We start from the raw sequence: 113,018 nt of genomic DNA on the forward strand, positions 1-113,018 counted from the left end.
TGGCGCTGACCGGTTACACGGACCTCAAGTCGTTCCAGCGCATCGAACTCATCCTGCTCTGACGATGGGGATCCCCATGGACGAAGCCCTCCACGAGCTGAAGCGCCTGCGCGGCAGCATCGACAACATGGACTCCGCCCTCATCCACCTGCTGGCTGAGCGTTTCAAGGTGACCCAGCGGGTGGGAGAGCTCAAGGCGAGCGCGGGGCTGCCGCCGGCAGACCCGGGCCGCGAGGCCCAACAGATCGCCCGGCTCCGTGCGCTCGCGGAGAGCGCGGAGCTGGATCCTGAGCTGGCGGAGAAGTTCCTGACGTTCATCGTCAGCGAGGTGGTGCGCCACCACGAGCGGATCGCCGCGGAGCAGGCAGACTGACGCCCTGAGCCGGCGGCCTCGGGGGAGGCTGCCGGGTCAGTCGTGGGCGTTGATCATGAACTCCGCCGCCCGCACCAGGTAGTCGCGCAGGGCGGCGTCGTCCTCCGGGGCGAGATCCAGCGTGTCGCAGGCGTTCATCATGTGGTGCACCCAGCGGTCGCGCTGCAGCGGGGTGACGGCGAACTCCAGGTGCCGCATCCGCAGCCTCGGGTGGCCGCGCTGCTCCTGGTAGGTCTTCGGGCCGCCCCAGTACTGCTCGAGGAACATCCTCAACCGGTCCTCCGCCGGGCCCAGGTCCGCTTCGGGGTAGAGCTCCCGCAGCGGGGCGTCATCGGCGACACCCTTGTAGAACTCGTGCACGAGTTGCTGGAAAGTCCCGTAGCCGCCCACGCGGTCGTAGAAGCTCTTGTCTGTCACGGACCCATTGTGTCAGGAGCCGGTGACGCACCCTCTACAGCAACCTGAACGCGGTGTCAGGATTGGCGGCAGCGGCCCACCCCCAACGACGAGGAGCCCTGCCATGAACGAACTGACCCCGCAGCGGATCCGGACCAACCGCCTCACCCAGAACGTGTGGACGGCAGGTCCGATGGACGGCACGCCGCTGCTGCTGGTGCACGGCAACCTCAGCAGCGGCGGCTTCTGGCGGTACGTCGTCGCTGGGCGACGCCTTGTACAAGCGTATAGGTAGTTATACGCTTGTATCGTGATTGATGACCGGACGACGAGTGCCAAACTGCGCGACGCGTGTATCGAGATCGTCGCGGAATCGGGGGTGAAGGCCGCGACCGCGCGCGCCGTCGCCGACCTGGCCGGTGTGTCGCTGGGTCTCATCCGCCACCACTTCGGCTCCATGGGGCAGCTCCTGCACGCCTGTGACCAACACGTCGCGGATCTCGTGCGCTACGGCAAAGAGGACGCCATCGCCCAGGGCGCCGGGTTCGACGCGCTGGCCGCGCTCCGGGCCACCGGCTCCGAGCACGTCATGGGCTACCTCGCCATGCGCCTCACCGACGATTCCGAGGGCATCAACCACCTCGTCGACGCGATGATCGACGACGCCGAGGGCTACCTCGACGCAGGCGTCCAGGCCGGGCTGCTCACACCCACCGACGATGAGCGCGCCCGGGCCGTCCTGCTGACGATGTTCGGGTTGGGCTCGCTCAGCCTGCACAACCACCTGAGCCGGCACTTCGGCATCGACCTGCGCAGCGCAGACCCCTCCACCCAGCCCGGCTTCGCGCGCTACCTGAGCGTCCACCTGGAGGTCTTCGGCGGCCTCCTGCAACCCGCGGTCCGTGAGCAGTACCTCGCGGCCATCGATCAACTGTCCGAGGAGGACGCATGATCCCCATCCAGACGCGGCAGCTCACCAAGCACTACGGGTCCTTCCCCGCGCTGGTGGACCTCGATCTCGACGTGCGGCAGGGGGAGGTCTTCGGTTTCCTCGGCCCGAACGGCGCCGGGAAGTCCACCACCATCCGCGTGCTGATGGGCGAGCTCAACGCGACGTCGGGCTCGGCCGCGGTGCTGGGTGCCGCCCCTCGCGAGGTGGCCCACCGCAACCGGCTGGGCTATCTCCCGGCGGACCTGGCGCTGTGGCCGGCGATGACAGGGCGGGACACCCTGAAGTTCTTCGCCAATCTCCGCGGGGGAGTCGACTGGCGCTACGTCGACCAACTCGTGGAGCGCCTCAAGGCCACCCTCGACAAGCGCGTCGGGGAACTCTCCAGCGGCAACCGGCAGAAGATCGGCCTGATCGCCACGTTCATGCACAAGCCCGAACTGCTGCTGCTCGACGAACCCAACGCCGGCCTCGACCCCCTCGTGCAGCACGAGTTCTGGGCCATGATGCGCGAGGTCGCCGACGACGGCCGCAGCGTCTTCCTGTCGTCGCACACCCTGTCAGAGGTGGAGCGCGTGGCGGACAGGGTGGGCATCATCCGTCAAGGTCGCCTCGTCGCGGTGGAGGAGGTCGCTGCGCTGCGCGCCATGCAGATGCGCCGTATCGAGCTGGATTTCGACGGCGAGCTCGAGGAGGGTTTCCTCCGCCGGATCGACGGCGTGCGCGACGTGGAACTGAGGCCGGGGCGCGCGGTCGTCGACTTCAACGGCGACATGTCCGCGCTGCTCGGGGCCGTCACCGGCCTCACCACCCTGCGCGACCTCCGCACCAACGATGCCGACCTCGAGGAGATCTTCCTGGCCTACTACAAGGACGCGAAGTGAGCACCGCGGTCCTCCGCAAGGGCCTGGCCGACGGGTGGCGGGGCCTGACGACCGCCGCCGCAGTCGTCGCCGCGATGCTGGTGTTCGGGCTGATCGTCTACCAGGACATCGACCTGAGCATCTACGAGGCGCTCCCGGAAGCCGTCCGCAGCGTGATGGGTGTCCCCGTGGAGGCGGACGCGTCCGTGCTCGCCTACAACGAGATGCTCGGGGCCATCGGCGCGATGGCACTGGCAGGCGTCGGCATCGCGATCGGGGCCCAGGCCGTGGCCGGCGAAGAGGGCAACCCGACGCTGCCCCTGGTGCTGGCCGCGCCCGTGTCGCGCACGGCCTACGCCCTGAGCAGGGCGGTGGCCATGGTGCTGCTCCTCGTGGCCGCGACGGTCGTGATCTGGGCGGCCGGCGCGCTGGCGCCGCTGGCCCTCGGCATCGACATCGGCCAATCCGATCTCGGTGCCCTCATGACCCACCTCGGGGCCAACACCGTGTTCCACGCGGCCGTCGCGTTCGCCGTCGGCGCGCTGACGGGCCGCAAGTCTCTGGCGGCCGCGATCGCAGCCGGGGTCATGGTGCTGGGGTGGCTCGGCGCGGGGCTGCTGCCCCTGTGGCGTGAGGGCTCGGCGGAGTGGGTGCCGTGGACCTGGTTCAACGGCTCGAAGCCGCTGGTCAACGGCGTCGACGGCGGACACCTCGCCCTACTGCTCGGTGGGACCGTGGTTCTGGTCGCGGTGGGGGTCCTCGGGTTCGCACGGCGTGAGATCCGCCTGCATGAGGGTGGCGCCTCGCTGAAGCAGCGGCTCCACGGGCTCCCGGTCGTCGGGAAACTGGTGCGCCCCACCGGTCGGGGCCAGTCCCTCCTGGGTCTGCGCTTCGCCTCACAGCGCACGCTGCTGATCACGGTGACGTTCATCATGGGCGCGCTGATGGGCCTCGTGATGGGCCCGTTGTACTCGTCGATGGAGGCTGACCTCAACCAGTTCGCCGCGAGCTTCCCCGAGGCGATGGTGGCGATGTTCGGCGGTGGCAACATGTCCACCCCCGCCGGGTTCCTCCACATCGAAACGATGGGCATGATGGCTCCCATCGCCGTGATCCTGCTGGCCACGGCAGCCGCCTCGGCCGGCATCGCGGGGGAGGAGCACGCCGGGCGGCTCGCGGGACTGCTCGCCACCCCCGTCTCGCGCTCCCGCGTCTACTGGACCACCGCTGCGGTCATGGCCGGCTACGTGCTGGTGGTCAGCGTCGGGCTGTTCCTCGGCCTGTGGGCGGGCAACGCGCTGGGCGGGCTCGAGGTGGAACTCGCCAACGTCGCGACCGCCTGCTTCCTGATGGCCTGCCTCGGATGGGCCTTCGGCGGCTTCGCGCTGCTGTTGTCCGCGGCCACGGGTCGCCCCGGCCTCGTCGTCTGGGGCACCACGGGCGTGGCCATCGTGACGTACTTCGGCTACACGCTGCTCATGGCGGCGGGCCGGGAGGAGTGGGGATGGTGGTCGCCGTTCCGCGCCTACCTGTACGGCGCCCCCATCGAGGTGGGCATGGCGTGGTGGCAGCCGACGTGGCTCCTGGTCGCCGCCGTCGCTTTGGTCCTGGCAGGGCTTCCCCTGTTCGCGCGCCGCGACCTCCGCTGACTTCTTCGCGCGCAAGGCTCTCGGCCATCGGTATCGTCGAGGAGTGGACATGGTGGAGATCTCCCTCGACTGCCCTGTTTCAGCGCTGGGCAGCCTCCTCCTCGTGGAGACGGAGGCCGGCCGGAGCATCATCCGCAGGACCTCCCAGGGCGGCACCCACACGCTCACCGCGTACCTGCCGGACGGCCGCAAGACAGACTTCGAGGGCGTGCGCGGGGAGCGCACCCTGAGGCAGGCCGTGGCCACCGTGTCGGCCGCCCGCCCGCTCCGGGCCTTCCAGGTGGAGGGCGGCGAGGTCACGGCCAAACTGCGGCCGGCGCAGACCTTCCTGTCCTACCTGCCGTGGGTGGTGGGGATCGCGCTGGCCGGACTGGGCGGCGTCGGCGACGCCTTCGGCCTCCTCCGCTTCGTGTTCCTCGCGCTCGGCATCACCATCATCATCGTCGCCCAGGACGCCTTCAAGAAGGGCCGCCGGTATCGCGACTGGTCCGTGGAGACCGGCGACGGCGACGTCAGGGCCATCGACTTCCCCTGCCGGCGCTGCCCGAGGAGATCGAGGTCGACGACGTCAAGGAGGAGTACGGACGGCTGCTCAGTGACATCGTCTACCGCATCGAGTTCCCCGCCCTCTTCGACCCCCACGAGCCCACGTCGAAGGAGTTCACCCTCGCACTGCTGCAATGGGACAACAACGACGGCGTGGCCGGCGATGACGAGCGGCGCGAGCTCGCCCGCCGCGTGCGGGCAACCTTCGCCGCCGCACGGGCGAACGCCGAGCGGATCGGGATGGCGCACCTGCCGCAGGCGGCCCAGTTCCGAGCGACCACGGCGCTCAAGGCCGCCAGGCTCGCCGTCGATGAAGCGGCACCCGCGCCGGAGCGGGAGACCGCGCTCCGCCGCGCCGTCGAGATCCTGGACGAGTTGGCGCTCTACTACCTGCCGACAGGGTCAGAGGCGCGCCGGGCGATCACGGGCAGCACGCCGCCGCAACTCCCCGGAAGGCGGGCCTCCTGATGTACGCCACCTGGCAACAGGTCCCGCCCGACACCACGTGGGACGGCTTCGCGCCCGGCGCGGTGCTGCTCTACAACGACGACGAGGCCGTCGTCGTCGACGCGCGGCGGGGACAGAAAGAGAAGATCAAGCTGCGCATCCAGCGGCCCAACGGCGAGCGGTTCGAGCGTGACGTGAAGCCCGGCGAGTCCCTGGGCGCCCAGGCGACCTCCCTCCTGGAGGGCCCCGGTGCCCGGGCGATGGTGCTGCCTGCCGTGATCTGGCACGAGGACCAGCTGTTCTCGCCGCGCAACATCGCCGCCCTGCTGGCCAGCGCCCTCGTGACCACCGTGTTCATGGTCCTGACCAGCCTGAACTCGAACCCGATGTCGTTTCTGTACCTGTCGTTCATGATCGCCGGCGCGGCCGCCATGGGCGTGCGGCGGCTCTGGAAGGGCGGCCGGCTCACCTTCCTTGCGCCGGACCGTCTGGGCCTGACGACGGGGACGATTCACGCCTATGCGCTGACGCGCGAGGCGGGCAAGTTGTGGGTTCCGCCGACGCCCGGCTCGGACCGGCGCGGCCTCGCCTACCAACGCGTCGACGCGATCCGCGACGCCTACCTGGGCCTGCGCGGCGACATCGCATACCGCATCGAGTCGCCGGCGCTCTTCGACCCGAAGGTGCCGGCCACGGCCGAGTTTGAGGCGGCGTTGGTGGCGTTCGACGACGTCACGGATCTCACCTCCACCGACGAACTGGACGAACGCGCCACCGAGGTGGAACTGACGTTCAACGTGGCGCAGGCCAACGCCGAACGTCTGGGACTCAGCCATTTCCCGGAACACGCCCGCGCGGATGCGCGCCGCGCGGGCAAGGCTGCCAGGCTCGCCGCCGGAGCCACCACGGAGGGGGAACGCCAGGCATCGCTCGCGCAGGTCAAGCGCATCCTCGACTCGCTGGCGCTGTACTACCTCCCCGCCGTCGACGAGAAGCTGGCCATCGAGAAGTAGCCGCCGATGGCTCAGGCCACGACGTCGCGCCAAGAGTGCCGCGGACGCCACCCCAGCTTCTCGGCGGCGGCCCGGTTGCTGAGCAACGTGCCGAACTCCGCCACCTCGTCCGGCACCGTCAGGTCCGGGTGGATCGCCTTGAGGGCGTCGCGCGTGGGCATGTCGAGGATGATGTCGTCGGCGGCGATCACGAAGGAGTGCGCGCCCGTGAGGTCCGCGGTGAGCGCGTCCTCACAGGACTGGGCGACGTCGCGGGCGTCGACGTAGCCGAACAGGTTCCAGCGGCGCGCCTCAGGATCCTTCGCGAACGACGGCTGCATGGCGTAGTCGTCCACCGTGAAGATGTTCGACAACCGCAGCGCGATCACCGGGATGCCCGCCCACCGGGCGACCTCGGCGCCCATCGTCTCCGTCATCACCTTGCTGAGCGAGTACGTCGAGTTCGGCAGCGGGTAGTGGTCCTCGTCAACGGGGACATAGCGCACCTCGTCGAACGGCAGCCCGAGGGTGGTTTCGCTGGAGGCCCACACGATGCGCTTCAGCCGCAGCTTCCAGGCCGCCATGAACACGTTGGTGTTCATCAGCAGGTTCTGGTTGAGCGTGTGGGTGTCGGTGTGGATGTTGTCTGCCGGGATGTTGGCCAGGTGGATGACCGCGTCGGCGTCGACGAGGAGGTCCATGGCCTCACCCACCTGCGTCAGGTCCGCCTTGAAGAAGCGGCCGTCGTACCAGGAGGGGCGCGGTGCGAGATCCGTGGCCACGATGTCGTGGTCGGTGTTGTCGGTGAAGTGGCGCAGGGTGGCCTGCCCGGCCTTGCCGCTGGCCCCCGTGATGACGATTCTCATGCCTTCAGACTAGGGCGGCCGCCGCCGACAGGCAGCGGCCGCCCTCGTCTCAAGCGGATAGTTGGTCGATCAGTTGTCGATCAGGCCCTCGAACAGGACGGTGGAGAGGTAGCGCTCGCCGAACGACGGGACGATGACCACGATGGTCTTGCCGGCATTCTCCGGGCGGGCTGCAACCTCGGCTGCGGCCGACAGTGCGGCGCCGGAGGACAGGCCGACCAGGAGGCCCTCCTCGCGTGCGGCTCGGCGGGCGAAGTCGACGGCCTGGTCGATGTTGCGGGGCAGGACCTCGTCGATGACGGAACGGTCCAGGATCTCGGGGATGAAGTTGGCGCCGATGCCCTGGATCTTGTGCGGGCCGGGCTGGCCGCCGGAGAGGATCGCTGATTCCTGCGGTTCCACGGCGACGATCTGGACGCTGGGCTTGCGCTCCTTCAGGACCTGGCCGACACCGGAGATGGTGCCGCCGGTGCCGATTCCCGCCACGACGATGTCTACGGCGCCGTCGGTGTCGTTCCAGATCTCCTCGGCGGTGGTGGTGCGGTGGATCTCCACGTTGGCGGGGTTGGCGAACTGGCGGGCGAGGATGCCGCCGCGCTCGGCCGCGATCTCCTCGGCGCGCTCGACGGCGCCGCGCATGCCGGCGGGGCCGGGGGTCAGCACGAGCTCGGCACCGTAGGCGCGCAGCAGTGCGCGGCGCTCCAGCGACATGGTCTCGGGCATGGTCAGGACCACCTTGTAGCCGCGGGCGGCGCCCACCATGGCAAGAGCGATACCGGTGTTGCCCGAGGTGCCCTCGACGATGGTGCCGCCGGGCTGCAGTTCGCCGGAAGCCTCAGCTGCGTCGACGATGGCCACGCCGATGCGGTCCTTGACGGAGTTGGCGGGGTTGTAGAACTCGAGCTTCGCGGCGACGATGGCGTTGTCGCCGGCGACCCGGTTCAGCTTCACGAGGGGGGTGCGACCGACGAGGGCCGTGACGTCAGAGTAAATGCTCATGCCACCGCCAACCGCGCTGACAGGGGGATTATTCCCCGGCGCGGGAATTCGGCTCCACGAATTTTTCCAGGGCACGGCTGACGTGCCTCGATCCCGACGAGCTGGCGACGTGTCCAGGGTCGGTGAGCGAGGCTCTCCCCGTTAGGGCGGAGCCGCCCCGCGACATTAGACTCCTCACCATGACTGCCCACGAGAAGGTGCTGGTCGTCGACTTCGGCGCCCAGTACGCCCAACTGATCGCGCGCCGTGTGCGCGAGGCCAATGTGTACTCGGAGATCGTCAGCCACAGGCTGAGCGTCGAGGAGATGATGGCCCAGAAGCCCGCCGCGATCATCCTCTCCGGTGGACCGTCCTCGGTGTACGCCGACGACGCGCCCTCTGTTGATCCCGGCATCTTCAGCGCAGGGGTCCCGGTCCTGGGCATCTGCTACGGCTTCCAGGCGATGGCGCAGGCCCTCGGCGGCACGGTCGCGAAGACCGGCCAGCGCGAGTACGGCCGCACGTCCCTGTCGATAGCCGAGGGTGGCTGCCTGCTCGGCTCGCTGCCCAACACCCTCAACGTCTGGATGTCGCACGGCGACTCCGTCAGCAAGGCCCCCAAGGGATTCAAGGTCCTCGCCCGTACCGCTGGCGCCCCGGTGGCGGCGTTCGAGGACAGGGAGCGCGGGCTCGCCGGCGTGCAGTGGCACCCCGAGGTCAACCACACCCAGTGGGGCCAGCAGGTCATTGAACACTTCCTGTTCAACATCGCCAAGCTGACTGCCGACTGGACCCCGGAGAACATGGTCATGGAGTCCATCAACGCGGTCCGCAGCCAGGTGGGCGACAAGCATGTCCTCTGCGCGCTGTCCGGCGGCGTCGACTCCGCCGTCGCCGCCGCGCTCGTGCAGCAGGCCATCGGCTCGCAGCTCACGTGCGTGTTCGTCGACCACGGCCTCCTGCGTGAGGGCGAGGTGGAGCAGGTCCGCACGGACTTCGTGGCGGCCACCGGCGTGGACCTCGTCTTCGCCGACGAGCGTGAGCGCTTCCTCACCGCGCTGGCAGGCGTCAGCGATCCGGAGGAGAAGCGCAAGATCATCGGCCGCGAGTTCATCCGCACCTTCGAGGAGAAGGCGCGAGAGATCGCGGGCGACCGTGGCATCGACTTCCTCGTCCAGGGCACGCTGTACCCGGACGTCGTCGAGTCCGGCGGCGGCGAGGGCGCGGCCAACATCAAGAGCCACCACAACGTCGGCGGCCTGCCAGACGACCTGCAGTTCACGCTGATCGAGCCGCTGCGCCAGATGTTCAAGGACGAGGTGCGCGCCGTGGGCGAGCAGCTCGGCCTTCCTGAGGCCATGGTGTGGCGCCATCCGTTCCCCGGCCCCGGCCTGGCCATCCGCATCGTCGGCGAGATCACCGAGGACCGCCTCGCGATCCTCCGCCAGGCTGACGCCATCGCGCGGGAGGAACTGGCCAACGCCAAGCTGGAGCGCGAGATCTGGCAGTTCCCCGTCGTGCTGCTGGCCGATGTCCGCTCGGTGGGCGTGCAGGGCGACGGCCGCACCTACGGCCACCCCATCGTGCTGCGCCCGGTCGTGTCCGACGACGCGATGACGGCAGACTGGGCCCGTCTGCCCTACGAGCTGCTGGAGAAGATCTCCAGCCGCATCACCAACGAATGCCCTGAGGTCAACCGCGTGGCGCTCGACATCACGAGCAAGCCGCCGGGCACCATCGAGTGGGAGTGACGAAAACCCCCAAGCTGCGTTGCAGCTTGGGGGTTTTCCTGTGCGGTCAGATGTCGTAGTTGGGTCCCTTGGGGCCCTGGTTCTTCCGGTCGTCGTACCAGGTGCGTGCCTTGTCGAACCCCTCCTCGGCGATGGTGCCGCCGTCTTCGCGGGGGATCACCGCCCACAGGATGAGGTACACGAGCAGGCCGCTGCCGGCGAAGATCGAGATGAGGATGAAGGCGACGCGCACCATGGTGACGTCGACGTTGATGGCCTTGGCGACGCCGGCGGCGACGCCACCGATCATGCCGTTACGGGAGCGGGTGAGTTTCATGATTGTTCCTTCCGGTGGGTGGTGCGGCCACGTGTTGCGAGGAGCCCGATCGTGCCTGCTGCGGCCAGGGTGACGGCGAGGATGGGCTGAATGAGGGGTGAGGCGATGTGCCCCGCGAGGAGGAGTACGACGGCGAAGCCGACGGCCACGAGGCCGATGGCCAGGGCGGCGATGTCGAGCGATGGGCGGTTCATGCGGACTCCTTGATGAGCACGTCGGACAGTTGGGCATGGACGTCGATGTGGAGACCCCCGGTCGCCGTGCCACCGTCTGCGGGGCTTCCCGGTGCCATGGTGACGTCGGCCAGCCACGAGGTGGTGGTCATCTCCTCGACGGGCCCGGGCAGGATCAGCTCGACGTCGGAGGCGATCACCTCGACCCGCAGTACCGTCCGGTCTTCGAGCTCCACGCCGCTCAGGTCCACGACGCCCTCCCTGCCCACGAGCCGCACCACGTGGGTGTCCTCGGCGGGGGCAAGGGCGGGGCCGACGGCGGTCTGGGTGGCGAGCCACCCCGTCGCGACGATCGAGGCGGCCAGAGCGGCCAGCACCACGCGGGGGATCCGGCGGTCGCGGGCGGCCAGGGCGCAGATCACGGTGACCACGCCGCCGGTGGCGGTGGTCGCGGCGAGCGTGGTGCTCAGGTCGAAGCCGAGTAGCCCGGCCGAGACGAACGACGCTGCCATCATCGCCACGATGACCGCGACGCCCATCCACCAACCGTTCTTGGCCTGCGGCACCAGGATGCGCGGCGCCGGCGGCTCCTCCGGGGCGTAGAGGTCGACGGTGGGCAACTGCCGCGACGGCACCGCCGCGCGATGCGAGCCCACTGCCTCGTTGATGCTGCGGCGCCAGTGCTCGACCAGGGTCTGGTCGTCGAGCGGGGCGACGGTGGGCGCGGCCGGGGGGAAGAGGCGGGGGGCGCCGGGGACGTAGCGGGTCGATCCCGCGGCGGAGGGGCCGGAGGGCGGGTAGTGGGCCGGCGGGAACGCTCCGGAGTTCCGCGCGCGACGGCGAACCAGCACCAGCGCGATGAGCACCAGGACGCCGGCGCCCCAGGGGAGGGGGAGGGCGGCGTCGAGGGTGGCCACCACGATGATGGTGGAGATCACTACGGCGGCCTTCTGCATCAAGGGGGACCAGTCCCGGAAGCCGGGCAGCACCTGGTCGATGGGGCGGGTGCCCTGCGGGCCGCGGGTCAGGACGGTGCCCCAGCCGTAGAGTGCCAGGCCGAGGCCGGCGCAGAAGGCGAGCACGATGAACACGACGCGCACGAGGACCACGTCGACGCCCAGACGCTCGGCGATGGCGCGGCTGAGGCCGGTGGAGACGCCGGCGGCCTCCGGGCGCTGCAGGGCGCCGAGGCTCGGGTCGAACCAGCCGAGGTCGAGTTCTGTGGTCATGGCTCCAGTCTGCTCTCGCCTGGGCCGAAAGAGCATCGGGTGAGCCCCTGAAGCGCCCCTGGAAACGGCTCTCCGGTCTGGCCTGAGGGGGATGCCCGTGACAATCTGGGGTCATGACTCAGCTACCGGTGGTGCCCAACGCGCCCACGCGCGCGCCGCTGCAACGCCGCGTCGAGTCCGGGGTGATCGCCGGTGTCGCCGCTGGTCTCGCCGCCCACCTGGGCGTCAACGTGCGCATGGTGCGGTTGGCCTTCGTGATCGCCGCCCTGCTCTCCGGCCTGGGTCTGCTCGCCTACGGCGCCATGTGGGTGCTGCTGCCGAGCGGCAGGTTGGAGGAGGCCGCGGGCCTCGAGGCCGCCACCCGACGCGGCATGCGCCCCACGCTGCTGCCCGCCTCGCGCCCGGACCACGGTGTGCTGGTGGCCGGGGGCCTGGTGGTCGTCGGCCTGCTGTGGCTTTTCGTCTCGGGCGGTGTGGTCCCGACGGCGCTGTTCTGGCCGATGGTGATCGGTGGTGTGGGCATCATCGTGATCTGGCTGCAGGTCGACGAGCGCGTGGCCACCACCCGCAGCACCGACACGCGGTTGTGGGCCCGCGTCACCCGCGGCGGCGGCACGATGAGCATCGTGCGCCTGGTCGGCGGGCTGGTGCTCGTGGGCGCCGGCATCTCGTGGACGCTGGCCACGCAGATCGGCCTGGCCCAACTCCCAGGGGTGCTCGGCGCCTCCGCGCTGCTCCTGGCCGGCCTGTTCATCGTGGCGGCCCCGTGGCTGTACCAGCACCGCAACCGGGTGCGTCGTGCCGACGCGGAGCGCCACCGCGCCGAGGCGCGCGCCGACATGGCTGCGCACCTGCATGATTCCGTCCTCCAGACGCTTGCCCTCATCCAGCGGCAGGCCGACGATTCCGCCACCGTCGCCCAACTGGCCCGCCGTCAGGAGCGTGAACTGCGCACCTGGCTCTACGGCGAGACGGCCCGGGCCGCGTCGCTGCGTTCCGCCCTGCAGGAGATGGCCACCGACGTGGAGGGCCGGTTCCCCGTCGACGTCGAACTGGTCTGTGTGGGTGACGCCACCGTCGACGACAAGGTGGAGGCCCTCATCCTCGCCACCGGTGAAGCCGTCACGAATGCGGCCAAGCATTCGGGCGCGTCACGCGTCGACGTGTATGCCGAAGTGGACGATGGACAGATCGAGGTGTTCATTCGGGACCGTGGCAAGGGGTTCGATACCGAGCAATTGCCCGACGGACGCATGGGCGTGAGAGAATCGATCCGGGCTCGCATGGAACGTTACGGGGGTAGCGCGACGATCCGCTCGGAGCTCGGGGACGGCACTGAAGTGAAACTGGAGATGAGCGGATGAGTGAGGATCAGGCCCATGATGTGGCCGGGTTGCGGGTTGTCATAGTTGATGACCACGCGATGTTCCGGGCGGGCGTCAACCACGAGATCGGCCAGCACGTCACCATCGTGGGTGAGGGTGAGGACGTCGAGACCGCGGTGAAGGCAATCCTCGAGACTGAACCCGACGTCGTGCTGCTCGACGTGCACCTCCCCGGTGGAGGCGGTGCTGAAGTGATCAAGCAGGTGCTGCCCACGAAGCCGGATGTGAAGTTCCTCGCGCTGTCGGTTTCCGACGCGGCGCAGGACGTGATCGGCGTCATCCGCGCCGGCGCCCGCGGCTACGTGACCAAGTCGATCAGCTCGGAGGAACTGATCGAGGGGATGGCGCGCGTGGCCGCCGGTGACGCGGTGTTCTCCCCGCGGCTGGCGGGCTTCGTGCTGGACGCCTTCAGCGGCGCCATCGACATCGCGCAGGTGGACGAGGAACTGGACAAGCTGAGCGCCCGCGAGCGCGAGGTGATGAAGCTCATCGCCCGCGGCTACTCCTACAAGGAGGTCGCGAAGGAGCTGTTCATCTCGATCAAGACGGTGGAGACCCACGTGTCGTCGGTGCTGCGGAAGCTGCAGCTGTCGAACCGGCACCAGCTCACGAAGTGGGCCACCGACCGCCACCTGGTCTAGCCTCTCCCGCTGTTCAGCTGATCTTCGCCAACACCCGGCTTCGGGTGCCGGTGTAGACGAGTTCGTACTCGCCCACGCGAACGCTTTCGCCGTCGGCCAGCTTGGCCTTGACCGCCTTCTCGCCGTCAACGGAGGCCTTCACGATCACCTGTTCGCGCTTGCCGGCCGCCGACGCCGCACCGGAGGGTCCCATCCCCGGCTCCGGGGGAGTCAACGTCACAGACCTTCCGGTGAGCAGCAGTTCCTGCACCAGTTGCCCGTCGCGCAGCACGGTGAGGGCTCCCTCGAGCTTGGGGCGGCTGAGGTAGAAGAGCGCCGCCAGGGCTAGGAGGACGAGCACCGCGCCGCCGATGATGAGCGGGAGCGGATCGAGTTCAGCCTGCTCAGTCTCGGCCGGAGGGGGTGCCAGTGGGGTGGGGGAGGGACTCGGCTGTGGTGTCTCTCCGGCGACTGCGTCTTCTGACGCGGCGGGCACCGGCTCGTCGACCAGCTGGAGCGGGGCGGCCGTCAGGGCCAGTTCCACGGGGGTCCGCAGCTCCGTGCGCACCACCTCGCTCCAGGAGCTGTCCGCCACGGCAGTGACGAGGAGGTCGGATTGGCTGCCGTCCCACTCGCCGACGGTCAAGGTCAAGGGAAGGTCGACGGTTTGGCCGGGGGCCAGAACCACTTCGTCCGGCAGCCCTTCGACGGTGACCGGAGCTGAGCCGGTAACTTCCGCCGCGAGGCCCGTGAGGTGGGTGGGCAGGAGGCCGTAGGTGGACGAGACCTGCAGAGTTGTGGCGTGCTCGCCGGAGCCGAGGGCCTTGGTGTCAGTGAATTTCGCCGTGAGGGCGCCGGCCTCCAGGTCGGGATCCAGCTTCTGCTTGGCCTGGAATGTGAGCAGCTGCATGCGCAGGTCGCTCAGCACGTCGGCGAACTGGGCGACGGGGATCTCCTGCGTATCCGGGAACACCCCGGTCATCAGGCCGGCGTCGGTTTCTTCTCCCACTGACAGGGCGTAGGTGGCGATGTCCCTGCCGCTCAGGGCCGCGGCCCGCGCCTTGAGGTCTACCCACCCCTCGGAGGTGGGCTCAGCGAACGGCGAGTCCGGCTTGGTGTCGAGGTCGCCGTCGGTGATGAGGACCAGAGCGCCGGCAGCCTTGGCGTCGGGGCGTTCAAGCTCCTCAAGGCCAAGTTCGAGGCCGGCGCCGATGTCGGTCTGATCACCGGATGGCTGCGCGGGGAGTTCGTTCAGCACTGCCTGGGGGTCGTCTCCGCGGGGTCCGCGGTAGGCGACTCGTGCGCCGTCGTCGAAGGTGATGAGCGCCACGTGGTCGGTGGGCTGCAACTGCGTGAGCGTCACGCCCAGCGCTTCAGCGACCCTGGCGTAGCGTTCTTCCGCCCGCATCGACAGCGACGTGTCGACGACGATCACGTAGTCGGATTCCTGTGGACGGACCTGGAGGGCCTCGAGGATGTCGTCGATGGTTGCGGCCGGCGGCGCGGCGAACGCCGCCCCGATTTGTGCCGAACAAAGCAACAAACTTACGAGCACGGCTGACAGACGTCGCATGGTGCCCTCCCCCCAGATGGTCACGTGCTACCCACCCTAGCGTCACGCGCCGGTGGGCAGGTAGTGGGATCAGCATGCACTCCTCTATCATGCCCAAGGTTCAGTTTGGATGTTTGGACTCGCACTTTCCCGCAAATCATGTATTGTCCTGCTTGCGACCCGTTGGGGGACGGGTCGCCCGAAGTCCGTCAGTTGTGCCGGGTCGGGAAATCTTCCCCCGTCGAAAGGAAGACATCATGCTTCAGCTTCTCCCGGTGCTCCAGTACCGCATCGCCCGCCTGACCAAGTCTGAAAAGGGCGCCACGGCAGTCGAGTACGGCATCATGGTCGCCGCCATCGCAGCAGTCATCGTGGCGGTTGTGTTTTTGCTCGGAAAAGAAATCCTGGCAGCCTTCAACACTGTCCTAGCCCAGTTCTGACCTTGGCTCTCAGAGGGTCGGTGGTGGCTCGGCCTCCCCGGCCCCCTGAGAATCGACACAGTGGATTCAGGGGGGCGATGAAGCGGGCAAGTGAGGAAAGCGGAGCGGCTGCGGTGGAGTTCGCACTCGTCTCAATGCTGTTAGTGGCTCTGCTCATGGGCATCCTGGAGTTCGGATATGCCTTTTTCGTCCGTGGCACTATTGCTGGCGCGGCGCGTGAGGGCGCGCGGGTCTATGCGATTGGCGGGAACGCATCCGAGGCGCGCGACGCCGCGGTGCAGGCGGGCGCGGCCGTGGGGGTGACGTCCTCTATGTTCAGCATCGAACAGTCATGCGGCGGTCCCGCAACGGCAGCAAGTGTGAAAATCCGTTATGTCTACCCCGGGCTCACGGGCTTCTTCTTGGACAACATCACGCTTGAGGGACAGGGATCCATGCGATGCAACGGGTAAGGCTGACCGAGGAACGTGGCGCGACTGCGATCGTCGTCGGGATCATGTTGGTAGTCCTTGTCGGATTCGGAGCGCTAGCAGTTGACGTCGGTGCTCTCTGGCTGGATAAAAAAGAACTTCAGAATGGCGCAGACGCCGGAGCCTTAGCTATAGCACAGGCTTGTGCGGCTGGCGAAGTCAATTGCGACGACAACCTCGGGACGGCACGCCAGTACAAGGCAGACAACCGCACTGTGTCCATTGATCCGAGCGTCGACGTTGAAGTGAGGCTCGATAAGGCGGCTGGTCGCGTTGAGGTGCAGCTTTTCGACACGCGGGAGGCGATCCTCTCTGGAGTCTTAGGTGTGAAACAAACCACGGTGGACGCCACGGCTGTCGCCCGCTGGTCAGGCTCACCTTCGAGCCTCACCACTATTCCGTTCGCGGTCAGTTTCTGCCAGTTCCGTTGGCAGAACTCGACCTCGAGCAGCTTCGAAGGGCTTCCGGAAGCGGGCGATCCAGTCCAGATCCAGTTCAAGAGCCAATGGAAGGATTTCCCCCTGGAGCCTTCAGACGAACTGACCTGTATGGACAATGCGGCGCACAACGAGGCGGGTGGAGGCTTTGGCTATCTGAAAACCTCAAGTTCCGCGTGCGAAGTCACGACGTCAGCCGGCTCATGGGTCAACAGCTCGCCGGGCAACAACTTTGATGGCGGATGTACCCGGGCGGAAATCGAGAAGATTTTGGGTGCCGCGCCCGGCAAGACTGTGCTGATACCCATCTTTGACGACACGAATCGACAGAATGGCGATAAGGCACAATTCCATTTGAGCGGGTACGCCGCCATGGAGATCGAGGCCTACTGCGTCTCGCCCAGCACCGGTGGCCCATTTGCCATGCCGACCCAAGCTTGCGGCGGTCAGGGATGGATCAAGGGAACCTTCGTCGGCTTTGCAACGCTGGGTGACGTCGCTGCTACAGGGCCCTCCACGAGCTACGGAGTGACGAGCGTCCGGCTCGCCCTCAAGTGAGATAGGCAGAATGAACCGTCGTGTTATCTTCGGGGCGCTAGCCCTTGTCCTTGCTCTTGTGGGCGGTGGCTTGCTCCTCGTTTATGTCCAGGGCGCTGATCAACGTGCACTGGATTCGCTCGACCCGCAGCCCGTGTTGGTAGTTGTGCAGGACGTACCTGCCGGTTTGAGCGTCAGCGAACTTTCCGAATATGTGGAAGTCCGAGACATCCCGGCTAATGCGGTCGTCGCAGGATCCTTTCGAGCCGTGGACGACTTGCCCAAGGACCAGATAGCCTTGACCTCACTTAAAGTTGGAGAACAGGTGCTTGCCTCCCGCTTCGTGGCCCGAGACGACAACGAGGTGGCGGCCTCGGTACCGATTCCTGAAGGTCTCCAGTTGATCTCCGTTCAGCTCTCACCCGAGCGAGTGGCCGGGGCACAACTGAACGCTGGTGACAAGGTGGGCATCTTCGCGTCGATGGAGGTTGAGGTTGAAGGCGTCGTTTCGCCGACGCCTGCGGCTTCGCCGACAACCGATGGCGAGAAGGACGAGCGCTCCCTTACTGGACTCATCGCGAACGATGTATTGGTGGCGCGTGTTCAAGGGGCCCCCGCTTCAGCTCAACCCTCTGGCGACGCCACAGCCGGCAGCGAGACGCTGCCAGGCTCCGAGGTCATCGTGACGCTAGCAGTTGACGCGCCTCTGGCCGGAAAGATCATCTTCACGAAGGAGTACGGGGCGCTCTGGCTCACCCGCCAAACCCCGGCCACGGACTTCTCCAAGATCGGCGTTGTCGGAGCGTGGACGGTGTTCGAATGATCCAGCTGCTTCTGAGTACTTCTGACGACTCACTCGAGGAACGTTTGCATCAGGCCATTGGGGACGGCTTCACCAGAGTTCCCCCACCGCAGATCTCTGAGGGTGACAATGCGGTCGTGGCATTGTTCGGTAGGGCGGCCATCCCAGACGTGGTGGTACTCGATGCCACGGGGATGGAAGAGGTGGTTGTCCGAGTCGCGTCCGATCTCGCACAACAAACTGATGTGTTGCTTGTTCACTCAGACCCGGCTCTGATCGGGCTGGCCGCAGTCAGGGCTGGGGTCCGGGATGTCCTTCCATTGACTGCTGAGCCTCACGAGCTTCGCGCGGCGCTGGACAGGGCGGCGGACCGCGTGTTCGCCGCGCGTGGAACCCAGGCCATGCCCGGGATGCTGCCGCCCCCAACCAGCGACCAGAGTCCCAGAGGGATCGTCGTGACAGTCACTTCACCCAAGGGCGGGGTCGGCAAGACGACTGTAGCCACGAACCTCGCGGTAGGCCTAGCTCAACGGTTTCCACAGCAGGTGGTTCTGATCGACGCAGATGTACATTTCGGGGACGTCGCCAGCGCCCTCAACCTGCAGGCACAGCATTCCCTCCCAGACATCGCCAGGGGACCGGCCGCCAGAGACAGCATCGCCGTGAAGAGCTATGTGACCCAGCACGTCACGGGCCTATTCGTGGTACCCGGTTCAGACTCGCCAGCCGACGCAGACACTGTTACTGGCGATGATCTGGCGCAGCTCGTATCCCTCCTTCGGGGTCAGTTCGCCTACGTGGTGATCGACACCGCGCCCGGCCTGACAGACCACACACTCGCCGCGCTGGATCACACAGACCATCTGGTGTTGGTGACCAGCCTCGACGTGCCCGGCGTCCGTGGCCTGCGCAAGGAAATCGACACTCTCAACGATCTCAAAATGGTGGTCGGCCGACGCACCATCGTCGTCAACTTCAACGAGCGGTCCCGGGGCATGACGATTCCCGATGTCGAGGCCACTATCCGTGCAGGCGTTGATCTCGCCCTGCCCCAGTCCAACGCAGTCCCGTTGTCGACCAACCAGGGAATTCCTCTGCTGCAAAGCAGCAACCGCGACCCGGTGAGCCGGGGCCTGGGCGCGCTGGTTGAAATGGTGGCGCCGATTTTTCGACCCAGCACCAAGGGGATGCTGTTCCGGAGGAAGCAATGAACCTCAGGCAGCGCTTGGAGGAGGCGCAGAAGGCGGCCGGTGGACCTCCGACTCCAAGTGCTTGGGTTCCCCCCGACGCAGGCGCTCAGAGCCCGTGGGGTCGTTCGGAGCCCCAGCCAGTCGGAGCGCGCTCGGCTGAGTCCCCTCCGGCGCAGCGTGATGACGAAGTACTGACTGAGCAGGCCCCGACACAGAGGGCGACTCCGCGCCTGTCAGAACGTGCACCCTCGTCCACGAGTGCAGCACCGGTCCGAACCGATGCCCTGAGCGCGCTGAAAGCCTCCGCAGTCGACACGCTGTTTTCCCGACTCGGCACCCGGGTGAACGATCCCGATATGGACGAGTCCAGCTTGCGCAGCATGGTGACCGACGAACTCAACTCGGTGGTTGAAGCGGCGAAGGTGCCTTTGACCACCGTCGAGCGCCAGCGCTTGATGCGAGAGGTCGAGGCCGACGTGCTGGGGCTGGGGCCACTCGAACCCTTGCTGTCAGATTCAACAGTCACCGAGATCATGGTCAACGGGCCTGATTCGGTCTATGTCGAGCGAAAGGGCAGGCTTACCAGGACGGATGTCTTCTTCGACGGCGAGCCACATCTGAGGCGCATCATTGAGCGCATCGTGACAAGAGTGGGGCGCCGCATCGACGAGTCCTCTCCTCTGGTGGATGCGCGCCTCGAAGACGGTTCGCGTGTCAATGCGATCATCCCGCCGCTCGCAGTCAGCGGCTCCACCTTGACCATCCGAAAGTTCTCGAGGGATGCTCTGTCGGTGCTTGACCTCGAGCGCTTCGGCACTATGACACCCGAGATGGCCGAACTGCTGAGGGCTTGCGTGGAGGCGAGGCTCAACATCCTGGTTTCCGGTGGTACGGGCACGGGCAAGACGACGCTTCTGAACGTGTTGAGTTCGTTCATTCCGGGGGATGAGCGGATCATCTCCATCGAGGACTCGGTGGAACTGCAATTGCAGCAGGACCATGTGATCCAGTTGGAGTCCAGACCGGCGAACATCGAAGGTCGAGGAGAAATCACCATCCGCGAGCTGGTGCGCAACTCACTCCGAATGCGCCCCGATCGCATCGTTGTCGGTGAGGTTCGCGGTGCGGAAGCTCTTGACATGCTGCAGGCCATGAACACGGGCCACGACGGCTCTTTGTCGACGGTGCACGCCAACTCACCGCGTGACTGCCTCGCCAGACTCGAGACCCTCGTCATGATGTCCGGGTTTGAACTGCCCCTGCGCGCCATCAGAGAGCAGGTCAGTTCGGCGGTGAACCTCATTGTGCAGCTGACCCGGTTGCGTGACGGTACCCGACGAATTACAGCGGTCACCGAAGTGAGCGGCATGGAGGGGCAGATCATCACGCTCCAAGATGTGTACCTCTTCGATTACTCGGCCGGCGTTGATCAGAATGGTCGTTTCCGTGGCCGAACGATCCCCACCGGTGTACGTCCCATGTTTACAGACCGATTCCAGGACCTGGGGATCGAGTTGTCCGCCGCCGCTTTCGGGGCCCCCGGGTCCGTATGGGGCGGCGTGCGATGACCCCACAGACCCTGATGTATCTCGGTGGCGGCCTGCTGGCTGTCGCTCTGGTGACGGGTCTCGTGCTCTACTTCACTGCTGGGCGCACCGTACCGATGTCTCGTCGGCGTCCTGCTGATGCGGCGCCTACGGGATTGTTGCCACAGGCGGCGAGCGCGGCCTCCAGCGTCGCCGGTTATGCGCTGGGTGGCAGAGCAGGCGCGGTGCAGGAGTCGCTCTCTTCTGCGGGTATTCGCATGAGGCCGCAGGATTTCCTCGTGCTGGTCGCCTCGGGCTCGGTCGTCGGGTTCGCTCTGGGGCTGCTCGTCGGCGGCCCCCTCCTTGCGCTATTGGCAGCATTGCTTGTGCCGGTTGCTGCGGTCCTCGTCGTCCGTGCCAAAGCAGCCAAGCGCCGCCGCCTGTTCGGTGAGCAGTTGGAGGAGACCCTCAGCAGCCTCTCCGGCAGTCTTCGTGCTGGTTTCAGTCTGCCTCAGGCCTGCGCCACTGTTGCCACAGAACTTGAGGAACCGACTTCCACGGAGTTCTCCAGAGTCGTTAACGAAACCCGCCTGGGTCGACCCTTCGTTGAGTCCCTTGCCGAGGTGGCCAGGCGCAACGAGAGTGAAGATTTCGATTGGGTAGTGCAGGCCATCGCCATCAACCGCGAGGTGGGTGGCAACTTGGCCGACGTGCTGAACGGCGTGGGCGCCACCATCCGCGAGCGGGTCCAGCTGAAGCGCCAAGTGGGCGCATTGGCTGCTGAAGGCAAGCTCTCTGCAATCATCCTGGGTGCGCTGCCACCCGGTATGTTCCTGGTGCTGTCCCTCGCGAACCCTAGCTACATCGGCCGATTCGGCGAGTCGATTATCGGCATTGGTGCGCTGATCCTCGCCGGCATCATGATGGCTGTGGGTATGTTCTGGCTGAGCCGCGTCGTGAAGATCAAGTTCTGAGGTGAGCCCGGTGCCTTCTCTTGTCTACGTCGGCTTGGCGCTCCTGGTGCTCGGCATCGCCTATCTGCTCGATCTGCTCTTGGTGGGGGAAGGCCGTGTCCAGCGAGACGTGCGCGCTAACCTTCAGCGGGGCCTTTCGTCCACGTCTGCACCAGGAGGCAGACTGGTCGCAGCCCCCTCGCTCGGTCTCAAGCTCGCGGGCACGCGGGTTGCGGGTAATCTCGACAAGCTACTCATGCATGCTGGTCGGCCGGCCGCTTGGCCCCTCGAGCGAGTCATCAGCGTCAAGATGATGTCCACCTTGGCCACTGTCGCCCTTGCGCTGCTCCTCGTCAAGAACAATCCCTCCCTCGGATCCATCGGGTTCGGAGCCTTCCTCGTCGCTTTTGTCTTCTTTCTTCCGGAGCTCCTTTTGTGGAACACCGGCATCAAGCGTCGGGAAACGGCCCAACTGGAATTGCCGGATGTCCTTGATCAGATGAGCATCGCTGTCGAGGCAGGGCTGGGCTTCGACGCTGCGCTCGTCAGGGTGGCCCGGAACGGGCGGGGTGTGTTGGCGCCTGAACTCATCCGCACGCTGCAGGACATTCAACTCGGCCAACAACGACGTGTGGCCTATCAAGGCTTGTCAGATCGGCTTGCAGTCCCTGAACTCCGTCGTTTCATCCGGTCCGTGATCCAAGCTGAGGAACACGGCATCGCCCTCAGCGAGGTCCTTCACACCCAAGCCAAGGAGCAGCGCGTAGCGCGCCGCCAGCGTGCTGAGCATAAAGCCATGGAAATCCCCGTCAAGGTGGTTTTCCCCCTCATTCTGTTCCTCATGCCGGCGCTGATCATCGTCATCATGACGCCGGCGGCTATAGGCATCATCGAAGCCTTTTCCAGATGACCTGGATCTGGACCGCGCTGGTGGCGGCAGCAGTGGCCGGGCTGGCGTCGAGGTTCCTCCCCAGAGTGGCGCTAGAGGTGACCACGAAGCTCATCGGGACGGTACCTCGGGCAGCGATTCTGGGGGCTGGGGTAGGCCTCATCACCTCGGAGCTTCTGGAGGCCGCAGCCCTGGCCGTCATCGCCGGGTTGGCTGGCGTCCTGTTCGTCGTCGACCTCAAGGAACACCGGCTTCCCGACACTGTAATCCTCACCGGACTCATCGCCTGGGCGATAGGCATCGTCGCCATGGCCGCCACGACGGGGGGCTGGGGCGCGCTGCTCCGCGCACTCCTGGCCGCGCTCGCGATGTTCGCTGGCTTCTTCGTCGCGGCACTGCTGGCCAACGGGATGCTCGGGTTCGGGGATGTGAAGCTGTCGGCGCTACTGGGCGCCGTGCTCGGCTGGTACAGCTGGATGGCGGTGGGGCGCGGCCTGTTCTTCGGGATCGTCCTGCACGGGCTATTCGCCGTGGTCGTGCTCATCGTCACGCGCGACAGGAAGGCCGACGTGCCGATGGGCCCGGCGCTGATCGCCGGGGCCGCGGTGGCCATCGCGATCAGCGCGTGAGGCTCACCAGAAGACGGCGATGCCGGCGTTGAGCAGCGTGAGGGCGAAGATCCCCCAGAACTGGCCGGGCGCCACCTGATCCTTCTTGCGGTTGATCAGCACCAGCACGAAGATCGCGATCAGCACGAGCAGCTTGATGCCGATCTTGACGTTGTTGACGTGGCCGTCGCCCATCTCCAGAATGCCCACCAGCGCCAGGCCCGAAATCAGCATCGTGAGAGCACCGTGGAACATGGCCGGATTGACGATTCGGTGGGGCCCCTTCAGCTGAACAAAAGCGCCTCCGAAGAGCGCCGCGAAGCCGATGAGGTGGAGCAGAAAGAAGATTCCATGCAAGATTTCCATGGCTCCAGACCCTACCCTTAAGGGGGGAACCCAGCCCAATTCCACGCACCTCAGGGACAGTTCAGGGTTCGAAAGCATTTACAGTGACCCCACCTACTGCCATGCTTGAGGCATGTTATGGACAATCATCGTTTGGATTATCGTCGGCCTCATCGGAGGCGCTATCGCCAAGGCCATCATGCCTGGGCGTCAGGGTGGGGGCTGGCTGGCCACCATCATCCTGGGCATCATCGGTGCATTCGTTGGTGGTCTCATCGGTTCGCTCATCTTCGAAGGTGAGCTCAATCTGACCGGCCCCAACTTCTCCATCGGCGGTGTCATCACCTCCATCATTGGTGCCCTCATCGTGCTCGCCATCTACGGTTGGGCTCAGCGCCGCAAGGCCTGATCCCTCCCTCTGACCCCGAAGGGGCGCCCGGCTGCTGCCGGGCGCCCCTTCTTCTGTCTGCCGCCACCGGCACCGGTCGCAGGGCGATCAGAAGAACGGGCGCCATGGTGACAGGAACAACTCCGTCACCTTGGCCACCACGGAGCGGCTCGCCCAGCGCTGTTCGTTCAGCTCGATGCTGTTCGACTGGTCCGTGCGGAACACGTCCTCCATGTGCTGGGCGACGCTCTCGTCGGTGACCTCGAGGTTCACCTCGTAGTTGCCCCACAGGCTCAGCCTGTCCAGGTTGGCCGTGCCGATCGTCGACCACACGCCGTCCATGGTGGCGGTCTTCGCGTGCACCATCGCGCCCTGGTACAGGTACAGCTTCACGCCGGAGCGCAGCAGGTTGGTGTAGTAGCCGCGCGACAGCCAGTCGGCCACCACGTGGTTAGAGCGGCCCGGCACGATGATCCGCACGTCGACGCCGCGGTTGACGGCGTCACGCAGGCCGGCGATGAGGTCGTCGTCGGGGATGAGGTAGGCATGGGTGAGCCAGATGTGCGAGGTGGCCCTGTCGATGGCCTCCAGGTACATGTTGCGGATGGGGTACACCTGAAGGCGCGGCATGTTGCGGTGCACGCGCACGGTGGGGAGCCAGTCGCGCTCCGGGTTGTCCTCGATCCGCTCGTGTTCCTTGCGGACGTGGAGATTCCAGAAGTCGATGAACGCGTTGTCCAACTCGGCGACCCCGGGGCCGACGACACGCGCGTGGGTGTCGCGCCACCCGGTGGCGTACAGCGAGCCGATGTTGTAGCCACCGATGAAGCCGACCCGGCCGTCGACGGTGAGGAGCTTGCGGTGGTCGCGACCCCAGTGGCGCGGCGACCACGGGATGGGAATCGCGGGGTGCGGCATCGTCGCGATGTTCTTCGGGATCGACGTGAAGAACGCCCGCGGCACCACCAGGTTGGCGAACTCGTCCCAGATGGCGTGCACCTTCACGCCCCGGTCGGCGGCGCGGCCCAGCGCGTCGCGGAACCGGTGGCCCGTGGCGTCGCCCTTCCAGATGTAGGTCTCGAAGTAGATGGTGTGCTCGGCCGCGTCGATGGCCTCGATCATCGCGTCGTACAGGTACTCGCCGTAGGTGTAGACGGTGATCTCGTCATCGGCCACGGGCAGCGGTTCCGGACGGGTCACCGGGAACTTGCGCAGCTTGCGCTTCTTCTTCCGGAAGGACTCGACGACGGTCAAGGCGATCATGGAGAGGATCTGACCGATCAGCACCGCGGCCGTGAGGCGGTTGAAGAACCGTCGTGCGCGGCTCCAGGTGGTCTGCATGGGCATAGCGTACCGACGGAGTCGTCGGCGCGAGCCGGTAGGCTGGGCAGCCGACATGAGTGACTCCCTTTTCCCGGATCTTTTTGCCGTCTTCCAGCCCGACGAGCCCGCTCCGCCGCGCGCGGAGGCACTGGTGACCCCGCGGAAGGCCAAGGCGAAGCAGGTCAGCGAGGAACAACTGTTGGAGGGTCTCAACCCTCCGCAGCGCCAGGCCGTCGTGCATGCGGGCAGCCCCGTGCTGGTGGTGGCCGGCGCCGGCTCCGGCAAGACGCGTGTACTGACCCGGCGCATCGCGCACCTCGTCAGCCAGCGTGACGTCCATCCCGGCTCCGTCCTGGCCATCACGTTCACCAACAAGGCCGCCGCGGAGATGCGTCAGCGCGTCATCGAACTGGTGGGCAACCGCGCCAAGCTCATGTGGGTCTCCACCTTCCACTCCGCGTGTGTGCGCATCCTGCGCGCAGACATCGACCGCTTCGGCATCGCCAAATCCTTCTCCATCTACGACGACGCAGATTCCAAGCGGTTGATGTCGCTGGTGGTGCGCGACATGGAGCTGGACCCCAAGCGTTACCCGGTGCGCGCCGTGATGAACGCGGTGAGCAACTACAAGAACGAACTGGTCGACCACGAGCGCGCCGCCGCCGAGGCGGAGAACTCGCGCCAGGAGACGATCGCGCGGGCCTACGCCGACTACCAGGGCCGGCTCGTCGCCGCCAACGCGCTGGACTTCGACGACCTCATCATGACCGCCGTCCACCTGTTCCAGGCGTTCCCGGACATCCGAGAGAAGTACCGCCGCCGCTTCCGGCACGTCCTGGTGGACGAGTACCAGGACACCAACCATGCCCAGTACGCGCTCATCCGCGAGCTGTGTGCGGGCGAGGTCACCGGCGTGGTGGAGGGATCCCCGACGGTGGAGCCGGCGGAGCTGGTGGTCGTCGGCGACTCGGACCAGTCGATCTACGCCTTCCGCGGCGCCACCATCCGCAACATCCTCGACTTCGAATCGGACTTCCCGGGCGCCGGCACCATCGTGCTCGACCAGAACTACCGCTCCACCCAGAACGTCCTCACCGCCGCCAACGCGGTGATCTCGCGCAACCAGGGCCGCCGCGACAAGCACCTGTGGTCCGACCTGGGGGAGGGCGACCTCATCGTCGGCTGGGTGGCAGACACGGAGCGCGACGAGGCGCAGTTCATCGCGGACGAGATCGACAGGCTCTCCGACGCGGGCGAGAGCCAGTACGGCGACACCGCCGTCTTCTACCGCACCAACGCCCAGTCGCGCGCGTTCGAGGAAGTGTTCATCCGCGTCGGGATGCCCTACAAGGTCGTGGGTGGCGTCCGGTTCTACGAGCGCCGCGAGATCCGCGACGCCATCGCGTACCTGCGCGCCATCGTGAACCCCGCAGACGACGTCTCCGTGCGGCGTATCCTCAACGTGCCCAAGCGCGGCATCGGCGACAGGGCGGAGGCCGCCATCTCGACGCTGGCCAGCGCTCAGCGCATCACCTTCTTCGACGCGCTCCAGCGCGCGGAGGAGGCGCCCGGGCTCGCCAGCCGCTCCGTCAAGCTGATCCAGGGCTTCGTGGACGTGATGAACATCCACCGCGCCATGGTGGCCGCGGGCAAGCCCGCAGACGAGGTGCTCACCTCCATCCTGAAGGAATCGCACTACCTCCCTGAGTTGCAGGCGTCGACAGACCCGCAGGACGAGACCCGCATCGAGAACCTCGTCGAGCTCGTATCGGTGGCGGCGGAGTTCGTCGCCGCGGCGAACACCATCGACCTCGACGACGAGGAGGCCGTCGAATCCGGCCTCGTGGCCGGCATGCCGGAGCCCGACGACTCGCTCGCCGCGTTCCTGGAGCGCATCGCGCTGGTGGCGGATTCGGACCAGGTGCCGGACCACGACGAGGGCAAGGGCGTCGTCACGCTGATGACCCTGCACACGGCCAAGGGCCTGGAGTTCGACACCGTGTTCCTCACCGGCATGGAAGAGGGCATGTTCCCGCACATGCGGGCCCTGACAGACCCGAACGAGCTGGAGGAGGAGCGACGGCTGGCCTACGTCGGCATCACGCGCGCCCGGAAACGGCTCTACGTGACCCGCGCCGCCGTGCGCGTCACCTTCGGGCAGCCGGCCTACAACCCGGCGTCGCGGTTCCTGGAAGAGATTCCGGCCCACGTCCTGGACTGGCGCCGCACCGGCGCCGCCACCACGCAGTGGGCGAGCACCGCCGCCACGCGCAACCGCCAGACCTCCGCGTCGATCCAGAGCTTCGGCTCCGGCACCGGCCCGCTGAAGACCGTGCTGAGCGTGGGCGTGGGGGACAGGGTGCTGCACGCCAGCTTCGGCATGGGCACCGTGGTGGCCGTGGCAGGAGCCGGCGACAACCTGAGGGCCGATGTGGACTTCGGCTCGGCGGGCACGAAGCGGTTGAGCGTGAAGCACGCGCCGATGGAGAAGCTGTAGCGCACTTCGCGAAAGACAGTGCTGGGTTTGTGACCGTCTACGGTCCCAAACCGAGCAGCGAAGGCTGTCCTGGTGTGAGCTACGGGTTCAAGGAGTGCTGACGACTACTTGGAAACGCCCAGCGAGCGCAGGAACACCATCGGATTCGACGCGCTGTACACATCGCCCGGCGTCACGCCCGGCTTGTAGTACTCGAAGTGCAGGTGGGACCCGAACGAGCGGCCGGTGTTGCCGACGTAGCCGATGAGCTGGCCCGCCTTGACCGTCTGGCCAGTGCGCACAGCCTTGCGGCTCATGTGCGCGTAGAGCGTGGATCCACCGTTGTTGTGCTGGATCACCACGTTGGTGCCCGCCCAGCCGCCTGCGGTGGGGCTGAGCACGACGCCGGAGGCGGCAGCGTAGATGGGGGTGCCGGTGGGGGCCGGGAAGTCCTGACCGGTGTGGTAGCGCGACCACTTGCCGCGCTGACCGAAGCCTGCGCCGACGCGGTAGCCGGACTTGACCGGCATCGAGCCGCCCTTGCTGGTGAGGTTGTCGACGTCCTCGGCGGTCATCGACTCGACGTCGCCGACGGTGATGCCCTGGGCCTTCGCGGCGCTGGCGGCCTTGCGGGCCCGCTCGAGCAGCTCGGCGGCCTTTTCGGCCTCCTCCTTCAGCTTCTGCGACTGGGCGGCGACGAGCTCCATGTCGGCGTCCATCAACTTGTCGCGCTCGCCCATGGAGAGATCTGCCTGCGCCTGCGTGGCGGACTGGTTCGCGGCGCCCAGCTGTTCCTGGCGCTCCTGCGCCGCCTTGTCCGCGACGACGTCCGTGAGGCCGCTGCGGACAGCGTTGCGGCTCACGTCCTCGCTGCGGTCTTCGAAGCTCTCGGCTGCCGCCGACATCGCGGCCGCCGGGATGGCGGCCGCTACGTCCACCCCGCTGTCGAGGTCATTGCCACGGGCCGTGAAGGCGAAGGCGAAAAGTGCGGAGGCCCCGACGGCGCCGGCGACGCCCATGGCGACCATTCGGCGGGAGATGCCCAGCGCGCGGGAGGCGCGGCGTGCGGGTGATGCTGCGGGGGTGACGACCTCTGCTTCGAGGATTTCGTCGGTTACAGGGTCAGCGGCGCGACGGGCGTTGCGCAACGGGCTGTGGTTCACCTGGTTCCTGACGTCAAGAGGGGTTCTGTAGGTCATTCCGAACGGAACCTTAACAGTTCTCAGGAACCTCTCAAAATCAAACCGAAATATTGTCCACAGACCTTTTCTGCCGTGCCGTGTGACGGGCCGGGGGACTGCGGGGCCAGGCGCGCTCGTTCGTGCGAAGGGCTACCGTATCGGCCCTTGTCCCGATACGCTGGCGACGCTCGATCGTCCCAATTGAACAGGAATCACTGTGGATCTCCTCGAATACCAAGCGCGCGACCTCTTTGAGCGGTTCGACGTACCCGTGCTGGCCGGACGCACGGCCACCACCCCCGAAGAAGCCCGTGAGGCCTACCGGTCCCTCGGCTCAGGAACCGTCGTCGTCAAGGCCCAGGTACGCACCGGCGGCCGTGGCAAGGCGGGCGGCGTCAAGCTGGCCCACGACGAAGAGGCCGCCGTCGAGACGGCCCAACAGATCCTCAACCTGGAGATCAAGGGCCACCCGGTCAAGGTTGTGATGCTCAGCCCCGGAGCCGACATCGCCGAGGAGTACTACTTCTCGATCCTCCTGGACCGCGCCTCCCGCGGCTATCTCGCGATGTGCAGCGTGGAGGGCGGCGTCGACATCGAAACGCTGGCGGAGGAGCGGCCCGAGGCCCTCGCCAAGGTCGAACTGGACCCCGTCGACGGCATCACCGCTGAGGCGGCGGAGCGCATCCTCACCGAGGCGGGCTTCCCCCAGGAGATCCACGCGGCCGTCAGCCCCGTGCTCCAGAAGCTGTGGACCGTGTTCGTGGAATCAGACGCCACGCTCGTCGAGGTCAACCCGCTCGTCAAGACGGCCGACGGCACCATCCTCGCCCTCGACGGCAAGGTCACCCTCGACGCCAACGCAGATTTCCGCCACCCGGAGTGGGAGCAGTACGAGGAGCACACCGCGGACGTCGACCTCGAACGGCAGGCCCGCGAGCTCGACCTCAACTACGTGAAGCTCGACGGCTCCGTCGGCGTGATCGGCAACGGCGCGGGCCTCGTGATGAGCACCCTCGACGTGGTGGCCGCCGCAGGCGAAGAGTTGCCCGGCAAACCAAAGCCCGCCAACTTCCTCGACATCGGCGGCGGCGCGTCGGCCCAGGTGATGGCCAACGGGCTGCGCATCATCATGAGCGACCCCCAGGTGAAGTCCGTGTTCGTCAACGTCTTCGGCGGCATCACGGCCTGCAGCGACGTGGCCAACGGCATCGTCCACGCGTTGGAGATGCTGGGCGACGAGGCGCGGCTGCCCATCGTCGTCCGGCTCGACGGCAACTCCGTCGACGTCGGCAAGGCCATCCTCGAAGAGGCCAACCACCCGCTCATCACCGTCAAGAACACGATGGACGAGGCGGCCCGCACCGCGGCCAAGCTCGCCTCGGAAGGAAACTGACATGGCGATCTACATCAACGCCTCATCGCGCGTCCTCGTCCAAGGGATGACCGGCCGGGAGGGCCGCAAACACACCCAGCGCATGGTCATGTCCGGCACCCGCGTCGTCGGCGGCGTGACGCCCGGCAAGGCCGGCGAATCCGTGCTCTTCGAGGAGGACCCCGTACCGGTGTTCGGCTCGATGGTGGAGGGAGTGGCCGCCACCAACGCCGACGTGTCGGTGGTGTTCGTGCCGCCGAAGTTCGCCAAGGCCGCCGTCATGGAGGCCGTGGAGGCCGAGATCGGTCTGTGCGTGGTCATCACCGAGGGCATCCCCGTGCGCGACAGCGTCGAGTTCCAGGCCGCGGCGGCCGAGGCCGGGACCCGCATCATCGGCCCGAACTGCCCGGGTCTCATCTCTCCAGGCCGGTCCAATGTCGGCATCATCCCGGCGCACATCTCGGGCCCCGGCCGCATCGGCCTGGTGTCGAAGTCCGGCACGCTGACCTACCAGATGATGTACGAACTGCGTGACCACGGCTTCTCCACGGCCGTCGGCATCGGCGGTGACCCCGTCGTCGGGCTCAAGCACATCGATGTGCTGCAGGCCTTCGAGGAGGACGACGAGACCGACGTGATCATGATGATCGGCGAGATCGGAGGCGACGCGGAGGAACGCGCCGCCGACTACATCAAGGCCAACATCACCAAGCCCGTCGTCGGCTACGTGGCAGGCTTCACGGCACCGCCCGGCCGCACCATGGGCCACGCGGGCGCCATCATCACCGGCTCGAGCGGCACCGCCCGCGCCAAGAAGGAGGCGCTGGAGGCCGCGGGTGTGCAGGTGGGGGAGACCCCGTCGCAGACCGCGCAGCTCGCCCGCGACGCCATCGCCAAGCTGCGCGCCGGGCAGCTGGTCTGATCAGTTGAGCTGGCTGGCCCGGACGGAGATCCGGGCGGCCAGCTCGGTCAGCTGCTCCTGGGTGAACTGCACCTCGGGGGTGGCGGAGATGATGGTGTAGGCCACCTTGTTCGTGGCCACGCTGACGATGAGCTGGTAGGTGACCTTCTCGGTGTCCGAGATCGCCTGCGTGGCGGTGAACACCAGCGACGACAGCGCGTTGCCTTCGGCGTCCTTCGCCGGCACGGGAGCGTGCTCCGCGATCTCGGCCGTCAGGACCCGCTGGCCGCAGGTGCGCAGGTTCGTGCCGAGCTTGGTGACGAAGACCGCGGCCTCCTCCGAGGAGGGGAAGGTGAACAGCAACTCGTCGATGCCGAAGCGCTCCGGGATCTTCTCGTCACGCGTCAGGGCGTAGGCCGTGCGCTGCCGCTCGGTGGGGCCGGCCTCGGTGGCCAGTTCCATGTTCTCGCAGCCCATGTTGGTGCCGTCGACGGGGTGCGGGCCGGTCATCGTCCAGCGTCCGGCCCCCGGGTGGATACGCGGAAGGTCGATGGGGACGAGCCAACCCTCGGGCGGCGCAGGAGGCACGATCGCGGGGGCAGCCGTCACGTCGGTGGGGCCGGGTGCGTCCTGGGCTTCAGCCAGGTCCGCCTGCGACCGAAGCAGCGAATCCGCGACCGCGTTCTCATCGACGGGCTGCGCGTCGCGCGCCACGTCGACCATCTGCAGGGCGGCGCCGTCGCGCGTCAGGAGGACGGTGTGGTACTTCGCCACCGCCTCCTCCTGGACGATCGTCACCTGGAAGGTCTCCTCAGCCAGACCCTCAATGGTGGTGGCGCGGACCAGCCGCGCGGGCACCTCGCCGCACGTGGTCAGGGAGGCGATGCGCTCGCTCATGACGCTGCTGGCGGCGTCGACGTTGGCGTACACGTCGATGCGGTGCAGCGTGGCCAGTTTGTCGTCGCCGCTGGTGCCCAGCGTGCGCTGGAAGGAACGGGTGGGATTGACCGTCGGCTGGGCGGTGCTCAAGCAGATCGCCCGCATGGTGTGGTCCGACTGGGTTTCCGTGGTGGAGATCACGGACCAGTCTCCGGCCGGGGCGATGGGGACCAGGTCGTCCGCCTCCACCAGGTCGGCCACGTCAGCGGGCTGGTCCGTCACCGAGGGGCTTCCGGAGGTGGGCGACTCCGGCCCGCTGGGAACGCCGCTCGGCTCGTCCTGCATGCCGCGCACCACGAAGAACGCGATGAGGCCCACCACCAGCGCGCCCACCAGCCCGGCCAGGGCCCAGGTGCCCAGCGTCATCTTGTGCGCGGAGACCCAGGAGGGAGCCGCCGCGGGGGCCGCGGGGCGTTCGACCTCCACGGGGGTGTCGCTCGACATGGCGGAGCGACGGGGGGCCGGGCCCGGCCCGTCGGCGTACTCCCCGGCGGAGCGCGGGAAGACGGGGGCGGGGATCATCGGCTCGGGTTCTGGGGCGACGGGTACCGGGGGAGGGGTCTCGCTGAAGGGGACGCTGCCGCGGCGGGTGAAGGGGCTGTCGCCTTGGCCCCTGGCCGGCGCGGCCGGCGCGGCCGGTTCGATGGGCTCGGCGGGCCCGGCCGGTTCAGTCGGCTCGGTGGGTGCAACCGGCTCAACCGGGTCGTCGCCCAACCCGGCGGCGGGCGTCGATTCTTCTGGGGCTGCCGCGCCGCGTCGCGGCCGGGCCGCGTCGGCGGCTGCGGTATCGTCCGGAACCAATGGCGCCTGAAGTTCCTCGTCGGGCTGCAAGGCCCGGCGGGCACGGAAGGTCTCGTCAGACACAGGGGCTCACCTCCTCCGGAGCGCTGATTGGCCGAGTTACGTTGGGCCAGACTACCGGGGTGGCTGAAGGCCGCGCGAGAACCTCAACGGAAGGGTGATGGTGGACGGGTTCCAACACCGCACTGTGGCGGTCGACGTCGATCCGACGCCGACCCCGGAGCCGCGGCACTGGCCGTGGTCCTGGTATCTGCCCGCCATCGTCGGCCCGCTGGCGGTGCTGGTGGCCGGGTGGCTCCTCCTCTCCGGCTTCGGCGTGGTGGCGTGGCTCACCTCTCCCGACGCCCAGCTCACCCCGGCCCTCCGGATCGCGGCCGAGGTGCTCGTCCTCGCCCACGGCGCGCCCGTGCAGATCGCGGGGCAGGCGGTCTCGATCGCCCCGCTCGGGTTGACGCTCCTGCTCCTCTTCCTCGCGCTGCCGTTGGCCTCCCACTCGGCCAAGCAGGCCGCGGCCCAGGGCGCCCAGAAAGACGACACCGGTGGCCTCTGGGTCGACGGCGAACGCCTCGTCGCCAAGGTGGCCGGTACCTTCGCGCTCACGTACGGAGCAGCCGTGGTGGTCCTGGCCGCCACGCTGGGGGTCGCCTCCTGGCGTGCGGTGGTCGGCGGGCTGGTCGTGGGCGGCGTGGCTGGTTTCTGGGGAGCAGCCCGCGGCATCGGCTACTCGCCGACGGAGACCTGGCCCGTCTGGCTCCGTTCGGTCCCCAGAGCCATGGGGGGCGCCATCCTCGCGGTGCTCGTCGGAGCCGTCGTCGTGACGGGCCTGGCCGTCTATTCGGGATGGGACCGGATGGGCGGCATCGTCGATGCCCTCGACGGCGGCACGAGCGGGTTGGTCCTGCTGGTGGTGCTGCACCTCCTCTATCTGCCCAACATCGTGCTGGCGGGCGCCTCCTGGCTCCTCGGCGCGGGCCTCACGCTGGGCGACGGCTCCGTGGTGACGATGACGGTCACCGACGTCGGGCTGCTGCCGGCCATCCCCATCTTCGGCGCCGTGCCCGCAAGCGGGACCGCGCCCACGTCGCACCTGTGGTGGCTGGCCGTCGGCGTCATTGCGGGCGCCGTCGCGGCCCTGGTTGTCGCCTTCGCCCGGCCGCGCGCCCGCTTCGACGAGACCGCGCTGGTGGGCGGGCTCTCCGGAGTGGCGGCCGGGGTGCTCATCGCCACCGTGTGCAGCATGGGCTCTGGAGCCCTGGGTGACGACCGCCTCAGCCACGTCGGTGCCCGGATGCCGGAGCTGCTGGTCTTCGCGCCCACCATCCTGGGACTGTCCGGAGTGGTGGCCGGCCTCGTCGTCGGCCTCGTCCGGCGCCGGCCGCACGCAGGAAAGCCGGCTGACGAGACGTCCGACAAGACACCCGGCGAGCCCACGGCGTAGGGTGTGCGGGTGACCACCCGTGTTGTCGTTCTGCTGTCCGGTTCGGGCACCCTGTGCCAGGCGCTGCTGGACGCCATCGACGCAGGCGAGGTCGACGCCCGGGTCGTGGCCGTCGTTTCGGACCAGCCCTCGGCCCTCGGGCTGGAACGGGCACGTGCCGCAGGGATCCCCGCCGTCGCCCATCCGCTTGCCAGAGGTGGCGATCGCGGTGCCTGGGACGCTGAGCTCACGCGGGTCGTCTCTGAGTTCGAACCGGACCTGGTCGCCTCCGCCGGCTTCATGAAGCTGCTGGGCTCCGAATTCCTCTCGCGCTTCGGTGGCCGCACCATCAACACCCACCCGGCGCTGCTGCCGAGCTTCCCCGGGATGCACGGTCCGCGCGATGCGCTCGCCGCCGGTGTCAAAGTGGCCGGGGCAACCGTATTCCTCGTCGATGACGGCGTCGACACCGGTAGGATCCTGCTTCAGGGGGCCGTCGACGTTCTGGATGACGACAACGTCGAATCCCTGCATGAACGCATCAAGACGGTGGAACGCCGCTTACTGATCCGAGCCGTCTCCGAGTGGAAGAAGGAACACCCGTGACCGAGCTGACCCCGCTGCGCCGAGCCCTCGTCTCGGTATACGACAAGTCAGGACTGATCGAACTCGGACGTGACCTTTCGGCCGCAGGCATCGAGATCGTGTCCACCGGATCCACGGCCGCCAAACTGGCCGCCGCCGGCATCGAGGTCACCGGCGTGGAAGAGGTCACCGGCTTCCCCGAGTGCCTCGACGGCCGGGTGAAGACGCTCCACCCGCACGTGCACGCCGGCATCCTGGCGGACCGCCGCCTCTCCACCCACCGCGAACAGCTCGACGACCTGGGCATCGCCCCCTTCGACCTCGTGATCACGAACCTCTACCCGTTCGCCGCCACGGTCGCCTCCGGCGCCTCGCAGGATGAGTGCATCGAGCAGATCGACATCGGCGGGCCCACCATGGTGCGCGCGGCCGCCAAGAACCACGCCTCCGTCGCCATCATCACCTCCGCCGAGCAGTACCACATGCTGCGCGCCGCCATCGCGGCCGGCGGTTTCACGCTGGCGCAGCGCAAGGAACTCGCCGCCGCCGCGTTCGTGCACACCGCCAGCTACGACGTCGCGGTCGCCTCCTGGATGTCCGGCGACGTCGTCGGGCAGCCCGGCGGGTTCCCCGCCTGGTACGGCGCCACGTGGCACAAGGTCGCGGACCTGCGCTACGGCGAGAACTCGCACCAGAAGGCCGCCGTCTACCGCAACAGCAACGGCACCGCCGGCCTGGCCGACGCCACCCAGCTCCACGGCAAGGAGATGAGCTACAACAACTACGTCGACGCCGACGCGGCCCGTCGTGCGGCCTACGACTTCGAAGAGCCCGCCGTCGCCATCATCAAGCACGCCAACCCCTGCGGCATCGCCACCGGCAGCGACATCGCCGACGCCCACCGCAAGGCCCACGCCTGCGACCCGGTCTCTGCGTTCGGCGGCGTCATCGCAGCGAACCGCCCCGTGTCGGTGGAGATGGCACAGCAGGTGGCGGAGATCTTCACCGAGGTCATCGTCGCGCCCGGGTACGAGGAGGGCGCCGTCGAGGTGCTCTCCGGGAAGAAGAACCTGCGCATCCTGATCGCCGAAGGCTCCACCAACGAGGGTATGGCCATCCGCGAGATCGACGGCGGGCTGCTCGTGCAGCAGGCCGACGCGATCGACGCTGACGGCGACGACCCCGCCAACTGGACGCTCGCCGCAGGCGAGCGGGCCGACGACGCCACCCTCGCGGACCTGCTGTTCGCCTGGCGCGCCGTGCGCGCCGTCAAGTCCAACGCCATCCTGCTCGCCAGCGACGGTGCCTCCGTGGGCGTCGGCATGGGGCAGGTCAACCGCGTGGATTCCTGCCACCTCGCGGTGGACCGTGCCGGTGACCGGGCCCGTGGTTCAGTTGCGGCCTCGGACGCCTTCTTCCCGTTCGCCGACGGCCCCCAGGTGCTGCTCGACGCGGGCATCCGCGCCATCATCCAGCCCGGCGGCTCGGTGCGTGACCAGGAGGTCATCGACGCGGTGACCGCGGCCGGCGTCACGATGTACTTCACCGGCACCCGCCACTTCTTCCACTGACGGAGGCTCACCCCATGACCGCAGTCAAGCTCGACGGCAAGGCCACGGCCGCCGCGATCAAAGCCGAACTCACCGTCCGCGTGGCGGCGCTGCGCGAGCAGGGCGTGGTGCCCGGCCTGGCCACTGTGCTCGTGGGCGCAGACCCCGCCAGCCAGAGCTACGTGCGGATGAAGCACCTCGACTGCGACGAGGTGGGCATCGCCTCCATCCGGGTGGAACTGCCTGAGGACGCGACGGCTGAGCAGCTCCGCGAGGCCATCGAGGGGCTCAACAACGACCCGGCCTGCACCGGCTACATCGTGCAGCTGCCCATCCCGAAGCACCTCGACGAGAACTGGGCGTTGTCGCTGATCGACCCCGACAAGGACGCCGACGGCCTCCACCCCATCAACCTCGGCCGCCTGGTGCTGAACGAACCGGCCACCCTGCCCTGCACCCCGCGCGGCATCGTCGAACTGTTGCGCCGCCACGGCGTCGAAATCAAGGGTGCGGAGGTCTGCGTGGTGGGCCGCGGCATCACCGTCGGTCGGCCGCTGGGCCTGATCCTGACCCGACGCAGCGAGAACGCCACCGTGACCCTCTGCCACACCGGCACCCGGGACCTGGCGGCCCATACGCGGCTCGCCGACATCGTGGTGGCTGCGGCGGGGGTGCCGGGCATGATCACGGCCGACATGATCCGCGAGGGTGCCGCCCTGGTGGACGTGGGCGTCAGCCGCGTCGACGGCAAGACGGTGGGCGACTTCGCCCCCGACGTGTGGGACAAGGCCGGCTTCGTCACGCCGAACCCGGGCGGCGTCGGGCCGATGACCCGCGCCATGTTGCTCAGCAACGTCGTGGACCGCGCGGAGCAACTGAATGATCTTCGGCGATAGGCTCGAGGGCCGGCTGAAGCGACGGGCCAGGGACCGTCCCGCAGACTCCTACCCTGACAGCCCGTGGGCCCTGTCGTTCACCGTGGCCGTGCTCGGCGTGGGCGTCGTCTTCGCAGCGCTGGGCCGGTGGCGCCTCGCGTCCCTGGTCATCGGGGCGGCGCTGCTGCTCGGCGCCGGGCTGCGTCTCATCCTCCCGCGCATGGTGGCGGGCCTGTTGGTGGTGCGCCGACGCTGGATCGACGTGAGCGTGCTGGCCATGCTCGGCGCCGCCGTCGTGGCCCTCGCGTTCATCGTGCCGCCGTCTGCCCCCTAACTCTTGGGGCGGGCGCCCCACAGTTCGCCGGGCCTGCCCTGCACGGGCGTCCAGCCACCTCCGCCGCTGAGGATGCGCTGCACCTCCGGCCGCTGATGGAACACCAGTTCGGTCAGTTCACGGTGCATCCCCAACCAGGCCCGCGGCGGCGGCCCATCCGGGAGGGCCTCGAGCCTGCCACGGAGCAGAGCGAGTTCCGTGACGTTCTGGATGAAGTCCTTCAGCAGCGGCTTCTCCCGCCCAGCTGCTGCCACCATGCGACGGCGGGCGCCGAGGTCGGCGAGCCATCCGGCCTCCAAGGGCGTGATCCAGCCGAAGTGCACGAGCGCGGGGAGTTGGCGCACGACGGTGGCGCGCTCCCGCTGCCTGGCCACCATGCCGACGATCAGCAGGCCGACGAAGACCAGCAGCTCGATGCCCGCGGCGATCAGGAGGCCGCGCATGCCGAGGAGGTCCATGGAGGAGTTGTGCATGAAGTGCAGCGCGACGGCCAGGCACCAGGCGAGGAACGGCCACCCCACCCGCATGAGACCCCTGGCGTTGACGCCGGCCCAGATGCCGATCGAGACGATGGCGGTCAGCATGGGATGCAGGTAGGCCACCAGGAGGAGCCTGAGGAGGATGACCTCGACGGAGTCGTACATGGTCTCGGGCCTGAGCGCATAGGTGATGTGTTCGATCCACGAGAACCCGAGTCCCACCATTGCGCCGTACACGATGGCGTCGGTGAGGCTGTTGAACTCCGCGCGCCCCCGTCGGGTGCTGAGCAGGACGATCACGAGGAAGAGGCCCTTGGTCGACTCCTCGATGAGCGGCGCGGACACCATGACGGCCGCGTTCTCGGACTGGAGCCAATAGGCCACGACCGTGTTCACGATGCCGCTGACCAGCGCGGAGACGCCGGCGCCCCACACGAAGGCGCCGATGATGAACAGCGGCGGCTCGGGCTCCCACTTGTCGAGCCAGCGCACGAAGGCCACCCCGAGGGCCAGCACGGCGGTGAACGCGAGCACCGCGACGACCGACTGGGTAGCCGGTCGGTCGAGGAAAACGAGCAGGCCCAGCAGGGTGCCGGCGCCGCCGACGACGAGGAAGAGCAGCGGTAGCACGACCGCCTGCTTCTTGTGCCGCGCCGCCTGTTGATAGGTGGGGTAGCTCATGGACCCACCGTATTGCCTGTGTGTGCCGTGGCGCCCGTGGCCGTGGCCTGCGGGGCGCCGGTGCGTGCCCTGCGGCCTGCGGGGTCTGCGCTTGCGGCCGTGGCTGCGCCTGACCAGAGTGAAGTTGTGCAGCGGACTTCCTGCACAACTTCACTCAGCTGGGGCATTGGGGCGACGAGGGGGTGGGCGTTGTTGAGTTGTGCAGCGGACTCGCTGCACAACTTCACTCAGCTTGGGCGTTGGGACAGCCTCGGCAGGGCGTCATCGTGCGGGACCAACCCCGAGAGACAAGCAGTTGCGCGACGGCACGCGCCACCTTGCACGGGTGGTTGACGATGTCGTTCCATCCGAACCGCAGCGTGACGTAGCCACGCATGGAGTTCTTGTTGTCGCGCTCGAAGTCGCGGAAGACGCCGTCTCCGGAGTGGCCGAGCCGTCCGTCGAGTTCGATGACGACGGCGACCTCGACGTAGGCCACGTCGCTGTAGCGGCTGGGCTGCAGGCTCACCTGGCGCACGCCGTCGGGCAGACCGTGGCGCTGCTCGACATCTCGGAAGTAGCGGCGCTCCAGTGCGCTGTGCACACCGCCGGCGATGTCTCCCAGCGCCTCGACGATCAGCGCCCTGTGCCGGACATTGGGAGTGGCCAGCGCGGCGTCGAGCAGCCGGCGTGGGGTGGTCCGTCGCGAGGTCACCGCTCGGGCGAGTTGGCTGAACAGCGCCTCGGGCTCGGCGTCGGCGCACATGCGCAGGGCCGTCTGCTCGATCCTCGCTACCGGTGGCTCTCCGCTGGCCTCGAACCCCGGCGTCCGGTGAAAGCGCCACGAGCCCCGGTTGATCCGTTGGTGCGGGGTGAGCACGTCGATGGTCGACGGCGGGGCGCACAGCCCGAGCTTGTGGCCTGCCGCCTCGAACCCCAGCGCAGCGTCCGGCCCGCCGAGCAGGACGCCGCCCCACGCGAGGCCGTCCCAGGGCGGGTCTGGGGAGAGGGAATAGAGCCCCCGGGCGAGGGACCACCAGACATGGTCGTCCAGGAAGCGCTGCGTGACGGCGCGGGTGATGCCGGCTGCGGCGGCCTGTTTCGTCGTGATGACACCGCCCTGAGTGCGAGCGGTGGCGATGAGGTGGGCAGGCATGACGATCTTGTTCATGCCCACCACTTATGTTCAGCGGACAGTCCCGCTTCCCATGCCGTCGCACATCTGTGCACAACCCAGGCGGACCGTGCGTCAAGCGTCGTTGAGTTGTGCAGCGGAGTTCGTGCACAACTTCACTCTGCCGGGCCGGGGGCCCCGACGGCGGGTCCAGCGTTGTTGAGTTGTGCGGGGGAGTTGGTGCACAACTTCACTCTGCCGGGCCGGGGGCCCCGACGGCGGGTCCAGCGTTGTTGAGTTGTGCAGCGGAGTTGGTGCACAACTTCACTTTGCCGGGGCGGCCGGCCCGGGCGTCGACGGCGGGCTCAGCGTCGTTGACCGTTCACCACTCCTTCCGGAGGCCGCGACCGCAGCTTGCGCCGCGCAGTTACGATGTACGCGTGCAAGAGACCATGACCTCGTCGTCGGAGATCCTCGACCCCGCAAACCCGGGCGGCGACCCGCGACCGGTGCCGAGCAAGCGCCAGCGCTACATCCTCTTCGGCGAGATGCTCGCCTTCGCCATCGTCAGTCTCATCGCGTCGTGGGTGCTGAGCTACGACGCCATCGTGCTGGCCGCCAACCCCGACGCGGACCTGGCCTGTTCCATCAACGAGGTGTTCGACTGCGCCAAGGTCGGCGCCACCTGGCAGGCCAACATCTTCGGCTTCCCCAATGCATTCCTGGGCATGATCGCCGAACCCGTCGTCATGACGATCGCCGTCGCGTCGCTCTTCGGGGTGCGGTTCCCGCGCTGGTTCATGTTCACCGCCAACGCGGTCTACTTCCTAGGTGTCGTCTTCGCCTACTGGCTCCTCTACCAGTCGTCCTTCGAGATCGGCGCGCTGTGCCCCTGGTGCCTCACGGTCACCGTCGCCACGACGTTCGTGTTCTGGTCCATGACCGCCTGGAACATCCAGGAACGCAACCACTACTTCTCCGACAAGACCGCGGAGAAGCTCGAGCGCTTCCACCGCAACGGCTGGCTGACCATCTCGTTCATGGCGTGGCTCGCGCTCATCGTGGTCATCGAAATCCTGAAGTTCGCCCCCAAATTCATCTGAGCCCCGCTCAACCGAGCCCGTGCGCACCGGCCTCCGACGGGGCGGTAGAGTCTCCCTGGTAGGACCTACCGTTCCAAGAGAGGAATGAGAAGTGAGCACTGCAGCTCCCGTCAAGATCGCCGTCACCGGCGCCGCTGGTCAGATTTGTTACAGCCTCCTGTTTCGCATCGCGAGCGGCTCGCTGCTGGGGGACACCCCCATCGAGCTGCGCCTGCTTGAAATCACCCCGGCGCTGAAGGCCCTCGAGGGCGTCGTCATGGAGCTCGACGACTGCGCCTTCGGCAACGTGGTCAACATCGAGATCGGCGACGACCCCGCCAAGGTGTTCGACGGTGTCAACCTGGCCATGCTGGTCGGCGCGATGCCGCGCAAGGCGGGCATGGAGCGAGGCGACCTGCTGTCGGCCAACGGCGCCATCTTCACCGCGCAGGGCAAGGCCCTCAACGACGTGGCCGCCGACGACGTCAAGGTGCTCGTCACGGGCAACCCCGCCAACACCAACGCGCTGATCGCCATGAAGAACGCTCCCGACATCCCGGCCGAGCAGTTCAACGCGCTGACCCGTCTCGACCACAACCGCGCCCTGTCGCAGTTGGCCGCCAAGCTGGGCGTGCCGGTCACCGACATCACGAACATGACCATCTGGGGCAACCACTCGGCCACCCAGTACCCGGACATCTTCAACGCCAAGGTCAACGGCCAGAGCGCCGCTGAACTGGTCAACGACCAGGCCTGGCTGGAGAGCACCTTCATCCCCACCGTCGCCAAGCGCGGCGCGGCCATCATCGAGGCGCGCGGCCTGTCGTCGGCAGCGTCGGCAGCCAACGCCACGGTCGAGCACATGCGCGACTGGGTGCTGGGCACCCCGGACGGCGACTGGGTCTCCATGGCCGTGCCGTCCGACGGTTCCTACGGCGTGCCGGAGGGCATCATCTCGTCCTTCCCGTGCACCGTGAAGGACGGCAGGTACGAGATCGTCCAGGGCCTCGAGATCAACGAGTTCTCCCGCGCCAAGATCGACGCCTCGGTCGCCGAACTCACAGACGAGCGCGAGGCCGTCACGGCCCTCGGCCTCATCTGAGCTGAACAACAACACACCGGCCCGCCCCCGAATCGGGGGCGGGCCGGTGTGCGTTCAGCCTGTCGGTCAGTGGTCGAGGGCACCTGCCGCGCCGGCGCCGGTCATGGAGCGGACCTCCATCTCGGCGGCCTGATCGGCGAACTGGTTGTGGTCCGGCTTCAGGACGGAGCCCAGCCAACCGAGGAAGAAGCCCGCCGGCACGGAGAAGATGGCCGGCGAATCCCACGGGAACCAGGAGAAGTCGACGTCGGGGAACATCGAGCCGGGGCTGCCCGACACCGCGGGGGAGAAGGCGATCAGCACGATGGCGGTCACCAGACCACCGCTGATCGACCACACTGCGCCCGCCGTCGAGAACTTCTTCCAGTACAGCGAGTAGAGGATGGAGGGCAGGTTCGCCGAAGCGGCGATGGCGAACGCCAGCGACACCAGGAAGGCGACATTCTGCTCCTTCGCGACGATACCGCCCAACACGGCGACACCGCCGATGAGGACCGACGTCCAGCGGGCCACCTTGACCTCCTTGGCCGGGTCCGCCTTACCGTCCTTGAGTACGTTGTTGTAGATGTCGTGCGCGAACGACGCGGAGGCCGTGATCGCCAGGCCCGCCACGACGGCGAGGATGGTCGCGAACGCCACACCCGCGATGACCGCCATCAGGACGGCGCCGCCCAGGTGGTAGGCGAGCGCCGGGGCAGCAGCGTTGGCGCCGCCGGGCATGCCGCGGATGGCCTCGGGGCCGACCAGCCACGCGGCACCGTAGCCGAGCACCATCGTGAACAGGTAGAACGCACCGATGAGGCCGATGGCCCAGGTCACGGAGCGACGCGCCTCCTTGGCGGTGGGCACCGTGTAGAAGCGCATCAGCACGTGGGGGAGGCCGGAGGCGCCGAGCACCAGGGCCATGCCCATCGAGATCAGGCCGATGGGATCGGTGTAGCGCTCCATGGGCGCGAGGAGGTCGAAGGTGGGCAGTTCGGGGTTGGCCGCACCGTCGGACGCGGTCTTGTCGATCGCCGCACCGATGAGGGCCGACATGTTGAAGCCCTTGAACGCCAGCACCCAGATGGTCATGATCAGCGCGCCCGTGATGAGCAGCACGGCCTTGATCATCTGCACCCACGTGGTGCCCTTCATGCCGCCGATGAGCACGTAGCCCACCATCAGCGCGCCCACGATGCCGATGACCAGGTTCTGGCCCCAACCGGAACTGATGCCCAGCAGCAGCGACACCAGCGCACCTGCGCCGGCCATCTGCGCCAGCAGGTAGAAGAAGGAGATGACGAGGGTCGAGGTGGCTGCGGCGGTGCGGACGGGCTTCTGACGCATGCGGAAGCTCAGCACGTCGGCCATCGTGTACTTGCCGGTGTTGCGCAGCGGTTCGGCCACTAGGAGCAGCGCGACCAGCCAGGCGACGAGGAAGCCGACGGAGTAGAGGAGGCCGTCGTAGCCGTACAGCGCCACGGCGCCGACGATGCCGAGGAACGACGCGGCGGAGAGGTAGTCGCCCGCGATCGCGAAGCCGTTCTGGCGGCCGTCGAATTGGGCGCCGCCGGTGTAGAAGTCGCCGGCGCGCTTCTTGCCGCCCTGGCTCACGCGGATCACCACGAACATGGTGATGACGACGAAGCCGGCGAAGATGCCGATGTTGATCAGCGGGTTGCCCAGCAACTGGGTTTCGAGGATGGTCATCGTGAGTGGCCCTCCAGTTCAGTGCGCAGTTCGACCGCGACGGGGTCGACCTTGCGGGTCATGTAGCGGATGTAGAGCCAGGTGATCAGGAACGTGCTGATGAACTGGCCGATGCCGAACAGGAAGCCCACCGACACGTTGCCGAACACCGGCGTCATCATCAGGTCCTTCGTGAAGATCGAGCCCAGGACGTAGGCGAGGTACCAGACGAGGAAGACCACGGTCATGGGGAAGGCGAACGAGCGGAACACCTTCTTGAGGTGTTGGAAGTTCTCCGATTGCTGGACCCGGTGGAACTCTTCTGGGGGAATGATGCCCCGGTGGGGCGATGTGACGTCATCCATGACGGATTCTCCTCAGCGTGGCGCATCGTTGCGCGCCTGCATGTTAGCAATCGGGCAGTTCGTTTGCGCGAATCTGTGATTTATCCCAAAACCCTCAGCCGTTCTGTCCAGGTGGGCGCCTGACCCTCGATGAGCGACCTCGCCCACCGGGCGCCGCGCCGCATACCGCTAGGCTGAGCGCCATGCATCAGCTCGTCGTCACTCTCGACTGCCCTGATCGCCCCGGCATCGTCCACGCGATCACCGGAGGCATCGTCCAGGCAGGCGGGAACATCACAGAACTCCAGCAGTTCTCCTCCCCGGACACCGGCCGCTTCTTCACCCGCATCCACGTCGAGGACGCAGATCCCGAGGCGCTGTACACCTCCGTCGACACGGCAACCCGGGGCTTCGACGCACGGCTGCGGGTGGACGACGCGACGCGCCCGGTGCGCACCCTGCTGCTCGCCTCCAAGGCCGGTCATGCGCTCAACGACCTGTTGTTCCGGTGGAAGGGCGGCGACCTGCCCATCGACGTCGTCGGCATCATGGCGAACCACGCCGTCCTCGCGCCCATGGCCGCGTTCTACGACGTGCCGTTCAAGCACCGCTTCGTCACCCCCGAGACCAAGCCGGCCTTCGAGGCGGAGATCCGCCGGGTCGTCGAGGAGGAGGACGTGGAGCTGGTGGTGCTCGCGCGTTACATGCAGATCCTCAGCCCGGAACTGTGCGAGTTCCTCGCCGGCCGGGCCATCAACATCCACCACTCGTTCCTGCCCGGCTTCAAGGGCGCCAACCCCTACCGCCAGGCACACACCCGCGGCGTCAAGCTCATCGGGGCCACCGCCCACTTCGTCACCGGCGACCTCGACGAGGGCCCGATCATCGAGCAGAACGTCGTCCGCGTCGACCACACGATGGACGTGGCCAAACTGGTCCGCAAGGGTCAGGCCCAGGAGTCGCAGACGCTGGCCGAGGCCGTGCGCCTGTTCGCTGAGCACCGTGTGCTGACCGACGGTGACCGCACCGTCATCTTCCGCTGACCAGGCCTCCTGTTGTTAGGAGATATCGCCCTCATCGGGCTGTTCATCATCATCGGCGGGGTCTTCGCGGCCGCCGAGATGGCTCTGGTGACCCTGCGGGAGTCGCAGATCCGGCGCCTGTCGCTGAAGGGTAGCCGCGGCCACGCCGTCGCGCGGCTCACCAGCAACCCCAACCTCTTCCTGTCGGCCGTGCAGATCGGTGTGACCATCTCCGGCATGCTGTCGGCCGCCTTCGGTGGCGCCACCATCGGCGCCCGTCTCGTCCCGGTCCTGGTGGGCTGGGGGATGGCGGAGAATGTCGCCGCACCGCTGTCGCTGGTGCTCACCACTGTGGTGATCGCGTACTTCTCCATCGTGGTGGGGGAGCTCACCGCCAAGCGTCTCGCCATGCAGCGCCCGGAGACGTTCTCGCTGGCGCTGGCGCCGCTGGTCTCCGGCATCGCGAGGCTGGCCCGCCCGCTCATCTGGATGCTCGACATCAGCACCAACTTCCTGGTGCGGGTCCTCGGCGGTGACCCCACCCAGTCGAAGGACGCCGTCACCGACGAGGAGCTGAGGGCCATGGTCATCAGCTCCTCCACTCTCGGGGTGGAGGAACGCAGCATCGTCGACGAACTCTTCGACGCCGGCGAACTCAGCCTCCGCGAGGTGATGGTGCCGCGCACCGAGGTGGACTTCCTGCCAGCAGACATGCCCATCTCGCTGGCCTACCGGGAGGTGCGCGGCGCCCCCCATTCCCGCTACCCGGTCACCGACGGTTCCTCTGACCGCATCGTCGGCTTCATCCACGTGCGCGACCTCATGGACGTGGAAGGCGCCGCCCGCTCCGGCGACGTCCGCTCGCTGGCCCGTGACGTACTCTTCCTGCCCGAGACCGTCAAGATCCTCACCGCCATGACTGCGATGCGCAGCCGCGGCGCCCACCTCGCCATCGTGCGCGACGAGTACGGGGGCACGGCGGGCATCGTGACGCTGGAGGACCTGTTCGAGGAACTCATCGGCGACATCACCGACGAGTACGACCTGGCCGACGGCGATGCGGCGCGCGAGGTCAATGAGGTCGACGGGCTGACCACCATCGAAGAGTTCGCCGAGCTGACGGGCCACGTCATCCCAGAGGGCCCCTACGACACCGTCGCCGGCTACTACATGTCCGTGGTGGGGAAGCTGCCGGTGCCGGGCGGCCTGATCAACGTCATGCTGGAACCCGTGCGGAACTCCGCCGGGGCGCGCGCCGCCTGGTACACGCTCGAGGTCCGCGAGCTGGACGGCCGACGCGCCGCGTGGTTCACGTTGCGCCGCGAGGCGGCTGCGGAGCCACAGCAGGAGAGCTCGGCGCCGCACCAGGAGGGGGACCCGGATGCCTGACGACGGCATGGGGCTGCTCACCGGGCCCCGCGTCGAGCCGCTGCTGCGCGCCGCCGTCGAGCATCAGGGCGGGAATCTGGTGAGCTGGTCGCTCGACCACGTCGACGCCGCGCCGGAGCATTCCACCACCGCCACCTACCTGGCGCAGATCCGCTGGCCCCACGGTGAACGCACGGAGCTGCTCGGGGTGAGCGCCCGCACGGGGGAGTTGTCCGCGTCGGACGCGCGCGCGGAGATCTTCGACGACGGCAGCCGCCGCGTCGCCGTGTGGCTCTACCCCAACGACCCGGACCTGCTCGGGCTCCCGACGGCGGCCTTCCCGGAGAAGATGGCAGAGGCCCTCAACGCCGGGGGAGTGCTGGCGCGTCCGGTGACGGGTGGCCAGCTGTCGTTGTCGATGATCGGCTACCGGCCCCGCCGACGCGCCGTGGTGAAGGTGGTCGTGAACGACCCGCACGTGGTGTTCTACGTCAAGGTGCTGCGCGAGAGGCTGTTCGCGGACGTGCTGGCCAAGCACACGATGCTCCGCGATGCCGGCATCCCCGCGCCTGAAGTGGCACTCGCCACCCCTGACCACCTCCTCGTGACCCGCGAACTGCCGGGCATGGCGCTCGCCAGGGCGCTCTTCGAGCCCGGCGATCCCTGCACCGCCGAGGACCTGATCGGCATCCTCGACGCGATGCCGCCCGCCGTCGCCCGGTTGGAACGTCGCGCCCCCTGGGCCGAGGCCGTCGGTCACTATTCGCGGATGGTGTCGGCCACGCTGCCCGACGCGGGGGACGAGCTCGCCTGGATGACCGACGAGATCACCAAGAGGCTCGCCCTCTTTCCGCCCGGCGACGAGGCCACCCACGGCGACTTCCACGAGGGTCAGTTGCGCGTCTCGGAGGGCCGGATCGTCGGCATGCTCGACGTCGACACCATCGGGCCCGGCAGACGGGCCGACGACCTGGCCTGCCTCATCGGACACCTCTCCACCATCCAGCGGATGAACCCGGAGCAGGAGGGCAAGGTGCGCGATCTGTTGGCGCGCTGGGTGCCGGTGTTCGACCGACGCGTGGACCCCGTCGAACTGAGGCTGCGGGCCGCCGCCGTGATCATCTCGTTGGCGACGGGTCCGTACCGCAGCCAGGAGGTGGACTGGCGGCAGCAGACACTGCAGATGATCCGCTCCGCGGGCGCCCTGGTGCGCCAGGTGGTGTGATCCAATCCGCGATTGTTGCGTATCTATAACGATCAACTGCAGCGCAACAAAAGTCCCAGCCACGGAGCGGTATTGTCGGGTTGCCCCACTGAAACCGGACCAACAAGGAGGATCTTCGTGAAGAAGTCCCTGCTCAGCCTCGTTTCGGTCGCTGCGGCCAGCGCTCTCGCGCTCGCCGGCTGCGCCGAACCGCCCGCCACCACCGAACCCGGCACGGAAACTTCCGCGGCCGTTGGGACCAGCGCCGAGGAAAGCCCTGGCACGGAAGAGAGCCCCTCGACGGAGCCCTCGACCGACGCGTCGGCCTCGGCCAGCGCGTCCGGCAGCGTGGACGCCGCAGACTTCACCGCCTGCATGGTCTCCGACGCCGGTGGCTTCGATGACAAGTCCTTCAACGAGACGGCCTACAACGGCCTCATGCGCGCCAAGGACGAACTCGGCATCGCCACCAACCAGATCGAGTCCAACGCCGAAGCCGAGTACGCCGGCAACGTGCAGGCCATGATTGACGCCAACTGCAACATCATCGTCACGGTCGGCTTCGCTCTCGCCAACGCCACTGAGGCCGCAGCCAAGCAGAACCCCGAGACGAACTTCGCGATCGTCGACTATGGCTCGTTCGAAGGCGTCGACAACGCCAAGGGCCTGCTGTTCAACGCTGCTGAGCCCGCGTTCATGGCCGGCTACCTCGCCGCGGGCATGAGCCAGACCGGCACCGTCGGCACCTTCGGTGGCGCCAACTACCCCACCGTTTCCATCTTCATGGACGGCTTCCACGAGGGTGTCAACTACTACAACGAGGCCAAGGGCGCTTCCGTCAAGGTCATCGGTTGGGACGAGGCCAAGCAGGACGGCCAGTTCATCGGCGGCAACAACCCGTTCGGTGACATCCCCGGTGGCAAGAACACCGCCAACACCCTGATCGCTCAGGGCGCTGACGTGCTCCTCCCCGTGGCCGGCCCCGCCGGCATCGGCGCTCTCCAGGCCGCCCAGGAATCCGGTGGCAAGGTCAACGCCATCTGGGTCGACACCGACGGCTACGAGTCCGCTCCTGAGTACGGTGCTCAGATCATGACGTCCGTCGAGAAGGGCATGGACGTCGCAGTGTTCGAGGCCATCAAGTCGGCCCTCGAGGGCAGCTTCTCCTCCGAGCCGTACGTCGGCACCCTGGAGAACGGTGGCGTTCTGCTGTCCGATTACCACGACTTCGACAGCAAGATCCCGGAGGAACTCAAGGCCGAGGTCGAGCAGGTCAAGGAAGACATCATTGCCGGCACCATCGAAATCACGTCGCCCAGCCAGCCCTGAGCTTCGCTGAGTTGACCCAGGGGAGGGGCGCAACGGCGCGTCCCTCCCCTTTCTTCGCACCGTCCCACAGGGTTTCGGCGCCGCCCTCAGGCCGCGCCGTCCTCGACCCGCTACGCTACGAACCACGCCGCACCAGGCGAGGGGAGGAACTCCGACGTGACAGTAACCACCGCGCAGGCACCGACGCTGACGCTGGACCACATCACCAAGCGATTCGGATCGCTGACGGCCAATGACGCCATCACCGTGGACATCACGCCGGGGCGCATCCATTGCCTCCTGGGCGAGAACGGCGCCGGCAAATCGACGTTGATGAACATCCTCTTCGGGCTCCTGCAGCCGGACGAGGGCGAGATCCGGATGGGTGATGAGGTGCTGAACCTCACCAACCCGAAGCACGCCATGGCCAAGGGCATCGGCATGGTGCACCAGCACTTCATGCTGATCCCGGTGTTCACCGTCGCGGAGAACATGGTGCTCGGCCGCGAACCCGGCAGCGGGGGCCTCCTCGACATCAACTCCGCCCGCAAGGCGGTGCGCGAACTGAGCGAGCGCTACAACATGTTTGTGGACCCCGACGCGCTGGTCGAAGACCTGCCGGTGGGCATCCAGCAGCGCGTGGAGATCCTCAAGGCCCTCGCGGGCGGCGCGCAGTACCTCATCTTCGACGAGCCGACGGCGGTGCTCACTCCGCAGGAGATCGACGAGCTGATGCTCGTGATGAAGGCTCTCCGCGACGAAGGCAGGGCGATCGTCTTCATCACGCACAAGTTGCGCGAGGTGCGCCAGGTCGCCGATGACATCACGGTCATCCGCCGCGGCAAGGTCGTCGGCAAGGCGGAGCCCGGCGCCTCCGAGGCCGAGCTGGCCACCATGATGGTGGGCCGTTCGGTGTCGCTGAAGGTGGACAAGAAGCCGGCGGAGCCCGGCGAACCCCGCCTCACGATCAATGAATTGACGGTGGCCGCCCCGTCGGGTCAGGTCGCCGTCGACCACCTCAGCCTGGATGTGCGTGGCGGCGAGATCGTGTGCATCGCCGGCGTGCAGGGCAACGGCCAGACCGAACTCGTCGAGACCCTGCTCGGCACCAGGACGGCGCTCAGTGGCACCGCCACCCTCGACGGCTTGGACATCACCCGCGCCAAGCCGGCGAAGACCATCAAGGCCGGCCTCGGCTACGTTCCGGAGGACCGGCACCGCGACGGCTTCATCGGCGAGTTCTCCATCGCGGAGAACCTCGTGCTCAACAACCTCGACGAGTTCTCGCGCGGCGGTTCGCTGCAGCTGAAGAAGATCGCCGACAACGCGGTGGCCCGCATCGAGGAGTTCGACATCCGCGCCGGCTCGTACGCTCAACCGGTGCGCTCGCTCTCCGGCGGCAACCAGCAGAAGGTGGTGCTCGCCCGCGAACTGTCGCGCGACCTGTCACTGCTCGTCGCGAACCAGCCCACCCGCGGCGTGGACGTCGGCGCCATCGAGTTCCTCCACACCCGCATCGTGGAGGAACGCGACCGCGGCACCGCTGTGCTGCTCGTCTCCACGGAACTGGAGGAAGTCGAGTCCCTCGCGGACCGGATCGCCGTCATGTACCGCGGCAAGATCGTCGGCATCGTGCCGCCGGACACCCCGCGCAATGTGCTCGGCCTCATGATGGCCGGCATCAGCCACGAGGACGCACTCGCCACGATCAAGGAGGCCGGCAATGAGTGACAAAGTGAAGGCACCCCGTCCGGCGTGGGTCACCTCCGCCATCATCACGGTGGCCTCGCTGATCCTCGCGTTCATCGTCGGCTCGTTCGTGATGGTGTTCACGGACGCCGAGGTCGCCTCCACGTGGGGCTACTTCTTCTCCAGGCCCGGCGACGCGCTCGTCGCGTCGTGGGACAAGATCTCCGCCACGTTCTACGCCATGTGGGTCGGCTCCATGGGCTCCTGGGTGGCCATCACCAACACGACGGCGGAGGCTGCGCCCCTGATCTGCGCGGGCCTCGGTGTCGCCGTGGCGTTCCGCGCCGGGCTGTTCAACATCGGCGCCCAGGGCCAGGCGATGCTCGGCGGCCTGACGGCCGCCTTCATCGGCTTCAGCATCAAGGGCCTGCCGATCTTCATCCACCTCCCGTTGGCCATCGTCGTGGGCATCGTGGCGGGCGCCATCTGGGGCGGCATCGTCGGCCTGTTGAAGGCGAAGACCGGCGCGCACGAGGTCATCGTGACCATCATGATGAACTACATCGCCGGTTCGTTGTTGGCGTTCCTCATGCTGCAGCCGGCGTTCCAGACGCCCGGCCGTGCAGACCCGATCTCGCCGGTCCTGGAGTGGACCGCCACGCTGCCGCGCCTGGCCGGTACGCGGCTGCATCTGGGCTTCTTCCTGGCCATCGTCGCCGCCATCGTCTGCTGGTGGCTGCTGGAGCGCACCAAGTTCGGCATCCACCTGAAGGCCGTGGGCCTGAACCCGAACGCCGCCGCCACCTCCGGCGCCAGCGTGGCCAACGTGACCATCCTCACCATGGCCCTCGCCGGTGGCCTCGCCGGCCTGGCCGGCGTGCAGGCCGTGACCGCCCCTGAGCTCCTGACCGGCACGCCCACCCAGATGACCGGCACGATCATCGGCACGCTGGGCTTCGACGCCATCACCGTGGCACTGCTCGGTAGATCGAGACCACTGGGAGTGGTGCTCGCGGGCCTGCTGTTCGGTGCCCTCAAGGCTTCGCGCCGCACGATGGTCACGATGGCCAACACGCCGGACAAGCTGACAGACCTCATCCAGGCCCTCGTCGTGCTGTTCGTGGCCGCGCCCGCGTTCGTCGCGTGGCTGCTGCCGTTCCTCAACGAGCGCAAGACCAAGCGTCGTTCCGTTCCTGTCGCGAAGGTGGCTGAAGCATGAGCACCCAGACCCTGCCCATCCCGGACAGCGACCTGCGCCTCGTCAAGAAGGTCGAGTCGCCGGAGGCGAAGGCCCAGCGACTCTCCACCGGCACCCTGATCGCCGTCATGGGCGTCGCGCTGTTGGTCATGGCGTTCACCGTCAACAAGTCCGGGCGGATCGCCCTGTCCGATGCCTTCTCCGAGGTGCAGTTGCCCACGCTGGAACTGCCCGGCACCGCCACGGTCCTCATCGCGGCCCTGCTGGTACTTGGCGCCGGTATCGGCTACCTCACCGGGAAGCTCAGCGGCAGGATGCGCACGCTGGCGGCCGTGGTCGCCGGCCTGGGCATCGTCGTCGGCTTCCTGGTGTGGGCCGCGGCCAGCTCACCGCTGCCGTTCACCCTCACCAGCCAGCTGAACCTCACGCTCGAATACGCGACGCCGCTGTTCTTCGGCGTGCTGGGTGGCGTGCTGGCGGAGCGGGCGGGCGTGGTGAACATCGCCATCGAGGGCATGTTCCTCACCGCGGCGTTCTCGGCCTCGCTGACCTACAGCATGACGCAGTCGTTCGTCGCGGCCCTGTTCGCGGCCGCGTTGGCCGGCGTCATGATGGCCGGGATCCTGGCGCTGTTCACGCTGCGTTACCTGGTGGACCACGTCATCATCGGCGTCGTCATCAACGTGCTGGCCACGGGCCTCACGGGCTTCATCTACCAGCAGTTGGTGGCCAAGGACATCGCCACCTACAGCAACGTGCGGCCCATGCTGCCCATCCGGATCCCTGGCCTGGCGGACGTCCCCTTCCTCGGGCCCATCCTGTTCACGCAGCGACCCCTCACCTACATCGCGTTCGTCGCGGTGCCGCTGGTGTGGTTCCTGCTGTTCCGCACCAAGTGGGGCCTCCGGGTCCGCTCGGTGGGCGAACACCCGCACGCTGCAGACACCGTCGGCATCAACGTGCTCTGGACCAAGGCCTCGGCCGTGCTGCTCGGCGGCGTGTTCGCCGGCGTCGGTGGCGCGTACTTCACCATCGGCTCGGTGGGGTCGTTCCAGGACAACAACCCGACGGCGGGCAACGGCTTCATCGCGCTCGCCGCGGTGATCATGGGCCGCTGGCACCCCGTCCTCGGCGCATTCGTCGCGCTGTTCTTCGGCTTCGCCCGCGCGCTGGCCCAGAACACGAAGCTCATGCAGCTTCCCATCCCCAGCGACTTCATCGAGATGCTGCCGTACCTGGCCACCATCATCGCGGTCGCCGGCCTCGTCGGACGCGTGCGGGCCCCTGCCGCAGACGGCGCGCACTTCATCAAGAGCCACTGATGACGAGCATCGACTGGGAGGCGCTGCGGGCCACGGCCCTCAGCGTCATGACCCGCGCGTATGCGCCCTACTCGAGGTTCCGGGTGGGGGCGGCGGCGCTGGTGGACGACGGGCGCGTGGTGAGCGGCTGCAACGTGGAGAACGCCGGCTACGGCGTCACGCTGTGCGCAGAATGTGGGCTGATCTCGGACCTCGTCGCCGGTGGGGGTGGGCGCCTGGTGGCGTTCACCTGCGTCGGTGGGGAGACGCGCGGCGAGGTGATCACGCCGTGCGGACGGTGTCGCCAGCTGCTCTTCGAGCACGGCGGCGCAGACCTGCTGATGGAGACCCCGGCGGGCATCGTGACCTTGGCGGAGATGTTGCCGCAGGCCTTCGGCCCCGCCAACCTCACCTGACCGCACGCCCCCCGCGGCGCTGCGGCTGGTGTGCGATGAGCAACGGGAGGGCCGACGCGTCTACTGGTACGACACGAGGTGGGGCAACGGCTTGACCTGCGCCACCGTCTGCTGAGGCGTCAGCATGGGCAGGTCCTCGTCCTCGAAGTTCTTCCAGCCGAGGAACACGTTCTGGGGGAGGTCCTTCAGCAGCGCCTGCCAGGTGGCCTGCTTCGCCGGCTGGCCGCCCTGCCCGTCGGCATGCATGAGGTACTGGATCTCCGGGTGGCTGGTGTCGAGCCGCTGCCTGCCGATGACCATCCGGGGCTGGAACTGGTGCAGGACGAGCACCTTCGACGGCAGGTTGTTGTCGCGCACCAGGTCTGCCAGCCAGGTGCCCACGGCGTTGACCTCTTCGATCGCCACCTGCCCGATCTGACGCAGGTGCACCTGGTTGGGCTTGAGGCGCCACTCCGGATCGAGCGCCAGACCCACCGACGGACGGCGGAGCAGTTCCTCGTACAGCTTGGCCTGCGTGAGGAAGTCGACGCGGCCGGGCTGGAGGTCGATGATGACGTAGATGTCGTTGGCTTCGGCCGCCTCGATCCACGGCATGATCGTCTCGATCGGGGTGCGGTTCGAGTAGGAACCGTCGGCCGTCCTCGACGCCGAGGCCACCGTGACGATGATCTCGAACGCCCCGATGACCTTCTCGTCGGGCAGGAGCTTCTGGTACTCCGCGACGAGCGCGTTGACCCGGGTGACCGCCTGGGCGGGCGGCTGCTCGCCCAGCATGCCGAGCACCGGCGCCGTGGGGTGTCCGTACAGGGCGACCATGCGTCGGTCCGGAAACGGGGTGGTGCCGCCGCCGGGCAACTCGGCCACCTGCGGGGTGGGCGAGGGCTCGGGGGAGGGGCTGCTGGGCTCCGGCGACTGGCTGGCCGACGCCGACGCCGATGGGCTGCGGGAAGCGGTGGTCGGCGAGGCCGACGTCGGGTTTTCGGAGGGGGGCGCCACCGGGGATCCCGCGTCGGTGCAACCGGTCGCCAGGGCGAAGCCGCCTGCTGCGGTTCCCGCGATCAGTGCTCTTCTGTTCAGCTCAGCCATTGCAACAGCCTGCCACGGATCGGGGGCAGCTCCCCGGCCTGCCCGGTAGCCTGAGCCCATGCTGAGCCTCGACGACCTGCGCGCACTGCCCAAAGTTGCACTCCACGACCACCTCGACGGAGGGCTGCGCCCCGAAACCGTCATCGAGCACTGCGCTGCCAACGGCCACGAGCTCCCGACCACGGATCCGGAGGCTCTGCGCCGGTGGTTCTTCGAAGCCGCAGACTCCGGCTCGCTGGTGCGCTACCTGGAGACCTTCGCGCACACGGTTGCCGCGATGCAGACCGCCGAGCAGCTCGAGCGGGTGGCGCACGAGTTCGTCGTCGACCAGGCCGAGGACGGCGTCGTCTACGCCGAGGCGCGCTGGGCTCCCGCGCAGCACCTGGGCAGGGGGCTGACGCTGCAGCAGTCTGTCGAGGCGGTGCGCGACGGCTTGGCCTCCGGCATGAGGGCGGCCGCGGCGTCGGGCCACGCCATCGTCGCGCGGCAGATCCTCACCTCGCTGCGCCAGGACGACCCCACCGTCGAGATCGCGCAACTGGCCATCGACAACCGCGACGACTCCGTCTGCGGGTTCGACATTGCGGGGGCGGAGGACGGCTTCCCCCCGTCGCGCTTCGAGGGTGCGTTCCGGCTGCTCAAGAAGCACAACATGTTCTTCACCATCCACGCGGGCGAGGCATTCGGGCCGCCCTCGATCTGGGAGGCCGTGCAGCTGTGCGGCGGCAACCGTCTGGGCCACGGCGTGCGGATCGTCGAGGACCTCACCATCGAGGAGGACCGCGTGCGGTTCGGCCGGCTGGCCGCGTACGTGCGCGATGCCCAGATCCCGCTCGAGGTGGCGCCGTCGTCGAACCTCCAGACCGGCATCGCGGGGCAGATGAAGGACCATCCCATCGACCTGCTGAAGGGCCTCCAGTTCAACGTGACCGTCAACTGTGACAACAGGTTGATGAGCGACACCACGATGTCGCGCGAGTACCTCAAGCTGGTGGAGACGTTCCGCTGGGACCTCGACGACGTCGAACGGACCACTGTGGGTGCGATGCGCGCGGCGTTCCTGCCGCACGACCAGCGCGAATCGATGATCCGCGAGGTCATCCTCCCCGCCTTCGCCGCCGCCCGCTGACGTCCGGAAGGCCGGGGCGGCTGGATCCACCGAAGGATGGATGCCTGCCGGGTGAACCCTGTGAGCGGAACCGCGACGATGGATGCATGCTGAATCGACTCTTCCTCTCCGCCGGAACCTGGACCGCCCTCGGACTCGCCTCGGGCCTCTACTGGCGCGAAATGACCAAGATCAACGAGTTCACCGGCGACACCATGCTCTCGACCGCCCACACGCACGCGCTGGCGCTCGGGACCCTGGTGTTCCTCGCCATCCTGGCGCTGGCCAAGGTCTTCCCCCTCGCGGAGAAGAGCGCGAAGCTCTTCACCCTGCTCTACAACATCGGCCTCGCCTTTACGTTCGGTTCCATGGTGGTGAAGGGCACCCTCCAGGTGCTCGAGGCTCCCATCGCCACCTCCGCCATGTGGCCCGGCTTCGCGGGCCTCGGTCACATGATCCTGACCGGCACCTGGGTGCTCTTCTTCGTCATCCTCGGCAAGGCGCTGAAGGCTGACGCCCGCCAGCCGCTGGAGACCGCTACCGTGGAGGCGTGACGACCCCTTCCCCGCGAGCCCAGCTGGGCGTCGCTCGCGCGCCCAGGTGGTCGGCCTCCTGGTGGTTGAGGGCCGGGCAGGCGGTGATGTTCGTCGGGTTGCTGATCATCGCCAGCGTCCTGCCGGAACTCGGTTGGGCAGCCTTCTGGGCCTGGCCCGTGGCCGCCGTGACCCTGCTGGTGTTCGTGTTGGTCCTCCAGAGCGTCGACAGGATGGGCGCGCTGGGCCGCACGGTGTGGATGAGCGTCCTGTTCACGTTGTCCACAACCCTGATGTGGATCTCACCGAATTACCTGTGGATCGCCTTTCCGCTGTGGCTGATGGGCGCGGCGGTGCTGCCGCTGCTGACGTCCTTGCTGTTCACCGCCGTCACTCTCGCCGTGATCGTGACGGTGCTGAGCATGGGCGGAGACAGCGGCGTCGGCTCCATTCTGGGACCACTCTCGGGCGCACTGATCGCGGTGGGGCTTTCGCGCGGTGTGCTCAAGTTCGAGCACGAGGTCTCTGAGCACCGTCGCCTGCTGGACGAGGTGCTGCGGGCCCATGACGAGACCGCGCGCCTGCAGCGCGAGGCCGGTCAGCTGGCCGAACGCACCCGGCTCGCCCACGACATCCACGACACCCTGGCGCAGGGGTTCTCCTCCATCGTGCTCCTGGCCCGGGCTGCGCGCCGTAAGGCAGCCGACGACCCGGCCCGGGACCTCATCGCCCAGATCGAGGCCACGGCGACGGAGAACCTCGCGGAGTCACGCCGCGTCGTCTACGCCTTGGCTCCCGAGGAGGCCGGCGCAGGTGGCCTCGCCGCACCGCTGCGTCGCCTGACGGCTGAGGTCGCCGAAGCGCTGGAAGCGCAGTGGGACGTCACCGTCGACCCCGAGCTGCCCCGGCTCGCCACGCCCACTGAGGTGGCGCTCCTGCGCGCGGCGCAGAACGCGTTGGCCAACGTGCGCCAGCACTCGCGGGCCGGCCGCGTCGGCGTCGAGTTGGCCCGCGCAGGGGACCACGTCCACCTTGATGTCGTCGACGACGGCATCGGGTTCGACCCGGCCCTCACTGTGGAGCGCACCATGAGCGGGGGCTACGGGCTGCGCGCTCTCCGCGAGCGCCTCGCGGACCTGGGCGGTGAGCTCACCGTCGAATCGGAGCCGGGAGGTGGCACGGCCGTCACCGCCCGCCTGCCGCTGGTGCGGGCGGACGAGGTGTTGCCATGATCCGGGTACTGCTGGTGGACGACCATCCGGTGGTGCGGTCCGGCGTCGCGGCGCTGCTGAGCGGGGCCGACGCCATCGAGGTGATCGGGTCCGCCGCCACGGGCGAGGAAGCACTGCGGCTGGTGGACGATCTGTCGCCAGACGTGGTCCTCTGCGACCTGAGGCTGGGAGAGGGGCTCGACGGCGTGGGCGTCACCGAGGCGGTCAGACGCAGGCCCGGCCCGCCGGCGGTGCTGATCCTCACCACCTACGACAACGACTCCGACATCGCCAGGGCCGTCCTGGCCGGGGCCGCGGGGTATCTGCTCAAGGATGCGCAGCCCGAAGACATCATCGAGGGCATAGCGGACGCGGCCGCCGGGCGGCTGGTGCTCTCGCGTGACCTCGAGGTGCGCGTCGTCGAACGGATGTCGCAGGGCGTGCCCGCCGTGAGTGCGCGGGAACTCGACGTGCTGCGTTTGGTTGCCGAGGGCAGCACCAACCGAGAGATTGCCAGGCAGTTGTTCATCTCCGAGGGCACCGTGAAGACGCATCTGGTGCACGCCTTCGGAAAACTGGGGGCTGATTCGCGTACCGCCGCGGTCGCCGCGGCGCGCCGGCACGGCCTGCTGAGCTGACAGCTGGTGATCCTCGCCGGATGATCGCTGCCCAGTTCCCTTGCGGGCGACGGCGGATGCTGAACTCCTGAATGCCACGGGCGCTAATGTCGTGCCATGAGTGAGCCCAATGCACCCGTCACCCCGGTCGCTGACGCGAAGGACTGGACCTGGGTCACCGAGCGCCAGTGCCCGGAGTGTGGTTTCGATCCCGCGACGGTGTCGCCGGATGACCTGCCCGCGCTCATCCTGGGCGCGGCCGAGCGGTTTGAGGTCGCCGTCGAGCGGAAGGGCGCGGAGGAGCGTCCGTGGCCGGAGACGTGGTCGCCCATCGAATACGGGCAGCACGTGGCGGACGTCATGGCGGTCATGACGGAACGTCTGGGCCTGATCCTCGACAGCGACGGCGCGGGCACCGAGTTCGAGGACTGGGACCAGGACGCCGCCGCCGTCGAGAAGGAGTACTGGAAGGCCAACGGCCACGCCACCGCCGTCCTCATCAAGGAACGGGCCGAAGCCGCGGCGAAGGCGTGGGCCGAGCCCGTCGGGGAGCAGTGGTCCTGGGCGGGGCTGCGAGGTAACGGCTCCGAGTTCACGGCGCAGTCACTGGGCCTGTACTTCGCGCACGACCTGATCCACCACCTGCACGACGTCGCCGGCTGAGTCGCCTGCGGGTGGTTCGAACCCTGGCGGTTCGCGGTCAGGGAGCCAGGTACTGCCTCAGGTGGTCGCCGGTCAGGGTGCCCGCATCCATCAGGCCTTCGGGCGTACCCTCGTAGACGATGCGGCCACCGTCGTGGCCGGCGCCCGGGCCCACGTCGATGATCCAGTCGGCGTGCGACATCACGGCCAGCGAATGCTCGATCACGATGACGGAGTTGCCGCGGTCCACGAGGCCGTGGAGCATCTCCAGCATCGCCTCGATGTCGGCGAGGTGCAGCCCCGTGGTGGGCTCGTCCAGCACGTAGACGCCGGCACCCTCGGCCATGCGGATCGCGAGCTTGATGCGCTGGCGCTCGCCGCCGGACAGGGTGGAGAGCGGCTGCCCGAGCCTGAGGTAGCCCAGGCCCACCGCCAGGAGGCGGTCCAGGATCTTCTTCGGGGTGCCGGCGGTGAACACCTCGGCGGCCCTCCCGATCGGCAGTGCCAGCACCTCGGCGATGTTGAGCCCGTGGAGCCGGTACTGCAGCACCTCGTCGGTGAACCGTCGGCCCTCGCACACCTCGCAGGTGTTGGCCACCCCGGCCATCATGCCCAGATCCGTGTAGACGATGCCCAGGCCCTTGCAGTTCTCGCAGGCACCGGCCGAGTTGGCGGAGAAGAGCGCGGGCTTGACGTCGTTCTCCTTCGCGAACGCCGACCTGATGGGGTCCAGCAGACCGGTGTACGTGGCGGGGTTGGAGCGGATGGAACCCCGGATCGCGCTCTGGTCGACCACGCGGATCTCGCCGGCCTTCTTCAGCGCCCCAGACTGGATCGAGCCGTGGATCAGCGACGACTTGCCTGAACCCGCCACGCCCGTGACCACCGTCAGCACGCCGAGCGGCACGTCGACGTCGACGCCCTTGAGGTTGTGCGTGGTGGCCCCGCGGATCTCCATCGCGCCCGACGGCGTGCGCCGGTGGGTGCGTAGCGTGGGCTTGTGGTCCATCAGTTCACCGGTGATGGAGCCGGACCTCCGGAGGCCCTCGAGGTCGCCGACGTAGACGATCTCGCCGCCGTCGGAACCGGCGCCGGGGCCGATGTCGACGATGTGGTCCGCCCGCTCGATGACCTGCGGCTTGTGTTCCACGACGAGCACGGTGTTGCCCTTGTCGCGCAGCGACTGCAGGAGGTCGATCATCCGGTTGATGTCGTGCGGATGGAGGCCGACGGTGGGCTCGTCGAACACGTAGGTCACGTCCGTCAGCGCGGAACCGAGGTGGCCCACCATCTTGACCCGCTGGGCCTCGCCGCCGGACAGCGTGCCGGATTCGCGGTCGAGCGACAGGTAGCCGAGCCCCACCTCCACCAGCGAGCCGAGCTGGTCCGCCAGCGCGGTGAGGACGGGGAGCGCCTTCGCCGAGGTGGTGTGTCCTGCCAGTTCCAGGACCCATTCGCGCAGGTCCGAGACCTGCCACGCCAGCGCGGCGGGCAGCGTCACGCCGTCGACCTCAGCGGAGCGCGACGCCTCGTTGAGCCGCGTGCCGCCGCACTCGCGGCAGGCGACGAAGGTGCCGATCCGCTCCGCGAATTCGCGGATGTGCTTCTGGCCGGCCTCCTTCTCCGGGTTGAGGAACTGGCGCTTCACGCGCACGACGATGCCCTCGTGCGTGGTGTTCATGCCCAGGAACTTCACCCGGGTGCCGGGGTCGTACATCAGCCGTTCGAGCTCCGCCGGCGTGTAGTCCTTGACTGGCTTGTCCGGGTCGAGCTCCGGGTCCTCGCCGTACATCTTCCACTGCCAGGTGCCCACCCCGTAGCCAGGGACGGTGATGGCGCCGTCGTTGAGGGAGAGCTCGGTGTTGACGATGAGCGACTCGTCGACGGCCGACACCTTCCCGTTGCCCTCGCAGGCCGGGCACATGCCCTGCGGCGTGTTGAAGGAGAAGTGGAAGCTGGGTCCCACGTGGGGCGTGCCCAGGCGGGACCAGACCAGCCGCAGCAACGAGTTGACGTCGGTGGCGGTGCCGACGGTGCTCCGGCTGTTTGCTCCCATCCTTTCCTGGTCCACGACGATGGCGGCCGACAGGTTCTCCAGCCGGTCCACGTCGGGCCGGGCGGGGGAGGCCATGAAGCTCTGCACGAACGCGGGGTAGGTCTCGTTGATGAGCCGCTGCGACTCCGCCGCGATGGTGCCGAACACCAGGGACGACTTGCCCGAACCGGAGACTCCGGTGAAGACGGTCAACTGCCGCTTCGGGACGTCGACGGAGACGTCCTTGAGGTTGTTGACGCGCGCGCCGCGGACCTTGATCCGATCATGCTCTGCCACCGGGCAAGTATGCCCCCGCAGGAGTGGCCCCGGCCAGACCCCTTGGCCACCCCACCCGAGTTTCACGGGGTCGACGGGGGCCCGAGGGGGCGGGGGCGGTGAAGTAATCTGGCGCAATGATCATCGAGGTCCCCGCCGGAGCGCCGCGCATCACGCTGCGGCATCTCGACGCGGACGGGCGCGCCTCAGACTTCGTCGGCCACCTCATCGCCGCCGACGACGACCGCCTGGTGGTGCTCCCGGAGGACAAGCCGGCCGTGTGGCTGCAACGCTCGATGGTGAAGAACCTGAAACGGGTCCCAGAACGCACTGTGCTGCCGGCCTCGCCCCCCGACGCCATGCAGCGGATGCTGGACCGCACCTGGCCCGGGCTGCGTCGCGCCCGGTTGGGCGGCTGGGTCCTCCGCGACGGCAACCGGCGCACCACCCGGGCGAACTCCACCCTGGTGGGCGGCGACCCCGGGATGCCGTGGAACGAGGCGCTCACACTGGCCGACGAGTGGCGCGGCCGGCCCACCATCCTGCAGGTGGTCATGGGTGATCCTGTCATCGACCTGGCCAAGGCCGCGGGCTACGAGTTGCGTGGCCCCACCGTCGTGATGGTGGCCCGGGCTGATGACCTGCCGTATGACCACGTCGAGGTCAAGAAGTCGTCTGAGCCCGACGAGGGGTGGCTCTCCATCTGGCGCGGCGGCCGCACGGACGCCGACCTGGTGGCGGAGATGACCAGCGCCCCGGCCACCTATGCGCAGATCCCGGGCATCGCCGTGGGGCGCGTCGCCCTGTGGGGTTCGTGGGCGGTCATCTCGTCGGTCGAGGTCGCTCCCGCACTGCGGGGCACCGGTTGGGGGCGGGCGATGACGCGGGCGTTGGTGGATTCGGTGGAGTGCCGCTTCGTCGCCCTTCAGGTGGGGGAGGAGAACACCGCCGCCCGCTCGCTGTACGCCAAGGAGGGCTTCGTGGAGCACCACACCTACGCCTACCTCTTCCCGCCCACCGCCGGATGAGTCCTTCGTAGCGTTCGCCCGCGCTCGCCAACTCTCGGGGCGGGGGAGGCGGCGGTAGGGTGTCGGGCGTGATTGTTGCTGCCGCAGACGGTTCCTCCCTCTCCAACCCCGGCCCGGCAGGCTGGGCCTGGTACATCAGCGACGACGCGTGGGCCTCCGGGGGCTGGCCGCACGGCACCAACAACATGGGTGAACTCATGGCGGTGCTGGACCTGCTGCAGTCCACGGCGCACGTCGACGAGCCCATGCGCATCCTCTGCGACTCGCAGTACGTGATCAACTCGCTGACGAAATGGCTGCCGGGGTGGAAGCGCCGGGGCTGGAAGAAGGGCGATGGCAAGCCGGTCCTCAACGTCGAACTGATGAAGGAACTCGACGTGGCGATGCAGGGGCGCAACCTGCACTTCGAGTGGGTCAAGGGTCATGCAGGGCACGCAATGAACGAAGCGGCCGACGAGCGGGCCAGGGCCGCCGCGTTCGCGTTCCAGCAGGGTGTCGCCTTCGATCCCGGCCCGGGCTTCCCGTCGGCCGCAGCCCCCAAATCGAGGGAGCAGGAGTTCGCCATCGGGTCCACAGATCCGGAGCCGGACCTGTTCTCCCTCGGCGAGCCCGAGCCGGCGCCCTCTGGCCCGGCCGGCGGATGCCCCGGCACCGCTTCACCGCGGGTCAAGGCCAAGCTCCTGCAACTCACGCGTGAACTCCTCGACGACGAGGTGAGAGGCGACTCCCGGGCGCTCGGCGCGCTGCTCCACCCCCATTTCGTCGCCCATGCGCTCGACGGCCAGATCGTCGACAAGGCGTACGGGGCGTGGCAGCCCACGTCGTCGCGCTTCGAGGTGCTCGCCGTCGACACCTACGCGGAGGGAGTTGCGGGCGTGCGCTGGCGCCAGGGCGACGACCTCAGCCGCCTGCGCTTCTCGCTGTGGCAGCAGACCCCCGACGGCTGGCTGATGCGGTTCGCCCAGGTCACGCTCGCCGACGCCGTCGGCTGACCGGGCTGGGCCCCGCTCAAGAGAAAAGAGCTCCCTCGCGGAGGGCGCCCTGCGTGGGGTCACGCTGGGCAGTCCCCGCGAGGGAGAATTCTTGACGTCCCTCCGTCAGAGGAGGCCGTTCTCCTCGAGCCAGTCGCCGGCGATCTCCTCTGAGCCCAGCTGCTCGTCGACGCTGCGGGCGTTGAGTTCGCGCAGCGCCTCCGGGGTGAGCTTCTCGTTCACCGACGCGATGGCCTGCTCGGCGGCGTGGTCGACCTTGTCGGAGACCAGCGGAACCACCTGCTGCGGCAGGATCAGGCCCTCCGGGTCTTCCAGCACGACGAGGTCGTTGGCGGCGATGGCGGGGTCTGCGGTGTAGATGTCGGCCACCTGGACCGTGCCGTCGGTGAGCGCCCGAACCGTCAGCGGGCCGCCCGAATCCTCCACCGGGAGCACCTCGATGTCGACGCCGTAGATCTCCTTCGCCCCCCCCGGTCCGTAGGGACGGGTGGCGAACTCGGAGTTCGCGGCCATCTTCAGCGGCTCCCCGACACCGGCCAGGTCGGCGATCGCCGTCAGGCCGTGCTCCTCGGCGAAGGCCGCCGTCACGGTGTACGAGTCCTGATCCGTGGCCTCGGCCGGGTCCAGTACGCGGAGCCCGTCCGGGAGAGCCTCAGCCAGGGCGGCGTTCACCTCGTCGGCGGTGCGGGCCGTGGTCTCGGCGTCGACGTACTGCAGCAGGTTGCCGGTGTACTCAGGGAAGACGTCGATCTTGCCCGCCTCCAGTTCCGGCAGGTAGGTCTCGCGCTGCCCGATCTGGAACTGCCTGTCCACCTTGTACCCCTCGGCCTCCAGCGCCTGGGCGTACAGCTCGGCGATGATCTCGTTGGAGTAGTACTGCTGGGAGCCGACGACGAGCGTCTGCCCGCCCACCGGCTGAGCCGAGGTGGCGTCGGCGGAGGGCTCGCCGAGTGGGTCTGTGGATGCGCAGCCGGCCAGGGCGAGGGCGGTGGCTGCCGCGAGGATGGTCAGGCGGAGGGCGGTCATGGTGGTTCCTTCCGTGAGGTGGTCAGGGGGTCCTGATACCGGCGGGCGTCACCCGGCGTTGCAGCCAGGCGAACACGAGGTCGACGATCAGCGCGATGGTCATCACGGCGAGCGCGGCCCCGAGCATCTGAGGGTAGTCCTGGGTGCGTAGGCCGAGGAAGAGTTGCCGCCCCAGACCTCCTGCCCCGACGTAGGCGGCGAGAGTCGCCGTGGCGATCACCTGCAGCATCGCCGAGCGGATGCCGCCGGTGAGCAGGGGTAGGCCCAGCGGCACCTCCACCCGCCACAGCACCTGGCGCGGACTGAGCCCGGTGGCACGTGCCGCGTCGATGGTGGCGGGCTCGATGGCGCGGATCCCGGCGTAGGCGCCGGCCAGGATGGACGGGACGGAGAGGATCACGAAGGCCACCATCGGCCCGACCAGGCCCACCCCGAAGGCCAGGCCCGCCAGGGTGAGGACCCCGAGCGTGGGCAGGGCGCGGGCTGTCCCCGTGGTGGCGACGGTCACGCCGTCGAACCGGCCGCTGTGCCCGACCAACCAGCCGACCGGCACCGCGATCAGGCACGCGATCGCCACGGCCACCACCGAGTAGGTCAGGTGCTCCACAGCCCGGTGCAGCACCCCGCCGTCGCCCATCAGGTGGGCGGGGTCGGTGAGCCAGACGACGGCGTCGATGAGGTGTCTCATGCGCGCCGCCACGGCAACAGCCAGCGTCCGAGCAGCACCCAGGCCGCGTCGAGGACCAGCGCCACGACGGCCGTCATGACGAGGCCGGTGAGGATCTCCGCGGTGATCCCGCGCTGGAACCCGTCGGTGAACAGCATGCCGAGGCTGGGGACGCCCAGCACGGCACCGACCGTCACCAGCGACACCGTGCTGACGGAGGTGACGCGCAGGCCTGCCAGCAGCGTGGGCCCGGCCAGCGGCAACTCGACCGTCAGGAACCGCGCCGCCCGGGTGTACCCGAGCGCCCTCGCCGCATCGACCGGGCCCTTCTCGTTGGCGCGCAGCGCGTCGACGACCGCCGGGACCATCAACGCCAGCCCGTACAGCGTGAGCGCGACGACGACGTTGAGGCTGTCGCGGACGCCGGTGCCGATCAGGGCGGGCAGCACGATGAAGAGCGGCAGTGAGGGGATGGCGTATAGGAGCGCAGCGCCAGTGACCAGCGGGGCGCGGAGCCGCCGCCGTCCCGCCGCGAAGCCTCCGATGACCAGGGCCACCAGGAAGCTCGCGGCGATGGCGGGCACCGCGAGGGCGAGGTGGGCGAGCGTGCGCTCCCAGATGAGGTCGAGGTTCGCGGTGATCCAGGTCACGACGGCTCCGCGAGTCTCCCCGCGGCGCGGCCACGGCCATCGACGACGATGCGGCCCTCCGCCGAATCCACGATGTGCAGCGCCCGAGCGTCCCTGCCCAGGCCCAGGAACTCCGCGACGAACGCGTTCGCGGGTGCCGCCAGGATGTCCGGACCGGTGCCCCGCTGGGCCACGTGGCCGCCCTGCTCGAGGATGATGATCTGGTCGCCCAGCAAGAGGGCCTCGTCGATGTCGTGGGTGACGAACACGATGGTCTTGCCCAACTCGGCCTGAAGGCGCAGAAGTTCGTTCTGCAGGTCCGCGCGCACTATGGGGTCGACGGCCGCGAACGGCTCGTCCATGAGGAGGATGTTGGGGTCAGCGGCCAGGGCGCGGGCCACGCCGACGCGTTGCTGTTGGCCGCCCGAGAGTTGCGCGGGGTAGCGACCAGCCAGGCCGGCGTCGAGGCCGACCAGTTCCATCAGTTCTGCCGAACGTCGATGGGCGTCGCGCCGCGTCGTGCCCAGCAGGCGGGGCACGGTCGAGATGTTGTCGACGACGGTGCGGTGCGGCATGAGACCCGCGCTCTGCATCACGTAGCCGATGCGTCGGCGCAGCGCGACTGGGTCCTGGCCGGCGATGTCCTCGTCGTCGATCAGCACCCGGCCCCCAGTGGGTTCCACCATGCGGTTTACCATCCGCAACAGGGTGGTCTTGCCGCATCCGGACGAGCCGACCAACACGGTGGTGGTGTGGGAGGGGATGCGCGCGCTGAACTCTGCCACGGCGGGCGTGGGGCCGCCGTACAGCTTCGAGACCTGCTCGAATTCGATCACGCGGCCACCGCCATGCTTGCGATCCTAGCCGCAGTGCGGGTCGCGAAGTGACGAGCCGGGCCGCCCGGAGTGCGCGACAGGCACGCATCCGGCGGAGGGCGGTCCGGAGCAGCAGTGGGCCGGGCCGCGGTGGCTCAGCTGACCGTGCCGTCGACGTAGTACCAGCGGCCGTCCACCTGGGTGAAGCGGCTGCGCTCCTGCAACACGCCCATGCCGTCGGGCGAAAGGAACGTGGCCGTGAACTGCACGGTGCCCTCGTCGTCCCAGGCGTTGCCCCGCTCGGTCTGCTCGATCACGAGGCCGGACCACTGGGTGCCGTCGCCGAGGCTGATCGACGGTGGGCGCGTCGTCGGGTGCCAGGACTCCATGAGGTAGTCACTCAGGCCGAGCACGAACGCGGAGTAGCGCGACCGCATGAGCGCGACGGCCGTGGGGGCCGGGCGGCCGTCGTGGAAGCGGCCGCAGCAGGCCGGGTAGACCTTGCCTGTGTCGCAGGGGCACGTCAGCGGTGCGCTTATAGGTTGTCTCCCCAGGTCCAGGTGATGTCGGCCTCGCGTTCAGGGGCGAAGCTACCACCTAGCTGAAGGCAGTTCTCCGGCGAGTCGAAGGACTCCGCGCCGAGCACGAGTCGCAGATCCTGGATTCCTCGCGCGCAGCGACCGTTGCTGAGCCACTTGAGGGTCAGTAGCGCGGAGGCGCCTGGCTCGAGGAGCGGGCTGGGCTCAGGGCCGAAGGCTGGTGCGGTGATCATGTCGCCCCAGATGTTGCCCAGGTCCCGGCCGCGCAAGACGGGTTCGGGAAGGGTGACCGTCTCGTCGGTGCAGTTGCGCACCCGCGCCCAGTGGAAGCGGCTGCCCAGCGCCGCGTCGTAGCCGACGAAGGCAACGGACAAGGCCTGACCTTCGGAGCAGGGCGGCTCCTCGTCGACGTACACGATCTGGGGCTTCTCCTCGACGGGCGGGTCCTGGTCCTGGGGTTCCATGCCCCGGGGGGATGGCTCGGGCTCCGGGAGACGGACCTCGGGCGGCAGTTCCGGCGGTGCCTCGACGGCCGGCTCGGCCCGCTGGGTCGCGACGCCACAGCCGCCCAGCAGTAGTGCCAGCACAAGAAATGTCAGGAACCTCATGCCCCGACCCTAGGGCCTGATCCCCGGTGGCTTCTGTGGGCGTCAGCCCCGCGGTACCCACGAGCCGCGGCGCTGGACCGAAGGAGGATCCGGGCTGGGACCACGGATGGACGCCGCTCAGCGACGCGCGATGCCGTAGTGCGCAGCGAGGGTGTCGAGCGTGGCGAGATCCACGTCCAACATTGTTTCGAACGTGTACTTCGTGAGGTTCGGGCTGAGGACGTGGACCATGATCGACGAGCGCCTGGCACCGTTGTCGCGGTGGACCGTGGCGATCTGCCGGCCCACCTCCTCCAGCAGCGCCTCGTTCGTGGCGGCGTCGTTGGTGTCCGAGCGGACGGTGCCGGAGACCCAGGCCGAGTCCCTCCCCCGAAGGCCCCCTGCATGGAGTAGCGGAAGTCCGTCAATTCCTCGACGTGGTCCAGCGGCTCCAGCGCCTCGACGAGGCGTTGATTCCATTCCTGGTCTGTGACCTCGGCGTCCTTGGATCCGCATCCGAACAGTCCGAAAACACCCACACCGACTCCCGTCAACAGTGCCCTTCGCTGCATCAACGTCCTCCGGCCGCGGCAGCAAGCCTGGAGACGAGTTGCGCCCCCAACTGGCCGGGCGGCACCTGGGTGATACCCGGGCGTCCGGGCACCATGTAGTAGAGGTTGCGCCCGACGGCCCAGGCGTCGTTGGACGCGGAGGGACCGGTGCTCGGCTCGCCCACGACGTAGGCGAAGACGCTGGCCTGAGGCTCGAGGGCGTCGCGGACGTCTGCGGGCAGGGTGGGGAGTTGCAGGAGCCGCTGGGCGAACAGGGTGCGCTCGTACTCCCACGCGGTGGGGACCTCCTCCAGCTTCAACGTCAACGGCACAGCCTCGTCGCCGCGGGGCAGCCGGGGCTGGGCGCGTGCGAGATCCAGCGGTGGAAGGGCGCGGCGCAGCAACAGCCACGGATCCGACGACGGCGCCAGCGCCACCTCGAGCATGGGATCCACGCCGGTGGCCTGCCACCCGTCATCGGCGGGCGCCACCGCGGCTCTCGACGTGACCGTCACCATGTCGTCGCCCAGCACGAAGACCATGGCGTCGAAGGCGACGTTCTGGAACACGGAGACCAGTTCCATCCCGGCGCGCGCCTGCTGGGCGACGCGCAACGCCAGTCCCCAGTCGGTGGCCAGGCCGCGCGGGGTGATGATGCCCGCCGCCTCCCAGCCCGCGAGGGTGTCCTCGTCTGCATGGGGGAGTGTGTCGTCGCGGATCTGTTCCATGGCCGCGGCCCAGGTCTCGAACCCCACCAGGCCCACGCGGATACCGTCCTGGGCCACCATCGTCTCGTCGGTCATCACTTCACCTCTCGTCCGAACTCTACGGAATAGGTGGTGGTCGTGCCGTTGAAGAAGCTGCCGTAGCTCTCCTCCAGGGCCTGGACCGGGCCCAACGCGGCCACATCCTGCCGGTAGGTGTCCTGCAGGTGGGTGTACGTGGGCAGGTAGTCCGCCGGCCCGGAGCCGGAGTGGTCGAGGGTGATGTTGGTCACGTTCCCCGGCACATCCCTCGTGCCGTCGAGCCGGTATCCGTTGACGTCTGTTCGGGGGACGGGGTCGTACTGGGTCTGGAAGTTGTAGACCGGCACGTCCGGCCGCATGTTCAGCGACTCCGTCGGCGCACCCGCGCTGATGATGCCCTTCACGTCCACGCCGCTGAGGAACTGGTCGTCCGTGATCAACTGCCCGGCCACGATCCCGCCCTGCGAGTGCCCCGTCAGCAGCAGTTCCGGCCGCCCGGTGGGTACCGGCAACCCGTTGGCGCGGCGGTGGGCCAGGTCCTCGGCTATGGCGTCCTGGATGGCCTGCGACGCGGCATGCGTGGCAGAGGTGGGGCCCACGCCGTGGTGGAGGAAGTTGGCGGCCCAGTCCAGCCCTGACGGCTGCCCGGCCCACCCCTCCATGGTCGTCATCGCGTGCGCGGTGCCGGAGATGGCGGCCACGTAGCGCACGTCGCCGTTCCCGTCCTCGACGGCGGTGACGGTGACCGAAGTGCGCTCGGCGCCCCCAGTGTCATAGGCCTTCATCATGGTCTCCATGACATCTGACAGGCCCGCGTAGCTGCTCTCCCGGGGATTGCGCTGCACCGGCCCGACGTAGGGCGTGCCGTCCTCGAAGATCTGCAGGTCCCGGCCCACCACGGCGTTACCGACGACGCCTGCGCCCTGCCCCAGCCGCGTGATGGCGTAGGCGCCGAGTTGCGAGAGGTAGGGCGCCTCTCCGTTCTCGCGCCAGTTCGCCAGCCACTGCGGCGGGTTCTCTCCCAACTCCGCCCAGCGGTCCCAGGCGGAGCCCACCGCCTGGGCGCGACGGTCGAAGAAGTCCTGGACGCTGGCGGCCGCGTCGGTGGCGGTGTCCACCGCCCACTCCATGCCCTCGCCGACCCGGTTTCCGATCCAGCGCCCACCGTCGACGGCGGCATCGCCCCAGCCGACGATCGTGCTCTGCGCATCTGCCGCCCACAGTTTCGCCGCGAGGGAGGCGTCGCAGGCGTTCAGCCGGAACAGCAGCGAGACGACGGAGGCGCTGAGCTGCATCCTGACCACTGGGCGGCGCGGGTCGAGGCTGAAGCCCTGCTCGTTGGCGATCCCACCACTGTCGCCGATGGAGAAACCCCACCGGTGGGCCTTGTCGAGGGTGCTGTGTTGCGCGTGCTGGATGTCGTCGAAGGTGCCGGCGGCGCTGTCCAGCGCGCTCGCGACGGGCGGCAGTTCGTCGGCGCGGCGCCGCACGGACCTGGTGAGGGTGCGGTGGGCTCGGCGACCCCGGCCGGCGGCGTCGCCGTCCCAGGTGGAGAAGTCGTATGACTCCAGCTGCCCGTGTATCCGCGTCAGGGCCGAGTGGCTGTTGAGCAGGCCCTGGGCCTGTGCCCGCAGTTCGACGGGCTGCATGGCGAGGCCGTCGGACCACCTCACGGCAGGCCTCCGAAGAAGCCCGTCGCCGCCTCGGCGGCGGCATCCTCGGCGGACCGGTAGTTGCGGGCGGTGGTGTCGAGCGCGGTGGCGAACCCGAGGAGGTCTGTCGTCAACTGCTCCGCTGAGGTCACCCACTCGGCGTCGGTCCCGGCGGCGCGCCCGGCGCTCAGGCTGCCGGGCAGCGCAGCCACCACCCGGTTGAGGCGCATGCCCTCCGTGGCGCCGGGCGCATCCGCCGCGAGCGCATGCGCGTCGTCGGCGGTCTGCTCAAGCGCGCCGTAGTCGACCTTGTAGCCCTCACCCATGCCCCTGACCCTATGCAGGGCAGGGGTCACGGAGGCTAGCCCCTGAAGGTCGGGAGACCGTGGGCCCGGAACTGGCCCATCACCCGCTCGATGAGGTCCTTCGACGGGGGCTCGGTGTCCGCGAGTTCGTAGGGGATGCCCAGTGACTCCCACTTGTCGCGGCCCATCTGGTGGAACGGCAGCACCTCGACCCGTTCGACGGCATCACCCAGCGTCGCGACATGCGTGGCGACCGCGTCGACGTTGGCCACGTCGTCGGTCAGGCCCGGGACCAGCACGAAGCGGATCCACATCCGGTTGCCCCGCTCCGCGAGGCGGCGGGAGAAGTCGAGCGTGGGCTGCAGTTCGCGCCCGGTGGTGCGGACGTAGGTGTCCGGGTCACCCGATTTGATGTCCAGCAGCACGAGGTCGACGTCGTCCAGCAGTTCGTCGGACGCGTTCCGCCCCAGGAAGCCGGAGGTGTCGAGGGCGGTGTGCAGGCCCATCTCCTTCGCGGCGCGCAACAGGCGTCCTGCGAAGACGGGTTGGAAGAGGGGTTCGCCACCGGAGAGCGTCAGCCCGCCGCCTGTGGCGCGGAAGACCCCGCGGTACCGGCGCACCCTGGCCACGATGTCGTCGAGCAGGACGGGCTCGCCCTTGTTCGTGAAATACGTGTCCGGGTTGTGGCAGTAGAGGCAGCGCAGCGGGCAGCCGGCCAGGAAGACCGTCAGCCGCGTGCCCGGCCCGTCGACAGCGGTGACGAGTTCCCAGGAATGGACGGAGCCGAGCTCACCGCTGCGGACGGCAGCGATGTGCTCGGCGTGCGTCATGTCGCCGGCCGACGCGATGCCGGCCGTGCCCGACGTCGCGCGCAGGCGCGGGACGTCGAGCAGTGGCAGCTCTTCTGTGGTCACGCGTTCCCGTGGAACGTGCGGGCCAGGACGTCGCGCTGCTGGTCCTTGGTGAGCTTCACGAAGTTCACCGCGTAACCCGAGACGCGGATGGTCAGGTTCGGGTAGTTGTCCGGGTTCTCCATCGCGTCCTCGAGGGTCTCGCGGTTGAGCACGTTGATGTTGGCGTGGAACAGGCCGGGCTGGTGCGAGCGCTCGTCGCGCGACGCCTTCATCGTGGCCAGGCGCTCATCGAAGGTCTTGACTGACATCTGGGGTTCTCCTTAGTTCTCGGGCACGAAGCCGGCGTCGAGCAGGCCGACGAGGTTGCTCACCTGTTCGGCCTTGTCGCGGCCGAGGCCCGACGGGGTGATGGTGTTGGTCAGCGAGATGCCGTCGAGGGCATCGTGGTAGTCGAGCTTGCCCACCGACAGCATGGAGGCGAGCATGCCGTGCGAGTCGGCGCCGTTCTCCGGGTTGGCGCCCGGCGCGAACGGGGCGCCGGCCTTGTGGCCCGAGGGGAAGGCGCCGGTGTTGCGGCCGTACACGACGTTCGAGGTGATCGTGAGCACGGACTGCGTGGGCAGCGCGTCGCGGTAGAGGTGCTGCGCGCGGATCTTCTGCATGATCGTGTGCACCACGACGGCGGCGATCTCGTCGGCACGGTCGTCGTCGTTGCCGTAGCGGGGGAAGTCACCCTCGGTCAGGTAGTCGATCACGAGGCCGGTCCCGTCGCGCACCGGGGTGACGGTGGCGTAACGGATGGCCGACAGCGAGTCCGCCACGATCGACAGGCCGGCGATGCCGCAGCCCAGCGTGCGCAGGATCTCGGAATCGTGCAGCGCCATCTCGATCGACTCGTAGGCGTACTTGTCGTGGCTGTAGTGGATGATGTTGAGCGCCTCCACATAGGTGGCCACCACCCAGTCCAGCACCTGCTCGTAGCGGTGCCACACGTCGTCGAAGTCCAGGGGGCCGTCGCCCGTGACGGGCTCGTAGCCCTCCACGATCTGCTTGCCGCTCATCTCATCGCGGCCACCGTTGATGGCGTAGAGGAGCGCCTTGGCGGCGTTCATGCGGGCGCCGAAGAACTGCATCTGCTTGCCCACCCGCATGGGGGACACGCAGCACGCGATGGCCGCGTCGTCGCCCCAGTAGTCGCGGATGCGGTCATCTGCCTCGTACTGCAGCGAGCTGGTCTCGATCGAGATCGCCGCGCAGAAATCCTTGTAGCCCTGGGGGAGGGCCGGATCCCAGAAGACGGTGATGTTCGGCTCGGGGGCGGGGCCGAGGTTGCGCAGCGTCTGGAGCAGACGGAACGAGGTCTTGGTGACCATCGAGCGGCCGTCCTCGCCGAGGCCCGCGTCGGACCAGGTGGCCCAGTAGGGGTCGCCGGAGAAGATCTGGTCGTAGTCGATGGTGCGCAGGAACCGCACGATGCGCAGCTTGATGACCAGCGCGTCGATCATCTCCTGGGCGTCGGTCTCGGTGATGAGGCCGGCGGCCAGGTCACGCTCGAAGTAGGCGTCGAGGAAGGCCGACAGCCGGCCGATCGACATGGCCGCGCCGTCCTGGCTCTTGATGGAGGCGAGGTAGCCGAAGTACGTCCACTGCACGGCTTCCTTGGCGGTGCTGGCGGGACGCGAGATGTCGAAGCCGTAGATCTCGCCGAGGTGCTTCAGCTTCTGCAGGGCCTTGATCTGCTCGGAATGCTCCTCGCGGTAGCGGGCCCAGTGCTCGCTGAAGCCCTCGTCGGCGACTGCGTCCTTGGCGCGCTTCTTGTCCTCGATGAGGGCGTCGACGCCGTAGAGGGCGACGCGGCGGTAGTCGCCGATGATGCGACCACGTCCGTAGGCATCCGGCAGGCCGGTGATGATGTGCGAGGAGCGTGCGGCGCGGATGCGCGGCGTGTAGATGTCGAAGACCGCCTCGTTGTGCGTCTTGCGGTACTTGGTGAAGATCTCCTTGACGTGCTCGTCCGGCTTGGTGCCGGCCTCGCGCAGCGCGGTCTCGACCATGCGCCAGCCGCCGAACGGCATCATGGCGCGCTTCAGCGGGGTGTCGGTCTGCAGGCCGACGACCACGTCGTCGCCCTTCCAGATGTAGCCCGCCGGGAAGGCGTCGATGTCGGCCGGGATCTCGGCGTCGACGGCGAACACGCGGTTGCGGCGCTCGACGGAGAGGTAGTTGTCTTCGAGGCGCTGCCAGGTGGCAGTCGTCTTCTCGGTGGGGCCGGCGAGGAAGGAGGCGTCGCCGTCATACGGGGTGTAGTTGCGTTGGACAAAGTCCCGCACCTCGATCTGGGTCCGCCACGGGCCCTCTGTGAATCCGTCCCACTCGGTGGGGTCGTTTACCAATGTGTCTTCGGCTACGTTCAACGTCACGATTGAGTAGTTTACGACGATTTGTAGGACTAAGCGATTCGGGCACAGTGGTTGAGCGGTGGAGGCCCCGGCAGGGGCCCAGAGTTTGGATAAATCCGCACCAGGCGGCCCCGCAGCTCCCAGAAGGTGGGCCGGTGGGCAGAGTGAACGAGCGCTTCCGCACGCCGGAACCCGGCGGATTTCCGCCACATCGCCGCCCTCAGGCAGCGACGATAGGATGACGCGCATGAGTCACGTTCTTGCTGCCGTTGCCTGGCCCTACGCCAACGGCCCCCGCCATATCGGTCATGTCTCGGGCTTCGGGGTTCCCTCCGATGTGTTCTCCCGGTACATGCGCATGGCGGGCCACGACGTGCTCATGGTCTCCGGCTCGGACGAGCACGGCACCGCCATCCAGGTGAAGGCCGATTCAGAGGGCCTCACGGCTCGCCAGACGGCGGACAAGTATCACGGCCAGATCGTCTCGGACCTGCAGGGCCTCGGCCTCAGCTACGACCTGTACACGCGCACCACCACACCGAACCATTACCACGTGGTGCAGGAGATCTTCACCGCACTCTACGAGAACGGCTACATCGTCGCGAAGACGCAGATGGGCGCCATCTCGCCGTCGACGGGGCGCACCCTGCCGGACCGCTTCATCGAGGGCACCTGCCCCATCTGCGGGTACGACAACGCCCGCGGCGACCAGTGCGACAAGTGTGGCAACCAGTTGGATCCGGCAGATCTCATCGACCCGAAATCCAAGGTCAACGGCGAGACCCCCAACTTCGTGGAGACCGAACACTTCTTCCTCGACCTGCCGAAGCTCGCACCGCAGCTGGCCGAATGGATCGATTCGCGTGAGGACTGGCGCCCCAACGTGCTGAAGTTCTCGCACAACCTGCTCAAGGAGATCCGTGAGCGCGCCATCACGCGTGACCTCGACTGGGGCGTGCCCGTCCCGCTCGACGGCTGGCGCGACGCCCCGATGAAGCGCATCTACGTGTGGTTCGACGCCGTCATCGGCTATCTCTCCGCATCCATCGAATGGGCCAAGCGCACCGGCGACCCGGATGCGTGGCGCAAGTGGTGGAACGACGATCAAGCCACCTCCTACTACTTCATGGGCAAGGACAACATCGTCTTCCACTCCGTCATCTGGCCGGGCATCCTGCTGGGCGCCAACGGCCAGGGCACTATGGGCGGCACCATCCGTCCCGAACTCGGCGAGCTGCGGCTCCCCACAGAAGTGGTCAGCTCCGAGTTCATGACGATGCGCGGCTCGAAGGTCTCCAGCTCGCGCGGCGCCTCCATCTTCGTTGGCGACTTCCTCAACGAGTTCGGCCCGGATGCGCTGCGTTACTACATCGCCGTGGCCGGCCCCGAGAACCAGGACACGGACTTCACGTGGGAGGAGTTCGTCCGCCGGACCAACTTCGAGCTGGCCAACGAGTGGGGCAACCTGGTCAACCGCTCGATCTCCATGGCGCACAAGAACAACGGCGCCATCCCGGCCATGGGCGAGCTCACCGACGAGGACCGGGCACTGCTCGACGCGTCGCGGGAGGCCTTCCACACCGTCGGGGACCACATCGCCGCCCGCCGCTTCAAGGCCGGCATCACCGAGGCCATGCGGGTCGTCGGCCTCGCCAACAAGTACATCTCCGACATGGAGCCCTGGAAGCTGAAGGACGACCCCGCCCGCCGCGACACCGTCCTGCACGTCGCCCTCCAGGTGATTTCGGACTGCAACACGCTCCTCACCCCGTACCTCCCGCACGCCGCGCAGCAGATCTTCGAGGCGCTCGGCAACGAAGGTGTGTGGGCCGCGCAGCCGCAGATCGTCGACGTGACCGACGGTGACCTGACCTACCCCACCCTGCAGGGCGATTACGCGTCGCAGCAGGCGGTGTGGGAGTCGCGCCCCATCGTCGCCGGCACGCCGTTGCAGAAGCCCTCGCCGCTGTTCACGAAGCTCGACGAGAAGCTGGGCCAGACCGGCCCCGCGTTCGCGCCCATCCCGGAGTAGGCCGGCTCTATCCTCAGCTGTCGCGCCCGCGGAAGGCGGCGCGGAGCTGATCCCGGTGCACGGCCGCCACTGCGGTGAGCGGGATCCCGGCCGGACACACCTCCACGCATTCACCATAGGTGGAGCAGGGGCCGAACTGGGCGTCCAGCGCCTCTCCCACGGCCCGGGCGCGCTTGCCGCGCTCCAACTTCCCGTGCGGGATCAACGCGAGATGGGCGAGCTTCGCGCCGGCGAACAGGTGGGCCGCGCCGTTGGGGCAGGCGGCGACGCACGCGCCGCAGCCGATGCACGCCGCGAAATCCAGGGCGAGTTCGGCGTCGCCGTGGCCGACGAGCAGGTCGTCGGCGTCCGGTGCGGTGCCGGCCATGATGTCGACGTGCCCCCCGGCCTCGATCAGCCGGTCCAGCGACGAACGGTCCACCACCAGATCCCGCACGACGGGGAACGCAGCCGAGCGCAGCGGCTCGATGCGCAACGTCGAGATGCCCCCGAAGGCGCGCAGGTGCTGTCGACAGGACGGCGTCTTCGGCACCGGGCCGTGGGGGCGGTCGTTGACCGTCACACCGCAGGCACCGCAGACCCCCTCCCGGCAGTCGGATTCGAACTGGATCGGCTCCACGCCCGAGTCCGCCAGTTGGTCGTTGAGCCTGTCCAACAACTCGAGCAGGCTCATCTCCGGCGTCGCATCGTCGACGACATGCGTCTCGAAACGTCCCTCGGCCGTGGGCGAATCCTGCCGCCAAACCTCTATCTCTATTCTCATCGGTAGTTCCTCACCGCCAGGGGCACCAGGTCGAAGCTGAGTTCCTCCAGGTGCCGGGTGTGCCTGCCCTCCGTTGTGGTCTCCCAAGCGGAGACGTTGCACCAGCGCCCGTCGTCGCGGGCAGCCTCGCCGTCGGCCGTCGCGAACTCCTCGCGGAAATGGGCCCCGCAGGATTCGGTGCGGTCCAGCGCGTCGAGGACCATCAGCTCCGCCAATTCGAGGAAATCGGCGACTCTCGCGGCGCGCTCCAACTCCTGGTTCAGCCGGTCGGCAGGCCCGGCGACCCGCACGTCGCGCCAGAACTCCTCGCGCAGCGCCCGCACCTCGTCGAGCGCCGCCCGCAGGCCCTGCTCGCTGCGTGACACGCCGCAGCCGCGGTACAGGATCTCGCCGAGGCGGCGGTGGAAGGCGGCGGGGCGGGCCACGCCGTCGTTGTCGACCAGCCTCCGGGTGCGGTCCCGCACCCAGGCCAGCGACTCGGCGGCCTCAGCCGAGCCCGCTTCGAGGAGGGGAGTGCCGACGAGGGGCGCCAGGTAGTTCGGCACCGACAGCGGCAGCGTGAACCAGCCGTCGACGCAGGCGCTCAGCAGCGAGTTCGCGCCCAGCCGGTTGGCGCCGTGGTAGTTGCTGCCCGCCTCGCCGCCGACGAACAGGCCGGGCACCGTCGTCATCTGGTCGTAGTCGCTCCACAGGCCGCCCATGGTGAAGTGCGCCCCCGGGGCGATCCGCATCGGAACGGCGTACGGATCCTCGCCCGTGGCGTCCTGGTACATCTCGAACAGGTTGCCGTACCGCTCGGCGATCGCGGGCCGTCCCAGCCGTGCGATGGCATCGCGGAAGTCCAGGTATACCGAGTTCTTCAACGGCCCGACGCCTCGGCCGGCCTCGATCTCGTCCCTGGCCGCTCGCGAGGCGATGTCGCGCGGCGTCAGGTTGCCGAAGGCGGGGTAGCGGCGCTCGAGGTAGTAGTCGCGCTCGGCCTCGGGGATGCTGCCCGCCGGCCGATCATCACCGGGCTTCGCGGGTACCCAGATGCGGCCGTCGTTGCGCAGAGACTCGCTCATCAGCGTCGTCTTGGACTGCCAGTGCGAACTCACCGGCAGCGCTGTGGGGTGGAACTGCACGAACGACGGGCTGGCGAACAGCGCGCCGCGCCGGTGGGCCCGCCAGGTGGCCGTCGCATTGGAGTTCATCGCCAACGTGGAATGGAAGTAGACGGAGCCGTAGCCGCCGGTGGCCAGCACGACGGCGTGGCCGGGAGTGAAGCCGACCTCGCCGGTGACCAGGTCACGGGTCACAATGCCCTGGGCGCGGCCGTCGGCCACGACCAGGTCCAACATCTCGGTGCGCGTGTGCAGCCGCACAGTGCCGCGCGACACCTGCCGGAGCAGCGCCTGCGCGGCGGCGACCTGCAGCTGCTGGCCCGTCTGGCCGCGCGTGTAGTACGTCCGCGACACCTGCACGCCGCCGAACGAGCGCGTCGCCAACTGCCCGCCGTACTCGCGGGCGAAGGGGGCGCCGATGGCCTGGAGGTGGTCGATCACGCGGACCGACTCGGTGGCCAGCCGCACGACGTCGGCCTCGCGACCGCGGAAGTCGCCGCCCTTGACGGTGTCGCTGACGAACCGTGCCAGGGAGTCGCCGTCGACCTTCCGGGCCCGGGCCGCGTTGATGCCGCCCTGGGCCGCGACACTGTGGGCCCGCCGCGGCGCATCGTGGAACGTGAAGCACTCGACGTGGTAACCCAACTCTCCCAACGCCGCAGCGGCGCCGGCCCCGGCCAGGCCGGTGCCCACCACCACCACGGTCATCTTTCGCCGGTTCGCGGGGCTGACGAGACGGTATTGCGACGTGCGCCGCGCCCACGCGGTGGCGGGGTTACCGGCCGGCACGTGCGCGTCGAGCATCATGCGATCACCCCGGCCAGGACCAGCACGGGAATGGCGGCGTTCCCGGCTACGACGGCCAACGCCAGCACCGCGCCGACGGCGGCCCAGGCTGCGCGGAACCGCCGCCCGGTCACGCCCCAGTCCTGCAGCAGCGCGCGCCAGCCGTGCCAGATGTGCGCGCCGATGACCACCATGGTGAAGGTGTAGAAGGCCGCCATCCACGGCCGCGAAAAGCTCGCCACCAGGTTCGCGTAGGCGGGGATCACCCCGTCGGGGCCGGCGTGGGCGTAGGAGCCGGGGGCGACGAGGGCGCCAATGGTGAGGTCCAGTAGGTGCACCACCACGAACACGAGGATGACCACCCCACCGGGCAGCATGGTGCGCGCGCCCCAGGCGGTGGCCCGTGGCATGGACCGACGGCGGTGGGAGCCGCGCGCCGCACGCCCACGCAGCCACAGCGTCACCGCCGCCCACACGTGGACGACCAGGCTCACCGCGAGGGTCACTCGGAGGGCCCAGAGCACGCCCTTCTTCGGGATGAGTGGGTAGCCCACTTCACGCAGCCACGTCGCGTAACCGTCCAGGGAGGCGGGACCCCCGTAGACCTTGAGGTTGCCGATCATGTGGATGAACACGAACCCCACGAAGACCACGCCCGTGACGGCCATCACCTGCTTCAGCGCAAAGGTGCTGGGTCGTTTCCTCATCGCGGCCGGTCGTTCCAGTACGGCGGTCATGTCCCGACCGTAGCCCAGCACCCGCCGGGATCAACCGCCGGGGTGAGTCACCGTCGCTTCACGGAGCCGAGGGCCCGGCGCATCGACATCCCCCGGAAGCCGGCCGCCAGCGCGGCCCGCCGCAGCGCCGGCTCGGAGCGGTAGAGGGCCCAGCCGCGGCGGAGCAACAGCACCGGTGGCTTGCGGTGCTCCTTGAGGTCGCGGGCCAGGCGTCGCAGGAAGTTGGCCGCCCGTCGCCTGTCCAGCCACAGGGCCTCCACCGTCAGACCTTCGGCGCGGGCGGCGGCTAGCGCCTGGATGGCGAAGATGCCCTCGGCCAGCACGATCTGCGCGGTGCCGAGGTCGACGGTGCGGGTCCCGACCCGTCGGGACAGGGAGATGTCGTAGACAGGCAGCTCCGCCCGCCCGTCCCGCAGCAGGGTGCGCAGCGTGTCGACGGCCAGTTCCATGTCCCAGCAGGCGACATCGTCCCAGTCCGGGATGCCCATGGGCGTCATGGGGAGATCCGGATGGTCGAGGTCGCGGTAGAAGTCGTCGAGGGACAGCGCGACGACGTGCTCGCCGTCGGCTGCGAGGCTGGTGATGCGTGATTTGCCGCTGCCGGAGGGACCCGCGATCAGCACCAGCGTTCGAACCATGGGACAGAATCCTAAGCCACAGACCAGCGCCGATCAGCATCGGCCACCGGCGCTGGGGGCTGTGCCCGCGACCGCCCCGGCCTGAGCACGCGACACCAAGGGGTGTGGCGGAGGTGTGGCGCCTCTGGTGTGCTGGACGGATATCCCGCTGCGCCAGCAGCGCGAGACCGGAAGGGACGCAACATGAACGACCTGTCGCCCACCCTGATCGCGGTGATCATCGCCGCCATCATCATTGTCATCGTTGTGATCGTGCTCATCGTCCGCGCCGCGGGCAAGCGCAGGACGGAGCAGCTCGTCGAGGATCGGCGCCATGCGGAGGAGTTGCGGCGGGACACTGACCGCGACCGGGTGGCCCTCCGCGAGCAGGAGCTGGGCGTGCGTAAGCAGGAGCTCGAGGCGGAGCAGGCCCGGGTGAACGCCGAGAAGGCCCGCATCGAAGCGGAGCGGATCGAGCGGGAGGCCGCCGAGCGGCGCGGCAGTCTGGCCGAGACCCAGGCGGACATCGACCGGCGTACCCGCGAGGCCGAGGAACTCGATCCCGACCGTCGCGACGACGGTTCGATCCGCCACGATGCGCACGAGCTGCGCGACACCGACGCCCACCGCGGCGTCACAGACGACCACCGTCGAGACGACCATCGCCACTGATCCCGCTCAACGAACGAGGGGCGACTCCACCGGAGTCGCCCCTCGTTCGTGTTCGGGTGAGGTTCACCAGCTTCCGCCGCCACCGCCGCCGAAGCCGCCCCCGCCGCTGAAGCCGGAGAAGCCGGACGAGCCGCCCGTGGCCTGGCTCATGCCGTCCATCCGGGCCTCGTTCATGACGCTGTTGAACGAGCTGGTGAGGTTGTTCATGGCGCTGGCGAAGTAGTAGCCGTGCATGAGATCTGCGCCGATGTACCACGAGGTGTCGGCCTGGTAGATGCCCTCGGCGCCGAGTTGCGCGAACAGCTTGGACCAGCGGTCCGCGACGCCGAACACGATGGCGTAGGGGAGGTACTTGGAGAAGATGTCCTCGCCCTCCTCGAAGCGGAGGGTCTCTTTCTCCGCGGTGCGCAGGTACAACTCGAAGCCCTTCGCCTGCGCCAGGTAGGCCGAGCCGGTGGCCGTGCGCTTGCGGAAACCGCCGGACAGCAGGATCAGGCCGATGCCGAACAGCGCCACCGGGATGGCGAGCAGGCCCCAGCCGAAGGCGCCGAAGACGAACCCGATGCCGACGGCCACCAGCAGGAGCAGCACACCCATGCCGATGGGCACCATCTGCGCCACCTGGGGATTGCTCTTGAACCAGCCCTTCTGGACGACGGCGTTGTACAGGCCCTGCCGCGCGTCGGGCAGCACATTCTGGAACTTCGCCTTGCTCAGTTCGCGGGAGCGACGCACGGCCTGGCCCTTGAAGATGTCGCCCAGCAGCTTGCGCTCATAGGGCAACAGGGTCTCGCCCGCCGGCGGATTGGTGGCGTAGAGGGTGAAGTCCTTGCGCCCGTCCGATTCGATCTGCAGGAAACCGCGCACGGCCAGGTCGATGATGGTCGCGGACACGTCGACGTTGTCGGCCGTCGCGTCGATCAGGGTGCCGATCTCGCCGGGGGTGGCGCCCTTCGGCGGATGGAACTGGACGGTCACGGGGGTCTTGCCCGCCTTGGTGCCGACGCGTCCCTGCTCGCCCGCTGTGGGCGTGAGGCCCGGGGTCAGGCCCAGGAAGACCTCGTCGCGGGTGTGCCTGCGGCGCACGATCAGCAGCCCGGCGATGGCCGCGATGAGGCCCGCGCCGGTGACCGCGCCGGTGGCGGGGGTCAGCTCGAAGGGGCTGACGATCTCCTCGATGGTCTGCGTGGCGCCGCCGAAGGTGCCGGCGGGGAACCCGGCGACGACCTGCACCGGGGTCTTCGGGTTGACGGCGGGGACGGCGAATGTGGCGCTGTTGCCGCTGTAGGACGTCTCACACGGGGTCTGGTTGTCGTAGGGGCCGTAGAAACAGGCCGTCTTCTCCACGCCCGCGGGGCCCGTCACGGTGACCCGCACGTCGCTGAACCGCGACTCCCACGCGGGGCCGATGACGTCCCAGTTGAACTCGTCGAGGCCAGACTCGGGATGGTCAGAGGCGATGAGGCCCTTCACGTCGTAGGAGACGACGTAGTCCTGGGGCGTGGTGTTGACCACGTTGGCATTGCCGATGCGCAGCCGGAAACCGTCGGAGCTGCTCTCACGCTGCACGTCGGTGCGGGCACCGGTGGGGGAGGAGACGCTGATGTTGTCGTACTCGAAGATGTAGCGCTTGCCGTCGCCCTCCTGCTGGGTGGGGAACAGGAAGTAGGGCCCCCGCCCGTTGAACGCCGCGAAGTCCATCGTGAAGTCGACCTCCACCTGGGCGATCCCGTCCTCGGTGAGGTTGACGTCGACGTAGTAGCGCGTGATCGGCGCCGAGTCGTCCGCGGCGGCGGGTACCACGGCCCAGGCGGTGAACAGGACGAGCAGAAGTGCCGTGAAGGCGGCGCGCAGCTTGAGCATGGTTCCAGAGTACCCAGGCCGGGGGCAGAGGGAGCGTGGCCCGGCAGCCGCAGGGATACGTCCCGTTCCGCGAACCCGGCCGAGTACGCGCAGAAAGGGTACGGTTCAGGGGTGAATGAAACCCCGGCGCGCATCACGGTGGCGATCGTCAACGACTACCCCGTAGTCGTGGAAGGCGTGGCGCAGTTGTTGGCGCACGACACCCGCCTCCAGCTCGTCGAGCTGGACACCATGACCCACCCGCGGCAGGCCGTCGACATCGTCCTGTTCGATGCGTTCGGCCAGTTGCATCTCGAAGACGACATCCGGCAATTGCTGGCCAACCCGAAGTACGGCCGAGTGGTCGTCTACACCTGGAACATCAGGCCGGAGCAGGTGGCGCAGGCGCTCGAGATCGGCGTCCACGGCTACGTGTCCAAGGTGGCCGACGGCAACACGTTGTGTGACGCGCTGGTGCGCGTCCACGGTGGTGAGCGGGTCATCGAGCCCAAACCGGTGCCGCACGAGATCGAATCCGGCGACTGGCCGGGCCGTCGTCACGGCCTCTCGGCGCGTGAGGCCGAGGTGATCGCCATGATCACCCAGGGCATCACCAACGATGAGATCGCCAAGGCCAGCTACCTCAGCATCAACTCCGTCAAGAGCTACATCCGCTCCGCCTACCGCAAGATGGGCGTCGAACGCCGTAGCCAGGCCGTGCTCTGGGGCGTGGAGAACGGGATGCTCCCACGCCGCCAGCGCAGGGAACTCTAGGCCTCCACGCCCAGAGCGGCCGCCATCTCGCGCCTCAGCGTGGCGAGCTTCTCAGCCGCCCGGACACGCGCGGCGGGCACGTCCTGGGACTCGTCGACGCCCAGCCGCACCTCCAGGTAGCACTTGAGCTTCGGCTCGGTGCCCGAGGGGCGGGCCACCACGTGCACGGATCCCCCCGTCAGCTCGACGGCGTCCGTGGGCGGTAGCGCCTCGGAGCCCTCCGCGAGGTCTGCCACGACGACCGGCTCACCCAGCAGAGCGGCCGGCGGGTCCGAGCGGAGCCGCGCCATGGCGTCGGCGATGAAGGACAGATCCGCCACCCGCACCGAGAGCTGCGACGTGGCCGTGAGCCCGTGCGTCCGCGAGATCTCGGCGAGCCGGTCCGCCAGCGTGCGGCCCTCGGCCTTGAGCCCGGCGACGATCCGCAGCACGGACAGGGCCGCGGTGATGCCGTCCTTGTCCGGCACCGCACGGGAATCGCAGCAGTAGCCGATGGCCTCTTCGTAGCCGAAAGCGAGGTCTGCCACCCGGCCGATCCACTTGAAGCCGGTGAGCGTCGTGACGTGCGGCCTGCCGGCGGCGCGCGCCATGCGGCCGAGCTCGGTGGAACTCACCACGGAGTTGGCGAACCGTCCGGGGACGCCGCGACGGATGGCGTCGTCACCGAGGAGCGAGCCCAGTTCGTCGCCGGTCAGCATCCGCCACTGACCGTCCACCACCGCGGCCACGGCGCAGCGGTCTGCGTCGGGGTCGTTGGCGATCACGACGTCGGCACCCTTGTCGGCCGCCAGGGCCACCGCCAGGTCGATGGCGCCCTTCTCCTCGGGATTGGGGAACGCGACGGTGGGGAAGTTCGGGTCTGGCTGCGACTGCTCGCCGACCTCGTTGGCGGCCGGGAGCCCGACCGCCTCGGCGACGGCGCGGACGGTCGCGGTGCCCACCCCGTGCATCGCGGTGTGCACCCAGACGACGTCGCGCGGGGCGTCGGCGGGGTAGAGCGTTACCGCGCGGGCGACGTAGGCCCGGCGCAGCTCAGCTGTGACTTCGGTACGCTCAGCGCCGCGGGGGAGGTCCGTCCAGTCGCGGGCGGCGACCTTGGCGATCTCGGCGGCAATCTCCGCGTCTGTGGGCGGCACGATCTGGGAACCGTCGCCCAGGTACACCTTGTAGCCGTTGTCCTGCGGCGGGTTGTGGCTGGCGGTCACCACGACGCCGGCGACGCAGCCGAAGTGCTGGATGCCGAAGGCGATCACCGGAGTGGGCGTGGGTTGCGTCACCCACAGCACCTCGAAGCCGGCGCCGGCCATGACACGGGCGGTGTCCTCGGCGAAGTCCGTCGACTTGTGGCGCGCGTCATAGCCGACGATGACCTTGCCACCGTCGTGCCCCTGGGTCTTGAGCCACGCGGCGAAGCCTGCGGCGGCCTGGGTGACGACCGAGCGGTTCATCCGGGCGGGGCCGGGGCCGAGTGCTCCGCGCAGGCCGGCGGTGCCGAACTCCAGTGGGCCCGCGAAGGCCAACTTCAGTTCCTTCTCCGCCGCTTCGCGGAACGTCGGGTCGTTGGCCTGGGCCTGGACGATGAGGTGGTCGAGCTGTTCGCGGGTCTCCGGATCCGGGTCCATGTCGCGCCAGCGGATGGCGGCGTTCAGCAGGTCCTGCATCACAGCCTCCCCACGATGGCAGCAAGCAGCGCGGCCAGCCGCGGGCCCGCGTCGCGCCCGGCCTGGAGCACCTCGGCGTGGTCGAGGTTGCTGTCGCTGAGCCCGGCGGCGGCGTTGGTGACGAGCGACAGGCCGAGGACCTCAAGGCCTGCTTCGCGGGCGGCGATGGTCTCCAGCGTGGTGGACATGCCGACGAGGTCGCCGCCCAGGATGCCGGCCATGCGGACCTCTGCGGGCGTTTCGTACTGAGGTCCGCGGAACTGGACGTACACGCCCTCGGGCAGGCCGCCGGCGGCTTCCTGGGCCTCGGCGCGCAGACGCGTGGAATAGGCCTCGGAGAGGTCCACGAAGTTGGCGCCCTCGAGGGGGGTGTCGCCAGTGAGGTTGATGTGGTCCTTGATCAGGACGACGGTGCCGGGCGCCCAGTCCGGGTTGAGGCCGCCGCAGCCGTTGGTCAACACCATGGTGGTGGCGCCCCAGGCCGCAGCGGTGCGCACGCCGTGGGCCACGGGCGCGACGCCGCGACCCTCGTAGTAGTGCGTGCGGCCGGTGAAGATCGCGGCCAGCTTGCCGCGCGCGGTGCGGACGAGGAGCAGTTTGCCGCCGTGGCCGCTGACCACGGGCTTGCTGAAGCCGGGGACGTCGCCCAGTTCGAGTTCGCCGACCGGCTCCCCGAGGGAATCTGCCCCGGAGGACCAGCCGGAACCCAGCACGAGGGCGATGTCGATCGCCTGTTCGCCCAGACGGTCACGTAGATACGTTGCGGCCTCGGCGGCCAGCTCAAATGCTTCACTCACGCCCATCAGCATAAGTGAGCCGCCTCATGCGTGGCGCGGCTATGGAAGGATGGGGGCCGTGACCAAGGTTGTGATCATCGGTGGTGGGCCCGGCGGCTATGAGGCCGCCCTCGTCGGAAATCAGCTGGGCGGTGAGGTCACCCTGATCGAACGCGACGGGCTCGGCGGAGCCGCGGTGCTGAGCGACTGCGTGCCGTCGAAGACGCTCATAGCCACGGCAGAGGTGATGGTCCGCATCAAGAACGCGAACCAACTCGGGCTGCACATCCAGGCGGAGAACGTGCGCGAAGTGGTCAAGGTGGACCTGGCCGAGGTCAACGAGCGGGTGCTGGCACTGGCCAAGGCCCAGTCCAACGACATCGCGGCCAAGCTGCGTCGTGACGGCGTGCAACTGGTGACCGGCCAGGCGCGCCTCGACGGTGCGAACCGCGTCGTCGCCACCACCGAGGCGGGCGAAGAGACCTTCGAGGCCGACATCGTGCTGGTGGCCACGGGCACCACGCCGCGTGAACTGCCCGACGCCAGGTGCGACGGCGAGCGCATCCTGAACTGGAAGCAGGTCTACAACCTCACGGACGTCCCGGAGCGGCTCATCGTCGTCGGCTCCGGTGTGACCGGCGCGGAGTTCGCCTCCGCCTACGACGGCCTGGGCTGCGAGGTCGTCCTGGTGTCGTCCCGCAAACAGGTGCTCCCCGGCGAGGACCAGGACGCCGCCGCCGTGCTGCAGCGCGCGTTCGAGCGCCGCGGCATGCAGATCCTGTCGGAGAGCCGTGCGGTCGCCGCCCGGTGGCAGGGTGACGGCGTCGTCGTGACGCTGGAGGACGGCCGCGAGGTGGAGGGTTCGCACTGCCTGCTGGCAGTGGGCGCCATCCCGAACTCCGCCGGCCTGGGTCTCGAAGAGGTGGGCGTCGAGCTGGGCAAGTGGGGACACATCCCCGTGGACCGCGTCTCGCGCACCTCGCACCGCAACATCTACGCCGCCGGCGACGTGACCGGCGTGTTCGCGCTGGCCTCGGTGGCCGCCATGCAGGGCCGCATCGCCATGTGGCACTCGCTGGGCGACGCGGTGGCGCCGCTGGACATGCGCACGGTGTCGTCGAACGTGTTCACCACCCCGGAGATCGCGACGGTGGGGGTGACCCAGAAGGCGGTCGACGCCGGTGAGGTACGCGTCGCCTCCGTGCTGCTGCCGCTGGCCCCCAACGCCCGCTCGAAGATGATGGGATTCACCGACGGGTTCGTGAAGCTGTTCTGCCTGCCCACCACCGGCATCATCATCGGTGGCGTCGTGGTCGCACCCCGGGCCTCGGAGCTGATCCACGCCGTGTCGCTGGCCGTTGCGCAGAAGATCACCGTGGACGAGTTCAGCCACGCCTTCACCGTCTACCCCTCGATGTCGGGCTCCATCGCGGAGGCTGCTCGTCGTCTGCACAACCGCGACGACCCCCTGATGACGCAGTAGCCGCTCCCGGGAGGATTCGTCGCCGCGCTCACGAGCCCCACAGGAACGGTCAGCCGCGCAGCTCGGGGAACTGCTCGTAGCGGAAGTCCTCGATGCGGACGGCGGTGTCGTGCTCGCGGGCCCGGAGTACCACCCTGCGGACCTTGCCGCTCAGGGTCTTGGGAAGCGTCGAGAACTCCACCCGCCGGATCCGCAGGTACGGCGCCAGGCGTTCCTTCGCGTGCAGCAGGATGGACAGCGCTGTCTCGCGGGACGGTTCGAACCCGGCCGCCAGCGACACGTACGCCTTCGGGACGGCGGCGCGGATGGGGTCCGGCGCGGGCACGATCGCGGCCTCGACGACGGCGGGGTGCTCGATCAGGACCGACTCCAGTTCGAACGGCGAGATCTTGTAATCCGACGCCTTGAACACGTCGTCGGTGCGCCCGACATACGTCAGGTAGCCCTCCCCGTCGACGGTCACCAGGTCGCCCGAGTGGTAGCGGCCGTCCTCCTGTGCCGTGGGCGCACCCCCGAGGTAGCCCGACATCAGGTTGTAGGGCCACGGGTCGAGCGGCAGCGTGATCTCGCCCTGGCTCGCCACCTCGCCGGTGTCCGGATCGACGATCTGGATGCCCACGCCCGGCAGGATCTTGCCCATGGCCCCAGGCTTGACCTTCTCGCCCGGCGCGTTGCCGATGGTGCAGGTCGTCTCGGTCTGACCGTAGCCGTCGCGGATCGTGAGGCCCCAGGCGCGTTCGACCGTCGAAATCACTTCGGGGTTCAGCGGTTCGCCCGCGCCGACGATGTCGCGCAGGGCCGACGGCTTCGAGCCCAGATTCGCCTGGATCATCATCCGCCACACGGTGGGCGGGGCGCAGAACGTGGTGACCTTCGCGTCCTCGAGTTCCTTCAGCATCTTCGCCGCGTCGAAGCGGCTGTAGTTGTACGAGAACACCGTCGCCTCGGCCAACCACGGCGAGAAGAAGCTCGACCAGGCGTGCTTGCCCCAGCCGGGGGAGGAGACGTTGAGGTGCACGTCGCCGGGTCGCACGCCGATGAAGTACATCGTCGACAGGTGGCCGACGGGGTAGCTCAGCTGGGTGTGGGCCACGAGCTTGGGGTCTCTCGTGGTGCCGGAGGTGAAGTAGTAGAGCACCGGGTCGTTGATGTCGGTGACCACCTGGCACGGGGCGGCGGGGGAGTCCGCGGACTCCGCCATGCTGAGCCATCGGTCGTGGGCGTGCCCCGTGGTGATGAGGGTGGCGCCGTCGATGAGGTCGAACTTGTCCTCGTCGACGGGGTTGGCGATGACGGCGCGGACGTCGGCGCGCTGGATGCGGTCCACCAGGTCGAAGTCCTGCAACGCCTGCGCGGTGGGCAGGATGATGCCGCCGATCTTCATCACGGCCAGCATGGCGTCCCACAACTCCACCTGGTTGGCGAGCATCAGCATGACGGCGTCGCCCTTGCGCACACCGGCCGCCGTCTGCAGCCAGCCGGCCAGCCGGTCCGAGCGCTCAACCAGTTCGCCGTAGGTGTAGCGCTCGTCCGCCCCGTCCTCGTCGCGGATCCAGAGCGCAAGGTCATCGCGGTCGCGCCCGATGGCGTCGAACCAGTCGATGGCCCAGTTGAAGTTGCCGGTGATGTCCGGCCACTCGAACCGGGCGCGGGCCTCGGCGCCCTGTCCCACGAGGTCGAGGAGGAGATCGCGGGCGGTGCGGATCTTGGTGGTGGCGTCGGACATGGGGCTCCTCGGGACGTTACCTACGGTTGCGTAGGTTGGTTCCGAGATTACTCCGGGCGTTGTCCCTCGACTCTGGTGACTCCGTCAGTAAAGGGCTGGCCGCACTTGTGGGACTCCCACAACTGCCGGGCCCCTGTCAGTCGTCGAGCAGACCCATCAACAGTGAGAAGCCGCCGATCATCAGGGCCCCCGTCGTGATCTGGCGGATCACGGGATCTGACCCGTAACGGCCGTAGTAGCCCTGCGCCCAGGCGGCGTGGCGCGGGTCTTCCCAGTAGGGCACCGGCATCAGCTGCGGGCCCGCGTGCACCATGCGGATGGAGGGGTCGTTGCCGGTGCGGACGCGCTGCGCGTCGGCGGCGCACGCGGGGACCTCACGCATCGCTCCGCCGGGCGGCGCCCACTGGACGTTGGCGACGGAGGTGCCGTGCGCCGGGTCGAAGAAGCAGGGCGGGCGGTGCTCCGGGACCGGCGCGCCGTTGGAGCGTGCCTTCACACAGGCGATCGCGTAGCGACCCTCGTCGAGGATCTCCGTGATGCGCTTCACGTCGGCGTTGCTGCGGGCGTGTTCGAGCTGCTGCTTGGCGCCGTCGTAGGAGTCGAGGGCCTTGCCGTAATCAGCTTGAGCGTCCGCGTCGAGGGTGCGGCCCACCACGTCGAAGTCGAGGTCTCGGAGCTGCTCACCGAACGTGGTGATGTCGGCGTTGACCGCGTCCCGCGACGCGGGGGAGAGGGGCTGGGCCGCCGAGGGGTCGTAACCCTGGCCGTAGCCCAACTGCTGCCCGAAGCCGAAGTGCTGACCGTAGCCCTGCTGCTGCCCGTAACGCGTGGGCGGCCCGTAGCCCATGGGCGGGCGGAAGAACTGTTGCGGCTGGCCCCAACCGAGCTGCGGTTGCCGGGGCTGCTGATCGAGCTGGTCGGATCCGCTGCCTCGCACCGAGCGGCCGATGCCGAGCACGATGGACACCGCCACCATGATGAACATGATCGTGAAAATGCTGCCGAACACGCGTCCTCCAGTCGTCAGTCCCTCCAGAATAGGCGCGGCCTCCAAGGAATGGAACGACGGCGGTGCCGGTGGCGGTCAACGCCACCGGCACCGGTGAGACAGCTCAGTGGGGTACCCCCGTCACTCGGGCTCGACGATCTCGCAGAGGACCTGGCCGGCCGTCACGGCCTGACCGGCCTCGACCTTCAGGTCCACCACCACGCCGTCGCGGTGGGCCTTGAGCGGCTGTTCCATCTTCATGGCCTCGATCACGGCGACGGTGTCGCCCTCGGCCACCTGCTGGCCCTCCTCGACGGCCACCTTGACGATGGTGCCCTGCATGGGCGACGTCATGGCGTTGCCGCTGGCGGCCGCGACCTTCGAGCCACCCCGGTCGCGTTTCGTGGGCTTCTTCATGGCCTTGCCGGCCGCGGGCCTGCCGCCGCCGAAGCCGCCGGGCAGCTTGACCTCGACGCGCTTGCCGTTGACCTCGACCGTGATGACCTCCGGCTCATCGTGGTCATCCTCTTCGCCGAGGAGGCCGGTGTAGGGCGGGATCTCGGTGGCGAAATCCGTCTCGATCCAACGGGTGTGCACTGTGAAGTGCCCGTCCGCCGCGGTGTAGGCGGGATCTGCCAGCACCACCTGGTGGAACGGCACGACGGTGGGCATGCCCTCGATCTGCAGTTCGGCCAGGGCGCGGCGGGAGCGGGCGATGGCCTGCTTCCGGTCCGCGCCGGTGACGATGAGCTTGGCCACGAGGGAGTCGAACGCACCCGGCACGGTCATGCCGACGTGGTACCCCTCGTCGACGCGTACGCCCGGGCCCGACGGCGCATGCCACTTCACCAGCGTGCCGGGGGCGGGCATGAAGTTGCGGCCGGCGTCTTCAGCGTTGATGCGGAACTCGATGGAGTGGCCGCGCACCTGGGGGTCGCCGTAGCCCAGTTCCTCGCCGGCGGCGATGCGGAACATCTCGCGCACCAGGTCGATGCCGGTGACCTCCTCGGAGACGGGGTGCTCCACCTGGAGGCGGGTATTGACCTCGAGGAACGAGATGGTGCCGTCGGTGCCCACGAGGAATTCGCAGGTGCCGGCGCCGACGTAACCGGCCTCCTTGAGGATGGCCTTGGAGGATTCGTAGAGCAGCGTGACCTGTTCCTCGGAGAGGAACGGTGCGGGGGCCTCCTCGACGAGCTTCTGGTGGCGGCGCTGCAGCGAGCAGTCTCGGGTGGAGACCACAACGACGTTGCCGTGGGTGTCCGCCAGGCACTGGGTCTCCACGTGCCGCGGCTTGTCGAGGTACCGCTCGACGAAGCACTCGCCGCGCCCGAAGGCGGTGACGGCTTCGCGGGTGGCGGACTCGAACAGGTCCGGGATCTCCTCGAGGGTGCGCGCCACCTTCAGGCCGCGTCCGCCGCCGCCGAAGGCCGCCTTGATGGCCACCGGGAGGCCGAACTCCTCGGCGAACGCGACCACTTCGCTTGCGTCGGCGACGGGATCCGCCGTGCCCGGAACCTGGGGAGCGCCCACCTTCTGGGCGATGTGCCGTGCCCTGACCTTGTCGCCGAGCGACTCGATGGCGGCGGGCGGGGGCCCGATCCAGATCAGGCCGGCGTCGATGACGGCCTGGGCGAACTGGGCGTTCTCGGCGAGGAAGCCGTATCCGGGGTGGATGGCGTTGGCGCCCGCGCGCTCGGCGATCCCGAGCAGCTTGGGGATGTTGAGGTAGGTGTCCGCAGGGGTCGCGCCGTTGAGGGCGTACGCCTCGTCGGCCAGCTTGACGAACAGTGATTCTGCGTCGGAATCTGCGTAGACGGCTACGGAATCGATTCCAGCATCCCGCGCGGCACGAATGACTCGTACAGCGATTTCTCCGCGGTTTGCGATCAGAACCTTTGAGACGGCGTCGTTGCCCACTTCTCCTCCTGCATTCGTTTGTGCCTCGGAGTCTAGTGGGCGGCGCTTCGCGCGGATGGAATGTCCATAACCTTGTGGATTCTGCGCGGATGTGCGATCACGAGGGGGTGTCGCGGCGCTCCGCCGTCTGCTCCCGTTCGGCCATGTCGGCGGCGCTGGGGCCCGACATCTTGCGGTCGCGTTCCTCCGCGTCGGGGGAGCCGGAGTAGAGGCGGGCCTCCGGGCTGCGCGACGACAGCGTGGTCTCCAGCGGGGACTCCTCCTTGCTCCGGACATCGGCAGGCTTGCGGCGATGCGACAGCCACGAATGGAGCCACTTCGGCAGGGCCGGGTCCTCCTCCGTGTCCTCGAGGCTGCCGGTGGCCGCCGGCATCACGCTGGTCTCTTCCAGGGCCTGCTCCGCCTCCCATTCGGTGACGACCCTGTCGACGAAGTCCTCGCGTTCCTCAACCGGCGGGGCCGTCGTCGTGTCGGGCTCGAGGCGGGTGCGGGGCAGGGCGTAGACGGCCTCGTGCTGCACCCAGGCGATGAGGTCCTCGCGCACCAGGCAGCGCAGATCCCACAGCTGGCCCGACGTCGCGGCGGAGACGACCGCGCGGATCCTGACATGGCCGCCCGTGGCGTCGGTCACCTGCATGGAGGCCGTGCGGCCGTCCCACAGTTCGCTGGAGCGCACGATGCGGGTCAGCTCCACCCGCATGGCCTCCACCGGCGCCAACCAGTCCAGGTCGAACTCGACGGTGCCGAGCAGCTTGGGCTCGCGTCGCGTCCAGTTCTCGAAGGGCTTGCTGGTGAAGTAGGTGCTGGGCACGATCCAGCGGCGGTCGTCCCACGCCCGGACGACGACGTAGGTCAGCGTGATCTCCTCGACGGAGCCCATCTGCTCGTCGAAGACCACGAGGTCGCCGACGCGCAGCGCGTCCGAGAACGCGATCTGCATGCCCGCGAAGATGTTGGCCAGCGACGACTGCGCGGCGAGGCCGGCGACGATCGACAGCACGCCCGCCGAAGCCATCAATGACGCGCCGATCGCCCGGAACTGGGGAAACGTCAGGAGCGCCCCGGCCAAGGCGCAGATCCAGATCACGGCCAGGCCCACGCGCATGACGATCTGCAACTGGGTGCGGATCCTGCGGAAGTGGGGCGTCTCCTCGGCGTCGTCCTCGCGGCTGAGGAGTGTCTCACCGATGGCCCTGATCACTCCGGTGAGCAGGAAGGCGGCGGCGAAGATCATCAGGATGAGGAACACCTGGAGGAAGATCGGCCGCCACTCGGGCGCGGCCTGCAGCACGCGCGGGCGGGTGACGAACGCCACAGCGAGCCCAGCGCCGAGCAGGATGAAGAAGATCCGTTGCGGCAGCCTCATGCGCCGGATGACGAACTTGCGGGTGCGGCGTTTGACGATGAGCCTCAGCAGGGCCGTCAGGATGAGCGACACGATGAAACCTGCGAGGAGTCCGAGCCCTGCCCAGAGCAGCACCGTCAGCAGGTCGAGCGTGTCGGGAGTCATGGTGAGAGCCTAGTCGCCGGACTCCTCCGGGGTCTCGCGATCCGTGCGCAGCGAGAGGGCGGCGAAGGAATCCGACGTGGTGAAGGCCCCCTGCCAGTGGCCGTTGGTGAAGAGCATCGACTGGTTCTTGTCCGCCGTGATCGTGAAGCCCATGCCCGCGAGGTTCTCGCGGAGGTACGCGGCGATGTCCTGCCCGGAGGGGGAGGAGAACACCGCGGTGACGTTGTTGTAGGAATCGATGCGGTCCGTGATCGACGCGTGGAGCGGGACGGAGAACATCTCCGGCGCGTTGACGTAGCCCAGCGAGCTGAGCAGGACGCCACCCTCCGGCGCGTCGCTCACTAGTGGTGACGACTCCGGGGCGGAGGGGGTGCGTTCCGGTGCGGCGGAGCATCCCACCAGGGCGAGCGCTGCCACCAGGGCGATTCCGATCCGTTGCACGGGGACGATCCTAGGCCACGCCCCACCCCTGGACCGCGTCCTAGGAACGCTGGTCCACCCACAGCGAGTGCCACGGCACGCCGGAGTCGATCACCATCTGCCGGACCAGCGGCAGCGAGATGCCGGTGACGTTGAACGGGTCGCCCTCGATGGACGTCACGAAGGCACCGCCCAGGCCGTCGATCGTGAACGCACCGGCCACCCGCTGGGGCTCTCCGGTGGCCGCGTAGGCCCGGATCTCCTCATCGGACAGGTCCGCGAAGCGCACCATGGTGGAGCCGACCCGCGTCTGCTCCGAATACCGCTCACCCTGGTGCACGACGATGTGGTGGCCGGTGTGCAACAGGCCCTCATGCCCGCGCATCCGCTGCCAGCGGGCGATGGCCGCCTCCTCGGTACCGGGCTTGCCGTGCGCCCGGCCCTCGAACTCCAGGACCGTGTCACACGCGAAGAGCACGAAGTCGCCCACGAGGTGGGGCACGACGGTGCTGCCCTTGGCCTCCGCGAGCCTTGCCGCCAGGCGGGTGGGTACCGGATCGACGATCTGACTCTCGTCGAAACCGGACACCACCACCTCGGGATCCAGGCCCGCGTTGCGCAGGACCTGCAGTCGCGCCGGCGACTTCGAAGCCAGAATCACCCGCATCTGATCACATGCGGTTGAACGTACGCCACGCCTCGCGGCCCGTGATCAACGGGCCGCGGACGGTGCGGTAGTAGGATTTCCAGCCGCCGGCCAGCGGCCGGTCGGCCGCCGAGCGCAACGTCTCACGCCGGGCGGAGGCCACGAGCACGGCGGTGACCGCGGCCATCTCATCCTCGGTGAGAGTGGCCTTGCCGAATTCGAGCGAGCCGGTCACAGCGGGATGTTCCCGTGCTTCTTCGGGGGCAGGACCTCGCGCTTCGAACGCAGCAGGCGCAGCGCCCGGATGACCTGGGCCCTGGTCTCGTGCGGGTAGATCACCTGATCGACGTAGCCGCGGTCCGCCGCGACATACGGGTTGGTCAGCTCGTCGTCGTACTCCTGGATCAGGCGCGCGCGCTCCTCCTCGGGGTTCTCCGCGTTGCTGAGTTGCTTGCGGTAGAGGACGTTGACGGCACCCTGGGCACCCATCACCGCGATCTGCGCCGTCGGCCACGCCAGGTTGATGTCGGCACCCAGGTGCTTGGAACCCATGACCACGTACGCGCCGCCGTAGGCCTTGCGGGTGATGACGGTCAGCAGCGGGACGGTGGCCTCGGCGTAGGCGTAGATGAGCTTCGCGCCGCGGCGGATGATGCCGTTGTGCTCCTGGCCGACGCCGGGGAGGAAGCCGGGCACGTCGACGAAGGTCAGCACCGGGATGTTGAACGCGTCACAGGTGCGCACGAACCGGGCGGCCTTCTCGGCGGAGTCGATGTCGAGGCAGCCGGCGAACACCGTCGGCTGGTTCGCGACGATGCCGATCGAGCGGCCCTCGATGCGGCCGAAGCCGACGATGATCGACCCCGCGAACAGCGGCATGACCTCGAGGAACTCGTCGTCGTCGAGGACGTTGCGGATCACCTCGCGCATGTCGTAGGGCTGGTTAGCGGCGTCCGGGATGAGCAGGTCGAGCTCGCGGTCGTGGTCCGTGATGGTCAGGTCGACCTCGTCGTCGTCCCAGACCGGCGGATCCTCCAGGTTGTTCTGGGGGAGGTAGCTGATGAGGTCGCGCACGTACTCGATGGCGTCGTTCTCGTCGGCGGCCAGGTAATGGGCGTTGCCCGACTTCGTGTTGTGCGTGCGTCCGCCGCCCAACTCCTCCATCGAGACGTCCTCGCCGGTGACGGTCTTGATGACCTCTGGGCCGGTGATGAACATCTGCGACGTCTGGTCCACCATCACGACGAAATCCGTCAGCGCCGGGCCGTAGACGTGGCCGCCGGCGGCGGCGCCCATGATCAGCGAGATCTGGGGGATCACCCCGGAGGCGACGGTGTTGCGCTTGAAGATCTCCCCGTAGAGCGCCAGCGAGACGACACCCTCCTGGATGCGTGCGCCACCGCCCTCGTTGATCCCGATGAGTGGCACCCCGGTCTTCATGGCGAAGTCCTGGATCTTGACAATCTTTTCGCCGTACACCTGGCCGAGCGCGCCACCGAAGATGGTGACGTCCTGGCTGAAGATGCACACCGGGCGGCCATGGATGGACCCGGTTCCGGTGATGACGCCGTCGCCGAAGGGGCGGCGGGCATCCATACCGAATGCGCTCGTACGGTGGCGAGAGAACTGGTCGAATTCCGCGAAGGAACCCTCATCGAGGAGGGCCATGACCCGTTCGCGGGCAGTCATCTTGCCCTTGGCATGCTGCTTTTCCACGGCTGCGGCGGACCCGGCGTGCACGGCTTCATCGATGCGCACTCCGAGATTGGCAATCCTACCGGCGGTGGTGTGGATGTCGATCTCCATGGCCTTCACCATAGCGGGATTGAACTTCGCTCAATTCCCTTGCTCAACTTTGGAACGGGCAGGCGCTGACACCGGCCCTACGATGAGTTGGTGACCGCCGAACTGCCTGACGCCGAATCCATCCGCAGCCTCCTCGAACCGGGTACCCCGTTCACCCGCGTCGAGGTGGTCGACAGCACCGGCTCCACGAACGCCGACCTCTCGAAGCGCGCGCACAGCGGCGAGGCTGAAGGCGCCGCGCTCATCTCCATGGAACAGAGGGCGGGGAGGGGGCGGCTCGACAGGCAGTGGGTCTCACCGCACGGCTCGTCCATCTCGCTCTCCGTGCTCCTCAAGCCCAGGCCGGAGTTCCAGCACTGGGGCTGGCTCTCGCTGCTGGCGGGCATGGCGGTGTCGTCGGCGCTGGCCGAACTCGCGCCGGACCCCTCCCGCGTCACACTCAAGTGGCCCAACGACGTGCTCATCGGGGGCCGGAAGGTCTGCGGCATCCTGTCGGAACGCGTCGAACAGCCCGACGGGGCACGCGCCGTCGTCGGCCTCGGCATCAACGTGACGCTCACCGAGGAGCAACTGCCGGTGCCCAACGCCACGTCGCTGAGCCTTGAAGGCATCCCCACAGACCAGAGCCGCGTCGTAGCGGGTGTCCTGAACCACTTCGCCCGCTACTACACCGCCTGGCAGTTGCGCGGCTCGCTGCGGGAGGAATACGAGTCGCGCTGCTCGTCCATCGGCTCGCAGTTGAAGGTAGTGGTCGACGGCCAGCGCACCGTGGAGGGGACCGGAAGGGGGGTCGACGTCTTCGGCAGGCTCCAGGTGGCCACCGCGTCGGGCCTCCAGACGTTCGCGGTGGGTGACGTCATCCACGCCCGCCTCGGATAGTCGGCGGCGCATGCCAGACTGTGGCCATGGCGATCAAGACAGACCAACTGGGCCGCGACGAGCACATCGTCGCCTCCATGCGCACGCACGGCAAAGTGCTGATCGTGCCGGCGTTGGTGCTGATCGTGATGGGCTCCCTCCTCGGCTTCGCCATCGCACTCCTCCCGCCGGACTGGGAACCCTGGGGCACCTACGCGGTGATCGCGTTGTTCCTGGTCGTCGTGGTCGGTGCGGTCGTCCTGCCGTTCCTGCGCTGGCTCACCTCCACGTACACCATCACGGACCGCCGCATCGTCACGCGGCGCGGCATCATCAACAAGACCGGACATGACCTGCCGCTACGCCGCATCAACAACGTCAACTACGAGCGCTCGCTGACAGACCGCATGCTCGGCTGCGGCACGCTCATCCTGGAGACGGCCGCCGGGCAGCCCCTGGCACTGCCTGACGTGCCGCACGTGGAGCGCGTCCACGTGACCATCAACGACCTGCTCTACGACATGCATGGGGCGCCGGACACCTCCGACGAGTAGTCTTCGCGGGTGACTCGACGCTACTCACTGGCCATCGCCGGAGGCGGGCAGCTGGCCCGCATGATGCAGCAGGCGGCCATTCCGCTGGGAATCGACGTGCGGCTGCTCGCCGAGGGGCCGGCCGTTTCCGCGGCCCAGGTGGTACCCGCCCACACCGTCGGCGACTACCGCAGCCTCGACACCCTCCTGGAGTTCGTCGACGGCGCGGACGTGCTGACCTTCGACCACGAGCACGTGCCCACCAGACACCTCGACGTCCTGGCCGAGCACGTCGCCGTGCGGCCCGGCTCCGCCGCGCTGCGGTTCGCGCAGGACAAGGCGGAGATGCGCGAGAAGATGGCGGAGCTGGGGATCGCCTGTCCCGCGTTCGCCGTCGCAGACTCGCCGCAGGACCTCATCGCGTTCGGCGACAGCCAGGGCTGGCCGGTGATCGCCAAGGCCTCCCGCGGCGGCTACGACGGCAAGGGCGTCTGGAAGCTGGACGGACCCGAAGATGCCGGCGAACCGTTCGCGAACCTGCCCGAGACGTCCGCGGGGGAGCGGGTCAGGATCGTGGCGGAGGAGTTCATCGATTTCGCCAGGGAGCTGTCCGCCATCGTCGTGCGCTCCCCATCCGGACAGGTGGTGGCCTATCCCATCAGCGAGACACTGCAGGAACAGGGCATCTGCGTCGAGACCGTCACCCCCGCGCCCGGCATGAGCGACGAGGTCGCGGCGGGGCTCCAGCAGATGGCCGTGCGCATCGCCACCGATCTCGGCGTCGTGGGCGTCCTCGCCGTCGAACTCATGGAGGCCCGCGACGGCCGCATCGTCGTCAACGAGCTGGCGATGCGGCCGCACAACACCGGGCACTGGACCATCGACGGGGCGCTCACGAGCCAGTTCGAGAACCACATCCGCGCCGCCCTCGACCTGCCGCTCGGCTCACCCGCCATGCGCTCAGACGTCGTCGTGATGACCAACGTGCTCGGCGGCGCCGAGGATGACCTCACCGGAGCGCTGCAGCACGTGTTCGCCCGTGACCGCGAGGTGCGCGTACACCTTTACGGCAAGGAGGTCATGCCCGGCCGTAAGGTGGGGCACGTCACCTGCTTCGGCGCCTCGCTCGACGACGTGCGTCGTCGCGCCCGGCACGCCGCTCACTACCTGATGGGAGACCCCGATGCCTGAGCCGCTCGTCTCGATCGTGATGGGATCTGATTCGGACTGGCCCACGATGTCGGCCGCGGCCGACGCGCTGGCCGAGTTCGGCGTCGCCTACGAGGCGGATGTCGTGTCCGCCCACCGGATGCCGGAGGACATGGTGCGCTTCGGGCGCGAGGCGCACGAGCGCGGCATCAAGGTGATCATCGCCGGCGCGGGCGGGGCGGCGCATCTGCCGGGCATGCTCGCGTCGCTGACGCCGCTGCCGGTCATCGGCGTACCGGTTGCCCTGAAGTACCTCGACGGCATGGATTCGCTGCTCTCGATCGTGCAGATGCCGGCGGGGGTCCCCGTCGCCACCGTCGCCATCGGCAACGCCCGCAACGCCGGCCTGCTGGCGGTGCGGATGCTCGCCGTCGGTGACGATGCCCTGCTCGAGCGGATGCTCGACTTCCAGGACCAGCTCCGGGACGCGGCGCACGCGAAGGGCGCCGTCGTCCGCGAAGCCAGCGGTTCCTAGTTGAACACCACCTCGAGCCGGACGGTGCTGTCGCCGTCGTCTGCGGCTTCAACCGCCATGCCGAGGGCACTGACAGGCTCGAGCCACTGGGTGATGCCGGCAGAGTATTCGCTGGCCGCCATCTCCTGGTAGAGCGGCATGCTCTTCACGGCGTTGAGGTCCACGAAGCTCAGGCTGCTGGCGTCCTGACGGATCACGTCCTTGAAGCCGGCGGAATCCCCCAGGGTGGTGGCAGGGCTGCGGATGTCGTCGATGCCCTGGCCGTACGCGAGGTAGACGGTGTCGCCGTCCTGCTCGGCGGTGAGCCCCTCGAAGCTCCCCTCGGGCATCAGGACCTGCTTGACGCTGTCCAGCAGCTCGAGCTGGCGGGCAGGATCATCGCTGATGAACTTGGCTCCCACCACGGGCTGGCCCTGGGCGTCCGTGCCGACGGTCACGCCGATCTGGCGGCCCAGGAGGGCCTGCAGGTCTGCGGCTGACATGATGCCGAGCGACTCGAGGTCCGGGGTCAGGCCGGCTGCCTCGAAGGACCGCCAGGACTGCTCATAGGCCTCGGTGGAGCCGGCGCCCGCCACGGCGGCGAGCACGTCTCCGGGAAGTCCACTCGCGAAGGCGCGCATGTCGTCGAGTTCCGGTTGCGGGTAGTTGGGCGCCGAGAACTGCCCGTCGAGGATGACACGATCATCGTCCACCTTGAGGCCTGCCGCACCGTGGGAGCCGCGGAGGGCCTCGACGTCACTCATGGGGTAGAGGCCGGGCCCGCTCTGGCTGATGAGCATGTCCATGGCCTCGGAGCCTGCCCAGAAGGTGGCCAGGCTGCCCGTGCCGAGCTTGGCCATGTCCGCCTTGTAGTCCTCGTCATCCGCCAGCGACGACTCGCTGATCGCCGCGGCGTCCAGGCCGAGGTCCGCGCTGGTGATCACCAGCACGTCGTCGACGAAGAAGTACTCGTTCTCGGCGGCGGCCTGAGCCGCAGCGAACGCCTCGGCCTTCTCCTTGTCGGTGGTCTCGACGGCCACCACGACCTGGTCGCCGAAGCCCGAGGCGCTGTCCGGTGCCGAGCCCAGGAACCCGAGGGCGACGGAGTCGCCCAGCCACGGCTCGACCTCCTCATAGGCCGGCTTGTCCCCGGAATCGTCCGGGATGAGATCCCACAGCGCCCGCTTGTAATCTGTGGTCTCCGACATCTCCTCGCCCACCGGGAACTTGTTGATGATGCGCGCGAGCTTCAACTGGTCTGCCGGAGCCGGTGCCAGGTTCAGCTCGACGGCCATCACCACGGTGGAGGGGAGGCCCTTGGCCGCGGCGGGCGTGGCGCCCCGGAAGAACGTCAGCCCGAAGGCCACGGCACCGATCACCAACGCGAGTGCGAGGGCTCCGGCGACGATCGCGGGGGCCTTCGACTTCTTCTTCACCGGGGCAGCCGCGTACGGCTGGTACTGGCCCGGGCCCTGTTGCGGGGGAGTGCCCCACTGGCCCTGCGGTGGTGAGGGCGTGCCCCACTGCCCCTGCTGCGGCGGAGGAGTGCCCCACGGCGCCGGCTGCTGCAGGCGGGGCTGCTGGAAGGACGGAGGCCGGGGCGGACCCTGCGGACCCTGCTGTGGCGGCTGTTGCGGGGCGGGACCCCACTGCGGCTGCGGAGGCTGTGGGCCGTTCTGCTGCCAGCCGGGCGGTGGGTTCTGGGTCACGGTGTTCTCCTGCGCGCAGTCGAGGGGGTGTGCTTCGAGGATAGGTCCACCGCAGACCAGTGACCGCTACTGCCGGTACTTCTCCAAGTCGGCCGTATTGCCGACAGCCATCGCCCCGAAGATCTCGTCAGCAGCTGTTTCGTCCCAGATGACGGAGGAGCCGACGCTGGTGTTCGCCACGCTGCCGGGGACGGTCAGGCTGAGCCCGGAACCGGTCATCACACTGAAGAAGCCCGTTCCCACCTGCGCCATGGATCCCAGGCCGGTGTCCTCGCCGCGCGCGAGCGACTTCGAGGCCGCCATGTTGACCTTCCAGTACCGCACCGGATTGAGCACGGTGAGGGGGTTGGCGACCTTCTTCATGATGGCGCCGATGGTCTCGCGCTGACGCTCGACCCGGCCGAAGTCGCCGTTCGGGTCCGCCTTGCGCATCCGCACGTAGCCCAGCGCGGTGACGCCGTCGACCGTCTGGCACCCCTTCGACAGCGTGATGTGGGCGTCCTCGTCGTCGATGTCGAACTTCGGGCACACCTCGATCCCCCCGACCGCGTCCACCACGTCCACGACGCCCAACATGCCCACCTCGAGGTAACCGTCGATGCGCACGCCGGTGTTCAGCTCGATGGTCTCGATGAGAAGGGGAGCGCCGCCGAAGGCGTAGGCGGCGTTGAGCTTGTTCTTCTGGCGGCCGGGGATCTGGACGATGGAGTCGCGCGGGAGGCTCAGCAGCACCGGCTCACCCTCGGCGGGGGTGTGCAGCAGCATCATGGTGTCCGTTCGGCGACCGTCGGTGGTGCCGGTGCGCAGCCTCGACCGGTCCTCGGCGCTCAGGTCATCGCGGGCGTCGGAGCCCACCAGGAGGATGGTGCTGCCCGGCTGCTCCGCGGGGCGTTCGCCGGCCGCCGCCGTGTCCACCGTGGTGCCGGCCGTCCAGGCATAGAGCGGGGTGCCGATCAGGAAGGCCAGCCACAGGATGAGAGCGAAGCCCAGGAGACGGAGTGGCCGGAAATCACGGCGCTGCCTGGCCCTGCCGGCCGGGGGAGCTGTGGGCGGAGCTGTGGGCGGTTGCGACGGCGGGCCGGCCTTGGTGGCCGGCTGCGGCCGGGCGGTGCCCTGCGGATAGCCCGCGCCGCGCTCGCGACGGGCATCGTTGCGGCGCATGCTCTCCACCTCGTCAGGACGGAGCACGGAGGTCTCCTCGTCCTTCTCGTCCCGGTAGAGCCAGTTCATGTCGTCGTCTCCTCGTGGCACTCGCCATCCCCTTTCAGCGTGCCCAAGGGTACCCATTAGTGCGCCAACGACGGCATCGCGGCGTGGCGCTACCGGGTTGAGGGGAACCTGCGGGTGAGGATGGAAATCAGCCTTCCCCGAGGAGATCACCAGTGCCGTCCACCAAGACCGCAGCCGCCAAGAGCGTGCAGGCCCGCCGCGCCTTCGGCTTCGTCCTGATGTCCGCATTGTTCCCTGGCTCGGTGCAGTGGTTCGCCGGCAACCGCGCGGTGGGTCGCATCGCCGGCCGCGTCTACAGCGCCGCCCTGGCCCTGCTGCTGCTGATGGTGCTGGGCCTGCTCCTCTTCCGTGGCCCCACCGTCGGGCTGCTGCTCAACCCCGCAGCGACGGCCGTCGTGCGCGTGGCCCTCTGGATCCTCTTCGCCGGCTGGGTGTTGCTCCTGGTGGACGCGTGGCGGCTCGCCGCGCCGCTACGCCTCGGGCAGCGCACCCGGCTGACCCTCACCGTCACCACCCTGGCGCTCTCGCTGGGCGTGGGCGGCATCACCACCGTCGCCGCCAGCGGCTTCCAGGCCGCTGGGAACGTCGGCGTCGTGCTGCAGGGCGGCGGCGACACCGACGAGAAGGCCGGCCGCTACAACGTGCTGTTGCTGGGGGTCGACGCGGCGGAGGGCCGCGACGGCCTGCGGCCGGATTCGATCAATGTGGCCTCCGTGGACGCGGAGACCGGGCGCACCGTCCTGTTCGGGCTGCCGCGCAACCTGCAGAAAGTGCGCTTCCCGGAATCCTCCCCGCTGCGGGCCCTCTACTCCGAGGGCTACGTCTGCCCCGACAACGCCTGTCTGCTCAACGGGGTCTACACCCTGGGTGAGCAGCACGCCGATCTCTACCCCGGTGAGGCGGACCCGGGCCTCCAGGCGATGAAGGAGGCCATCAGCGAGACACTCGGCCTCGACCTGAACTACTTCGCGATGATCGACATGGCCGGTTTCCAGAACCTCATCAACGCCATGGGCGGCATCCGGCTCAACATCGCCAAGCCCATCCCGATGGGCGGCGGTGGCAGCAACATCCACGGCTACATCGAGCCCGGCGACGACGTCCGGCTCGACGGCTACCAGGCGCTCTGGTTCGCCCGCTCCCGGGCGGAGAGCAGCGACTACGAGCGCATGGTGCGCCAGAAGTGCGTGATGTCGGCGATGGCGAACCAGCTGGACCCCATGACGGTGGCCACGAAGTTCGTCGAACTGTCCAAGGCGGGCGGCGACGTGCTGCGCACCGACGTCGGCACGGGCGAGATCACCCGCCTGGCCGAGTTGGCCCTGCAGGCCAAGGAACTCAGCATCGTCTCGGTCAACTTCACGCCCCCGCTGATCGTCACGGGGGACCCGGATTTCGACCTGATCCGCAGCACCGTCCGCGACAAGATCCAAGCGTCCGAAGCGCTCGACGAGGCGACGGGGTCGCCTGCCCCGGCAGCGTCCCCGGACGCCGCCACCACGCAGGCCGTCCCTGTTGCGGTGTCTCCGGAGGCGTCCTCCGAGGCGCCGGCCGCCGACACCGCCGAACCGGCCACCGAGAGTGCGGATCCCGCCCCGGTGGAGGTCGCCGCCGCGGAAGCGGAGAGCGAGGAGGACGAACCGGTCAGTGCCGCTGGCGACCTTGAGCTGGTCTGCTCGGTTCCGTGAGCCACGCCCACTAAAGTGGCCCCCGGAGAAGGGAGTCCGCAGCGTGCAGCAGAGCGTCAGCGTCGTGATGCCGATCCGCAATGAGGAATCACACCTCGAGGCGGCCGTCGAGCGGGTCCTCAGCCAGGGCTATCCCGGTGAACTGGAGATCCTGCTGGCAGTGGCTCCCAGCACAGACCGCACCAGGGAGATCGCCGACGACCTGGCGGCCGCTGACCCGCGCATCCGGGTGCTGGACAACCCGGAGGGTTACACCCCCGTCGGGCTCAACATCGCCATCCACGCGGCACGGCACCCCGTCATCGTGCGCGTCGACGGGCACGGTGAACTGAGCCCCGGCTACATCGCCACCGCGGTGCGCCTGCTCGAGGAGACGGGCGCCGCCAACGTGGGCGGCCTCATGGACGCCCAGGGCACCTCCGCCCTCTCCGAGGCCATCGCCGCCGCGTACAACTCCCGCCTGGGCCTCGGTGGCGGTGGGTTCCACCTCGCCGACACTCCGCCCGGGCCGGCCGACACCGTGTTCCTCGGCGTGTTCCGCCGCGACGTGCTGGAGGAGATCGGCGGTTTCGACGAGACGCTCCACCGCGCTCAGGACTGGGAGCTGAACTACCGGCTCCGCACCGCGGGCCACCTCGTCTACTTCTCCCCGGACCTGCGCGTCGTCTACCGCCCCCGCAACAGCTACAAGGCGCTCGCCAAGCAGTTCTTCACCACCGGCCAGTGGCGCCGCGAAGTGATCCGCCGCCATCCGGAGACTGCCTCGCTGCGCTACCTGGCCCCGCCGTTCGCGGTGCTCGGCATGGGCGGCGGCCTGCTCGGGGGTCTGCTCGGCATCGTGCTGCGCAACCGGCTGCTCACTGCGCTCCTGGTGGCGCCGCTGGTCTACCTGTCGTTCCTCATGGTGGCCACCGCCACGATGGAGACCACGGCGAGGGCCCGCACCCGCCTGCCGCTCGTCCTCGCGATCATGCACGTGGCGTGGGGCGCGGGCTTCGTCCGTGGTCTGCCGGATCGCGTTGACAACCCGAGATGAGTGCCCCGCAGGAACGTGCCAAGATGGACCCCATGAGTTGGCAGACGCCGGAGCCCGCATCGCGCGGGACGGATTCCCGGGCAGCCACCGAAGTGCTCCTGCAGGCCCAACGGCTGGCAGACAGGCTGCGCGAAGAGGCCCAGTCAGAGGCAGACCGCATCCGCACCGAAACCGTCGAACTCGCCCAGCAGCGCGATGAGCTGGCGGGCGAGGTCGCCTTCGCCCGTCGTCGGCTGGAGGAGGCCAAGGCCGACGCACAGCGCACGCTGTCAGACGCCATCGCACAGGCCGGCGCCATCAGCGGACGTGCCCAGGAAGGTGCCGACGAGGTCGTCGCTGAAGCGCGTGCCGATGCGGAGCGCATCGTCGCCGAAGCCCAGAACCGGGCTGCGCGCCAGCTCGAGGACGCAACCGCGGAGGCCGCACGCATCAGGGCGGAGGTGTCGGCCTGGCGCGAGAAGGTCGAGGTCGAGGGGCACGCCGCCCGCGCCCTCGTCGACGACGAACTCGCGGCCCAGCGCGCAGCGCACGACGAGCGCATCGCCAGGGAACAGGCCGAAGCGGACCTGGAACTGGCCGCCCGCCGGGAGGAGATGCAGCGACTCGAGGACGAGGCCGCAGCGCGGCTCGCCGCCGAGCGTGAAGCCGTGGAGCGGGAGATGACGCACCTGCGCGAGGAGACGACGGACCAGGTGGCCCGGGTGACGTCCGAGGCGCAGCGGCAGGCCGACGCGCAACTCGCGGAGGCCTCCAGCCAGATGGAGTGGGCCCAGACCACTGTCGCGGCGCTGCTCGACGGCGCGCGCGTGGACGTGGCGCGCCGCAAGCAGCAGGCGCACCTCGACCAGGCCCGCCGCATGGCGGAGCTGAGAGCCAAGCTGTCGGCCACCACCCAGCGCTCCGTGGACGCGGCCCGGCAGCGGTTGCGCGCGGCAGACGTGGAGGCGCACGACACCCGCGGCAGGGCCGACGCCGAACTCGCCGCCGCAGTGCAGCACGCCCAGCGCACCCGGGCGGAGGCGGACCAGCAGGCTGCGGACACCGTGGATCGGGCGAAGCGCGAAGCTGAGGCGATCGTGCAACGGGCAGACCAGCGCATGACGGAGGCCGAAGCCAGCTCGGAGATGCTCCGCGAGCAGCTCACGGCAGAGCTCGAGCGCACCCAGAAGGCGTCCTACGAACGCACCCGCGCCACCCGCGAGGAGGCCGTCCGCCTCCTGTCCGACGCGCGGGTCGAGGCCGAGACCATCCGCACGCAGGCCCGCGAGATGCTGGCCAGTGCGCGGCAGGAGGTCGCGGGGCTGACGAAGCGCCGCGACGACATCACCCTGCAACTCAATTCGCTCTCCGGCGTGATCGAAGCGCTGTCAGTGCCAGGTACCACCACTCAAGACGAGGAACATTCATGAGCTCCACTTTCCGCACCGTGCTTCGTGGCTACGAGCCGGCCCAGGTCGACGCCGAGATCGCCACGCTGCAACAGGCGCTGGATTCCGCCCGCGCAGAACTGGGTGAGTTCACCATCCGCCTCAAGGAGGCTGCCGCCGAGCGCGAGCAGCTGGCCCAGGAACTGGCCGCAGCCAAGAGCCGCTCCGAGGAACAGTCCCGCGCCGCCTCCATGGTGTCGCGCCCGGCGTTCACGGACCTCGGGGAGCGCGTGGGTCGCATCCTCACCCTGGCCGAGGAAGAGGCTGAGGAGATGAAGCGCGCGGCGAAGGAAAAGGCCAACCAGCTCGTCGAGGACGCGCAGAAGAAGGCCCAGGCCGCGCTGACAGAGGCAGACCGGTACGCGGTCGACACCCGCAGCTCCGCAGACGCCGACGCCGAGGCGAAGCTCACCGGCGCACAGCGCCGGGCCGACGAAATCCTCGACAACGCGGACCGCGAGGCCGCGGCCCGCCGCGAAGAGGCCGAAGCCGTCTACGAGTCCCAGCAGGCACGCGCCGCGCAGGCCGCTGCCGACTTCGAGCGCACCCTGTCCGAACGCCGCAACGCCGCCACCGCAGACTTCAACCTGGCCATGGGTCAGCGTGAGGAGCAGCTCAGGGCCGCCGAGGAGAACCTGCGCGGCGCCGAGAACGACGCGCTGCGCGTGATCGCCGACGCCAACACGCAGGCCGAATCCATCCGCACCAAGGCGCAGGCCGAGGCCGACGAGCTGATCGGGGAGGCCCGTACGCAGGCAGACCGGATCCGCCGCGACTCGGACCGCGAACTGTCGGCGCTGACCCAGCGTCGCGATTCGATTACGGCGCAACTCTCCAATGTGCGCCAGATGCTTGCCACACTGGGTGGAGGCGCCGCGCTCGCGGTGGTCGACAACCAGGAGGCAGCCATGTCACAGAACCAGGCAGATCCGTCGAACGTGGATCATCAGCACGATGACGATGATCGCGTCCACGCCCAGGAGGCATCCGAAGGCGCAAAGAACGAAGGCGAAACCCATCCTGACAACCGCGTCCACGATCAGGACCCGGCAGAGGGCGCCGAAGACATTCAGTGAGTGACGCGCTCGTCAGCACCGATCCGGGCGGCTTCGTCGTCTGAGGTGTTGACGGCCACGACGGTTGAGCCGGTGCCCAGCACCGGCGCAACCAGCGCCCGCGCCACCGTCTCCCACCCCGGCGCCGGGTCACGCAGCAGCACGCGCCCGTCGCTCGCGCCCACTTCCGGAGCGACGGCGCCGTCCCATAGGTAGGCCTCACCGTCGAGGGCGACGTCATGGAGGTCCGGCTGCCCGAACACCTCGCGGTAGTCGACGGCATCCACGGGCGGGGTGCTGAACCCCAGGCCCAACGGATGCAGCGAGCAGGCCACCGTGATGTCCGCCCGGCGGTCATCGCCGGGGCCCACCACCAGGAAGTCCGCCCCCGCCGCATCGCTGTTGACGGGGCAGCCCCGCTGCCAGGCGGCGGCGATCCACACCATCGTCACCCAGTGGCCGGGATGCGACGAGGCCAGCGCGACATCGATGGGCTCGCCGTCCTCGTGCCCGAGGTCCGCAATGAGGTTGGCGGTCTTGTCCACCCAGTTGGCGAACGTGACCGCAGACAGTTCGATGCGCGAGCCTTCCGCGCCGTCGTAGTAGGTGATCAGCGGTTGCGCGCCCTGCCGGGCGACGCGCTTCTGGAGGGCGGAAACGAGCATGGGTGAAGCCTAGACGGCTAGGGTCTTGCCATGCGTTACGTCGTCATCATGGCCGGTGGATCCGGCACGCGCCTGTGGCCGCTCTCGCGCAAGGGCAGGCCCAAGCAGTTGCTGGAGATGGTGGGCGGGAAGTCCCTGCTCCGGCTGGCCTTTGAGCGACTGGACGGCCTCGTCGACGAGAGCCGCATCTTGGTCTGCACGGGCCGCAGCTACGCCGACGACGTGGCACGACAGCTTCCTGAACTGGCGCCCGGCAACATCCTGGGGGAGCCTGAGGGCCGCGACTCCCTCAACGCGGTGGCCTGGTCCGCGGCCGTCGTCGCGGACCGTGATCCCGACGGGGTGGTCGCCATGGTGACGGCTGACCAGATCATCGAACCCGTCGACGAGTTCCAACGGTCGCTGTCGCTGGCCTTCGACGTGGCGGAGGCCCGCCCCAACGCGCTGGTCACCCTCGGCGTCGTACCCACGTCGCCGCACACCGGCTACGGCTACCTGCACCGCGCCGACGAACTCGAGGGCTTCAGCGGAGTCCACCGCGTCGCGGAGTTCAAGGAGAAGCCCAGCCGGGACGTCGCCGTCGCCTACGTGAACTCGGGGGAGTACTGGTGGAACGCCGGCATGTTCGTCTGGCGGGCCAACACCTTGCTCAGCCAACTGGACCAGCTGCTGCCGAACACGGCCCGGACCGTGCGCGAGATCGTGGCGCATCCCGAGCGCCTGGATGAGCTGTTCCCGACCCTCCAGAAGATCTCCGTGGACTACGCGGTGATGGAGCCCGCCTCCGTGGGCAAGACCGACGCCGAGGTGGTCAGCGTCGGGCTGCACATCCAGTGGAACGACGTGGGTGGTTTCCTGTCGCTCGCGGAGTTGTTCACCCGCGACGAGCACGGCAACGCCGTCGACGGCCGGACGGTGACCCTGGATTCGTCGGGCTCGGTGCTGGTCAACGCCGCTGGGCCGGACCATGTGGTGGCCGCGCTGGGCCTGAAGAACTGTCTCGTGGTGGCCACGGAGACTGCCACGTTGGTGGCCGGCCTCGAAGATTCCGAGCGGATCCGTGAACTCGTCGAGCTGGTGCGAACCCGTGTTGGGGCAGAATACGCCTAACCCGTCCGCAGCCGTCTGGAGGAACCATGCGAGACACCCGGTTCGTGAGGCGTCTCCTCGCGGTCGTCCTGGTGGCTTCCGCGGTGGTTCACGTCAGCGCGCTGCTGCTCGTCGGGCTGGTCCTCCTCCCCGTCGGTGAGTCGGGGCGCAGCTTCCTCCTCTGGCCGCTGTCCGTGACGGCGCTCGCGGTGAGCCTCGGTGTCGTCGTCTGGGGGGCGACCACGGTGGTCCGGGTGTCTGCCATGGCGGCGTCGTCGTCGCCCCAGGAACGGCAGGCTCGAGTCCAACTCCCGCCCCCTGCAGCGGCCACTCCAGAGGCCCACTCGACGGTGATCAACCCCAAGCGGGAACCGGCCGGGTCGCCCCAGACGCCGTCGGAACAGCAGCCGCAGCACTCACCCGGGACATGGACGACGTCGACCACTCCCTGGCCCCGCGCCGACGAAGAGGATCCCAACGGCACCCTGATCCGTCCGCCTTACAGGGTGAGCAACCGCAATGCGTGAATAGTTTCGACGGATATCCGCCTTCCGCTTGACCGATCAAAATCACTCGTGTGTAATTCAAGGCAAGAAAGGAGGGGTACATGGACGAGACATGGGAGCTCTTCGCTGATGAGGGGACTTTTGCATGGCAGGCTGAAGCGCTGTGTGCCCAAACCGATCCGGAAGCCTTCTTCCCTGAGAAGGGTGGGTCGACCCGTGATGCGAAACGGGTCTGCCTGAGTTGCACAGTGCGCACCGAATGCCTTGAATACGCCCTCGCACACGACGAGCGTTTCGGCATCTGGGGCGGGCTTTCTGAGCGGGAGCGCCGCAAGCTCAAGCGCGCTGCCGGCTGAGCGCCTCGTGACCGAGGAACCGCAGCGCGGGGTGATCGACGACGACCTCTGGTCGTGGATCGAGCACGAAGACCCCGTCGCTGACGTCCCCGAGGTCGATCCTTCTTCTGTGGTCGCCGTCATGGTGACCCACAACGCAGCTGAATGGCTACCCCGGCAGTTGCTGTCCGTCGCGATGCTGAGCACCCGACCCGGCCGGATCGTCGTCGTCGACACCGGCTCAACTGACGAGACTCCAGAACTGGTTGCGCGGGCCCTGGACGAGGGCGTCATCGACGACTTCCTCCGCGCCGACGCCACCACCACGTTCGGTGGCGCGGTCCATGCGGCGCTCGCGGACACCGAGCCGGAATGGATCTGGCTCCTCCACGACGACTCAGCACCCCACCGGGACGCGCTGGCGCATCTGTTGGAGGGCGCCCGCCAGGCCGACGTCGTGGTGCCCAAACTCCTGCAGCCCAAGCGCCGCAACTATCCCGAGACCCTCTCCGAGGTGGGCCAGGCCATCACACCGGGCGGGCTCCGGGTCCCCATGGTGGAGGCCGGCGACGTCGATCAGGGGCAGACCGAGCCGCGCGACGTGCTGGGCGCCTCCACCGCGGGCCTGCTGATCCGCGGCGGCACTTGGCGCGAGGTGGGTGGTCTCGCCCCGGAGGTGGAGCGGCACCGCGACGGCGTCGACTTCGGCTGGCGCGCCAACGCGCTTGGTTTCCGCGTGCTGACGTGGCCCGCGGCCTCGCTGCACCACCGGCGGGTGGGGCACACGGGGGAGCGGCCCTCGAAACAACACCCCCACCTCGACGACAGGCTGGCGGCGCTACGCATCGCGGGCGCCCGCGGGGCCTCGGGCTTCGGGCTGGCCGCAGCCTCGGTGTTCCGGGCGTTGGGCTTCCTGCTGGGCAAGTCGCCGTCGTTCGCCGCTGCGGAGATGCGCGCGCTGGGCAGGTACCAGCGCAGCTCGTCCCTCACCCGGTCGCTGAAGGACCGTTTCCCCACCGAGGACATGACGCCCTCAGACTTGCTGCCCAACCGCTGGTGGCCGGTGCGCAACGCGGCGGACAAGGTGGGCCACGGACTCTCCGAGCGCTACCGCAACCTCACCGACGTCTCGGCGGACACCTCGATCGACGAACTCACCGGCGATGACTTCGCCGGCGGGCAGATCCGCCGCAGGGTCTTCTCGCCGGTGACCGCCCTGGTCGTCGTCCTTCTCATCGCCGCGTTCATCGCCGGGCGCACCCTGCTGGGTGCAGGCCCTGTCTCGGGCGGCGGCATGCTGCCGGCGCCGTCGTCCCTCGGCGCCGCCTGGCAGGCCTACCTCACGGGCGAGGCCCCCTGGTTGGGCCTGGCCGCTTTCGCGTCTCTGGGCGGGCTCGGCAGCCCCGGCTGGTTCGCCTTCCTCGCCGTGCTGTTGACACCGCTGCTGGCCGGGTTGGCCGCCCTCGCGTTGCTGCGGCGGGTGGGGCTCGCCGCGGGGCCCGCTGCCGCGGTGAGCGCGGTCTGGGCCGGCGCCACCATTCTATTGGGGCTGGTGACGGCCGGCGACGTCAGCGGCATGGTGCTCTCGGTGGCCGGGCCCTTGCTGGCCCGGGCGGTGCTCGCCGTCGTGCGCAGCGAGGCCAGCGGTGCCGAACGGCTCCGCGCGCCTGCCGGCGCCGGCTTCTGGCTCATCGTGGTGGCCTCGGTGTGGCCTGCCGCTCTCCTCTTCGTGACCATCGCGGGCGTCGCCTGGGGCGCGCGGCACCGGCACCGCGTCGTCGACGTGGTGGTGGGGGTGCTTCCCGCCTGGATCTTCCTCGCGCCCTGGCTGCCCACCCTCGCGCGCTACCCGGGGCGCCTGCTGACGGGGGTGGACCCGCTCGCCTGGCCGGACTTCCCGCCCGCCTCGTACGCGTTGGTCGTGGGTCGCATCCTCCCCTCGGGCCTACCCGTCTGGGCCAACGTGGCCTTCTTCGCTGTGCTGGGCGTCGTGGCGCTGTTCGCCGTCGCCGGGCTCAGGTACCGCCAGTGGCTCTGGACGCTGGTGGGCATCGCGGCGCCCCTGGTGCTGGGCACGCTCCTGTCTCGGCTCACGCTCGAGGTCGACGGCGGCACGGCCCGCGCGCTGCTGTCGCCGTGGGCGCTGCTCGTGGTGGCGGCGCTGCTGGCACCCGTCGTGTTCGCCGAACGGGACGCGGGCCGGAAACGGCGCGCGGCGCTGCTGGCGCTGGTCCTGGCCGCCCTGCTGGCCTTCGGCGCCTGGGGCTGGGTGGGCTTCGCCGGCCCTGTCCGTTCCGCCACCAGCGTGCTGCCGGGCTATGTCCGCGACGTGATCAACTCCCCGCGTGACACCAGGGCCCTGGCCGTCGAGCTGTCTCCGGACGGCACCGTCGACTGGAACGTCGTGGATGCGCGCCAGCCCCGCTGGGGTTCGGCGGAGCGCAATCCGGCGGGGTCCTTCGCCGGCCAGTTCACCACGCTGGTGCACGCCATCGCGAGCGGTTCCGTGCCGGACGACCTGGCTGAGCGTCTGCGGCTCATGGGCGTGTCCCACGTGTGGCTGCGCGGCTTCGACGACGACCAGCGGGCCGCCATGGACAATCTGGAGGGTCTGGTGGGCGCCGCCGCGGACGATCGATCCGTCGTCTGGACGGTCAGCGGGCTGGTCTCGCGTGTGACGTACGCAGCGGAGGACCCGGAACCCGTACCCGTGACCGACGAGCACCTTCCCGAGGGTGACGACGGGCGCTACCTGGTCGTCGCAGAGCCGGCAGAGTCAGACTGGGTGGCCACGCTCAACGGCCGCGACCTTGAGCGCACCAGCGGGTTCTCCTGGGCGGCCCTGGACACCGAGATGCTCACGTTCGACGCGGGTGCCGAGGCGGGCGAACTCGTCGTCGAGCCTGCGCCGCGCGACGGCAGGTTCGTGCTGCACCTCCTGGTGATGCTGGGCCTCGCGCTGCTCGCGGCGCCCACCCTGGGGGCCGCCACGGCGGCCCGGAGGGGGCAGGAATGATCAGACGGATACTCGTGACCCTCGTGGCGTTCCTGGTCATCGGTGGCCTCGCTGTGGGACTGTCGCTCCTGACCCCGGCCCGGGTGCCGGCCTCCGCGACGGTGGACCTGCCCCGCACCACGCGGATGACCTGCCTGCAGTCGGGCGACGCGCTGGCCTATTCGGCTGGGACGATGACCGCCAGGGCCACGGAGTCCGGCGACCAGGTCTTCTCCGGCACCGGCTCGGGCCTGTTCGCCGGGGTGGACGGGCCGTTCGTGATCGGC

109 protein-coding genes and 1 pseudogene (1 of these 110 running past the window's edge) are annotated in these 113,018 nt (G+C 68.6%); 62 read left to right on the plus strand and 48 right to left on the minus strand.

Annotated elements, in window-relative coordinates:
• The first annotated feature begins 76 nt into the window (after positions 1-76).
• A complete protein-coding gene (locus ACX1DX_RS00005) occupies positions 77-373 on the plus strand; it encodes a chorismate mutase (protein WP_459397214.1) in 297 nt (98 codons plus the stop codon).
• A gap of 36 nt (positions 374-409) precedes the next feature.
• Here the strand turns inward: ACX1DX_RS00005 and ACX1DX_RS00010 are convergent, their stop codons facing one another.
• Positions 410-790, minus strand: a complete 381-nt coding sequence (locus ACX1DX_RS00010) for a globin (protein ID WP_182764572.1) — start codon at positions 788-790, stop codon at positions 410-412.
• A gap of 103 nt (positions 791-893) precedes the next feature.
• Between ACX1DX_RS00010 and ACX1DX_RS00015 the strand changes: the two genes are divergently transcribed.
• The 4 genes from ACX1DX_RS00015 to ACX1DX_RS00030 are packed head-to-tail and all read left to right on the plus strand — an operon-like array spanning position 894 to position 4,230.
• Positions 894-1,064: an alpha/beta fold hydrolase gene (locus tag ACX1DX_RS00015; protein WP_459397215.1), complete on the plus strand. Its 171-nt coding sequence runs from the start codon at positions 894-896 to the stop codon at positions 1,062-1,064.
• 15 nt (positions 1,065-1,079) lie between these two features.
• The gene (locus ACX1DX_RS00020; RefSeq protein WP_459397216.1) at positions 1,080-1,721 is read left to right on the plus strand and encodes a TetR/AcrR family transcriptional regulator; all 642 of its coding nucleotides are present in this window, start codon (positions 1,080-1,082) and stop codon (positions 1,719-1,721) included.
• Positions 1,718-2,602 carry an ABC transporter ATP-binding protein gene (locus ACX1DX_RS00025; protein ID WP_459397217.1) on the plus strand — a complete coding sequence of 295 codons (885 nt, stop codon included), beginning with the start codon at positions 1,718-1,720 and terminating at the stop codon, positions 2,600-2,602. Before ACX1DX_RS00020 ends, ACX1DX_RS00025 begins: the two co-directional genes overlap by 4 nt.
• Complete coding sequence (locus ACX1DX_RS00030; protein WP_459397218.1) at positions 2,599-4,230, plus strand: efflux permease Rv1217c-related protein; 1,632 nt, start codon at positions 2,599-2,601, stop codon at positions 4,228-4,230. Before ACX1DX_RS00025 ends, ACX1DX_RS00030 begins: the two co-directional genes overlap by 4 nt.
• A gap of 333 nt (positions 4,231-4,563) precedes the next feature.
• Here the strand turns inward: ACX1DX_RS00030 and ACX1DX_RS00035 are convergent, their stop codons facing one another.
• Positions 4,564-4,872, minus strand: a complete 309-nt coding sequence (locus ACX1DX_RS00035; RefSeq protein WP_459397236.1) for a hypothetical protein — start codon at positions 4,870-4,872, stop codon at positions 4,564-4,566.
• A gap of 57 nt (positions 4,873-4,929) precedes the next feature.
• Here ACX1DX_RS00035 and ACX1DX_RS00040 point away from each other — a divergent pair, with 57 nt between their 5' ends.
• Both ACX1DX_RS00040 and ACX1DX_RS00045 read left to right on the plus strand, forming a co-directional pair.
• Complete coding sequence (locus tag ACX1DX_RS00040) at positions 4,930-5,244, plus strand: hypothetical protein (protein ID WP_459397237.1); 315 nt, start codon at positions 4,930-4,932, stop codon at positions 5,242-5,244.
• The gene (locus ACX1DX_RS00045) at positions 5,244-6,236 is read left to right on the plus strand and encodes a hypothetical protein (protein ID WP_459397220.1); all 993 of its coding nucleotides are present in this window, start codon (positions 5,244-5,246) and stop codon (positions 6,234-6,236) included. Before ACX1DX_RS00040 ends, ACX1DX_RS00045 begins: the two co-directional genes overlap by 1 nt.
• Before the next feature lie 11 nt (positions 6,237-6,247).
• Here ACX1DX_RS00045 and ACX1DX_RS00050 read toward each other — a convergent pair whose 3' ends face one another.
• Positions 6,248-7,081: an NAD-dependent epimerase/dehydratase family protein gene (locus ACX1DX_RS00050; RefSeq protein ID WP_459397221.1), complete on the minus strand. Its 834-nt coding sequence runs from the start codon at positions 7,079-7,081 to the stop codon at positions 6,248-6,250.
• Between the two features lie 69 nt (positions 7,082-7,150).
• Complete coding sequence (cysK, locus tag ACX1DX_RS00055; RefSeq protein WP_076059578.1) at positions 7,151-8,080, minus strand: cysteine synthase A; 930 nt, start codon at positions 8,078-8,080, stop codon at positions 7,151-7,153.
• Between the two features lie 179 nt (positions 8,081-8,259).
• Between cysK and guaA the strand changes: the two genes are divergently transcribed.
• Positions 8,260-9,810: a glutamine-hydrolyzing GMP synthase gene (guaA, locus tag ACX1DX_RS00060; RefSeq protein WP_459397222.1), complete on the plus strand. Its 1,551-nt coding sequence runs from the start codon at positions 8,260-8,262 to the stop codon at positions 9,808-9,810.
• A 46-nt stretch (positions 9,811-9,856) separates the two neighbouring features.
• On the opposite strand, the gene ACX1DX_RS00065 is transcribed toward guaA, so the two are convergent.
• Genes ACX1DX_RS00065 through ACX1DX_RS00075 form a run of 3 tightly spaced genes read right to left on the minus strand, consistent with a single transcriptional unit; the run spans position 9,857 to position 11,528 of the window.
• The gene (locus ACX1DX_RS00065) at positions 9,857-10,126 is read right to left on the minus strand and encodes a PspC domain-containing protein (protein WP_083665386.1); all 270 of its coding nucleotides are present in this window, start codon (positions 10,124-10,126) and stop codon (positions 9,857-9,859) included.
• A complete protein-coding gene (locus ACX1DX_RS00070) occupies positions 10,123-10,320 on the minus strand; it encodes a hypothetical protein (RefSeq protein ID WP_083665385.1) in 198 nt (65 codons plus the stop codon). The genes ACX1DX_RS00065 and ACX1DX_RS00070 overlap by 4 nt, the downstream gene beginning before the upstream one ends.
• Complete coding sequence (locus tag ACX1DX_RS00075) at positions 10,317-11,528, minus strand: PspC domain-containing protein (protein ID WP_459397223.1); 1,212 nt, start codon at positions 11,526-11,528, stop codon at positions 10,317-10,319. The genes ACX1DX_RS00070 and ACX1DX_RS00075 overlap by 4 nt, the downstream gene beginning before the upstream one ends.
• 113 nt (positions 11,529-11,641) lie before the next feature.
• Here ACX1DX_RS00075 and ACX1DX_RS00080 point away from each other — a divergent pair, with 113 nt between their 5' ends.
• Together ACX1DX_RS00080 and ACX1DX_RS00085 are read left to right on the plus strand one after the other, a co-directional pair.
• Positions 11,642-12,892, plus strand: a complete 1,251-nt coding sequence (locus ACX1DX_RS00080) for a PspC domain-containing protein (RefSeq protein WP_459397224.1) — start codon at positions 11,642-11,644, stop codon at positions 12,890-12,892.
• On the plus strand, positions 12,889-13,554 hold the full coding sequence (locus ACX1DX_RS00085) for a response regulator (protein WP_076064146.1): 666 nt from the start codon (positions 12,889-12,891) through the stop codon (positions 13,552-13,554). The genes ACX1DX_RS00080 and ACX1DX_RS00085 overlap by 4 nt, the downstream gene beginning before the upstream one ends.
• Positions 13,555-13,567: 13 nt before the next feature.
• On the opposite strand, the gene ACX1DX_RS00090 is transcribed toward ACX1DX_RS00085, so the two are convergent.
• Positions 13,568-15,130 carry a VWA domain-containing protein gene (locus ACX1DX_RS00090; RefSeq protein WP_459397225.1) on the minus strand — a complete coding sequence of 521 codons (1,563 nt, stop codon included), beginning with the start codon at positions 15,128-15,130 and terminating at the stop codon, positions 13,568-13,570.
• Between the two features lie 212 nt (positions 15,131-15,342).
• Here ACX1DX_RS00090 and ACX1DX_RS00095 point away from each other — a divergent pair, with 212 nt between their 5' ends.
• The 9 genes from ACX1DX_RS00095 (at position 15,343) to ACX1DX_RS00135 (ending at position 22,958) form a co-directional block, all read left to right on the plus strand.
• Positions 15,343-15,525 carry a Flp family type IVb pilin gene (locus tag ACX1DX_RS00095; RefSeq protein WP_459397226.1) on the plus strand — a complete coding sequence of 61 codons (183 nt, stop codon included), beginning with the start codon at positions 15,343-15,345 and terminating at the stop codon, positions 15,523-15,525.
• A gap of 77 nt (positions 15,526-15,602) precedes the next feature.
• Positions 15,603-15,977, plus strand: a complete 375-nt coding sequence (locus tag ACX1DX_RS00100) for a TadE family protein (RefSeq protein WP_459397227.1) — start codon at positions 15,603-15,605, stop codon at positions 15,975-15,977.
• Entirely contained in the window at positions 15,965-16,990 is a 1,026-nt protein-coding gene (locus tag ACX1DX_RS00105) for a pilus assembly protein TadG-related protein (RefSeq protein WP_459397228.1), read from the plus strand. Before ACX1DX_RS00100 ends, ACX1DX_RS00105 begins: the two co-directional genes overlap by 13 nt.
• A 10-nt stretch (positions 16,991-17,000) precedes the next feature.
• Positions 17,001-17,792 (plus strand): CpaB family protein, encoded by a 792-nt coding sequence (locus tag ACX1DX_RS00110; RefSeq protein WP_459397229.1) that lies wholly within the window; start codon positions 17,001-17,003, stop codon positions 17,790-17,792.
• Positions 17,789-18,982 carry a CpaE/TadZ family protein gene (locus tag ACX1DX_RS00115; RefSeq protein WP_459397230.1) on the plus strand — a complete coding sequence of 398 codons (1,194 nt, stop codon included), beginning with the start codon at positions 17,789-17,791 and terminating at the stop codon, positions 18,980-18,982. Before ACX1DX_RS00110 ends, ACX1DX_RS00115 begins: the two co-directional genes overlap by 4 nt.
• Before the next feature lie 335 nt (positions 18,983-19,317).
• Positions 19,318-20,529 carry a TadA family conjugal transfer-associated ATPase gene (locus ACX1DX_RS00120; RefSeq protein WP_459397238.1) on the plus strand — a complete coding sequence of 404 codons (1,212 nt, stop codon included), beginning with the start codon at positions 19,318-19,320 and terminating at the stop codon, positions 20,527-20,529.
• On the plus strand, positions 20,526-21,461 hold the full coding sequence (locus ACX1DX_RS00125; RefSeq protein ID WP_459397239.1) for a type II secretion system F family protein: 936 nt from the start codon (positions 20,526-20,528) through the stop codon (positions 21,459-21,461). Before ACX1DX_RS00120 ends, ACX1DX_RS00125 begins: the two co-directional genes overlap by 4 nt.
• Positions 21,462-21,471: 10 nt before the next feature.
• Complete coding sequence (locus ACX1DX_RS00130) at positions 21,472-22,350, plus strand: type II secretion system F family protein (protein ID WP_459397233.1); 879 nt, start codon at positions 21,472-21,474, stop codon at positions 22,348-22,350.
• A complete protein-coding gene (locus ACX1DX_RS00135; RefSeq protein ID WP_459397234.1) occupies positions 22,347-22,958 on the plus strand; it encodes a prepilin peptidase in 612 nt (203 codons plus the stop codon). Before ACX1DX_RS00130 ends, ACX1DX_RS00135 begins: the two co-directional genes overlap by 4 nt.
• Before the next feature lie 3 nt (positions 22,959-22,961).
• Here ACX1DX_RS00135 and ACX1DX_RS00140 read toward each other — a convergent pair whose 3' ends face one another.
• Positions 22,962-23,303: a hypothetical protein gene (locus ACX1DX_RS00140; RefSeq protein ID WP_459397240.1), complete on the minus strand. Its 342-nt coding sequence runs from the start codon at positions 23,301-23,303 to the stop codon at positions 22,962-22,964.
• Between the two features lie 112 nt (positions 23,304-23,415).
• Here ACX1DX_RS00140 and ACX1DX_RS00145 point away from each other — a divergent pair, with 112 nt between their 5' ends.
• A complete protein-coding gene (locus ACX1DX_RS00145) occupies positions 23,416-23,691 on the plus strand; it encodes a GlsB/YeaQ/YmgE family stress response membrane protein (RefSeq protein WP_182764549.1) in 276 nt (91 codons plus the stop codon).
• An 87-nt stretch (positions 23,692-23,778) separates the two neighbouring features.
• Here the strand turns inward: ACX1DX_RS00145 and ACX1DX_RS00150 are convergent, their stop codons facing one another.
• A complete protein-coding gene (locus tag ACX1DX_RS00150; protein ID WP_459397241.1) occupies positions 23,779-25,011 on the minus strand; it encodes a phospholipase D-like domain-containing protein in 1,233 nt (410 codons plus the stop codon).
• Between the two features lie 55 nt (positions 25,012-25,066).
• On the opposite strand from ACX1DX_RS00150, the gene pcrA reads away from it, so the two are divergent.
• Entirely contained in the window at positions 25,067-27,490 is a 2,424-nt protein-coding gene (gene pcrA, locus ACX1DX_RS00155; protein ID WP_459397242.1) for a DNA helicase PcrA, read from the plus strand.
• Positions 27,491-27,594: 104 nt separating this feature from the next.
• Here pcrA and ACX1DX_RS00160 read toward each other — a convergent pair whose 3' ends face one another.
• Positions 27,595-28,668, minus strand: a complete 1,074-nt coding sequence (locus tag ACX1DX_RS00160) for a M23 family metallopeptidase (protein ID WP_182764546.1) — start codon at positions 28,666-28,668, stop codon at positions 27,595-27,597.
• Between the two features lie 199 nt (positions 28,669-28,867).
• Here ACX1DX_RS00160 and sucC point away from each other — a divergent pair, with 199 nt between their 5' ends.
• Both sucC and sucD read left to right on the plus strand, forming a co-directional pair.
• Entirely contained in the window at positions 28,868-30,043 is a 1,176-nt protein-coding gene (sucC, locus tag ACX1DX_RS00165) for an ADP-forming succinate--CoA ligase subunit beta (protein WP_182764545.1), read from the plus strand.
• Between the two features lies 1 nt (position 30,044).
• Positions 30,045-30,944, plus strand: a complete 900-nt coding sequence (sucD, locus tag ACX1DX_RS00170; protein ID WP_459397243.1) for a succinate--CoA ligase subunit alpha — start codon at positions 30,045-30,047, stop codon at positions 30,942-30,944.
• Here sucD and ACX1DX_RS00175 read toward each other — a convergent pair whose 3' ends face one another.
• The gene (locus tag ACX1DX_RS00175) at positions 30,945-32,726 is read right to left on the minus strand and encodes a hypothetical protein (protein ID WP_459397244.1); all 1,782 of its coding nucleotides are present in this window, start codon (positions 32,724-32,726) and stop codon (positions 30,945-30,947) included.
• Positions 32,727-32,823: 97 nt separating this feature from the next.
• On the opposite strand from ACX1DX_RS00175, the gene ACX1DX_RS00180 reads away from it, so the two are divergent.
• From ACX1DX_RS00180 to ACX1DX_RS00200, 5 genes are read left to right on the plus strand one after another with little or no spacing between them, the layout of a single operon-like run.
• Positions 32,824-34,101 (plus strand): cell division protein PerM, encoded by a 1,278-nt coding sequence (locus tag ACX1DX_RS00180; protein ID WP_459397245.1) that lies wholly within the window; start codon positions 32,824-32,826, stop codon positions 34,099-34,101.
• 9 nt (positions 34,102-34,110) lie between these two features.
• Complete coding sequence (purN, locus tag ACX1DX_RS00185; RefSeq protein WP_182764541.1) at positions 34,111-34,686, plus strand: phosphoribosylglycinamide formyltransferase; 576 nt, start codon at positions 34,111-34,113, stop codon at positions 34,684-34,686.
• Positions 34,683-36,236, plus strand: a complete 1,554-nt coding sequence (purH, locus tag ACX1DX_RS00190) for a bifunctional phosphoribosylaminoimidazolecarboxamide formyltransferase/IMP cyclohydrolase (protein ID WP_459397246.1) — start codon at positions 34,683-34,685, stop codon at positions 36,234-36,236. The genes purN and purH overlap by 4 nt, the downstream gene beginning before the upstream one ends.
• A 14-nt stretch (positions 36,237-36,250) precedes the next feature.
• Positions 36,251-37,111: a bifunctional methylenetetrahydrofolate dehydrogenase/methenyltetrahydrofolate cyclohydrolase gene (locus tag ACX1DX_RS00195; RefSeq protein ID WP_459397247.1), complete on the plus strand. Its 861-nt coding sequence runs from the start codon at positions 36,251-36,253 to the stop codon at positions 37,109-37,111.
• Positions 37,095-37,424: a DUF3017 domain-containing protein gene (locus ACX1DX_RS00200; protein ID WP_182764538.1), complete on the plus strand. Its 330-nt coding sequence runs from the start codon at positions 37,095-37,097 to the stop codon at positions 37,422-37,424. The genes ACX1DX_RS00195 and ACX1DX_RS00200 overlap by 17 nt, the downstream gene beginning before the upstream one ends.
• Here the strand turns inward: ACX1DX_RS00200 and ACX1DX_RS00205 are convergent.
• Positions 37,421-38,584, minus strand: a complete 1,164-nt coding sequence (locus ACX1DX_RS00205; RefSeq protein WP_459397248.1) for a PrsW family intramembrane metalloprotease — start codon at positions 38,582-38,584, stop codon at positions 37,421-37,423. The two genes, ACX1DX_RS00200 and ACX1DX_RS00205, sit on opposite strands and share 4 nt — an antisense overlap.
• Before the next feature lie 223 nt (positions 38,585-38,807).
• Positions 38,808-39,734: a putative endonuclease domain-containing protein gene (locus ACX1DX_RS00210; protein ID WP_459397249.1), complete on the minus strand. Its 927-nt coding sequence runs from the start codon at positions 39,732-39,734 to the stop codon at positions 38,808-38,810.
• A gap of 383 nt (positions 39,735-40,117) precedes the next feature.
• On the opposite strand from ACX1DX_RS00210, the gene ACX1DX_RS00215 reads away from it, so the two are divergent.
• Both ACX1DX_RS00215 and ACX1DX_RS00220 read left to right on the plus strand, forming a co-directional pair.
• Complete coding sequence (locus ACX1DX_RS00215) at positions 40,118-40,780, plus strand: vitamin K epoxide reductase family protein (RefSeq protein WP_459397250.1); 663 nt, start codon at positions 40,118-40,120, stop codon at positions 40,778-40,780.
• Positions 40,781-40,871: 91 nt separating this feature from the next.
• The gene (locus ACX1DX_RS00220; protein WP_182764535.1) at positions 40,872-41,861 is read left to right on the plus strand and encodes a malate dehydrogenase; all 990 of its coding nucleotides are present in this window, start codon (positions 40,872-40,874) and stop codon (positions 41,859-41,861) included.
• A 66-nt stretch (positions 41,862-41,927) separates the two neighbouring features.
• Here the strand turns inward: ACX1DX_RS00220 and ACX1DX_RS00225 are convergent, their stop codons facing one another.
• Both ACX1DX_RS00225 and ACX1DX_RS00230 read right to left on the minus strand, forming a co-directional pair.
• Positions 41,928-43,553 (minus strand): monocarboxylic acid transporter, encoded by a 1,626-nt coding sequence (locus ACX1DX_RS00225; RefSeq protein ID WP_182764534.1) that lies wholly within the window; start codon positions 43,551-43,553, stop codon positions 41,928-41,930.
• On the minus strand, positions 43,550-43,897 hold the full coding sequence (locus ACX1DX_RS00230) for a DUF485 domain-containing protein (RefSeq protein ID WP_459397251.1): 348 nt from the start codon (positions 43,895-43,897) through the stop codon (positions 43,550-43,552). Before ACX1DX_RS00230 ends, ACX1DX_RS00225 begins: the two co-directional genes overlap by 4 nt.
• 173 nt (positions 43,898-44,070) lie before the next feature.
• Here ACX1DX_RS00230 and ACX1DX_RS00235 point away from each other — a divergent pair, with 173 nt between their 5' ends.
• The 8 genes from ACX1DX_RS00235 to ACX1DX_RS00270 all read left to right on the plus strand — a co-directional run bounded on the left by ACX1DX_RS00235 (position 44,071) and on the right by ACX1DX_RS00270 (position 53,382).
• A complete protein-coding gene (locus ACX1DX_RS00235; protein WP_209455254.1) occupies positions 44,071-44,919 on the plus strand; it encodes a formyltetrahydrofolate deformylase in 849 nt (282 codons plus the stop codon).
• A gap of 12 nt (positions 44,920-44,931) precedes the next feature.
• Positions 44,932-46,287, plus strand: a complete 1,356-nt coding sequence (locus tag ACX1DX_RS00240; RefSeq protein ID WP_459397252.1) for a hemolysin family protein — start codon at positions 44,932-44,934, stop codon at positions 46,285-46,287.
• Positions 46,280-47,491: a phosphotransferase gene (locus tag ACX1DX_RS00245; RefSeq protein WP_459397253.1), complete on the plus strand. Its 1,212-nt coding sequence runs from the start codon at positions 46,280-46,282 to the stop codon at positions 47,489-47,491. The genes ACX1DX_RS00240 and ACX1DX_RS00245 overlap by 8 nt, the downstream gene beginning before the upstream one ends.
• 117 nt (positions 47,492-47,608) lie before the next feature.
• The gene (locus ACX1DX_RS00250) at positions 47,609-48,799 is read left to right on the plus strand and encodes a BMP family lipoprotein (protein ID WP_459397254.1); all 1,191 of its coding nucleotides are present in this window, start codon (positions 47,609-47,611) and stop codon (positions 48,797-48,799) included.
• A gap of 156 nt (positions 48,800-48,955) precedes the next feature.
• Positions 48,956-50,509 carry an ABC transporter ATP-binding protein gene (locus tag ACX1DX_RS00255; protein WP_459397255.1) on the plus strand — a complete coding sequence of 518 codons (1,554 nt, stop codon included), beginning with the start codon at positions 48,956-48,958 and terminating at the stop codon, positions 50,507-50,509.
• The gene (locus tag ACX1DX_RS00260; RefSeq protein WP_182764528.1) at positions 50,502-51,686 is read left to right on the plus strand and encodes an ABC transporter permease; all 1,185 of its coding nucleotides are present in this window, start codon (positions 50,502-50,504) and stop codon (positions 51,684-51,686) included. The genes ACX1DX_RS00255 and ACX1DX_RS00260 overlap by 8 nt, the downstream gene beginning before the upstream one ends.
• On the plus strand, positions 51,683-52,987 hold the full coding sequence (locus ACX1DX_RS00265; RefSeq protein WP_459397256.1) for an ABC transporter permease: 1,305 nt from the start codon (positions 51,683-51,685) through the stop codon (positions 52,985-52,987). The genes ACX1DX_RS00260 and ACX1DX_RS00265 overlap by 4 nt, the downstream gene beginning before the upstream one ends.
• Entirely contained in the window at positions 52,987-53,382 is a 396-nt protein-coding gene (locus ACX1DX_RS00270) for a cytidine deaminase (RefSeq protein WP_182764526.1), read from the plus strand. Before ACX1DX_RS00265 ends, ACX1DX_RS00270 begins: the two co-directional genes overlap by 1 nt.
• A gap of 60 nt (positions 53,383-53,442) precedes the next feature.
• Here the strand turns inward: ACX1DX_RS00270 and ACX1DX_RS00275 are convergent, their stop codons facing one another.
• Positions 53,443-54,468 (minus strand): hypothetical protein, encoded by a 1,026-nt coding sequence (locus tag ACX1DX_RS00275; protein ID WP_459397257.1) that lies wholly within the window; start codon positions 54,466-54,468, stop codon positions 53,443-53,445.
• Between the two features lie 58 nt (positions 54,469-54,526).
• On the opposite strand from ACX1DX_RS00275, the gene ACX1DX_RS00280 reads away from it, so the two are divergent.
• The 5 genes from ACX1DX_RS00280 to ACX1DX_RS00300 all read left to right on the plus strand — a co-directional run bounded on the left by ACX1DX_RS00280 (position 54,527) and on the right by ACX1DX_RS00300 (position 58,600).
• Entirely contained in the window at positions 54,527-55,597 is a 1,071-nt protein-coding gene (locus tag ACX1DX_RS00280) for an adenosine deaminase (protein WP_459397258.1), read from the plus strand.
• Positions 55,598-55,683: 86 nt separating this feature from the next.
• On the plus strand, positions 55,684-56,130 hold the full coding sequence (locus ACX1DX_RS00285; RefSeq protein ID WP_459397259.1) for a DUF2871 domain-containing protein: 447 nt from the start codon (positions 55,684-55,686) through the stop codon (positions 56,128-56,130).
• On the plus strand, positions 56,127-57,341 hold the full coding sequence (locus ACX1DX_RS00290) for a sensor histidine kinase (protein WP_459397260.1): 1,215 nt from the start codon (positions 56,127-56,129) through the stop codon (positions 57,339-57,341). Before ACX1DX_RS00285 ends, ACX1DX_RS00290 begins: the two co-directional genes overlap by 4 nt.
• Entirely contained in the window at positions 57,338-57,958 is a 621-nt protein-coding gene (locus ACX1DX_RS00295; RefSeq protein ID WP_459397261.1) for a response regulator, read from the plus strand. The genes ACX1DX_RS00290 and ACX1DX_RS00295 overlap by 4 nt, the downstream gene beginning before the upstream one ends.
• A gap of 96 nt (positions 57,959-58,054) precedes the next feature.
• Entirely contained in the window at positions 58,055-58,600 is a 546-nt protein-coding gene (locus tag ACX1DX_RS00300; RefSeq protein ID WP_459397262.1) for a DinB family protein, read from the plus strand.
• 37 nt (positions 58,601-58,637) lie between these two features.
• Here the strand turns inward: ACX1DX_RS00300 and ACX1DX_RS00305 are convergent, their stop codons facing one another.
• Positions 58,638-60,911 (minus strand): ATP-binding cassette domain-containing protein, encoded by a 2,274-nt coding sequence (locus tag ACX1DX_RS00305; protein WP_459397263.1) that lies wholly within the window; start codon positions 60,909-60,911, stop codon positions 58,638-58,640.
• 116 nt (positions 60,912-61,027) lie between these two features.
• Here ACX1DX_RS00305 and ACX1DX_RS00310 point away from each other — a divergent pair, with 116 nt between their 5' ends.
• On the plus strand, positions 61,028-61,918 hold the full coding sequence (locus ACX1DX_RS00310; protein WP_459397264.1) for a GNAT family N-acetyltransferase: 891 nt from the start codon (positions 61,028-61,030) through the stop codon (positions 61,916-61,918).
• Between the two features lie 68 nt (positions 61,919-61,986).
• Positions 61,987-62,910, plus strand: a complete 924-nt coding sequence (locus ACX1DX_RS00315) for an RNase H family protein (protein ID WP_459397265.1) — start codon at positions 61,987-61,989, stop codon at positions 62,908-62,910.
• A gap of 105 nt (positions 62,911-63,015) precedes the next feature.
• Here the strand turns inward: ACX1DX_RS00315 and ACX1DX_RS00320 are convergent, their stop codons facing one another.
• The 12 genes and pseudogenes from ACX1DX_RS00320 to pflB form a co-directional block, all read right to left on the minus strand.
• Positions 63,016-63,936 carry an ABC transporter substrate-binding protein gene (locus ACX1DX_RS00320; RefSeq protein WP_459397266.1) on the minus strand — a complete coding sequence of 307 codons (921 nt, stop codon included), beginning with the start codon at positions 63,934-63,936 and terminating at the stop codon, positions 63,016-63,018.
• Between the two features lie 22 nt (positions 63,937-63,958).
• Positions 63,959-64,624: an ABC transporter permease gene (locus ACX1DX_RS00325; protein ID WP_182765929.1), complete on the minus strand. Its 666-nt coding sequence runs from the start codon at positions 64,622-64,624 to the stop codon at positions 63,959-63,961.
• Positions 64,621-65,253, minus strand: coding sequence for an ABC transporter permease (locus tag ACX1DX_RS00330; protein ID WP_182765928.1), 633 nt, complete (start codon positions 65,251-65,253; stop codon positions 64,621-64,623). Before ACX1DX_RS00330 ends, ACX1DX_RS00325 begins: the two co-directional genes overlap by 4 nt.
• On the minus strand, positions 65,250-66,068 hold the full coding sequence (locus tag ACX1DX_RS00335; protein ID WP_459397267.1) for an ABC transporter ATP-binding protein: 819 nt from the start codon (positions 66,066-66,068) through the stop codon (positions 65,250-65,252). The genes ACX1DX_RS00330 and ACX1DX_RS00335 overlap by 4 nt, the downstream gene beginning before the upstream one ends.
• 134 nt (positions 66,069-66,202) lie before the next feature.
• Positions 66,203-66,574, minus strand: a complete 372-nt coding sequence (locus tag ACX1DX_RS00340) for a YchJ family protein (protein WP_459398229.1) — start codon at positions 66,572-66,574, stop codon at positions 66,203-66,205.
• An 8-nt stretch (positions 66,575-66,582) separates the two neighbouring features.
• Positions 66,583-67,194 carry a hypothetical protein gene (locus ACX1DX_RS00345; RefSeq protein WP_459397268.1) on the minus strand — a complete coding sequence of 204 codons (612 nt, stop codon included), beginning with the start codon at positions 67,192-67,194 and terminating at the stop codon, positions 66,583-66,585.
• 117 nt (positions 67,195-67,311) lie between these two features.
• Complete coding sequence (locus ACX1DX_RS00350) at positions 67,312-67,653, minus strand: hypothetical protein (protein ID WP_459397269.1); 342 nt, start codon at positions 67,651-67,653, stop codon at positions 67,312-67,314.
• A gap of 91 nt (positions 67,654-67,744) precedes the next feature.
• A complete protein-coding gene (locus ACX1DX_RS00355) occupies positions 67,745-68,527 on the minus strand; it encodes a hypothetical protein (protein ID WP_182764512.1) in 783 nt (260 codons plus the stop codon).
• Positions 68,527-70,143: an alpha/beta hydrolase family protein gene (locus ACX1DX_RS00360; RefSeq protein WP_459397270.1), complete on the minus strand. Its 1,617-nt coding sequence runs from the start codon at positions 70,141-70,143 to the stop codon at positions 68,527-68,529. The genes ACX1DX_RS00355 and ACX1DX_RS00360 overlap by 1 nt, the downstream gene beginning before the upstream one ends.
• Positions 70,140-70,448, minus strand: a complete 309-nt coding sequence (locus ACX1DX_RS00365; RefSeq protein ID WP_459397271.1) for a hypothetical protein — start codon at positions 70,446-70,448, stop codon at positions 70,140-70,142. The genes ACX1DX_RS00360 and ACX1DX_RS00365 overlap by 4 nt, the downstream gene beginning before the upstream one ends.
• Positions 70,449-70,483: 35 nt before the next feature.
• Positions 70,484-71,341, minus strand: coding sequence for a pyruvate formate-lyase-activating protein (pflA, locus tag ACX1DX_RS00370; protein WP_459397272.1), 858 nt, complete (start codon positions 71,339-71,341; stop codon positions 70,484-70,486).
• Positions 71,338-73,929 (minus strand): annotated as a pseudogene (gene pflB, locus ACX1DX_RS00375) (formate C-acetyltransferase). Before pflB ends, pflA begins: the two are co-directional and overlap by 4 nt.
• On the opposite strand from pflB, the gene metG reads away from it, so the two are divergent.
• Positions 73,928-75,712 (plus strand): methionine--tRNA ligase, encoded by a 1,785-nt coding sequence (gene metG / locus ACX1DX_RS00380; RefSeq protein ID WP_459397273.1) that lies wholly within the window; start codon positions 73,928-73,930, stop codon positions 75,710-75,712. The pseudogene pflB and the gene metG sit on opposite strands and share 2 nt — an antisense overlap.
• A 13-nt stretch (positions 75,713-75,725) precedes the next feature.
• Here the strand turns inward: metG and ACX1DX_RS00385 are convergent, their stop codons facing one another.
• The 4 genes from ACX1DX_RS00385 to ACX1DX_RS00400 form a co-directional block, all read right to left on the minus strand.
• Positions 75,726-76,475: a succinate dehydrogenase/fumarate reductase iron-sulfur subunit gene (locus ACX1DX_RS00385; RefSeq protein WP_459397274.1), complete on the minus strand. Its 750-nt coding sequence runs from the start codon at positions 76,473-76,475 to the stop codon at positions 75,726-75,728.
• Entirely contained in the window at positions 76,472-78,385 is a 1,914-nt protein-coding gene (locus ACX1DX_RS00390; RefSeq protein WP_459397275.1) for a fumarate reductase/succinate dehydrogenase flavoprotein subunit, read from the minus strand. The genes ACX1DX_RS00385 and ACX1DX_RS00390 overlap by 4 nt, the downstream gene beginning before the upstream one ends.
• A complete protein-coding gene (locus ACX1DX_RS00395; RefSeq protein ID WP_370585962.1) occupies positions 78,382-79,032 on the minus strand; it encodes a succinate dehydrogenase/fumarate reductase transmembrane subunit in 651 nt (216 codons plus the stop codon). Before ACX1DX_RS00395 ends, ACX1DX_RS00390 begins: the two co-directional genes overlap by 4 nt.
• 116 nt (positions 79,033-79,148) lie before the next feature.
• Complete coding sequence (locus ACX1DX_RS00400) at positions 79,149-79,739, minus strand: uridine kinase family protein (RefSeq protein WP_182765916.1); 591 nt, start codon at positions 79,737-79,739, stop codon at positions 79,149-79,151.
• Between the two features lie 183 nt (positions 79,740-79,922).
• On the opposite strand from ACX1DX_RS00400, the gene ACX1DX_RS00405 reads away from it, so the two are divergent.
• Positions 79,923-80,390 carry a hypothetical protein gene (locus ACX1DX_RS00405; protein WP_182764505.1) on the plus strand — a complete coding sequence of 156 codons (468 nt, stop codon included), beginning with the start codon at positions 79,923-79,925 and terminating at the stop codon, positions 80,388-80,390.
• A 63-nt stretch (positions 80,391-80,453) separates the two neighbouring features.
• Here the strand turns inward: ACX1DX_RS00405 and ACX1DX_RS00410 are convergent, their stop codons facing one another.
• Entirely contained in the window at positions 80,454-82,253 is a 1,800-nt protein-coding gene (locus ACX1DX_RS00410) for a DUF2207 domain-containing protein (RefSeq protein ID WP_459397276.1), read from the minus strand.
• 111 nt (positions 82,254-82,364) lie between these two features.
• Here ACX1DX_RS00410 and ACX1DX_RS00415 point away from each other — a divergent pair, with 111 nt between their 5' ends.
• On the plus strand, positions 82,365-83,006 hold the full coding sequence (locus ACX1DX_RS00415) for a response regulator transcription factor (protein ID WP_182765913.1): 642 nt from the start codon (positions 82,365-82,367) through the stop codon (positions 83,004-83,006).
• Here ACX1DX_RS00415 and ACX1DX_RS00420 read toward each other — a convergent pair.
• A complete protein-coding gene (locus ACX1DX_RS00420) occupies positions 83,003-84,667 on the minus strand; it encodes a phospho-sugar mutase (RefSeq protein ID WP_459397277.1) in 1,665 nt (554 codons plus the stop codon). The two genes, ACX1DX_RS00415 and ACX1DX_RS00420, sit on opposite strands and share 4 nt — an antisense overlap.
• The gene (locus ACX1DX_RS00425) at positions 84,667-85,464 is read right to left on the minus strand and encodes a purine-nucleoside phosphorylase (RefSeq protein ID WP_245244136.1); all 798 of its coding nucleotides are present in this window, start codon (positions 85,462-85,464) and stop codon (positions 84,667-84,669) included. Before ACX1DX_RS00425 ends, ACX1DX_RS00420 begins: the two co-directional genes overlap by 1 nt.
• Positions 85,465-85,522: 58 nt before the next feature.
• Here ACX1DX_RS00425 and ACX1DX_RS00430 point away from each other — a divergent pair, with 58 nt between their 5' ends.
• Positions 85,523-86,926 (plus strand): NAD(P)H-quinone dehydrogenase, encoded by a 1,404-nt coding sequence (locus ACX1DX_RS00430; RefSeq protein ID WP_459397278.1) that lies wholly within the window; start codon positions 85,523-85,525, stop codon positions 86,924-86,926.
• A gap of 49 nt (positions 86,927-86,975) precedes the next feature.
• On the opposite strand, the gene ACX1DX_RS00435 is transcribed toward ACX1DX_RS00430, so the two are convergent.
• The 8 genes from ACX1DX_RS00435 to ACX1DX_RS00470 form a co-directional block, all read right to left on the minus strand.
• Positions 86,976-88,652, minus strand: coding sequence for an AMP-binding protein (locus ACX1DX_RS00435; protein WP_459397279.1), 1,677 nt, complete (start codon positions 88,650-88,652; stop codon positions 86,976-86,978).
• A gap of 136 nt (positions 88,653-88,788) precedes the next feature.
• Entirely contained in the window at positions 88,789-89,661 is an 873-nt protein-coding gene (locus ACX1DX_RS00440) for a hypothetical protein (protein ID WP_459397280.1), read from the minus strand.
• A 120-nt stretch (positions 89,662-89,781) separates the two neighbouring features.
• The gene (locus ACX1DX_RS00445) at positions 89,782-91,560 is read right to left on the minus strand and encodes an acetyl-CoA carboxylase biotin carboxylase subunit (protein ID WP_459397281.1); all 1,779 of its coding nucleotides are present in this window, start codon (positions 91,558-91,560) and stop codon (positions 89,782-89,784) included.
• Between the two features lie 97 nt (positions 91,561-91,657).
• Positions 91,658-93,070 carry a mechanosensitive ion channel family protein gene (locus ACX1DX_RS00450; RefSeq protein ID WP_220488244.1) on the minus strand — a complete coding sequence of 471 codons (1,413 nt, stop codon included), beginning with the start codon at positions 93,068-93,070 and terminating at the stop codon, positions 91,658-91,660.
• A 9-nt stretch (positions 93,071-93,079) separates the two neighbouring features.
• Positions 93,080-93,511 (minus strand): YajG family lipoprotein, encoded by a 432-nt coding sequence (locus ACX1DX_RS00455; RefSeq protein ID WP_459397282.1) that lies wholly within the window; start codon positions 93,509-93,511, stop codon positions 93,080-93,082.
• 40 nt (positions 93,512-93,551) lie between these two features.
• Positions 93,552-94,157: a Maf family protein gene (locus ACX1DX_RS00460; protein WP_459397283.1), complete on the minus strand. Its 606-nt coding sequence runs from the start codon at positions 94,155-94,157 to the stop codon at positions 93,552-93,554.
• 4 nt (positions 94,158-94,161) lie between these two features.
• Positions 94,162-94,371 carry an acyl-CoA carboxylase subunit epsilon gene (locus ACX1DX_RS00465; protein WP_459397284.1) on the minus strand — a complete coding sequence of 70 codons (210 nt, stop codon included), beginning with the start codon at positions 94,369-94,371 and terminating at the stop codon, positions 94,162-94,164.
• On the minus strand, positions 94,368-95,942 hold the full coding sequence (locus ACX1DX_RS00470; RefSeq protein WP_182764494.1) for an acyl-CoA carboxylase subunit beta: 1,575 nt from the start codon (positions 95,940-95,942) through the stop codon (positions 94,368-94,370). The genes ACX1DX_RS00465 and ACX1DX_RS00470 overlap by 4 nt, the downstream gene beginning before the upstream one ends.
• 90 nt (positions 95,943-96,032) lie before the next feature.
• On the opposite strand from ACX1DX_RS00470, the gene ACX1DX_RS00475 reads away from it, so the two are divergent.
• From ACX1DX_RS00475 to purE, 4 genes are read left to right on the plus strand one after another with little or no spacing between them, the layout of a single operon-like run.
• The gene (locus ACX1DX_RS00475) at positions 96,033-96,821 is read left to right on the plus strand and encodes a biotin--[acetyl-CoA-carboxylase] ligase (RefSeq protein ID WP_182765905.1); all 789 of its coding nucleotides are present in this window, start codon (positions 96,033-96,035) and stop codon (positions 96,819-96,821) included.
• Positions 96,822-96,847: 26 nt separating this feature from the next.
• Entirely contained in the window at positions 96,848-97,354 is a 507-nt protein-coding gene (locus ACX1DX_RS00480) for a PH domain-containing protein (protein ID WP_459397285.1), read from the plus strand.
• A gap of 9 nt (positions 97,355-97,363) precedes the next feature.
• The gene (locus tag ACX1DX_RS00485; protein ID WP_459397286.1) at positions 97,364-98,524 is read left to right on the plus strand and encodes a 5-(carboxyamino)imidazole ribonucleotide synthase; all 1,161 of its coding nucleotides are present in this window, start codon (positions 97,364-97,366) and stop codon (positions 98,522-98,524) included.
• Complete coding sequence (purE, locus tag ACX1DX_RS00490; protein ID WP_459397287.1) at positions 98,517-99,017, plus strand: 5-(carboxyamino)imidazole ribonucleotide mutase; 501 nt, start codon at positions 98,517-98,519, stop codon at positions 99,015-99,017. Before ACX1DX_RS00485 ends, purE begins: the two co-directional genes overlap by 8 nt.
• Here purE and ACX1DX_RS00495 read toward each other — a convergent pair.
• Together ACX1DX_RS00495 and ACX1DX_RS00500 are read right to left on the minus strand one after the other, a co-directional pair.
• Positions 99,014-100,705: a DUF3352 domain-containing protein gene (locus ACX1DX_RS00495; RefSeq protein ID WP_459397288.1), complete on the minus strand. Its 1,692-nt coding sequence runs from the start codon at positions 100,703-100,705 to the stop codon at positions 99,014-99,016. The two genes, purE and ACX1DX_RS00495, sit on opposite strands and share 4 nt — an antisense overlap.
• A gap of 66 nt (positions 100,706-100,771) precedes the next feature.
• Complete coding sequence (locus tag ACX1DX_RS00500; RefSeq protein WP_459397289.1) at positions 100,772-101,935, minus strand: LCP family protein; 1,164 nt, start codon at positions 101,933-101,935, stop codon at positions 100,772-100,774.
• A 152-nt stretch (positions 101,936-102,087) separates the two neighbouring features.
• Between ACX1DX_RS00500 and ACX1DX_RS00505 the strand changes: the two genes are divergently transcribed.
• The 4 genes from ACX1DX_RS00505 to ACX1DX_RS00520 are packed head-to-tail and all read left to right on the plus strand — an operon-like array spanning position 102,088 to position 107,162.
• Positions 102,088-103,623, plus strand: a complete 1,536-nt coding sequence (locus tag ACX1DX_RS00505; protein ID WP_459397290.1) for an LCP family protein — start codon at positions 102,088-102,090, stop codon at positions 103,621-103,623.
• A gap of 43 nt (positions 103,624-103,666) precedes the next feature.
• The gene (locus ACX1DX_RS00510; RefSeq protein WP_459397291.1) at positions 103,667-104,659 is read left to right on the plus strand and encodes a glycosyltransferase family 2 protein; all 993 of its coding nucleotides are present in this window, start codon (positions 103,667-103,669) and stop codon (positions 104,657-104,659) included.
• A complete protein-coding gene (locus ACX1DX_RS00515; protein WP_459397292.1) occupies positions 104,656-106,068 on the plus strand; it encodes a coiled-coil domain-containing protein in 1,413 nt (470 codons plus the stop codon). The genes ACX1DX_RS00510 and ACX1DX_RS00515 overlap by 4 nt, the downstream gene beginning before the upstream one ends.
• Positions 106,065-107,162, plus strand: a complete 1,098-nt coding sequence (locus ACX1DX_RS00520) for a coiled-coil domain-containing protein (protein WP_459397293.1) — start codon at positions 106,065-106,067, stop codon at positions 107,160-107,162. The genes ACX1DX_RS00515 and ACX1DX_RS00520 overlap by 4 nt, the downstream gene beginning before the upstream one ends.
• Here the strand turns inward: ACX1DX_RS00520 and ACX1DX_RS00525 are convergent.
• Positions 107,156-107,806, minus strand: coding sequence for a TIGR03089 family protein (locus tag ACX1DX_RS00525; protein ID WP_076060307.1), 651 nt, complete (start codon positions 107,804-107,806; stop codon positions 107,156-107,158). The genes ACX1DX_RS00520 and ACX1DX_RS00525 overlap by 7 nt on opposite strands.
• A 30-nt stretch (positions 107,807-107,836) precedes the next feature.
• Between ACX1DX_RS00525 and ACX1DX_RS00530 the strand changes: the two genes are divergently transcribed.
• The 5 genes from ACX1DX_RS00530 to ACX1DX_RS00550 form a co-directional block, all read left to right on the plus strand.
• Positions 107,837-108,916, plus strand: coding sequence for a mannose-1-phosphate guanylyltransferase (locus ACX1DX_RS00530; protein WP_459397294.1), 1,080 nt, complete (start codon positions 107,837-107,839; stop codon positions 108,914-108,916).
• A gap of 44 nt (positions 108,917-108,960) precedes the next feature.
• Positions 108,961-109,422: a hypothetical protein gene (locus ACX1DX_RS00535; protein ID WP_459397295.1), complete on the plus strand. Its 462-nt coding sequence runs from the start codon at positions 108,961-108,963 to the stop codon at positions 109,420-109,422.
• A gap of 80 nt (positions 109,423-109,502) precedes the next feature.
• Positions 109,503-109,757, plus strand: coding sequence for a WhiB family transcriptional regulator (locus ACX1DX_RS00540; protein WP_182764482.1), 255 nt, complete (start codon positions 109,503-109,505; stop codon positions 109,755-109,757).
• A 7-nt stretch (positions 109,758-109,764) separates the two neighbouring features.
• Positions 109,765-112,752: a glycosyltransferase family 2 protein gene (locus tag ACX1DX_RS00545; RefSeq protein ID WP_459397296.1), complete on the plus strand. Its 2,988-nt coding sequence runs from the start codon at positions 109,765-109,767 to the stop codon at positions 112,750-112,752.
• A protein-coding gene (locus ACX1DX_RS00550) for a DUF5719 family protein (RefSeq protein WP_459397297.1) crosses the window boundary here: on the plus strand, positions 112,749-113,018 show its start. The gene runs 975 nt beyond the window's last position; 270 of the gene's 1,245 nt are visible here — the first part of the coding sequence; it begins with the start codon at positions 112,749-112,751; the stop codon falls past the right edge of the window. The genes ACX1DX_RS00545 and ACX1DX_RS00550 overlap by 4 nt, the downstream gene beginning before the upstream one ends.

The organism is Tessaracoccus zhenghani, assembly GCF_054552775.1.

Excerpts from the sequence above, each read along its gene's own strand:
- ACX1DX_RS00265 (WP_459397256.1), top strand. The coding sequence starts at position 51,683 with ATGAGCACCCAGACCCTGCCCATCCCGGACAGCGACCTGCGCCTCGTC.
- ACX1DX_RS00395 (WP_370585962.1), bottom strand. The coding sequence starts at position 79,032 with ATGGCCGTCACGGGCGTGGTCTTCGTGGGGTTCGTGTTCATCCACATG.
- ACX1DX_RS00095 (WP_459397226.1), top strand. The coding sequence starts at position 15,343 with ATGCTTCAGCTTCTCCCGGTGCTCCAGTACCGCATCGCCCGCCTGACC.
- ACX1DX_RS00065 (WP_083665386.1), bottom strand. The coding sequence starts at position 10,126 with ATGAAACTCACCCGCTCCCGTAACGGCATGATCGGTGGCGTCGCCGCC.
- ACX1DX_RS00075 (WP_459397223.1), bottom strand. The coding sequence starts at position 11,528 with ATGACCACAGAACTCGACCTCGGCTGGTTCGACCCGAGCCTCGGCGCC.
- ACX1DX_RS00355 (WP_182764512.1), bottom strand. The coding sequence starts at position 68,527 with ATGACCGACGAGACGATGGTGGCCCAGGACGGTATCCGCGTGGGCCTG.
- ACX1DX_RS00260 (WP_182764528.1), top strand. The coding sequence starts at position 50,502 with ATGAGTGACAAAGTGAAGGCACCCCGTCCGGCGTGGGTCACCTCCGCC.
- ACX1DX_RS00150 (WP_459397241.1), bottom strand. The coding sequence starts at position 25,011 with ATGCAGACCACCTGGAGCCGCGCACGACGGTTCTTCAACCGCCTCACG.
- ACX1DX_RS00180 (WP_459397245.1), top strand. The coding sequence starts at position 32,824 with ATGGTGGACGGGTTCCAACACCGCACTGTGGCGGTCGACGTCGATCCG.
- ACX1DX_RS00520 (WP_459397293.1), top strand. The coding sequence starts at position 106,065 with ATGAGCTCCACTTTCCGCACCGTGCTTCGTGGCTACGAGCCGGCCCAG.
- ACX1DX_RS00120 (WP_459397238.1), top strand. The coding sequence starts at position 19,318 with ATGGACGAGTCCAGCTTGCGCAGCATGGTGACCGACGAACTCAACTCG.
- metG (WP_459397273.1), top strand. The coding sequence starts at position 73,928 with ATGAGTCACGTTCTTGCTGCCGTTGCCTGGCCCTACGCCAACGGCCCC.
- ACX1DX_RS00200 (WP_182764538.1), top strand. The coding sequence starts at position 37,095 with ATGATCTTCGGCGATAGGCTCGAGGGCCGGCTGAAGCGACGGGCCAGG.
- ACX1DX_RS00140 (WP_459397240.1), bottom strand. The coding sequence starts at position 23,303 with ATGGAAATCTTGCATGGAATCTTCTTTCTGCTCCACCTCATCGGCTTC.
- ACX1DX_RS00145 (WP_182764549.1), top strand. The coding sequence starts at position 23,416 with ATGTTATGGACAATCATCGTTTGGATTATCGTCGGCCTCATCGGAGGC.
- ACX1DX_RS00270 (WP_182764526.1), top strand. The coding sequence starts at position 52,987 with ATGACGAGCATCGACTGGGAGGCGCTGCGGGCCACGGCCCTCAGCGTC.
- ACX1DX_RS00045 (WP_459397220.1), top strand. The coding sequence starts at position 5,244 with ATGTACGCCACCTGGCAACAGGTCCCGCCCGACACCACGTGGGACGGC.
- ACX1DX_RS00025 (WP_459397217.1), top strand. The coding sequence starts at position 1,718 with ATGATCCCCATCCAGACGCGGCAGCTCACCAAGCACTACGGGTCCTTC.
- ACX1DX_RS00320 (WP_459397266.1), bottom strand. The coding sequence starts at position 63,936 with ATGACCGCCCTCCGCCTGACCATCCTCGCGGCAGCCACCGCCCTCGCC.
- ACX1DX_RS00005 (WP_459397214.1), top strand. The coding sequence starts at position 77 with ATGGACGAAGCCCTCCACGAGCTGAAGCGCCTGCGCGGCAGCATCGAC.
- ACX1DX_RS00515 (WP_459397292.1), top strand. The coding sequence starts at position 104,656 with ATGAGTGCCCCGCAGGAACGTGCCAAGATGGACCCCATGAGTTGGCAG.
- ACX1DX_RS00310 (WP_459397264.1), top strand. The coding sequence starts at position 61,028 with ATGATCATCGAGGTCCCCGCCGGAGCGCCGCGCATCACGCTGCGGCAT.
- sucD (WP_459397243.1), top strand. The coding sequence starts at position 30,045 with ATGGCGATCTACATCAACGCCTCATCGCGCGTCCTCGTCCAAGGGATG.
- ACX1DX_RS00530 (WP_459397294.1), top strand. The coding sequence starts at position 107,837 with ATGCGTTACGTCGTCATCATGGCCGGTGGATCCGGCACGCGCCTGTGG.
- pcrA (WP_459397242.1), top strand. The coding sequence starts at position 25,067 with ATGAGTGACTCCCTTTTCCCGGATCTTTTTGCCGTCTTCCAGCCCGAC.
- ACX1DX_RS00450 (WP_220488244.1), bottom strand. The coding sequence starts at position 93,070 with ATGACTCCCGACACGCTCGACCTGCTGACGGTGCTGCTCTGGGCAGGG.
- ACX1DX_RS00345 (WP_459397268.1), bottom strand. The coding sequence starts at position 67,194 with ATGAGGTTCCTGACATTTCTTGTGCTGGCACTACTGCTGGGCGGCTGT.
- ACX1DX_RS00115 (WP_459397230.1), top strand. The coding sequence starts at position 17,789 with ATGATCCAGCTGCTTCTGAGTACTTCTGACGACTCACTCGAGGAACGT.
- ACX1DX_RS00015 (WP_459397215.1), top strand. The coding sequence starts at position 894 with ATGAACGAACTGACCCCGCAGCGGATCCGGACCAACCGCCTCACCCAG.
- ACX1DX_RS00400 (WP_182765916.1), bottom strand. The coding sequence starts at position 79,739 with ATGGTTCGAACGCTGGTGCTGATCGCGGGTCCCTCCGGCAGCGGCAAA.
- ACX1DX_RS00275 (WP_459397257.1), bottom strand. The coding sequence starts at position 54,468 with ATGGCTGAGCTGAACAGAAGAGCACTGATCGCGGGAACCGCAGCAGGC.
- ACX1DX_RS00245 (WP_459397253.1), top strand. The coding sequence starts at position 46,280 with ATGCCTGACGACGGCATGGGGCTGCTCACCGGGCCCCGCGTCGAGCCG.
- ACX1DX_RS00225 (WP_182764534.1), bottom strand. The coding sequence starts at position 43,553 with ATGACCATCCTCGAAACCCAGTTGCTGGGCAACCCGCTGATCAACATC.
- ACX1DX_RS00500 (WP_459397289.1), bottom strand. The coding sequence starts at position 101,935 with ATGAACTGGCTCTACCGGGACGAGAAGGACGAGGAGACCTCCGTGCTC.
- ACX1DX_RS00525 (WP_076060307.1), bottom strand. The coding sequence starts at position 107,806 with ATGCTCGTTTCCGCCCTCCAGAAGCGCGTCGCCCGGCAGGGCGCGCAA.
- ACX1DX_RS00125 (WP_459397239.1), top strand. The coding sequence starts at position 20,526 with ATGACCCCACAGACCCTGATGTATCTCGGTGGCGGCCTGCTGGCTGTC.
- ACX1DX_RS00210 (WP_459397249.1), bottom strand. The coding sequence starts at position 39,734 with ATGAACAAGATCGTCATGCCTGCCCACCTCATCGCCACCGCTCGCACT.
- ACX1DX_RS00205 (WP_459397248.1), bottom strand. The coding sequence starts at position 38,584 with ATGAGCTACCCCACCTATCAACAGGCGGCGCGGCACAAGAAGCAGGCG.
- ACX1DX_RS00300 (WP_459397262.1), top strand. The coding sequence starts at position 58,055 with ATGAGTGAGCCCAATGCACCCGTCACCCCGGTCGCTGACGCGAAGGAC.
- ACX1DX_RS00070 (WP_083665385.1), bottom strand. The coding sequence starts at position 10,320 with ATGAACCGCCCATCGCTCGACATCGCCGCCCTGGCCATCGGCCTCGTG.
- guaA (WP_459397222.1), top strand. The coding sequence starts at position 8,260 with ATGACTGCCCACGAGAAGGTGCTGGTCGTCGACTTCGGCGCCCAGTAC.
- ACX1DX_RS00390 (WP_459397275.1), bottom strand. The coding sequence starts at position 78,385 with ATGATGCTCGACGCGCACGTGCCGGCCGGTAACCCCGCCACCGCGTGG.
- cysK (WP_076059578.1), bottom strand. The coding sequence starts at position 8,080 with ATGAGCATTTACTCTGACGTCACGGCCCTCGTCGGTCGCACCCCCCTC.
- ACX1DX_RS00110 (WP_459397229.1), top strand. The coding sequence starts at position 17,001 with ATGAACCGTCGTGTTATCTTCGGGGCGCTAGCCCTTGTCCTTGCTCTT.
- ACX1DX_RS00295 (WP_459397261.1), top strand. The coding sequence starts at position 57,338 with ATGATCCGGGTACTGCTGGTGGACGACCATCCGGTGGTGCGGTCCGGC.
- ACX1DX_RS00050 (WP_459397221.1), bottom strand. The coding sequence starts at position 7,081 with ATGAGAATCGTCATCACGGGGGCCAGCGGCAAGGCCGGGCAGGCCACC.
- ACX1DX_RS00080 (WP_459397224.1), top strand. The coding sequence starts at position 11,642 with ATGACTCAGCTACCGGTGGTGCCCAACGCGCCCACGCGCGCGCCGCTG.
- ACX1DX_RS00350 (WP_459397269.1), bottom strand. The coding sequence starts at position 67,653 with ATGGAATCAACGCCTCGTCGAGGCGCTGGAGCCGCTGGACCACGTCGA.
- ACX1DX_RS00405 (WP_182764505.1), top strand. The coding sequence starts at position 79,923 with ATGAACGACCTGTCGCCCACCCTGATCGCGGTGATCATCGCCGCCATC.
- ACX1DX_RS00460 (WP_459397283.1), bottom strand. The coding sequence starts at position 94,157 with ATGCGGGTGATTCTGGCTTCGAAGTCGCCGGCGCGACTGCAGGTCCTG.
- ACX1DX_RS00195 (WP_459397247.1), top strand. The coding sequence starts at position 36,251 with ATGACCGCAGTCAAGCTCGACGGCAAGGCCACGGCCGCCGCGATCAAA.
- ACX1DX_RS00160 (WP_182764546.1), bottom strand. The coding sequence starts at position 28,668 with ATGACCTACAGAACCCCTCTTGACGTCAGGAACCAGGTGAACCACAGC.
- ACX1DX_RS00325 (WP_182765929.1), bottom strand. The coding sequence starts at position 64,624 with ATGAGACACCTCATCGACGCCGTCGTCTGGCTCACCGACCCCGCCCAC.
- ACX1DX_RS00540 (WP_182764482.1), top strand. The coding sequence starts at position 109,503 with ATGGACGAGACATGGGAGCTCTTCGCTGATGAGGGGACTTTTGCATGG.
- ACX1DX_RS00100 (WP_459397227.1), top strand. The coding sequence starts at position 15,603 with ATGAAGCGGGCAAGTGAGGAAAGCGGAGCGGCTGCGGTGGAGTTCGCA.
- ACX1DX_RS00230 (WP_459397251.1), bottom strand. The coding sequence starts at position 43,897 with ATGGATGACGTCACATCGCCCCACCGGGGCATCATTCCCCCAGAAGAG.
- ACX1DX_RS00480 (WP_459397285.1), top strand. The coding sequence starts at position 96,848 with ATGGCGATCAAGACAGACCAACTGGGCCGCGACGAGCACATCGTCGCC.
- ACX1DX_RS00135 (WP_459397234.1), top strand. The coding sequence starts at position 22,347 with ATGACCTGGATCTGGACCGCGCTGGTGGCGGCAGCAGTGGCCGGGCTG.
- ACX1DX_RS00420 (WP_459397277.1), bottom strand. The coding sequence starts at position 84,667 with ATGCAGGACCTGCTGAACGCCGCCATCCGCTGGCGCGACATGGACCCG.
- ACX1DX_RS00410 (WP_459397276.1), bottom strand. The coding sequence starts at position 82,253 with ATGCTCAAGCTGCGCGCCGCCTTCACGGCACTTCTGCTCGTCCTGTTC.
- ACX1DX_RS00105 (WP_459397228.1), top strand. The coding sequence starts at position 15,965 with ATGCAACGGGTAAGGCTGACCGAGGAACGTGGCGCGACTGCGATCGTC.
- ACX1DX_RS00435 (WP_459397279.1), bottom strand. The coding sequence starts at position 88,652 with ATGTCCGACGCCACCACCAAGATCCGCACCGCCCGCGATCTCCTCCTC.
- purE (WP_459397287.1), top strand. The coding sequence starts at position 98,517 with ATGCCTGAGCCGCTCGTCTCGATCGTGATGGGATCTGATTCGGACTGG.
- ACX1DX_RS00470 (WP_182764494.1), bottom strand. The coding sequence starts at position 95,942 with ATGGAGATCGACATCCACACCACCGCCGGTAGGATTGCCAATCTCGGA.
- ACX1DX_RS00385 (WP_459397274.1), bottom strand. The coding sequence starts at position 76,475 with ATGAGAATAGAGATAGAGGTTTGGCGGCAGGATTCGCCCACGGCCGAG.
- ACX1DX_RS00280 (WP_459397258.1), top strand. The coding sequence starts at position 54,527 with ATGCTGAGCCTCGACGACCTGCGCGCACTGCCCAAAGTTGCACTCCAC.
- ACX1DX_RS00285 (WP_459397259.1), top strand. The coding sequence starts at position 55,684 with ATGCTGAATCGACTCTTCCTCTCCGCCGGAACCTGGACCGCCCTCGGA.
- ACX1DX_RS00085 (WP_076064146.1), top strand. The coding sequence starts at position 12,889 with ATGAGTGAGGATCAGGCCCATGATGTGGCCGGGTTGCGGGTTGTCATA.
- ACX1DX_RS00365 (WP_459397271.1), bottom strand. The coding sequence starts at position 70,448 with ATGGGTGAGGGCTACAAGGTCGACTACGGCGCGCTTGAGCAGACCGCC.